Here is a 112,512-nt window from a genome sequence, read left to right as displayed (position 1 = left end):
TCCGCCATGGACGGCATCGTCGCACGAACGCCGCCGGCGGCTGCGAGGATCACGGCGTGCCCGACGACGCCACCATCCTGGAGCTCGACACCCCGCACGGCCTCGCCCGCGCGCACGTGCAGGCGCCACCGGGGCCGCCGGTCGCCGCGCTCGTCCTCGGCCACGGCGCCGGCGGATCGATCACGGCGCCGGACCTGCAGGCCGTCGCCGGGGCCGCCCGGGCCGCCGGCGTCACGACCGTCCTGGTCGAGCAGCCCTACCGCGTCACCGGCCGCCGCTCGGCCGCCCCCGCACGCCAGCTCGACGCGGCGTGGACGGCGGTGATCGCCCAGCTGCGCGACGGCCCGCTCGCCGGGCTCCCGCTGCTGGTCGGCGGCCGGTCCGCGGGCGCGCGCGTGGCGTGCCGCACCGCGGAGCAGGTCGGAGCGGCGGGCGTGCTGTGCCTCGCCTTCCCGCTGCACCCGCCGCGCCGCTCGCCCGAGGCCGAGCAGAAGACGCGGCTACCCGAGCTCGACGCCGTGCGCGTCCCAATACTCGTCGTCCAGGGCGTGACCGACCCGTTCGGCATGCCGCCCCACGGACCGCAGCGCACCGTCGTCGAGGTCGAGGGCAACCACAGCCTCAAGGCCGACGCCGGCGCGGTGGCGTCCGCGGCCGCCGCCTGGCTGGATACCGTCCTGCGATGACCCGACTCCTCGTGCTCGGCGGCACCTCGTTCGTCGGCCGTGCGCTCGTCGAGGACGGCGTGCGCCGCGGCTGGGACGTGACCACGTTCAACCGCGGCCGCCACGCGTGGGCGCATCCCTCGGCCGAGCACCTGCACGGCGACCGTCTCGAGGTCGCCGACCTCGCCCCGCTCGCCGCCCGCGAGTGGGACGTCGTGGCTGACACATGGGCGGGCGCGCCGCGCGCGGCCCGCGACAGCGCCAACGCCCTCGCCGACCGCGCCCAGCGCTACCTGTACGTCTCCAGCGGCTCGGTCTACGCCCCGCCGCCGCCGATCGACGGCGACGAGGACGCACCCACGGTCGACGCGTCGCCCGACGCCGAGTCCACCGACTACGCCGCCGACAAGCGCGGCGCCGAGCTCGCCGTCGAGCAGGCCTTCGGCGACCGGGCGCTGCTCGCCCGCGCCGGCCTCATCCTCGGCCCGCACGAGGACGTGGGACGCCTGCCCGCGTGGCTGCTGCGCCTGGACCGCGGCGGCGAGGTGCTGGCCCCCGGACCGCCCGACCGGCCGCTGCAGCTCATCGACGCGCGCGACCTCGCCGCGTGGATGCTCGACAGCGCCACCGCGGAGCGCTCCGGTCCGTTCAACGTCATCTCGCGCTCGGGCTTCGCGACCATGGGCAGCCTGTTGGAGACCTGTCGCGCCGTCACGCGCTCCAACGCCCAGATCACCTACGTCGACGCCGCGTTCGTCGCCGAGCAGGGCATCGAGCCGTGGAGCGAGCTGCCGATCTGGCTGCCGGCCGACCACGAGTTCGCCGGCATGCTGGCGACCGGCGTGCAGCGCGCCCACGCCGCCGGGCTCCGGAACCGGCCGCTGGCCGACACCGTCCAGGACACATGGGACTGGCTGCTGTCGGTCGACAAGGTCCCGACGCAGCGGCCCGACCTGCCGCCGCACGGGCTCCATCCCGACAAGGAGCGCGCCGCGCTGGCGTCCTGGCACGCGCGCGGCTGACCGGGCGCGGCCGCGCCGACGGCCGCTACCAGGCGGCCGGCTCGTAGTCCTTCAGGAAGCAGCCGTAGAGGTCCTCCCCCGCCTCGCCGCGCACGATCGGGTCGTAGACGCGGGCGGCGCCGTCGACCAGGTCGAGCGGCGCGTGGAAGCCCTCGCCGGCCAGCCGCATCTTCGTCGGGTGCGGGCGCTCGTCGGTGATCCACCCGGTGTCGACGCTCGTCATGAGGATCCCGTCGCCCAGCAGCTCCTGCGCGCTGGTGCGCGTCAGCATGTTCAGCGCCGCCTTGGCCATGTTGGTGTGCGGGTGGCCCGGCCCCTTGTAGCCGCGGGCGAACTGGCCCTCCATCGCCGACACGTTGACCACGTAGGTGCGGCGTGCGGCCGCCGCGGCCAGCGCCGGGCGCAGGCGGCTGACGAGGATGAACGGCGCGGTCGTGTTGCACAGCTGCACCTCGAGCAGCTCCATGGCGTCGACCTCGTCGACCCGCTGGATCCAGCTGTTGGAGTCGTGCAGGTCGGGCACCAGGCCGCCGGCGTCGATGGCGCTGTGCGCGTGGATGCGGTCAAGCGACGCCGACCCGGCGGTGAGCGCCAGCGCCGTGAGCGCCTCGGGCGTCGGGCTCCAGTGAGGCGACGGCGCGTCGGTCAGCGCGGAGCCCACGGGCCGGCCGGCCACCGCGCCGAACGTGAGGACCTCGGGCACCGAGCCGGGCGGCAGCGGCGCCGACTCGGCGGCGACCAGCTGCGCGTAGGCCTGCGCCGAGCGCCGCACGGTCTGCGCGGCGTTGTTGATGAGGATGTCGAGCGGACCCTGCTCGATCACGGAGTCGGCCAGCGCCTCGACCTGCGCGGGGTTGCGCAGGTCGATCCCGACGACGCGCAGGCGGTGCAGCCACTGCGCGCTGTCGGGCATCGCCGTGAAGCGCCGGACGGCGTCGCGCGGGAAGCGCGTGGTGATGGTCGCGTACGCGCCGTCGCGCAGCAGGCGCAAGGCGATGTACATGCCGATCTTGGCCCGGCCGCCGGTGAGCAGCGCGCGGCGGCCGGTCAGGTCGGTCCGCGCGTCGCGGCGGGCGTGGTGGCGCACCGCGCAATCGGGGCACAGCTGGTGGTAGAAGGCGTCGACGCGGTGGTAGCGCTGCTTGCAGACATAGCAGGCGCGCGCCTGGATGAGCGTGCCGGCGCTGGCGCCCGTGACCTGCGACACCAGCGGCAGGCCTTGCGTCTCGTCGTCGATGCGGCCGGGCGCGCCGGTCGCCGTGCGGGCCGTCACCGCCGCGTCGGCGGCCAGTGCGGCGGCGCGCCGCTCGGCCCGCCGGCGCTCCTTGACGGTCTTGAACAGCCCGCCGGTCGCCCGGCGCACGGCCACCGCGTCGGGATGGTCGACGGGCAGCCGCTCGACCTCGGCCAGCACGGCGAGGGCCGCCTCCAGCCGCCCCGGCTCGATGCCGTCCGTCGTCGCCGCGGGTTGTCCGTCGATCACCGTCATCGCGCGCCTCACTGTAGAGCGCCGGTTCGGCGCGGAGACCGTCCACGGACCGGCCACTAGATGGTTGATTCCGTATCGCGGTCAGTATCCGTAGGCGGCGAGGTGGCGTCCGGGCTGGCCGATCTGCTGGTTGTGCCACAGCGCGGCGGACAGGGCGAGCAGTCGCAGACCGACGCGGGCAGCGACGCCGGGCGTGGTTCGTCCGGCGTGGCGTTCGAGGGTCAGTTGGCCTTTGCAGGTCCAGAACACCGATTCGATCCATTGGCGGATCGCGCCCAGCGCGCCGTAGCGGACGGGTTCGTCCTTGCGGTCGGGTCGCACGAAGTTGGCGTTCAGGCTGGCCATGAACGCTTCGAAGTCCTCGCCGGCGAAGCCCTTGTCGGCCAGCACGGTGTAGCCCTGCAGGTCCAGGCCGTAGAGCATCTGTCGGGCGGCGTCGCGTTCGCCGAGGTTGGCCGCGAACAGCTCAAAGCGGATCGGCATGCCGTCCGGGGCGCACAGCAGGTAGAGCCGGTAGCCCCAGAAGTAGCGGCTGTGACTGGCGCAGTAGCCGTAGCCGGTGCTGCCGGCCAGCTCGCTGCGCTTGGCGGTCTCGCGCGATTGCCCGCACGGGACCGGGGTGCTGTCGAGCAGTCGCAGGTTGTCGCAAAACGATGGCGAGACCTGCGCGAGATGGGTGATCGCCGCGGCGATACTCGGCCCGAGTCGCCGCACGCGCTTGTTGTAGCCGGGCTGCTTGGGCAGGTAGGGAAACAGGTGTCCCAGCCGGTAGCCGGCGATCGCCAAAAACTGGCGGTCGTTGGGCAACCCCATCAGCATCTGGCAGACCGCCAGGCAGATCAGCTCGGCGTCGGTGATCTTCGGCGGATGCCCGGGCCCGCGGCGGCGGGGCAGGAAGTCGTCGATCTGCACGTAAAGTGCAGTCGTAAGGGCGTCGAGGGTGGCGTGCACACGGCCTCCAAGGTCGGCGTTGCGTTAGCAGCGCCACCCTTCGACGTCCTTGTTATGTCCCCTGGCCGACCCTTCCCGCCCCAGCCGAATACGGAATCAACCGTCTAGCGTGCGTGGCGTGACCGACCTGCGCTGGGGCATCCTCTCGACCGCCCGGATCAACGATGCCCTGCTCGGCGCCGACGCCGCCCGGTTCGTCGCCGTGGCGTCCCGCACCCAGGGGCGCGCCGACGCCTACGCGCGCGAGAAGGGGATCGCGCGCGCCCACGGCAGCTACGAGGCGCTGCTCGCCGATCCCGAGATCGACGCGGTGTACGTCTCCCTGCCCAACCACCTGCACATGCCGTGGACGGTCCGCGCGCTGCAGGCCGGCAAGCACGTGCTGTGCGAGAAGCCGCTGTCGCGGCGCGCCGCCGAGGTCGAGGAGGCCTTCGACCTCGCCGAGGCGTCGGGCCTGGTCCTCGCCGAGGCGTTCATGTGGCGCCACCACCCGCAGGTCGCCCAAGCGCAGGAGCTGCTGGCCAGCGGCGCGATCGGGCGCCTGGCGCTGATCCGCGCGCGGTTCTCGGGCCCGGTCGCGGAGCCCGGCGATCCGCGGCTCTCGCGCGCGATGGACGGCGGCGCGCTCATGGACGTCGGGTGCTACTGCGTCAGCGGCGCGCGCACGCTGGCCGGCGGCGAGCCCGAGCAGGTGGAGGCGATGCGCATCGCCGGCGGCGAGGACGTCGACGTCGTGCTCACCGGCCTGCTGCGCTTCGAAGGCGACGTGCTGGCCAGCATCGACTGCGGGTTCGCGCTGGCCGCCGAGGACGGCCTGGAGGCCGTGGGCGACGAGGGCGTGCTGCGCCTCACCGACCCCTGGCACGCGCGCGAGCCCGTGATCGAGCTCGAGCGCGCCGGAACGCCGACGCAGCGAATCGCGGTGCCGCACGCCAACCACTACGCCTTGCAGCTGCGCGACTTCGCCGCGGCCGTCGCCGGCGGCCGGGCGCCGCTGGTCGGCCGCGCCGACGCCGTCGGCCAGGCGCGCGCCATCGAGGCGCTGTACGCCGCGGCCGAGGGCGCCGAGACCAGGAGCGTAGATCCCTAACAGGCCGCGGGTTTCGCCCCCTGGGCGAACACCCGCAAGGGAACCTGGCCCCCTGGGCCAGCGTTCCCCTAGCTCGCCAGCGACGCGTCCAGCGTGACCTCCGGGACGCCGGCCAGCGCCCTGCTGACCGGGCAGCCGGCCTTGGCGGCCTCTGCGTGCTCGACGAACGCGGCCTCGTCGATGCCGGGCACCCGGCCGACGGTGGTCAGCGCGATCTTCGTGATCGTCGGCGCCCCGTCGACGATGCGCAACGTCACGATGGCCTCGGTGTCCACCGAGGCCGGCGCGTTGCCGGCCTCGGCGAGCATGTTCGACAGCGCCATCGAGAAGCACGCGGCGTGCGCGGCGCCGATCAGCTGCTCGGGGTTGGCGCCCTCGCCGTCCTCGAAGCGCGACTTGTAGGAATAGTTGCCGGTGATGTCGTCGCCGGCGCGGAACGTGCCGCTGCCGCCCTTGAGGTCGCCCTGCCACTGCGCCGTGCCCTTGGAAGGCATGGATGGATCCTCCTGCGGTCGGAATCGAGGTTCCTGACGCAGGTGCCCGGCGGGGCCGCGGGTCACACGCTCCGCGAGCGGTGGCGCGCCCTCACGCGCCACCGCCCGAAGGTCTAGGGGTGCCGTAGGCGGCCGAGGAGAACGGCTTGAGCACGACCTTGGTGCAGTCGTCGCGCTTGTGCTTGAACATGTCGTAGCCCCTGGGCGCGTCGTCCAGCGACATCCGGTGCGAGATCACGAAGCTCGGGTCGATCTCCCCCTTGCGGATGCGCTTGAGCAGCGGCTTGAGGTAGCGCTGCACGTGGCACTGCCCGGTGCGGATGGTCAGCGAGCGGTTCATCACCGACCCGATCGGGAACTTGTCCATGAGCCCGCCGTAGACGCCGATGATCGACACGGTGCCGCCGTTCTTGCAGGCGATCAGCGCCTCACGCAGGGCATGCGGGCGCTCGGTCTCCATCCGCGTGGCCTGCTTGGCGCGGTCGTAGGCGTGGATCGGCCCGACGTGGTGGTGGGCCTCCATCCCGACGGCGTCGATGCAGGCGTCGGGGCCGCGCCCACCGGTCATCTCGGCCAGCGCCTCCAGGACGTTGACCTTCTCGTAGTCGATCGTCTCGGCCCCGGCCTGCTCGCGGGCCTTCTTGAGGCGGTAGTCGAACCGGTCGATCGCGATGACGCGCTCGGCGCCCAGCATGTACGCGCTGGCGACGGCGAACAGGCCGACCGGTCCCGCCCCCCAGACGGCGATGACGTCGCCGGGCTTGATGTCGCACATCTCGGCGCCCATGTAGCCGGTCGGGAAGATGTCGGAGAGGAACAGCACCGACTCGTCGGGCAGGTCGTCCTCGATCTTGATCGGGCCGACGTCGGCGAACGGCACGCGGGCGTACTCGGCCTGGCCGCCGGCGTAGCCGCCGAGCATGTGCGAGTAGCCGAAGATCCCCGACGGCGAGTGGCCCCACAGCTTCTCGGCCATCGCCGCGTTGGGGTTGGAGTTCTCGCAGACCGAGAACAGCCCGTTCTCGCAGGCCGCGCACGCGCCGCAGGCGATCGGGAACGGGACGACCACGCGGTCGCCGACCGCGAGGTCGCCGACCTCCGGACCGGTCTCGACGACCTCGCCCATGAACTCGTGGCCGAGGATGTCGCCGCGCTTCATCGTCGGCACGTAGCCGTCGTAGAGGTGCAGGTCCGAGCCGCAGATGGCGCTGGAGGTGATTCGCACGATCGCGTCGCGGGCGTTGAGGATCTTCGGGTCCGGGACGTTCTGCACCTCGACCGTGTTGCGGCCGGTCCAGCAGTTGGCCTTCATGATGCGCTCCCGACGAGTGGCTGGGCTGGGCGTTGCCTGACGCGCCGGCGGGCCATCGGGCCGTCCGGGCTGCCCTCGGACCGCACGACCATCCCGGTCTCGAGGATCTGCTTGGCGCGGCGCAGGTCCTCGCGCACCTGCTGGCGTGGCTCCTCGCCTGCGAGTCCGGCGATCAGCACGCCGAGCGCCCCGCCGGGCAGGTCGTACTGCAGGTCGAGGTGGATCTCGGTCCCGCGGCCGCCGGGCGCCGTGACGAACCACACGCTGCCCGAGTTCTCGACGGACGAGCCCTCGCGCGAGCGCCACGACAGATGGTCGTAGGGATGCTCGTCGACGAGCTCGGCGTCCCACTCGACGGTGCGGCCACCGGGCGCCCGGGCGGCCCAGCGGGAGACGCCGCCGCCGCGGTCCTCGACGCTGTCGAGGTGCTCCATGAACGACGGCAGGTTCTCGAAGTCGCGCCAGAACCGGTAGACCTCCTCCTTGGGCCGGCGAACGGTGATCGCCGCGCGGGCGCGCAGCGGGCCGGGCTCGGCGTGCAGCTCGGGGTGGCTGCTCATGCGCATCGCCGCAGCGACGTCGGCGGCGGTGATCGCCAGCACCGCGCCCGTCGCGCCCAGCAGACGGTTGCGGTGCCGCGGCTTGGACCTCAGCGCGGCGAGCAGCAGCCCGAGGTCCATGGCGTCGCCGGCGACCCGTGCCCACAGCCAGCCGGTCGGCCGCGGTTGGCCGAGCTCGAGGATCCCGGCGGCCCCCATCAGCTCGCGCGCCCCGACCAGCAGCGTCCAGCCGCGGGCCTCGGGGTCGTCGCGCACGCCGATGGCCCGGGCGAACCCTCCGGGCGACGCGACCTGCGGGATGCCGAGCCCGAGGCTCGCCCAGCCCAGCGCCCGCGGCAGCGGATCGTTGGGTGGCGGTTGCGTCAGGTTCGGGACGTAGCGTCCGTTGGCGGTTGGCGCGGTCTGCGTGCTCATGCACTCGCGCTGCCCTGACCGCGCCCGCCCCGATGCGCGGGCTCGCCGCCCGCGACGGCGCGCGGACACGCCGCCGCACAGTGCTACTTCTTGGAGCCGAACCGCTCCCGGCGCACCGTCGTCTTCTTGCCCTTGATCGTGCTCGTGCGCAGGGTGGAGACGACGTGGTCGGCCGACCCCTCGGGCACCTCGACCAGCGAGAACCGGTCGGCGATCTCGATCGCCCCGATCTGCCGGCCCGACAGCCCCGACTCGTTGGCGATCGCGCCCACCAGGTCCTGCGGGCGGATGCCCGCGGTGCGCCCAGCGCCGACGAACAGGCGGGTCATGCCCTCGGTCGCCTCGCGAGGCCGGCCGGCGCCACCGCGCGGCGGGCGCTCGCCGCGCGGGCCGCCGGCGCCGCCGCGGGCGCCGGGGCGCTGGTCGTGCGCAGGCGGTGGCGCCACCTGCGGGATCTCGTCCTCGTCGGAGGAGCCGCCGCCCGCCTCGTGGGCGAGCTTGATCGCGGCCAGCGCGATCTCGACGATGTCGTGCTCGTCGCTCAGCGTCTCGACCACGACGCGGTACGGCTCGAGGTCGTCCTCGGTGAGGCTCTCCTGCAGCGCGGCGCGGGTGAGCTCCAGGCGTCGGGCGCGCAGGTCGGCGACCGTCGGGACCTTCTCGATGGCGATCTTCGTGCGCGTGACCCGCTCGATCGTCTTGAGCATGCGGTGCTCGCGCGGCTGGGCGAACGTGATCGCGACTCCCTCGCGCCCGGCGCGGCCGACGCGGCCGATGCGGTGGACGTAGGCCTCGGGCGCGGACGGCACGTCGTAGTTGACGACGTGGGTGAGCGAGTCGACGTCCAGGCCGCGCGCGGCGACGTCGGTCGCCACCAGGAGCTCGGTGGTGCCGGCCTTCAGGCGGGTCAGCACGCGGCTGCGCTGATCCTGGGTCATGCCGCCGTGCAGCGCCTCGGCGCGGTAGCCGCGGCCGTTAAGCGACTCGGTGAGGGAATCGACCTCGGCGCGGGTGCGGCAGAAGACGATCGCGGCGGTCGGCTGCTCGACGTCGAGGATGCGCCCCAGGGCGGCAGGCTTGTGGGCGCGCGGGACGATGTAGGCGCTCTGGCGCACGAGCGGCGCCTCGCCGGCCTCCTGCTGCTCGCGCCCGATCTGGATCTTGACGGGGTCGTTGAGGTGCCGGCCGACCATGCGGTTGATGCGCGGCGGCATCGTCGCGGAGAACAGGACGGTCTGGCGCTCGGGCGGCGTCTCGGCGAGGATCGCCTCGATGTCGTCGGCGAAGCCCATGTCGAGCATCTCGTCGGCCTCGTCGAGGATGACCGTCGTGAGGTGCTCGAGCTTGAGCGTCTTGCGGCCGATGTGGTCCAGCGCGCGGCCCGGCGTGGCGACGACGACATCGACGCCCCGCTCCAGGGCCTTGAGCTGCCGGACGATCGGCTGGCCGCCGTAGATCGGCAGGACGCGCACGCCGAGGTCGCGGCCGTACTTGTGCACCGCCTCGGAGACCTGAGTGGCGAGCTCGCGCGTCGGGACGAGCACGAGCGCGGTGGGGTGCCGGCCGCCGAGCGCGCCGGTGCGCTGCAGGCGCTCGAGCAGCGGCAGCGCGAACGCGGCGGTCTTGCCGGTGCCGGTGGCCGCCTGGCCCAGCAGGTCGCGGCCGTCCAGCAGCGGCGGGATCGCCTCGCGCTGGATCGGCGTGGGCTCCTCGTAGCCGAGGACGGAGAGGACGCCGACCAGCTCGGGCGCGAGCGCCAGGTCGGCGAAGGTGATCGCGTCGTCGGACGGATCGGAGGTCATGCGGTACTCCAATGTTCTGGGATGGATGCTGCGCCAGCCCAGTGCCACTGCGTCCGGACTCGACCCGAGAGGCTAGCGGCGCCTCGCCAAGCGCGGCGCGTGGGCCGCGTGTACGAGCAACATCGACGAGCCGCTGGCGCGGTGATCGCGGCCGCCGACCCGCTATCCAATAGAGCGTGCCCGAATCGCTCATCCGGGAGCCGCCCGCGGCGCCGGTCTCCGACCTGTGCCCCGAGGCGCCCGCCCCTCCGCCGCCCCGCCCGCGCCTCGGCCTGGTCGTCGCCGCGCTGGCGCTGGGCGGCTTTGCGATCGGCACGACCGAGTTCGTCGCGATGGGCCTGCTGCCGCAGATCGCCGGCGGCGTCGGCATCTCGATCCCGACCGCGGGCCACGTCGTCAGCGCCTACGCGATCGGCGTCGTCGTGGGCGCGCCGGTGCTGGCGGGCCTCGGCGCGAAGTTCCCGCGGCGCACGCTGCTCGTCGCGTTGATGGTGGCCTTCGCGGCGGGCAACCTGCTCAGCGCGCTCGCACCGTCCTACCCGCTGCTGGTCGGCGCGCGCTTCCTCGCGGGCCTGCCGCACGGCGCGTACTTCGGCGTCGCCGCGCTGGTCGCCGCCGACATGGCCGGGCCGGAGCGGCGGGCGCGCGCGATCTCGCGCGTGCTGCTGGGGCTGAGCGTCGCCAACGTGCTCGGGGTGCCGGTCGCGACCTGGCTCGGCCAGACGTTCGGGTGGCGCGTCGCGTTCGCCGCCGCGGCGGTGCTCGCCGCGCTGACGGCGATCAGCGTGCGGCGCGTCGTGCCGTGGGCGCCCGCGGACCGCGGCGCGACGCTGCGCCGCGAGCTCACGGCGCTGCGGCGCCCGCAGGTGCTGCTCGCGGTCGCGACCGGCGCCGTGGGCGGCGGCGGGATGTTCGCCGTGTACTCCTACATCAGCCCGATCCTCACGGACCGCTCGGGGCTGGCCCTGGGCGCGGTGCCGATCGCGCTGGCGGTCTGGGGCCTGGGCATGGTGGCCGGCAACCTCGCCGGCGGCCGGCTGATGGACTGGCGCCCGGTGCCCGTCATGTTCGCCGTCTTCCTGCTCATGGCGGCGATGTTCGCGGTGTTCACCGTCACCTCGGCGCACGCCGCGACGGCGCTCGTGACGGTGTTCGTCCTCGGGATGAGCCTGATCCTGCCGACCGGGCTGCAGATGCGGCTGATGAACGTGGCGGGCGAGGCGCAGACGCTCGGCGCCGCGCTGAACCACTCGGCGTTCAACATCGCCAACGCGCTCGGCGCGTGGCTCGGCGGCCTCACGCTCGCCGCCGGCTGGGGCCTGACCGCCCCGATGTGGGTGGCGGTCGGACTGACGCTCAGCGGCATGGCGATCTTCGGCGCGTCGCTGGCGCTCGAGCGCCGCACGGACGCCCGCGGCGCGGCCGCCGCCGCGCTCGCCTAAGTGCCCAGCCGCGCGGCGAGCACGCGCCACACCCGCGCGTCCAGGCCCATCCCGACGTGCGACGTGGGCACCGGGATCTGCTCGGCCGCGGGATCGAGGCACGCGTCGATGCGGACGACCTCGTCCAGCGGCGAGTACACCGCCACGTAGCCGACCGCCGCGGGGAACGGGCCCAGGACGTCCGCGCGCGCCTGCGCGCAGCACGGGCCGTTCGTGCAGCGGCGGCTGAAGAGCCCCGGCACGCCGGCCGTGCCCAGCAGGCCGACCGCCGTCACCGCGAGCCGCGTGCGGGGGTGGATGCCCAGCTGGTCGCGCACCGGCGAGCCGAGCGTCACGAGCATGTCCACCAGGTCGGGTCGCCGCACGGCGAGCGCGCGCCCGAGCGTCCCGCCGCGGCTCTGCCCAACGATCGTCACGGGGCGCCCGGCGCGCTCGGCGATCCCCTCGACCCGCGTCTCCAATCGCGCGACCAGCGGCTCCATGCAGTCGACGTTGGTCGCGATCCCGCTGCGGTAGGTCCGCCAGCCGCCACCGCGCAGCCAGGCGCCCAGCCGGCCCAGGCTCGCGTCGCCGGCCAGGAACCCCGGGACGAGCAGGACCGGGCGTCCGTGGCCCTGCGGCGGCGCCGGCCGCGAGCGCGCGTCGCGCGTCGAGGCCCATTCGCGCGCGACGCGCACCGGCAGCCCGGGCTGCGGGCGCACCAGCGCAGCTCCGAAGCGGACGGCGTCGGCGGGGGCCATGACCGGCAACGGTACCGGCGGTCGCGGTCGCCGGCGGGAGGTCCGGCGCGGGGGCCCGGGAACCGCGCGGCGTCGAGGGACGACTGAACCGCGCTATACGCGGTTGAGTCGTCCCTCGACGCCGCGGGCCGCACACGCTCTCGTTCGTCACTGCCCCCGGATGCGTTCGCCAACCTTCTGCGCCCGCGCGGCACGCCTCCGACGCCGGCTGCCACGCGCCGCCGCCCCCGCCGCCCCCGCCCCTCAGCGCATCGTGATCCGGCGGAACACGTCGCTGGCGACGTCCTGGAGCTCGGTGAGGTCGCGGCCTTCGTCGAGGGTCGTGATGACCAGGTCGCGGAAGCCGCCGGTGATGATCGTGGCGACCTCGAACGGCAGTGGGCGCAGGGCGTCGTCGTGCTCGCGGGCCTCCTCGACGAGCCGCATGGTCTGGCGCGCCCAGCGCTCGTTCATCGCCCGCACGCGGGCCGTACCGTCGGGGCCGACGGAGCCGGCCTCCTCGATGCAGGAGCGCGCGAGCACGGGCTCGGCCGCCAGCGCGCCGAGGTAGGCGGCCATCGCGCGGTCGACGCGGTCGCCGAACGGCCCCTCCCCCGTCGCCGCCTCCGCGATCGTGGTCAGCAGCCCCTCGCTGACGACGTCGAAGAGCGCCAGGAAGCACGCCTCGCGGTCGTCGAAGTGCTGGTAGAACGTCCGGCGCGAGGTCCGCGCGCGCCGCACGACCTCGGCGACCGTGACCGACCGGAAGTCACCGTGCTCGCGGATCGCGTCGGCCATGCCGAGCAGCAGGCGGTCGCGGAAGCCGCCGGGGGTCGCCGGCAGCAGTCCCGCGGCGGGCCCGGGTGTCGCCGCGGCGCTCACGCGGCGGCGGCCACCTCCGGCGCGCGCTCGCGCACGGCGCGACCGTGCACGGTGACGCGCCCGCCCGAGCCCGGGCTCCACGCCACGCCCTTGAACTTCCAGGCCTCGTCAGGCGCGGTCGTCGGCTCCAGCGCGACGCGCTCGAGCATCACCCGCAGCACGACGTCGAGCTCCATGTGCGCGAAGGTCGCGCCGATGCAGCGCCGGATGCCGCCGCCGAACGGTATCCACGAGTACGTCTCGGGCAGCTTCTCGTAGAAGCGGTCCGGGTCGAACCGCTCGGGCTGCTCGAAGAGCTCCGGGTCGTAGTGCGTCAGGCCGGCGCTGAGGCCGATCAGCACGCCCTTGGGCAGGCGGTAGCCACCGAGCTCGAACGGCTTCTGCGTGTGGCGCCCGGCGAACGAGACGACCGGGCGCATGCGCTGCACCTCGCGGATCGTCGCGTCGCGGTAGGCCTTGCGGCCCTCGTCGACCTCGGTCACCAGCCGCGCCAGGACGTCGGGGTTGCGCGTCAGGCGCTCGACCGCCCAGCCCAGCGTGTGCGCCGTGGTCTCGTGGCCGGCGGCGAGCATCGTGACGAGCTGGTCGCGGATCTCGGCGTTGGTCAGCGCGCTGCCGTCCTCGCGGCGCGCCTGGACCATGAGCGCCAGGACGTCGGTGCGCTCGGTCAGCGCGGGGTCGCGCCGGGCGTCTTCGATCAGCTGGTCGAGGATCGCGTCGACCTTGGCGCGCAGCCGCAGGAAGCGGCCCCACGGGCTCAGCGGCCCGAGGTCCTTGTGCAGCTGGGGGAAGCGCGAGAGGTGCTGGCCCTGGTCGGTCCATGGCGGCAGGAGCGCCTCGAGCTCGTGCAGCTGCCGGCCCGACGCGCCGAACACCGCCTGCAGGATCGCCCGCAGCGTGATGCGCTGGAACGTGCTGGTGGTCTCGAACCGGGTGCCGGTCGGCCAGCGCTCGATCTCGTCGACGGCGATCTGCTCGATCATCGACTCGTACACCTTCATCCGCTGGCCCTTGAACGGCGGCAGCAGCAGGCGGCGCTGCTCGAGGTGGTACTCCTCGTCGATCCCCAGCAGCGAGTGGTTGCCCAGCACCTTGCGCAGCGGGCTCTGCGAGCCGGCGTGCAGCGTCTTGGCGTCCGCGGTGAACGTGTGCTTGATCAGCGCCGGGTCGGCCAGGATCACCATCCGGCCCAACCCGAAGATGTTGACCGAGAACATGTTCCCGTAGCGCCGGCGGGCCCGTTCGAGGAACGGCCGCTGGCGGGTCATCATGGCGAGCGTCTGCAACGCCATGGGCATGGTGGGGCCGGGTGGGACCCCGTCGACGATCGTGCTCGTGCTCATGTGATGGTCCTTGTTCACGAGGCCCGACGCAGCAGCGTCTCGAGCCGTTCGATGACGTCGTAGTAGCGGTTGGGGGCGAAGCGCGCCAGGAGGTCGAACAGCACGGCGTCGGACCCGACGCGGATGCGCGGGCGCCGTGCCTCGATGCCCTTGTGGATGATCTTGGCGGCCTTCTCGGGCGTCGTCCGCGCGATGTCGGCGAACGCCGCGGCGGCCGACTCGACGTCGGCGTGCTCGCCGCGGTGGTCGGCGCGGTAGCGGGCGTTGGCCACGATGTTGGTCTTCACGCCGCCGGGATGGACGGTCGCGGCGCGCACGCCGGTGCCCCGCAGCTCCTGGCGCAGCGCCTCGGTGTAGCCGCGCACCGCGAACTTCGAGGCGCAGTACGCGCTCTGGTGCGGGAAGCCGACGAGGCCGAAGACGCTGGAGGTGTTGACGATCACGCCCGAGCGCTGACCCAGCAGCACGGGCAGGAACGCCTGCACGCCGTTGACCACGCCCTTGAAGTTCACGTCGTAGACCCACTCGTCGTCCTCGGGCGAGGCGTCGGCGACGCCCTGCAGGACCGTGACGCCGGCGTTGTTGAACACCAGCCCGATCGGCGCCGGCGCCCAGTCGGTGACCTCGGCGGCGAAGGCCATGAGGCCCTGGCGGTCGCGCACGTCGAGCCTGCGGCTGACGACCGGCCCGCCGATCGACGCGGCGGTCTCCTCCAGCCCGGCCTCGTTCCAGTCGGCCATCGCCACCGGGCAGCCATGGGCGGCCAGCCGGCGGGCGACGGCCTGGCCGATGCCCGACCCGGCGCCGGTGATGACCGCGGTGCGGCCGTTGATGCTGCCGTCGTGATGCTCGGGCGCCGCCTGATCCATCCGGTCCACTCCTGGTCCGACCGTGCTGGTACGCAGACGTACCAACCTGACATCGCGTCAGCATACCGGTCGGTATCTGGATGTCCAGTCGCTCAGGCGGCGCCTCCGCGCTCAGGCGGCCTGAGGGATCAAGCCGTTGGGGTTGAGCACGTACTTGCGCGCCGCCCCCTTGTCGAAGTCCTTGTAGCCCTGCGGCGCCTCGTCGAGCGTGATGACCGTCGCGTTGACGGCGTCGGCGATGTGCGCCTTGTCGTTGAGGATGGCCATCATCAACTCGCGGTGGTACTTCATCACCGGGCACTGGCCCGTCGTGAAGCTCACCGACTTCGCCCACCCCGTGCCGAGGCTCAGCGAGAGCGAGCCGTGCTTGGCCGCCTCGTCCTTGGCGCCCGGGTCCTCGGTCACGTACAGGCCGGGGATGCCGATCCTGCCGGCCGCGCGCACCAGCCTCATCAGCGAGTTGAGCACCGTCGCGGGGGCCTCCGCCGCGTTCTTGCCGTGGCCGCGGGCCTCGAAGCCCACGCAGTCCACCGCGCAGTCGACCTCCGGCCTGCCGAGGATCTGCTCCACCTGGTCCTCGGGCTCGCCCTGCGTGATGTCCACCGTCTCGCAGCCGAACGAGCGCGCCTGCTCCAGCCGGTCGGGGATGGCGTCGGCCACGATGACCACCGCCGCGCCGAGGAAGTGCGCGCTGTAGGCGGCGGCGAGGCCGACCGGCCCCGCACCCGCGACGTACACGGTCGAGCCGCTGCCCACGCCCGCCGTGACGCAGCCGTGGTAGCCGGTCGGGAAGATGTCTGACAGCATCGTCAGGTCGCGGATCTTCTCCATGGCCTGATCCTTGTCGGGGAACTTGAGCAGGTTCCAGTCCGCGTACGGCGTCATGACGTAGTTGGCCTGGCCGCCCGGCCACCCGCCCATGTCGACGTAGCCGTACGCCGCGCCCGGGCGCCCGGGGTTCGTCGTCTCGCACACCCCGGTGTTGCGCTCCTTGCAGTTGCGGCAGCGCCCGCACGCGATGTTGAACGGCACCGACACCAGGTCTCCGACCTTGAACAGCTCGACGTCGCGGCCGACCTCGGCGATCTCGCCGGTGATCTCATGGCCGAGGATGAGCCCCTTCCGCGCGGTGGTCCGGCCGCGCACCATGTGCTGGTCGGAGCCGCAGATGTTCGTCGACACGATCCGGACGACGGCACCGTGGTCGAGCTTGCGCCCCACGTTCTCGGGCGGGACGCCCGGCCCCTCCTTCAGCTCGAACTCGGGGTATGGGATGTCCTGGACCTCGACGGTCCCGGGGCCCAGGTAGACGACGCCGCGGTTCTTGTCGGCCATGGTGGGGCTCCTTGTGCTCGGCTCTCGACCGCGGCAGAGCCGGCTGACGCGGCCTCGTCCCCCATGTGTGCCCGCTGGGACCGGAGCGCGGCGCGCTCCGGTCCCGGTCGGTTCGGACGCTGACGGTCCGAGCCGTCGCCTCAGCCCTTGCCGGTGACCGTGAAGCTGTCGCTCAGCTCCGCGCTCGACGAGTCGCCGGCGAAGACGTCGATCTGCCCCGGCTCGACCGTGAAGCGACCGGAGTTGTCGTAGAACCCGACGTCGCCGGCGTCCAGCCGGAACGTCACGGTCTTCTTCTGGCCCGCGTCGAGCGTCACGCGCTGGAACCCGCGCAGGCGGCGCACCGGCTGCGACAGGCTGGCCACGGGGTCGTGGAGGTACAACTGCACCACCTCGTCACCCGCCCGCGAGCCGGTGTTCTGCACGTCGACCGACGCCATCACGCTGCCGCGCTGCGACATCGACTCGGTGCTCAACTGCAGGTTGTCGATCTTGAACGACGTGTAGGACAACCCGTAGCCGAACGGATACAGCGGCGCGCAGGTCTTCAGGTCCCGGTAGCGCGAGTTGTACTTGCTGGTCGCGTCGCACGGCCGACCCGTGGGGTCGTGGTTGTAGTAGATCGGCACCTGGCCGACGCTCTGCGGGAAGCTCACCGGGAGCTTGCCGCCGGGGTTGACCTTGCCGAACAGCACGTCGGCGACCGCGTTGCCGGCCTCGATGCCCGGGAACCAGGCCTCGAGGATGGCCGGCGAGGCGTCGGCGACCTTGCCGAGCGTCAGCGGGCGGCCGTTGAACAGCACGACCGTGAACGGCTTGCCCGTCGCCTTGATCGCGTCGATCAGGTCCTGCTGGCGGCCCGGCAGGTCGAGGACGCTCCGCGACTCGGCCTCACCGCTCTGGCCACGCGTCTCGCCGAGGGCGAGCACGACCTGGTCGGCGGCCTTCGCCGCGTCGACCGCCGCCGCGAAACCGGCGTCGGAGCCGCACTCGTTGGCCGGGTCGTAGAGATCGTTGTCGATCATCTTGCAGCCCTCGGTGAACGTCGTGTTGGGGTTCTGGGCCTTGATGCCCGTGAACACGCTGACGGCGTCCTCGTCCTTGCCCTGGCCCCACCACGGCCCGAGCATGTCGTGCTGGTCGTCGCCCAGCGGCCCGATGACCGCCACCGACTTGCCCGGATCCAGCGGCAGGGTGTTGTCATCGTTCTTGAGCAGGACCATCGAGCGGCCGGCGGCCTTGCGGGCGGCGGCGCGATCGTCGGGCTGCAGGGTCTTGCCGGCGATCGCGGCCTGGTCGACGTAGGGATGGTCGAACAGCCCGGCGCGGAACTTGACGCGCAGGATGCGGCGCACCGCGTCGTCGAGCCGCTTGCTCGTGATCTGCCCCGAGGACAGCAGCTGCTTGCCGTTGTCGCGGATGTTCTTGCTGACCATCTCGGAGTCGGTGCCCGCGTTCAGCGCCAGCGCGCCGGCCGACGGCCCGTCGGCCGCGACGCCGTGGCCGCACGATCCCTGGTCGGGGCTCTTCGGCGGGCAGGCCCGCAGCTCGTCGACGGCGGTGTAGTCGCTCTCGATGAACCCGTCGAAGCCCCACTCCTGCTTCAGGATGTCGGTCTCGAGATGCGAGTTGGCGCAGCCGGGCTCGCCGTTGATGGCGTTGAACGAGCACATGACCGTGTCGGCGCCCGCGTCGATCGCCGCCTTGAACGGCGGCAGGAACAGGTTGCGCAGCCGCTGCTCGGACACGTCGGTCGTGTTGTAGTCGCGGCCGCCCTCCGGGTTGCCGTACGCGGCCATGTGCTTCGGGCTCGTCACGACCTTGTCGGCCGCGCTGTAGTCGCTGCCCTGCGCGGCACGCACGCGCGCCGCCGCGAAGACCGAGCCGAGGTACGGGTCCTCGCCCGCGCCCTCGGAGATCCGGCCCCAGCGCGGCTCGTGCGAGACGTCGACCATCGGGGCGTAGATCTGCTTGATGCCCACCGCCGCGGTCTCGCGTGCCGAGATGGTGTTGTCGGCCGTCGGGACGTCCGGATCGAAGCTGCTGGCCTGCGCCAGCGGGATCGGGAACGTCGTGCGGTAGCCGTGGATCGTGTCGTAGGCGAACAGGATCGGGATGTGCAGCCGCGACTGCTCGACCGCGACGTGCTGCAGCGCGTCGATCTTGGCCGGGTCGACGAGGCTGAACACCCCGCCGACGCCCTTGCGCGCGTCGTCCTCGCTGACCTGGTTGTCGGCCAGCAGCTGGACCTGCTGCAGCTTCTCGTCGAGCGTCATGCGGCCGACGAGCTGGTCGACCTTGCGCTCGATGCCGCGATCCGCCGATCCTCGCGTGGGCTGGAGCGCCGTGTCGTCGTCCGCTCCGGTCCCCGCGATCACCACTCCGGCGGTCAGCGAGCTGCATCCGACGATCGCCGCGGCGATCGCGATCCTGCGTCCCCGATGTCCCACGATTCCTCCCAGCGTTGAGACCCGCCGTGGCCCACCCGGGCCACAGCCCGGCCAACGAGTCCCCAAGCCGGGCCCGGGTCAAACCTGTGTGGCGTCGGTTCGGGCCTCGCCCAGGGGGCTCGTTTCGCTGCGGGCCAGTGGGGACCCGGGCCTACGCGGCCGCCGGGAGGCCCGCGCCGGCCCACTCGTAGGGGTGCGTCGAGCGGTGCGCGTGGACGACCAGCCAGCCGCCCTCGACGTCGTCGCGCTGCAGGACCAGCGTCTCGCGCTGGCGGACCGGATCGGGCCGTCCGGCGAGATGCATGCTCACGACGTGCGTCGCCGTGGCGAGCGTGCCGGAGATCGCCCGGACGTCGAGCTCCCAGGCGTGGCAGGCCTCGAGGCGGTTGCCGTCGGCCGCCCAGCGCTCCCAGGCGTCGCGGAGCTGCTCGCGCGAGCGCAGGGGAGCGGCCTCGCGCGGGAGGATGAACGTGACGTCGGGGGCCAGACCGGCCAGGTATCGGTCCGCGTCGTCACCGTCGAGCGCGGCGACGAGTCCCTGGACGGCCGCGCGAACCTCGATGGACTGCGTCATGGGACCATTGAACCTCGGCGCGGCCGGGAGTTCCGGGCCTGGAGATGAGAGTTTCGTGTGAATCGGCCGACCGGCCGATGCTCCGGCGTGGATCCATGATTGGGGTGGGCCGCCGGGCGGGGCGCGGGTGCGGGCAGCCGCACCCGCGACGGTACGGAAGCGCACACCCCGGGGTCCCCGGGGGTGTCCCCGATGCGGTGGGGTCGCCCGATGGCGAGTCTGCCGCCATGCGCATCCCCCGCTCCCCTCGCAGCATCGTCCTGCCCGCCTGTGCCGCGGCCGCCCTGGCCGTCGCCCTGCCGGGCGCCGCCCACGCCGCGACCATCGCGGTCGACGGCGCTGGCACCTACACCTACACCGGCGCGCCCGGCGAGATCAACAACATCGACGTCCAGGGCTCGCCGGACGGCACCGTCACGTTCTACGGCCCCCAGAGCGTCCTCGTCAGCGCTGCTCCGGCGGGCTGCACGCCCAGTCCGCTGTACGGGATGTCGGTCGTCACCTGCCCCGCGCCCACGGCGGTCGTGGTGAACGGCGGCGACGGCGACGAGATCCTGAACGTGTCCTTCTCGGTGGTCGCGAGCCTGCCGGTCACCATCGACGGCGGCCCCGGCGCGGACCTGATCGCCGGCGACGCGGGCAACGACACCCTGATCGGCGGCCCGGGCAACGACAAGCTCGACGGCGGCAAGGGCAACGACATCCTCGACGGCGGCGACGGGGACGACACCCTCTTCGGCAAGGCCGGCGCCGACCGCCTCCTCGGCGGCGCGGGCGACGACGAGGTCGAGCCGGACTCCTCCGAGGAGCCCTCGGCCGACTACGTCGACGGCGGGCCGGGCACCGACCGGCTCGAATCCGACTACGGCTCCAAGTCCTACAACCCGCCGGCCACGACGCTGAGCATCACGCCGGACGCGGGCGCCGACGACGGCCGCCCGGGCGAGGGCGACGACCTGCGCAGCATCGAGCGCTTCACGCTGCACCACGGCACCCGCTTCGTCGGGACCGACGCCGGCGAGTACGTCAAGGAGCACCAGATCCTCGCGTCCGGCGACCTCGCCGGCAACGGCGGCAACGACGAGCTCATCGGCGCCGACGGCACCGACAAGATCGACGGCGGTGCGGGCGACGACCGCCTCGACGGCGGCTTCGGCGACGACACCATCGTCGGCGGCCCCGGCAAGGACATCATCTCGGGCGATCGCGCCGGCGGCGACTGTGGCCCGATCTGGTGCAAGTACCCCTACGGCAACGACACCATCGACGCCCGCGACGGCGAGATCGACTCCGTCACCTGCGGCGCCGGCGCCGACACCGTGCTCGCCGACGCCAGCGACGTCGTGGCGCCCGACTGCGAGGCCGTGACCCGCGGCGCCGCGGGCGCCGCGACCCCGGCGGTGGCCAAGCCGGGCGCGGGCAAGGGCGGGACCACGTCGTCCTCGGGCGCCCCGAAGCTGGCGCTCGTCAAGCGCGTGTCCCTGGCCGCGGCGCTGCGCAGCGGCGTCACGGTCAGGGTGACCGGCGCCAAGGCCGGCACGCTGAAGCTGACGGCGCGCCGCGGCACGACCGTCGTCGCGAGCGGCAGCGTCAAGGCCAAGGCCGGCAAGGCCGCCACCGTTCGCCTGCGCTTCACCGCTAAGGGCAAGCGCGCGCTGCGCCACGCCAAGTCCGCGACGCTGAAGATCAGCGGCGGCGGCGTGAAGGCCACGCTGGTGCTCAAGCGGGGCTAGGACCGGTCGCCGCGGGCGGCGCCATGGGCGTCGCCGGCGGCGGCGGCGCGGCGGGATCGGTCGCCTTCACAGCGGCGCCGACGTCGGCCAGCACGCCCTGCGCGCGCTGGTCGACGAGCCGCGTGAAGAGCTGCTGCGCCGAGCCGAAGACGATGGCGTACCCGAGGATCTGCGCCGACGAGTCCAGCGCGCTGAGCCCGGGCACGAACTGGGCGCGCATCAGCAGCAGGCCCAGCAGCGCGGTGATCGCCCCGGTCGGCAGCTTGAGGAACGCCAGCGCGATGGGCAGGCTGTAGGGCGTCGAGGTCCCCTGGATGCCGCGCAGCGCCACCGCGCCCGCGACGGCCCCGGCGATGAGGCCGATGATCTCCACGATGGCGATGTCGCCGCGCGAGGTGGTGTCGCGCACGGTCCGGTCGAGCGCGGTGGCCTGCTGCCCCTGGCTCACCGTCGACGGTCCGGTGCCGCTGGCGGCGGGCACCGCCCCGCCGTCCTGCGTGGCCACGACGCGGGGAACGGCGGTCTGCAGCGGGCACACGACCACGACCTCGCCCGGGGTGAAGCACAGCGGAACGGCGTCGTGCCACAGGAGCCCGATCACCGCCATCGTGGCGGCGCAGACCGTGAGCACGAGCGCGGCGAGGTACAGCACGTTGCGGAAGCTGCGCAGCCGCGTGACCTCCCGCCGGGCCTCCAGCGCGGAGCTGCGGAAGGCCGCCAGGACCGCCTCGCGGTCGCTGGCCGACAGCGTGTCGCGGTTCTCGACGGCGATGGCCTCCAGGCGCAGCAGCCGCGGATCGGTGGCCTGCAGGTGGCTCCTGACCTGCGCCAGCAGCGACGGCAGCTGCCCGCGGATGTAGCCGTCGGGCGCCATCCGGAGGATCGACGTCTCCGCGGCGTCGAGGTGGCCGATGGCGCGCTCGACCGACGCTCCACCGACCGCCGCCCGGCGCCGGCCCTTGCGGGCCTTCCCCTCGCCGGCCGCGGCATCGACGGCGGCGTCGAGGTGGTCGTCGATCGCCCGCGTCGCCTGGTGTCCGATCTGGTCGGGGTAGCGCTCGCGCAGCCAGGTGATGAGGAAGCGCAGCTCGGCGACGTGCACGAGCACCTGCTCGCGCCACGAGGCCGTGGTGGGTCCGCGGACGCCGAACGGCGGCGGACCGTCGCGCGGCGTCGGCGTGGGCGGAGATGCGGGGGACGGGTCGGCGGCCATGACGGCTCCCCCTGCATTGCAGAGTCTCGCTCAGCGTGCAGGCGCCGTGCGGAGCCGGTGGCCAAAGTGCACCGCTTTCGCCGCTCAAAGCGACGGACCCCGGGCGCTCGTGCCTAGACGAGCGGCCAGGTCGGCAGCCCGCGTCGTTCTCGGCCAGGCTCCGTGCCGCGGCTTCGGACGCCGGCGCTCAGGGCGCCGGCAGGCTGAACCAGAAGCGGCTGCCCTCGCCGGCGACGGAGTCGACGCCGATCGCGCCGCCGTTGCGCTCGACGACGCGCTGCGCGATGGCCAGGCCGAGGCCGGTGCCGGGGTAGTCGGCGGCGCTGTGCAGGCGCTGGAAGGGCCGGAAGAGGCGCGGGCGCTCGGCGGGGTCGACGCCGATGCCGTTGTCGATGACGTCGATCCGCACGCTGTCCTCCACGGCGGTGCTGCGCACGACCACGCGCGGCTGCTCGGGGTCGGCGAACTTCACGGCGTTGGACACCAGGTTGCGCAGGACCGACTCCACGTCGCGCGGATGGGCCCGCACCGCGGGGGCCGCAGCGTCGACCTCGACCGCGACGCTCGCACCGCGCGCCTCGATCGCGGCCTGCAGCTCGGCGACGACCACGGTGGTCGCGCCGGCGAGCTCGACGGTCGCGGCGGCGGGCGCCTCCTCGGCCGCCTTGGCGTAGCCGAGCAGGTCGTCGACGAGGCGCTGCATGCGCGCGACCGCCGCCGCGACGTACCCGAGGTAGGTCTGCCCGCTCTCGTCGAGCTGCTCGGCGTGGCGCTCTTCGAGGATCTGGGCGAAGCCGGCGACCGTGCGCAGCGGCTCCTGCAGGTCGTGCGCCGCGACGGCGGCGAAGCGGTCGAGCTCGCGATTGGTCTTGGCCAGGTGCGCGTTGGCCTCGCGCAGCGCCGCATCGGCGGCGCGCCGATCGCTCAGGTCGCGCGTGACCTTGGCGAAGCCGATCAGCGTGCCGGTCTCGTCGCGCACGGAGCTCAGCACCACGCTCGCCCAGAAGTGCGAGCCGTCCTTGCGGACGCGCCAGCCCTCCTCGTCGTAGCGGCCCGTGCGGCGGGCCACCTCCAGCTCGAACTCGGGATGGCCGGTCGAGCGATCCGCCTCGGTGTAGAACATCGAGAAGTGCCCGCCGATGGCCTCCGCGGCGGTGTAGCCCTTGAGGTTCTGGGCGCCCGCGTTCCACGTGGCGACGCAGCCGTCCGCGTCGATGAGGAAGATCGCGTAGTCGCGAACGCTCTCGACGAGGAGCGCGAGCTGACGGGCTTGGCTGTGCTCGGTCTGCGTGAACACGGCGTCGCCGTCTCCCATGGCTGGCACCGTGCGGCCCTCTCCCTCAGCGATCCCCGTTGCCGGCGGCACGCTCGGAGATGAAGCCGACGAGGTCGCCGAAGCGGTCCTTCAGGAAGTGACGCGTGGCGCCCGCCTGCTCGAACTGCCGCTCCGCACCCGGGACGGCGGTGAACGCCACGACCTCGAGGTCGGCCAGCAGCGCCTTGAGCTCGCGCGTGGTCGTGACGCCGTCCATGCCGGGCATGTTCTGGTCGACCACCGCGAGGTCCGGCGGGTCGGCCGCGGCGAGCGCCAGGGCCTCTTCGCCGCCGCTGGCCTCGAGGACCATCACGTTGCCGTTGTCGCTCAGCATCGCGCGCAACAGCGCGCGTATGTCCGGCGCGTCGTCGACGACGAGGACGCGCAACGGCTCGCGGTGGGGGGAGGGACGGTCCACAGATCTAGTAGTCGGCTCGTGACGACGAGAACTCCAGCCGGATGTGCCTCGTCGCAGGCTGTGCGGACCGTACCGATGGCGGCCCACTCCGCGCGTGCTCACGCAGACCGGCCGCCGGAGGCGAAATGTGCCTAGACGTTGGCGGCGCGGCGCGCCTTGAGGTCGATCGCGTCGAGGAGATCACCGAGCTGGGCCTGACGGCGAAGCAACGTGAGCCGCTTCTCCGTCGGGACGTTGCCGCCGTCGAGCTTCTCGGCGACGTTCGTCAGCTCCCTGACGACTTGTGTACGGTCGAGAATGCGGCGCATGTCACAAGGTTAGCGGGCCGGCCCAACGCCATCGCCCCGGCGGCGGCGATCGGCGAGTTCGCGCACGCGAACCTCTAAGATCCGGTGGGTGACGGGGGCCGCCGATGCCGCGGGCAAGGACCTGCTGCTCGAGCGCGGCACGGAGCTCGCGGCGCTCGAAACGCTGGTCGCCGCCGTCGCGGCCGGACGCGGTGGCGTGGCGCTCGTCGAAGGGCCCGCCGGCATCGGCTCCTCTGCCCTGCTGCGCGCGCTCCAGGACCGCGCGGGCGCGGCGGACCTCCCGATGCTGCGCGCGCGGGGCAGCGACCTCGGCCGCCACGTGCCGTTCGGCCTGATCCGCCGGTTGCTGGACCCCGCCGTCCGCGCACGTCCGGAGTTGCTCTCCCAAGGCCTGGCGGCCGTCGCGCGGCCCGTCTTCGACGGCACGCTCGGCGTCCTGCCCAGCGGGACCGCGCGGCCGCTGGTCGAGGGGCTCGTCGACCTGGTGGCCGGCGTCGCGCTCGCGGGCGCGGCCGGCCCGCTGATCGTCGTCGACGACGCCCATTGGGCCGACCGGGCCACGCTCCAGGTCCTGGCCGAGCTCGCGCTGCGAGTCGACGAGCTGCCGGTCGGCCTCGCGCTGGCCGTCCGCACCGGCGAGGACGCCACGGACCCCGCGCTGGTCGACCGCCTCCGTCTGGCCGCCGGTCCGGCCCTGCTGCGGCCCGCGCCGCTGACCGACGGCGCCGTCGCGCGTCTCGTGGAGCGCGACGTGCCGCACGCCCGGCCGAGCTTCGCCGCCGCCGTCGCCGCGGCCACGCGCGGCAACCCGATGCTCGTCGGCGAGGTGCTGGCCGAGGCGGCCGCGCGCGCCACCCGCGCCGACGGTCCAGCGCCTGCGGTCGCCGCGCTGGTGCCCGAGACCCTGGCGCGCTCGGTGCTCGTCGCGCTGGAGCGCATGGGCGAAGCGGCGCTGGCGCTCGCCGCCGCCGTGGCGGTCCTCGACGAGGGTCCGCTGCGCCGGGCGGCCGACCTCGCCGGGCTGGACGCCGCGACCGCCGAGGCCACGGCCGACGCGCTCGCCGCCCGCGACGTCCTCTCCCTCGGCGAGCCCGTGCGCTTCGAGCACCCCGTCGTCGCTGCGGCGGTGGTGCACGCGCTGACGCCGTTCGAGCGCGCACGCCTGCACCGCCGGGCCGCGGAGCGGCTCGCGGCCGACGACGTGGCCGACGAGGCGGTCGCGCCGTACCTGATGGCGGCGCGACCCGAGGGCGACCCGTGGACGGTCGGGGTGCTGCGGCGCGCCGCGGCCAGCGCGCTGGGCGGCGGCGAGCCCGCGACCGCCGCGCGGCTGCTGCACCGGGCGCTGGACGAGCCACCGCCCCCCGAGCACCGCGGCGAGGTGCTCGTCGAGGTGGCCCGCGCCGAGGCGGCCGCGGGCGACGGCGCCGCGATCGACCGCTTCGAGGCCGCGCTGCGGCGGGTCCGCGACCCACCCCACCGTGTCGCTGCGTGGCACGGCCTGTCGCGGTTGCTGCTGGCCCGCGCCGACGTTCCCGGTGCCGTGGCCGCCGCCGCCCGCGGGCACGCCGAGCTGGCCCCCGGCGATCCCGCGGCCGAGCTGCTGCTGGCCGACGAGCTGGCCGCGGCCGTGCTCGATCCCGCCCGGGCCGCCGACATGGCCGCGCAGCGCGCGCGGCTGGTCGAGGAGGTCCGAGCCGGCCGGCCACCGACCGAGCCGACGCTCCTGGCGCACCTGGTGATGCACCTCGGCTGGGGCGCCATCGACCTGCACCGCGTCCCGGAGCTGGCGCGCGCCGCCGTGGCCGAGGATCCGCTCGTCGACCCGCACGCGCGCGGGTTCGCCGCCGCGTTCGTGGCCGGCGCGCTGAACTGGGTCGACGACCTCGACGGTGCCGCCGCGATGCTCGACGCCGCGGTCCTGCGGGCGGCGCAGCTCGGCGATCCGGTCGCCGAGGCCAACGTCCGCTGCACCCGCGCGTGGACGTCGCTCTACCGCGGGCGCATCCCCGACGCGCGCCGCGACCTCGAGGCCGTCGCCGGGCTCGACCGCCTCGCGTGGCCGCTGCTCACCGGCCTGGCCGCGCAGCCGCTCACGCTCGTGCGCCTGGAGCTGGGCGACGTGGCCGGCGCCGCCGCCGCCCTCCAGCAGGCCGAGGCCGCGGGACCGCAGCCGGGCGACAACTGGCTGCGCGGGCACGTGCGGCTGGCCCAGCGCGACGCCCAGGGAGCGCTGGAGGCGTTCCTCGCCGAGGGGGCGCTGCTGGAGGACGTCCTCGGCCTCGCCAACCCCAACGTGCTGTCGTGGCGTACGGGGGCGGCGGTCGCGGCGCACCGCCTGGGCGACGGAGCGCGCGCCGGCGCGCTCGTGGCGCAGGAGCTGGATCGCACGCGGGAGCTCGGCCTGGCGCGGGCGCTCGGCGCCGCCCTGCGCGTCGCGGGGTTCGTCGCCGCCGACGCTGCGGCGGGCCTGGAGCTCTTGGAGGAGTCGGTCGCGGTCCTGGACGGCACCCCCGCGCGCCTCGAGCTGGCGCGCTCGCTCACCGAGCTCGGCGCCGCACGGCGGCGCGATCGCCGCCGGCTCGACGCGCGGCCGGTCCTGGAGCGCGCGCTCGAGGTCGCCGACGCCTGCGGCGCGACGGCGCTGGCCACGCGCGCGCTGGGTGAGCTGCAGGCCGCCGGGGCACGGCCGCGGCGGCGCACGGAGTCTGGGCCCAGCGCGCTGACCGCCAGCGAGCGGCGCGTCGCCCAGCTGGCGGCCGAGGGCGCGACGACGCGCGAGATCGCCACGCAGCTCAGCGTCTCGCCCAAGACGGTCGAGACGCATCTCACACGGACCTACCGCAAGCTCGGCGTGCGCTCGCGTCCCGAGCTGCCCGAAGCGCTGGCCGGGGGCGTGCCACCCCCCGTCTGAGCGGCGGGCGGCCGGTATCGTCCGGCGCTGTCTTCCAGCGAGGTGAGGAGCGTCCCGTGGCCGTTCGTGTAGGAGTGCAGGTCCAACCGCAGCATGCCGACTTCGACGGGATGCGCCGTGCGTGGCGCGAGGCCGAGGAGCTGGGCGTCGACACGATCTTCACCTGGGACCACTTCTACCCGCTCTACGGCGAGCCCGAGGGCAAGCACTTCGAGGCGCTGACGACGCTCGCGTCGATGGCCGAGGTCACCGAGCACGCGCAGATCGGCGCGCTGGTCATCTGCAACTCCTACCGCAACCCCGAGCTGCTGGCCGACGCGCACCGGACGATCGACCACATCTCCGGCGGTCGCGTCATCCTCGGCATCGGCGCCGGCTGGTTCGAGAAGGACTACGACGAGTACGGGTACGAGTTCGGCGACGCGCCGGCGCGCCTGCGGGCGCTCAAGCGCGACCTGCCGCGGATCCGCGAGCGGCTCGGCAAGCTCAACCCGCCGCCGGTCGGCGAGATGCCGATCCTCATCGGCGGCAGCGGCGAGAAGGTCACGCTGCGGCTCGTCGCCGAGCACGCGAACCTCTGGCACGGCTTCGGCGACGCTGCGACGTTCGCCAAGAAGAACGAGATCCTGCTCGGCCATTGCGACGCCGTGGGGCGCAACCCCGGCGAGATCGAGCGCACCTGGGGCATCCAGGCCGACGCGCTCGACAGCGCCGACGACCTGCTGGCCGCCGGCGTCGACCATCTCATCGTCGGGCTCGGCGGCGACGGCAAGGGCTACGACCTGGGTGCGGTGCGCGAGCTCGTGCAGTGGCGGGATGGGGCTAACGGGAGGGCGTCGAGCGCGGCGTAGGGTCGGGCGCCTGTGGGTCGTTCGGGCGGGGCTGGCGCTCCGTTCGAGGCGCTGCCGGTGGCGCGGGGCGGCGCGATCGTCGAGCGCTACGACGAGGGCCCGATCCGCGACGCGATCGCCGGGGCGCTCGAGCTGCGGCTGTCGGCGGTGCTGGGGTAGCGCCGACGTCGGCGGTCGGAGGCGACCGCTCATGGATTTGCGTGACGGCCGCCCGCGGGGCGGTCGTTTGCGTTGGGGGGTGGCGCCGTGGGGCGCTGGTCGCGGGGCGGGCGTTCCGGGGTCGGCGTGGTTGGCGGCGCCCGCTGGGGTCGGGGCGTGGGCGTCGCGGTTGCGCGGGATCGCTGACGAGCACGCGGCGGGGCCGGGGCGCGTGCGCCGCGGGCGTCCGCGGAGCCGTGGGGGCCGGGTGGGCCGGGTGGGGTGGGGCCGCGGCGTTCGGGCCCACCCCGGGGTGTGGAGTGCCGCGCGGTGGCGGTGGGCCTGTTGGGCGCGGTGGGGCCGCGGTGTACGGGCCCACCGCGGGGTGTGGAGGGCGGGGCGGTGGGGGTGGGCCTGTTTGGCGCGGTGGGGCCGCGGTGTTCGGGCCCACCCGCCCCGGGGCGCTGGCGGACGACCGGGCGCGCCGGAGCCCGCGACGCACGCTCGCTCTCGTCATCGCCGACGGTCCACGCCGCGTGGCGTCACCGGCCCGCGCTGGGCGCCGGCCGCCTCGGCGGTGCGTCGGTCGGCCCACGGCGCCCGCGGTAGGGCCCGGGCGCCGGCCGTGGGGTCAGTCCGCGACGGACGCCGGCAGCGACGCCAGCGCCTCGCGCAGCTCGTCGACGCCGACGTAGTCCAGGCCCACGGCGTGGATCTTGCACCAGGCGATGGTGCCGCTCTCGTCCACGATGAAGGTCGCGCGCTGCGTGCCGACCACGGGCGGGTCACGCCGTGGCGTTCGGGGGCGATGACGAGTGCGTGATCGGGGGCGCCGGCGCCGGGTGTCCTCCGCGGGCGCCGCGGGTGGGGTCGTTCGGGCGTGAACGGCGCCCGCCGGCGAAAGGCACCTGGACGTTGAGATACAACGGCCAGGTGCCGCTCGCGGGCCCGCCCGCCGACGGATGGCTTTTTTCCGTTGAGATACAGCGTCAACTCGCCATCCGTTCCGCGGACGCCCCGGGCTGGCGCGGCGCCCGCGGAGGACACGCCAGCGTCCGGGCCCGCTTGCGCACTCGTCAGTGATCCCGGACCACGCGCCGCCGCACGTCCAGCGCCCCGAACGGAGCGCCATCCACGCCCACACGCGCCCGCCCAGGCGCCGTTCAGGCCCTATTCAGGCGCCGTTCAGGCGCCGATGCCATCCTCGGACCCCTTGACGCACACGCTCGTCCTCGCCTCCATCACCGGCACGCTGACCGACTGGGTCGGGCAGCATGGCGCCTACGCGGTCTTCTTCATCATGATGATCGACGCGGTGCTGCCCGCCGGCGGCGAGATCACGATGCTGTTCGCGGGTGCGCTGGCGGCGGGTGCGATCGCCGACCACCACCCGGTGCTCCTGGGCCACACGCTTCAGACGGGCCTGGAGAGCTACCTCGTCCTCGCCGCGGCGGGCACCGTCGGGTACCTGGTGGGGTCGCTCATCGGCTGGGCCATCGGGCGCTACGGCGGGCGACCGCTGCTCGAGCGACACGGCCGCTGGCTGCACCTCGACGCCGAGAACCTCGATAGAGCCGAGCGCTGGTTCGACCGCCACGGCCGGTCTGCGGTCTTCCTCGGCCGGCTGACCCCGGTCGTGCGGTCCTTCATCTCGATCCCCGCCGGCGCGCTGGAGACCCCGCTCGTGCCCTACACGCTCCTCACCCTGCTCGGCTCGGCGATCTGGTGCTTCGCCTTCGCGGCCGTCGGGTGGGCGCTGGGCGACCGGTGGGATTCGGTGCACCGCGCCTTCACCGGCGTCGAGGTGCTCGTCGTGGTGGTTGCGCTCGCCGGCGGCGCGGTGCTCCTGCACCGCAGCCGGCGCGGGCGGGTCACCCGCGCGTGACCCGCCTTTAGGAGACCCACGCGCCTACCGCGGCAGCTCGACCACGAACGCGGCGCCCCCGCCGCCGGCGTCGGCGACCGCCACGACGTCGCCGTTGGCCGCCCGCGCCAGGCGCCGCGCCAGCGGCAGGCCGAGGCCCGAGCCGGCATGGCCGTCGCCCTCCTGCAGCCGGACGCCCGGCTCGAAGACCCGCTGGAGAGCGTCGGCCGGCACGCCCGGCCCGTCGTCGAGGACCGTCACGGTCACGCGGGCGCCGTGCACCCCCGTCGCGACCCGCACCGCCGTGCGCGCGTGGCGCGACGCGTTGTCGAGCACGGGCCCGAGGATCCGCTCGACCACCTCGGCGTCCACGCCCACCGCCACCGGCCCGGCCGGCAGCTCGACGTCCAGCGCGACGCCCTGCTCCGCGCACGCCTGCGCCCACCCCTCGCGCAGGCCGCCGAGGACCGCCCGCAGCTCGCTGCGCCCGCGGTCCAGCCCGGCGTCCGCGCGCGCCGCTGCCATGAGCGTCTCGAGGATCCCGCTCATCTGCCCGGCCGAGCGCACGATCGAGTCATAGGCCTCGAGTCGCTCGTCCAGCGGCCGGTCGCGGCGCTGCAGCAGCTCGGCCTCGGCGACGATCCGCGAGAGCGGCGTGCGGAGCTCGTGCGACAGCTCGGCCGACAGCCGCTGCTCGTGGCGCAGACTCGCCGCGACGCGATCCAGCAGCGCGTCGAAGGTGTGCGCCAGCTCGCCCAGCTCGTCGGGGCGCGCGGAGGCGCCGAAGCGCCGCTCGGGCGCGTGCTCGCTCCAGTCGGACGCGTCGCGCGTCATCACCCGGACAGGTCCGAGCGCCCGGCCGATCGTCTGGCGCGTGACCAGGAACATCGCCGCCAGGAGCACCAGCGCGAGCGCGACCGACCCGATCTCCGCCAGGTCGGTCGTGCGGTCGTAGGCGCTCAGCGACTGCGCCGCGACGATCGTGCCGACCTGCCGGCCGCCGTCGACGATCGGCGACGCGTACAGCCGCACCTCGCGGCCGCCGGGCAGGTCCTCGAAGACGCGTGACTCGCCGGCGAGCGCGTCGGCGGCGCGCTGGAGCCCGGGGTCGCCCGGCGGCCGCTCGATCGCCCGCGTGCCGTCGTAGATCCACACGCGCCGGTCGACGGCGCCGTCGTTGGGCGCCTCGGACGCCGTGATGCGCCCGTCGTTGACGCGCACCGTCGTCGCCGCGGCCGCGGCCTGCGCGCGCAACCGGTTGTCGGCGTCGCCGCTGAGGCTGCCGGCCAGCAGCAGGTTGAAGGCGATGGTCAGCGCACAGATGGCGACCGCGGCGACGAGCAGCGCGACGGCGGTCAGCCGCCCCCGCAGCGTGCGGAACCGCGGCCGCCTCATCCGAGGCGGTAGCCCACGCCGTGCGTGGTGCTGATCCCGAGCTCCAGCTCGAGCTCGCGCAGCTTGCGCCGCAGGCGCGCGACGTACTGGTCGAGCGTGTTGTCGTGGACGATCGCGCCCTCGGGCCAGGCCGCGCGCACGAGGTCGCGGCGGCGCAGCACCACGCCGGGGTTGGCCGCCAGCGCGGCGAGCACCCGGAACTCGGTCGGCGTCAGCGCAACCTCGCGCTCGCCGTTGGCCGCCGCGTGCGTCGTCGGGTCCAGGCGCAGCGCCCCGACCGTGGTGACAGGGTCGGCCCCGGCCCGGCGCAGCAGCGCCTTGAGCCGCGCGACGAGCTCGTCGAAGTGGAAGGGCTTGGTCAGGTAGTCGTCGCCGCCGGCGCTGAAGCCGGCGAGGCGATCGGTCACCGCGTCGCGCGCGGTGAGGAAGAGCACCGGCGCGCCGATGCCCTGCGCGCGCAGCGCCTGGCAGACGTCGCGCCCGTCGGCGTCGGGCAGCCCGACGTCGACCACGAGCGCGTCGACCGTCTCGCGCGCGGCCGCCAGCGCGGAGGCGCCGTCGCCGACGGCGGTCACGGCGAAGCCCTCCTCCTCGAGGCCGCGCGTGACGAGCGAGCGCAGCTCGGGATCGTCCTCGACGACGATGAGTCGGTGAGCTGACACCATCTCAGCGTAGACCCCCGGGCGCAAACCTGAACGTCAGCAGTCAGGCTTCGTTCAGGCCGCGGCCTGCAGCGCCGCGACGATCGCAGAACTATACAGCACCGCTGTAGACATTCCGATAGGATCCGCGCGATGACCGACGCCGCCCCCGACGTCGCCCGCACGGCCGCCGATCTGCGCCTCGCGCTCGGCCGGCTGGTCCGGCAGGTGCGCCGGGAGGCGTCGCTTCTCCCGATCGGGCAGGCCGCGGTCCTCGGCCACCTCGACCGCACGGGCCCGATGACCACGAGCGACCTCGCGGCCGCCGAGCGCGTGCGCCCGCAGTCGATGGCGCGCACCGTCGCCCTGCTCGTCGGGCTCGGCCTCGTCGAGCAGGCCCCCCACCCCACCGATGGCCGCAAGATCCTGGTCTCGGCCAGCGCCGCCGGCCGCGCGGCGCTCGAGGATCAGCGCGAGCGGCGCGCCGGCTGGCTCGCCGAGGCCATCGCCGAGAAGCTCACGCCCGCCGAGCAGAAGACGCTGGCCAGCAGCGTCGCGCTGCTCGGGCGACTGACCGAACGCTGATCGCCGCCGCAACTCTGACCGGGCTGCCGAGTCTCGACCCCCGATGCCGCGCACCCGGACCGCCGCCGCCCTCCTGCCCGCCGCGCTGATCGCCGCCGCGCTCGTGCCGGCCGCCGGCGCGTCGGCCGCCAAGCTCAACCCGCGCGCCCCGAAGCTCGCGGGCGTCCGCTGCGTCCCGGCGACGGCGTCGGCGTGCAAGTCCGGCGTCGCGGTCCGGATCGGCCGGCAGGTGCAGCTGCGCGGCACGCGCCTGAAGGCCGGCCAGCGCGTAGCGTTCCGCTGGTCGCGCGGCGCGCTCGCCACCAAGCTGAAGCGCGGCGGCGCGGGCTACGTCGCGCGCGTGCCGGCCGGCGTGCGGCCCGGCACCGTGTCGATCACGGTCCGCGACGGCGCCGGCCGGCGCTCGAACGCGAGGAACATCACGGTGCTCGCCGAGCCCAGGCCGATCAAGGCGCCGGCCCGGACCGGCGGCCCGCTGCCGGCCGTCTTCACCGGCAACGGCATGTGGATCTGGCAGCTGGAGAGGTCCGACGGCGGCGACGTGAACGCGATCGCCGCGCGCGCGGCCGCCGCCCAGGTCTCGACCGTCTTCGTCAAGGCCGCCGACGGGGCCAAGGCCTGGCCGCAGTTCTCCCCGCTGCTGGTCGGCGCGCTGCACCAGCACGGGCTGAAGGTGTGCGCCTGGCAGTTCGTCTACGGCGACGATCCCGCGGGCGAGGCCGCCGCCGCGGCGGCCGCGGTCGCCGCGGGCGCCGACTGCTTCGTCATCGACGCCGAGACCCACTACGAGGGCCGTTACGCGGCCGCCCAGAAGTACATCACCTCGCTGCGCGGTGCGGCCGGCGCCGACTACCCGATCGGCCTGACGTCCTTCCCCTACGTCGACTACCACCCCAACCTGCCCTTCTCGGTCTTCCTCGGCCCGGGCGGCGCGCAGGTCAACCTGCCGCAGGTCTACTGGAAGGACATCGGCGGGACGGTCGACGCCGTGAGCGCGCACACGCTCGCCCACAACCGCATCTACGGCGCGCCGATCGCGCCGCTGGGCCAGACCTACCAGACGCCGTCGGCGACCGACCTGCGCCGCTTCCGCCAGGTGTGGGGCGCGTACGGCTCGACCGGCCTGTCGTGGTGGAGCTGGCAGGCGAGCACGGACGCGACGTGGTCGGTGCTCGGCGAGCCCCTGCCGGTGGCCGACACGCTCCCGGACCCTGGCTGGCCGGCGCTCGGCAACGGCTCCAAGGGCGACGAGGTGCTCTGGCTCCAGCAGCACCTCACGACCACCTACCCGACCGTGACGCCGACGGCGAAGTTCGACGCGGCGACCATCGCGGCCGTCCAGGCGCTCCAGACGGCCGGCGGCCTCCCGGCGACCGGCACGACCGACACGGCCACGTGGGCCGCCGCGCTGGCGCTGCCGTTCCGGGCCGTCGACTGGACGGCGACGGCCGGCGGATGACCCGTCGCGTGCGCGGCGCGCCGCCGCTCGGCGCGCTGCGCGAAGATGCACGCCATGTCCGCCGTCTCGCCGACGTACCGCTTCGTCATGGCCGTCACCACCCCCGCCGTGAAGTGGTGGGGCCGCCTGGAGGTCTCCGGGCTGGAGCACCTGCCCACCGAGGGCCCGGTGCTGCTGGCCGGCAACCACGACAGTTACTGGGATCCGGTGGCGATCGGGATCGCCGGGCTGCCGCGACGCCAGATCCGCGCGCTGGCGAAGTCGTCGATGTGGAAGGTCCGCGGGCTGTCGAAGATCCTCGACGGCATGGGGCAGATCCCGATCGACCGCGGCTCGGGCGACACGCACGCGATGGACCGCGCGATCGACGAGCTGCGGGCCGGCGCGTGCATCGGCGTCTTCCCGGAGGGCACGCGCTCGCTGGGTCGCGTGCTGCGCGCCCGCAGCGGCTTCGGCCGCCTGGCCGACGCGGTGCCGGAGGCGACGCTCGTGTGCGCCGCCGTCCAGGGAACGGTCGACATCCCGCGCTTCCCCAAGCGCCCGCGCGTCCGCGTGCGCTTCTTCGCGCCCGAGGGCGGGCCGCGCCACGCGGGCGAGGCGCCGGGCGAGCTGTCGGTGCGCCTGCTGGACGAGATCCGGCGCCACGCGCCGATCGCCCACGCCGGGCGCAGGCCGCGGGCGGTCGCGCCGCCCGCCGAGGCCGGGCCGGCGGCGACGCCGGACGCCGAGGCGCCGGCGCCCGCGCCCGCGCCCGCCGAGACCCCGAGCTCTTAGCTCGGCGTCAGCACCTTCTCGCGCTCGCGGTCGGGCTGGATCGCCTTCTGCGCCTGGCGCTCGGGCGTGATGCGCACGACGTCGTGCGCCAGCCCGGCGCGCTCCAGGCCGCGGATGACCAGGGCCGACAGGTCGATCTCCCGGCGCTTGAGGCCGTGCTGCGCCGAGCGCGGGAAGGCATGGTGGTTGTGATGCCAGGACTCGCCGAGCGACGGAATGGCGAGCCAGGCCACGTTGGTGGACTTGTCCTCGATGTCGAACCGGCGCGAGCCGAAGTAGTGGCACACCGAGTTGACCGACCACGTCACGTGGTGGACGAGGAAGATCCGGACGAGGCCGCCCCAGATGTAGCCGCGCAGCGCGCCCTCCCACGTGAAGCCGTGCAGGACGTAGCCGAGGAGGGTCGGGATCAGCAGCGAGGCGACGACGAGCCACGGGAAGCGCTTTCCGATCTTGCGCATCGCCGGATCCTCGTAGAGGTCCTTGGCGTACTTCTTCCAGTCCGCCTGGCCCTGGGTCTCCAGCAGCCAGCCGGTGTGAGCGTGCCAGAGGCCGGGGAGGCCGCTGCCGTGGCCGACGTGCGGGCTGTGCGGATCGCCCTCGACGTCGGTGTGCGCGTGGTGCTTGCGGTGGTCGGCGACCCAGTCCATGACCGAGCCCTGGACCGACAGCGAGCCCATGACGGCGAAGCTCTGCTCGAGCCACGGCGCGGTGCGGAACGAGCGGTGCGTCAGCAGCCGGTGGAAGCCGACGGTCACCCCCAGCGCGGTGGTGAAGTACATGACGGCGAAGATGCCGAGATCGATCCAGTCGACCCACTGGTTCCACAGCAGGAGGATCGCGGCGAGGACGCCGACGAAGGGCACGACGACGCCGGCGAGGTTGGCGAGACGTTCTGGGCGGCTCATGTCTTTGCACTGTGGCGCCAACCGGCATGTCGTTCTTGTGCCCTGCGCCGGATGCGACACGGCCACGATTGTGCCCAAGCTACAAACATCCCCCAACGGGGCCAGGCCCCGTGACGACTTCGCCACTTCGTCACAGGGCCAGGCCCTGTGACGAAGGAGCCATTTCGCCGCACATCGGCCTGCAGCGCCGCATCCGGCGCGCCGGCACGGTAAACAGAGGGCGTGCCCCGCCGTCGACGCCGTCGCTCGATGTTCGCCTCGTCGCCGCCGCGGCGCAGCGCCGGCGTGCCCTGGCTGGAGCCCGGCCATCGCCAGCGCCACCGGCCCGGCGGTACCTACGCGCGCCGGCGCCGCAGCCCCGCCGCCTACCTCGTCCCGCTGCTGCTGCTCGTCGTGGTCGGTGGCGCCGTCGTCCTCGTGGTCCGCCACCAGCAGAAGGTCTCCCAGCAGCGCGCCGACGCCGCCCGCTTCGCCAAGGCATGGGCCGCGCGCGACGCCGGCGCGATGTACGACGCGCTGGACGCCAAGAGCCAGAAGGCCTATCCCCGCGCGCGCTTCATCGCGCTGGTGCAGCGCGCCGACACCGAGGCCACCGTCACGCGCAAGCGCCTCGGCAAGGCCGCCAATCCCAGCGGCGGCGCCGTCAGCGTGCCCGTCGCCGCCGACACGCGCCTGTTCGGCACGCTGCGCGGCACCGTCCGGCTGCCCGTCGCCGACGGCGGCGGCGTCACATGGACCCCTGCGCTGCGCCTGCCGGGCCTGCGCAAGGGCGAGGCGCCGCGCCGCAAGACGCTGCAGTCCGCGCGCCGCGCCACGGTCCTGACCGCCGACGGCCACGCGCTGATCGACGACCCGGTCCTCGCCAAGTTCGCCCCCGGCCTGAGCAAGCGCTACGCGACCCGGCTGGCCGGCCGTCCCGGCGCCGAGCTGCGCTTCGGCTCGCGCCTGATCGACAAGGTCGCGGCCCACGCGGGCAAGTCGGTGCACTCGACCATGCGCCCGGGGCTGACCCGCACCGCCGAGACCGCGCTGGGCAGCAGGCTCGGCGGCGTCGCCGTGATCCGCCCGCGCGACGGCTCGGTCCTCGCGCTGGCCGGCATCGCGGTCTCCGCGCCGCAGCCGCCCGGCTCCACCTTCAAGATCATCACCTTGTCGGCCGCGCTGGCCGCGGGGAAGGTGACGCCCTCGTCCTCCTATCCCGTGCGCACCTCCGCGACCCTGTCGGGCGTCAAGCTCTCCAACGCCAGCAACGAGTCCTGCGGCGGCAGCCTCGCGAAGTCCTTCGCCGACTCCTGCAACTCGGTCTTCGCCCCGCTCGGCGCCGCGGTCGGTGCGCAGCGCCTCGTCTCCCGCGCCGAGGCGTTCGGCTTCAACGAGACGCCGCGCGTGCCGGTCGCCAAGCCCAACACGATCCCGAAGGCCGCCCAGCTGCCCGACGCGATCGCCGTCGGCTCCGCGGCCATCGGCCAGAACAAGGACCTCGCCACGCCGCTGGGCATGGCGAGCGTCGCCGCGACGATCGGCGCCAAGGGCATGCGCGCCAAGCCGCGCGCGACCTCCGACGACCCGGTCATCCGCAAGCGCGCCGTCAGCGCCAAGGTCGCCGCGCAGGTGCGCGACATGATGCTCGGGGTCGTCAACGGCGGCACCGGCACGGCGGCGGCGATCCCCGGCGTCCAGGTCGCCGGCAAGACCGGCACCGCCGAGCTGCGCTTCACCGGCGGCGGCGCGTCGGACCCCAAGAACACCGACGCGTGGTTCGTGGCGTTCGCCCCGGCGAGCAACCCGAAGATCGCCGTCGGCGTGATGCTCGTGGGCGCCGGCGCGGGCGGGACCGCGGCGGCCCCCATCGCCCGCAAGGTCCTCGCCGCCGCGCTGTCATCCTGACCGGCTGACAAGATGTACGGCGCGGTACCGGATCGCCGGCGCCGCCGTTCAACGGAGGAGAGCAATGTCCCACGGTCCACGGCGCGCACCGCGCGCGCTGATGACGACGCTGGCCGCTGCGGCCTGCGCCGCCGCCGCCCTCGGCGCCGCCACCGCGAGCGCCTCGGCGAGCACCACCTGGCTGTGCAAGCCCGGCCTGAAGAGCAACCCGTGCGCCATGGGCCTCGGCACCACGGTCATCTCGCCGACGGGCGAGACGGAGGGCACCCTGACGCCCGCGCAGACCAAGAGCCCCAAGATCGACTGCTTCTACGTCTACCCCACCGTCAGCGACCAGAAGACGATGCAGGCCACCAGGCGCATCGATCCCGAGGAGCGCTCGATCGCGCTCTACCAGGCCGCGCGCTACTCCAGCGAGTGCCGGATCTACGCGCCGATGTACCGCCAGATCACGCTCGCGGGCCTGCTCAAGCCCGACGCCGTCACCGCGAAGATGCGCGCCTCCGCCTACGCCGACGTGCGCGACGCCTGGCGCGACTACCTCAAGCACGACAACAAGGGTCGCGGCGTCGTCTTCATCGGCCACTCGCAGGGCACGTTCGTCCTGCGCCAGCTGATCGCCCAGGAGGTCGACAAGCAGGCTGCCGTGCGCAAGCGCATGGTGTCGGCGCTGCTGCTCGGCGGCAACGTGCTGGTCAAGAAGGGCAAGAAGGACGGCGGCGACTTCCAGCACCTGAAGGCCTGCACGTCGGCCACGCAGCTGCGGTGCGTCGTCGCGTTCTCCACGTTCAACGCGGCACCGCCCGAGACCGCGGTGTTCGGGCGCGCGGGCGAGGGTCGCTCGGTCGTCGCCGGCCAGAGCACCGCGGGGACCGAGGTGCTGTGCACCAACCCGGCCGCGCTGGCCGGCGGCTCCGCGCCGCTCACGTCGCTCTACCCGAGCGCGCCGTTCGCGCCCGGCTCCACGATCGGCGCGCTGACGACGCAGGTCGGGCTGCCGACGCCGTCGATCTCCACGCCGTGGATCGAGGCCCAGGCGTTCAGCGGCCAGTGCACGTCGACCAACGGCATCAACGTGCTGACGATCACCGGCGTCACGGGCGCACCATCGCTCAAGACGCTGCCCGACGCCACCTGGGGCCTGCACCTGGTCGACGCGAACATCGCGCTCGGCAACCTCGTGACGCTGGTCCACGGCCAGGTCGCGCGGTACACGGCGCACTGAGAGCGAGCCGCCCGCGCCGACGACGTCGTCAGCGCGGGCGGCGCTCCGGCCCCAGCACGACCGGGTCGGCGAGCGTCGGGCGCAGCCGCAGGAAGGCGATCGTCCCCAGCAGGGTCGGGACCCACAGCACGATCGCGTGGTAGGCGAGCACCGCGGCGGCCGCCGACGCCGGATCGCTGCCGTAGAGCACGAGCGCGGCGGTCAGCCCGCCGTCAAGCGCGCCGATGCCGCCGGGCACCGGGATGACGTTGCCGAGGTAGCCGATGAGGAACGCGAGCGTGAGCGCGCCGACCGGCGGCGTCTCGCCGAAGGCCCGGAAGCACACCCACAGCATCGCGATGTCGCACCACAGGTAGGCGACGGCGCCGAGCAGCCGCCACGTCGGGTGCTTGACCTCCTCGCGCGCCTCGCGGACCACCGCGGCCGTCGCGTGCAGCCAGCGCACGGCCCGGCCCGAGCCGTCCCGAAGCGGGAAGTGGCGCTCCAGCCTCGGCACGTTCCAGAACAGCACCAGGCCGGCGGTGGCGACCAGCCCCGGGATCAGCCCCAGCGTGATGTGGTGCGGCGCGTGCAGCACGCCGGCGCCGACGAGCAGTCCGGCGAGGGCGAGCGTCGCGGCGTTGACGCCGCTGGTGATGAGGAACAGCACCGCGGAGCGCTCCATGAAGCGCCGCACCGACCCGCCCTTGGCCTTGGCCACCCACGCGCCGACCGCGATCCCGCCCGCTCCGCCGACGGGCAGCACCGCCCCGAAGGCCATCTCCGACAGCGCGATGCGGATCGCCAGGATCGCGGGCACGCGGTAGAAGATCTCGCGGAACGCGAGGACGTAGCCGGCGCACGAGAGGAGCTCGAGCACGATGGCCAGCCCGACCCACCCGGGATCGACGTCGCGCAGCCGCTCGGCGACGTCGCGCAGCCCCGGCACGGCGAGCACCAGCGCGCCGACCAGGATCACCAGGACCACGAGCGAGACGATGCCGTTGCGCAGGCGCCGGCCCTCGTCGACCTCGAGGTCGAGGAGGCGCCCCTCGAACGCCGGGTCGTGGTGCGGCTGCTCCGCCGAGGGCTGTGACGAGGTCACGCGCCTCGTCTCCCCCCTGCCGTCGCCGGCCGTCCGACGTCGCACCGGCAACCGGCGCATCGTCGTGGCGATCGTGGCAACGTGTGGTCCATGTGGTCGAGTCGGGGTCCTGTCCTGCTCATCTCGATCGCCGCGGTCCTGGCAGGGGTGCCGGCCGCTGCGGCCCAGGCGGAGGTGCCGTCGGTCAGCGTACGCACCCTGCACTTCGACACCGTGGTCGGTCCTGCGCACGACACGCATTGCGACGTGGTCGGCGATCTCTACACGCCGTCGTCGGCGAGCGCCGCCGCGCCCGCGCCCGCGGTCCTCACGACCAACGGCTTCGGCGGCTCCAAGGACGACCAGCGGGCGATGGCGACCGCGCTGGCGCAGCGCGGCTACGTCGTGCTGTCCTACTCGGGCCTGGGCTTCGGCGGGTCGGGCTGCAGGATCCAGCTCGACGATCCCGACTGGGACGGCCAGGCGGGATCGCAGCTCGTGTCGTTCCTCGGCGGGACCAAGGCGGCCAAGGACGGGACGGTGCTCGACGACGTGCGACTCGACGCGCCGGGCGACCCGCGCGTCGGCATGATCGGCGGGTCCTACGGCGGCCAGATCCAGTACGCGGTCGCCGGCCAGGACCCGCGCGTCGACACGATCGTCCCGATCATCACCTGGAACGACCTGGCCTACTCGCTGACGCCCAACAACACGGCGCTGACCGGCGGCGTGACGTCGTCGGTGCCGGGCGTCGGCAAGTACCAGTGGGCGTCCCTGTTCACCGCCGTCGGGATCACCGACGGCATCTCCAACATCCAGTCGGACCCCAGCCGCGACGTGACCACGTGCCCCAACTTCGACGCGCGGGTGTGCCCGGCCGTCGTGGAGGCCGGGATCACCGGCGCGCCGTCGCCGGCCACGCTGGAGCTGCTGCGCCACGCGTCGGTCAGCTCGTACGCCGAGCACATCAGGATCCCGACCCTGCTGCTCCAGGGCCAGGCCGACACGCTGTTCAACCTCAACGAGGCGATCGCGACCTACCAGACGCTGCGCGGGCAGGGAACGCCGGTCAAGATGGTGTGGCAGTCGTGGGGCCACTCGCACAGCGCACCCGCGCCGGGAGAGCTGGGAGACGGCGACGGCGGGTACTCGCCGGTGGACGCCGACGGCAACCTGACCGCTGAGGGTCGCGTCGTGGAGGAGTGGTTCGACCACTACCTCGGTGGCACCGGCCCGGCGCCGGCGATGGACTTCACCTACTTCCGCGACTGGGTGTCCTACTCGGGCGACGCGACGCCGGCCTTCGGGCGCGCCGACGCCTACCCGGCGGGCAAGGACCGGCGGATGCTGCTGTCGGGAGACGACGCGCTGGTGGACCGTCACGCGGCGGCCGCCTCGGGCAGCGCGCCCCTGGTCACCCCGCCGGCCGGCGCGCCGACGTCGGTCACCGAGATCAGCGCGCTGAGCCAGGACGTGCCGCTGTTCGACGCGCCCGGGACGTTCGCGCAGTACACGAGCGCGCCACTGCAACACGACGCCGACGTGGTCGGACCGCCCCGCGCGCGGCTGCGCATCAGCGTGCCGGCCGAGGTGCCGGGCCCCCTCGGCACCGCCCTGCCGGCCGCCCGGCCGACGCTCTTCCTCAAGGTCCAGGACGTCGCGCCCGACGGGTCGGTCACGCAGCCGGGCCGGCTCGTCGCCCCGATCCGGCCGGCGAGCTTCGCGGCGCCGATCGACGTCACGCTGCCCGCGATCGTGCATCGCTTCGCCGCCGGGCATCGCGTCCGGCTCGTCGTCGCGGGCAGCGACGCGGCCTACCGCGGCAGCCCCCTCCCGACCGCCGTCACGATCACTACGGGCCCCGAGGATCCGAGCGCGCTGACGCTGCCCGTCGTCGCCGGCGGGTGACGTTGCAGACCAACGACGCGGCGCGCGCGGCGGCGGCGCTCAGCCGCCCACCGCCGGCACGATCGGCGAGCAGATCGTGCTGCGCGCGGTCGCCGGGTCGAGCGCGTTGAGCATGGCGCGACCGACGATGTGATCGCTGGTCATCGACAGGTGCTCGCCGAGATCCAGGAAGCACTTGTCCTGGATCGTGATGTTGGTCACGTTGGAGCCCGAGAGGAACGCCGAGGTGTAGGGCGTGACGACCTCGTCGTACTTGGACTGGATCACCGTGTACCTGACGCCTGGCACCGTGTCGCCGCCCGTGTTGAGCGCGGTGATGAACGGCGACCCCTTGACCTGGTCGGTGCAGGCCGGGCACAGCGCGCCGACCAGCGGGAGCGCGCCGGGGAAGTAGCCGGCCAGCGTGGCCAGGCCGCTGAGCGTCGTCCCGTGGTTGGACGGCGCCAGGCCGACGAGGTGGTTGACCTTGCTCGCCCCGCCGAGGTTCTTGATGTAGTACCGCGGCATCATCCCGCCCTGCGACCAGCCGACGATGTCGACCTTGGCCGCCCCGGTGCTCGCCAGCACCTTCGTGACCTCGGTCTTCAGCTCGTCCGCGGACGCCGCGATCGAGCCGTAGGCGCCGATCTGACCGAGGAACATGCCGCCGTAGTTGAACGTGTAGACGCAGTAGCCGTCGTTCTTCAACAGCGGCGAGAACGCGTTCCAGCTCGTGATCTGGTTGGCGAACGTGCCGTTGACCAGGACGACCGGGCGCGGGTGCGCCGCCGAGGGCCGGCACGACCAGTCGTTGGCTCCCAGCGGCGACCCGCCGGGCTGCAACGCCGACGCCGCGATCGCTGTCGGGAAGTTGTAGACGACCGGAAGGGCCGCCCCCGCACTGGCCGCAGACCCGGCCAGGCACGACGATGCGACCGCGAGCGCGGCCGCCAGACGCTTGATGCGCATGCTCTCTCTCCTCCTGCTCCCCGCCCTTCGGGACTGAAGGGCGATGACTCCGTCGGTGAGACTGCCAGAGCGGTGCCACGGCGTGCAACCCCTACATGATCAACGCGTCACGACGACGCGTTCGTCAGGCGCGCTGTCGGACGGCGGGCTCACGGGCGATCGGCGACCGACCGGCGCGCGCGCGGTGCCATCCGAGGAACGCGAGCCCCGCCAGCAGCCCCCAGAACGGCGCGCTGATCCCGATGACCGTCACGCCCGAGGCGCTGACGACGAACGTGATCATCGCGGCCTCGCGCTGGTCGTCGTCCGCGGTCGCCGCACGCAGCGCCGCGCCGAGCGTGGCCAGCAGCGCCAGGCCCGCGACGGCCTCGATGAGCACCGGCGGCGACGCGGCCAGCAGCGCGGTGGCGAGCCCGGCGCCGAGGCCGAGCACGAGGCAGACGACGCCGGCGCTGACGGCCGCGATCCAGCGGCGCGACGGGTCGGGATCGGCGTCGGGCCCGGCGGTCAGCGCCGCGGTGATCGCCGCGAGGTTGATGCCGTGCGCGCCCATGGGCGCGCCGACGATCGACGCGGCGCCGGTGGCGGTCAGCACGGGCCGCAGCGGCGCCTCGTAGCCGTTGGCGCGCAGGACGCTGACGCCCGCGACGTTCTGCGACACCATCGTCACCACGAACAACGGCAGGCCCAGGCCGATCAGGGTGCCGGCGTTCAACGCCGGCGTGACCCAGGTCAGCTGCGGCAGCAGGTGCGCGGGTCCCGCGCCGGAGACCGGGTCCAGCGCGACGCCGATCGCCGCGGCCGCCAGCGCGCCGATGGCCGCCCACCGCCGGGCGACCCGCGTGAGGATCAGCCACACCACGACCACCGGGATGCCGAGGCGCGGCACCTCGACCACCGCATGCACCGGTGCGAGGCAGACCGACAGCAGGACGCCGGCCAGCAAGCCGTTGGCCAGCGGGCCGGGGATCGTGAGGATCGCCCGCGTCAGCGCGGGCCACAGACCCGAGAGGACGATCAGCAGGCCGGCGAGCATGAACGCCCCCAGCGCCGCCGGGTAGCCGCCCTGCACGTGCCCGGCGGCGATCAGCAGCGCAGCGCCCGGCGTCGACCACGCCATGGTCAGGGGGATGCGGTGGCGCAGCGACAGCACGACGCCGACGGCGCCCATCGAGACCGACAGCACCAACAACCCCGACGACGCCTGCGCGTCGCTTGCGCCGACGGCGTGCAGGCCGGCCAGGACGATCGCGAACGCCCCGGCGAACCCGACCAGCGCCGCCACGACCCCGGCGAGGACCGGGTGCAGGATGCCGGAGCGCGGGCTCACGCGCGGGCGCCCGGGCTGATCATCGAGCACGGCCGAGCGTCGCCTCGATGCCGCGGAGGTCGCCGTCCTCGTCGACGAGCACGGTCACGTCGACGTACCCGAGGCGCGCCAGGTCGTCGCGCAGCGCGTCGGCCTCCTCACCGCCCAGCTCGAGCAGGAGCGCACCGCCCGGCCGGAGGAAGCGCGGGCTGTCGGCCAGGACGCGCCGGAGGACGTCCGTGCCGTCGCGGCCGCCGTCGTAGGCCAGCGTCGACTCGAAGGTGAAGGTGTCGCGTTGCAGCAGCGGCAGCTCGGGCGTCGGCACGTACGGCACGACGCCGGCGACCACGTCCACGCGGCCTTCGAGCGTGCGCGGCAGCGGGGCGAGCAGGTCGCCGCGGTAGACCTCGACGCCGTTGGCCCTCGCGCACGCGACGGCACGCTCGTCGACGTCGGACGCGACGACGCGCGCGCCGGGGCGGTACGTGCTGAACGTCAGGGCCACGGCGCCCGCCCCGGTGCAGAGATCGATCGCCGTGCCGCCGGCCGGCAGGCGCTCGACGGCGCGGTGCGCGAGCAGCTCGCTCTGCCAGCGCGGGACGTAGACCCCGGGATCCACGCGGACCTCGAGCCCGCAGAACGAGACGCTCCCGGTGATCCAGGCCAGCGGCTCCCCGGTGAGGCGACGGCGCACGAGCCCGTCGAGCAGCTCGGCGTCGCCCGCGGCGCGGGCGAGGAGCTCCTCGGCCTCCTCGTCGGCCGCGACGAACCCGGCGCGCGCGAGCAGCGCGGTGAGGCCCTCGGAGTCGTTCGGCGCCGGCGTCATGGGCCAACGACCCTAGTACCCCGCCACGCGCTGCGGCCCATCTGGCAGGGTTGCACGGCGGCGAGCCCGAATCCCGGAGCCCGCCGGCACCCCGCCAAGAGGAGGACCTGACCCGTGACCACCGTGCGCGATGCGGCGTTCGAGCTGTTCCGCGAGCGCGGCATGACGACGATCTTCGGCAACCCCGGCTCCACCGAGCTGCCGATGCTCGCCGACTTCCCGTCCGACTTCCGCTACGTCCTGGGTCTCCAGGAGGCCGTGGTGATCGGCATGGCGGACGGCTACGCGCAGGCGTCCGGGCGGATCGCCCACGCCAACCTCCACACCGCGCCCGGACTCGGCAACGCGATGGGCGCGATCTTCAACGCCCAGGCCAACAAGGCGCCGCTGCTGGTCACCGCCGGCCAGCAGGTCCGGCCGCACATCACGATGCAGGCCAACCTCACCAACCACCGCGCCACCGAGGTCGCCCAGCCCTACGTCAAGTGGAGCTTCGAGCCGCCGCGCGCCGAGGACGTCCCGGCCGCGCTCGCGCGCGCCACGTACCTCGCGTCGCTGCCGCCGCAGGGCCCGGCGTTCGTGTCGCTGCCGATGGACGACTGGGGCGTCGAGGTCGACGAGGCCGCCGCGCGCCACGCGGTCACGCGGCAGGTCAGCGGTCGCGCCGGCGCCGACCCGGCCGCGGTGCGGGCGCTCGCGCAGCGGCTCCGCAGCGCCCGCGCGCCGGTCATGATCGCCGGACCGGGCATCGACGCCGCGGGCGCCTGGGACCAGGCCGTGGCGCTGGCCGAGCACCAGGCGCTGCCCGTGTGGGCGACGCCGGCGCCGGGCGGCGGGCGCCTCGGCTTCCCCGAGGGCCACCCCCACTTCCGCGGCAGCCTGCCGCCCGCCATCGGACCCGCCGGCCAGGCGCTGGAGGGCCACGACCTCGTGCTCGTCGTCGGCTCGTCGGTGTTCCCGTACTACCCCTACCTGCCCGGCCCGGCGCTGCCGGCGGGCACCGCGCTGATCGCCATCACCAACGACCCCGACGAGGCGGCGCGCGCGCCGATGGGCGACGCGCTCGTCGCCGACGTCGCGCTTACCCTCGACGCGCTGCTGGCCGAGCTGGCCGCCGGCGGAGCGTCGGACCGCACGCCGCCCGTGCCGCTCGACGCGCCCCCGGCGCTCGACGCGCCGGCCCGCGCGGAGTCCGAGCCCGGCGGCCCGATGTACGCCGGCGACGTCCACGGCGTCCTCGCGCAGCTGCTGCCCGAGGACGCGATCATCGTGCTCGAGTCGCCGTCGAGCACGCTGGCGCTGCGCAACCGGCTGCGGATCTCCCGGCCCGGCAGCTACTACTTCGGCTCGGCCGGCGGCCTGGGCTTCGGCCTCTCGGCCGCGCTCGGGGTGCAGCTGGCCCAGCCGTCGCGACCGGTCGTCTGCGTGCTGGGCGAGGGATCGGCGCAGTACGCGATCACCGGCTTCTGGACGGCCAAGGCCTACAACATTCCTGTCACGTTCCTCGTGCTGCGCAACAGCGAGTACTCGATCCTGAAGTGGTTCGCGACGCTGGAGCAGGTCGAGGGCGCCCCGGGCCTGGACCTCCCCGCGCTCGACGTCGCCGCCACGGCCGCCAGCTACGGCGTGCCGTCGCGGACGGTCACCGGCCGCGACGAGCTGCACGCCGCGCTCGGCGAGGCCCTCGCCGACCAGGACGGCCCGCGCCTGGTCGAGGTCGGCGTCCAGCCCGGAATGGCGTTGTTCTAGGCCATGTTTCACGACTCGAGGAGCTGACCCCGTGATCACCCCGTCCCTGTGGCTCGGCCGCGCGGAGGCCCGCGCCGGCGGATGGCTCTGCCGCATGGTCTTCTCGCTGCCGGCGCCGCTCGTGCGCCGGCTGGCCGGCGCGCCGCCGCCGCACGCCGGTGGCCTGCATCCCGAGGCGTGGCTGCTCGCGCGCCTGTCGGCGATCGCGCCCGACCGCCAGAACGACCGCGTGCCGGTCGCCGAGCAGCGCCGCCGCCTCGCGCTCTCGGCCGGCCCCCTGGCGGTGCGCCCGCGGCTGCCGCTGACCACCGTCGACCACGCGATCCCGGGGCCGGGCGGCGCACCCATCCCCGCCCGGCTGTACGTGCCGGAGGGCGCCCCGGCCCGCGGTCCCTTGTTGGTGTACTTCCACGGCGGCGGGTGGGTGCAGGGCTCGGTCGCCACGCACGATCCCGGCTGCCGGCTGCTCGCGCACCTCTCGGGTGTCCGCGTGCTGTCGGTCGACTACCGGTTGGCGCCCGAGCACCCCTACCCCGCGGCCGCGCAGGACGCGATCGCCGCCTACGCGTGGGCGGCCGCCTCCGCCGCGCGGCTCGGGATCGACCCGGAGCGCATCGCCGTGGGCGGCGACAGCGCCGGGGGCAACCTCGCCGCGGTGGTCGCGCTGGCGGCCCGCGACGACGACGACCTGCCCGACGCCGCGTTCCAGCTGCTGATCTACCCGGCCGTCGACCTCGCCGCCAAGGCGCCGTCGGTCACCACCTTCGCCGAGGGCTTCCTGCTCACCGAGCGCGGGATGGACTGGTACGTCGGCAAGTACGTGCCCGACGCGGCGCGGCGCTCCGAGCCGCAGGCCTCGCCGCTGCGCGCCGCCGACCTCGCGGGCCTGCCGCCCGCCTACGTGGGCACGTGCGTCCCGGACCCGCTGCGCGACGAGGGTGAGGCCTACGCGGAACGCCTGCGCGACGCCGGCGTCCCGGTGACGGTGCAGCGCCACGGCCAGGTGCACGGCTTCTTCAACATGAGCGCGATCCCGAGCGCCCGCCAGGCGCTGGCGGTGCTGGCCGGTGCGCTGGCCCAGGGCACCGTCCGCGCTCCCGCCGCGGCGCGGCTCCCGCCGGCGACGCCGCCCACGTCGGTAGCCTGAGAGGTACCCATGCCCGCACGCTCGACCCGACCCAGACCCGGATCCTCCGAGCCGGTGCCGTGCATGGAGATCACCGAGGGCGAGGCCCGCTACCTGCTCGCGCTGCGCGACCTCAACGTGGCCGGCAGCCCGCCGTCGCAGGCGGCCGTGGCGCGCAAGGTCGGCGTTTCGCACCCGACCGCGCTGGAGATGATCCGGCGCCTGCGCGCGCTGGACCTCGTCGCCGCCGAGGCCCTGACCCTGACGGCCAGCGGCACGAGCGCCGCGCTGGTCCTCACCTCCCGCCGGCACGCCGCCCGCGTGCTGGCCCACGAGGTCCTCGGCCTCGACGACGAGCAGTCGGCCGCCGAGGCCGACGCGCTGGCCACCAGCCTCTCGCCGGTCCTCGCCCGCCGCCTCGTCGCCTGGCGCACGCGCAACGCCGCGACCGCCGCCGAGCCGCACGACGCGTAGGGCCGCGCGCGCCGCGGCACCCCCCGACTCTCGCGGTTCGAGAATGAGAACCGTTCTTGTTACACTGCCGCCTTCGTGCCCGCCCCGTTCGACCTGCCCTTCGTCCAGCGTGCCGTGGTCGAGATCGCGCTGCTGGCGGTCGGCTCGGGGATCCTCGGCACCTGGATCGTGCTGCGCGGCCTCAGCTTCTACGCCCACGCCGTCGGCACCGCGGCCTTCCCCGGCCTCGTCCTCGCCGACGGGCTCGGGTTCTCGCCGCTGCTCGGCGCGCTGGCGACCGCGGGCCTCGTCGCGATCGGCGTGGCCGCGCTGGCCAACCGCGGCCGGGAGGAGTACGACAGCGCCACCGCGCTGGTCCTGGTCGGCGCGCTCGCCGCCGGCGTGATCCTCGCCAGCGACGTCTTTCACTCCCAGGGCAGCGTCGAGCGGCTGCTGTTCGGCAGCCTGCTGATCATCGACTCCACCGACCAGCTCGTCGCCGGCGCCGTCGGCGTCGCGGTGCTGCTGGCCGGCGCGCTGCTCGGCCGCCGCTGGCTCGCCTCGGGCTTCGACCGCGACGGCGCCCGCGCCCTCGGCGCGCGCTCGCCCCTGCCCGACCTGCTGCTGCTCGCGCTCGTCGCCGCCTCGGCCGTCGCGGCGCTCGACGCCATCGGCGCGCTGCTGTCCACCGCCCTGCTCGTCGTCCCGGCCGCGACGACGCGCCTGTTCGTCGACCGCCTGCGCCCTTGGCAGCTGGCGACCGTCGCGCTCGTGCTCGCCGAGGGCGTCACCGGGCTCTGGCTGTCGGTCGAGACCAACGCCCCGCCCGGCGCGACGATCGCGGTCGTCGGCGGCGTGGTCTTCGCCGTCGCCGCGCTCGCCCGCGCCGCGCGCACGCAGCGCCGCGGCCGCGCCGCCCTCGCGGTCTCGGCGGCCGCCGCGCTGGCGCTCCTCGCCGGTGGCTGTGCCGGCTCGGGCAGCAGCGCGGCCGACGGCCGCATCGCCGTCGTGGCGACCACCACCCAGCTCGGCGACCTCGTCCGCAACGTCGGCGGCCCGGCCGTGTCGGTCACCCAGATCCTGCAGCCCAACTCCGACCCGCACGACTACGAGCCGCGACCCAAGGACATCCAGAACACCGCGGGCGCGGCGCTCGTCGTCCGCAGCGGCGACCGCCTCGACGCGTGGATGGACGAGGTCGTCCGCGACGCCGGCGGCGACCCCACCGTGCTGGACGCCGGCGCCGGCCGTCCCGTCGCGCTGCCCGGCGAGTCCACCGGCCCCGAGGCGTCGCGCTTCGATCCGCACTGGTGGCACGACCCGCGCAACATGGTCTACGCCGCCGGCCGCGTCCACGACGCGCTCGTCAAGGCCGACCCGGAGCGGCGTGCGCAGATCGACCGCGCGACCGACACCTACATCAAGCGGCTGCGCGCGACCGATCGATCGATCGCCGTGTGCATGGACCGCGTCCCCACCGCGGAGCGCAAGCTCGTCACCGACCACGACGCGTTCGCCTACTTCGCCCACCGCTACGGGATCGCCGTCGTCGGCGCCGTCATCCCGTCGCAGACGACCCAGGCCCAGCCGTCGGCGGGCGACCTCGCCGACCTCAGCGCGGTCATCCGGCGCGAGCACGTCAGCGCCGTGTTCCCCGAGTCCTCGGCCAGCCCCAAGCTCGCCGAGGCGCTCGCGCGCCAGACCGGGGCGCGGATGGAGAGCGACCTCTACGGCGACACGCTCGGCGCGGCGGGCTCGGCCGGGGCGACCTACCTCGGCATGGAGCGCGCCAACGCGGCCACGATGGTGCGCGGCTTCACCGGCGGGCGGCAGCAGTGCCGGAGCGGCGCATGAGCGCCGTGCGCGCGATCGGCGCCCCGCTGATGGCGACCGAGGGCCTGGCGGCCGGCTACGGCGCCGGCCCGCCCGTGCTGCGCGACGTCACGTTCACCGCCCAGCCCGGGCAGCGCATCGCCGTCCTGGGGCCCAACGGCGGCGGCAAGACCACGCTCTTCCGCACGCTGCTCGGCGAGCTGCGCCCCGCCGCGGGAACGCTGCAGCGGCCCGCGCGCATCGGCGTCGTGCCGCAGACCGAGCGCTCGCGCCTGGACTTCCCGGTCAGCGCCCTCGACGTCGCGCTGATGGGCACGCTCTCGACGCTGCCGTGGTGGCGGCGCCCCGGCCGCGCCGACCGCGAGCGCGCCCGCACCGCGCTGGCCGACGTCGGCCTCGCCGATCGCGCCGACCGCACGTTCGGCGACCTGAGCGGCGGGCAGCGCCAGCGCGTGCTCGTCGCCCGCGCCCTCGTGCAGGACGCCCCGGTCCTGCTGCTGGACGAGCCCTACGTCGGCCTGGACGCGCCGAGCATCGACCTGCTCGACGGCCTGCTCGCCCGGCTGGCCGCCGACGGCCGCGCGCTCCTGATCGCCACGCACGACGTCGAGCAGGCCCGCGACTGGGAGCGCGTGCTCTGCCTCAACCGCCAGCAGGTCGCCTTCGGCCCGCCCGCCGAGGTCCTGACCCGCGAGACGCTCGAGCGCACCTACGGCGCCGAGCTCGTCGAGGTCGCCGACGAGCGCTGCGTGATGCCACCCCACCATCACGGCCACGACCACGCGTGATCGTCGCGACGCTCTGGCACACGCTGATCGCGCCGTGGGAGCAGTCCATCGACCGGCGCGCGCTGCTCGAGGTGCTGCTGCTCGGCATCACCGGCGGGACGCTCGGCTGCTGGATCATCTTCTACAACCTGAGCTACAGCACCGAGTCGCTGGCCCACGCGCTGCTGCCGGGCCTCGTGCTGGCCGCGCTGACCGGGATCCCGCTGATCCTCGGCGGCGCCGCGGGCCTCGCCGTGGCCGCGATGGCGATCGCCGCCGCAGCGCGCACGCCCGCGATCGGCCGCGACACGGCGGTGGCCGTCGTGGTGACGGCGCTGCTGGGCCTCGGCGCGCTGCTGGCGCTCTCGCCCGCCACGCCGGCGGGCCTCGGCGAGCTCCTGTTCGGCGACGTGCTGGGCGTCAGCGACCTCGACCTCGTGCTCGCCGCGCTGCTCGCGGTCGCGGTGGTGATCGCGCTGGCGCTGCTGCACGGCCGGCTGCTGCTCGTCGGCTTCGACCGGCTCAACGCCGCCGCGCTCGGCGTGCGCGCGGGCACCGTCGACGCGGCGCTGCTGCTGCTGGTCGCCGCCGCGCTGCTGGTCGCCGTGCAGGGCCTGGGCAACCTGCTGGTCGTCGCGGTGCTGGTGGGACCGGCCGCCATCGCCCGTGCGGTGACGCACCGCATGTCCACCATGATGGCCGTCGCCGCGGCCGTGGCGGTCCTCGCCGGCTGCGGCGGGCTCTACCTCAGCTACTACGCGCGCACCGCGGCCGGCGCGTCGATCGCCGCGGTGATCGTCGCGACCTATGCGGTCGCTCTGGCCGCCCAGGCCGCCCGCCGGGCCGTCGCGGGTCGCTCGCGCGCCGCGACGCCGGCCGCCGCGCGGGCATAGGGGGCGCGTGGGTCCTAACCAGCCGCGGGTTTCGCCCCTTGGGCGAAGACCCGCAAGGGAACCTGGCCCTCTGGGCCAGTGTTCCCCTAGTCCCGGCAGTCCGAGCAGGCGCCGTGGAGCACGACGTCGTGCTCGGCGACGGTGAACGTCACGCGCTTGGCCAGGCGCTGGATGCTGCGCTCGAGCTCGGGATCCTCGAACGGGATCACCTGGCCGCAGGCGTCGCAGACCATGTGATGGTGATGGCCTTCCTCGCGGGCGGCCTCGAAGCGGGCCAGCCCCTGGCCGACCTCGACGCGCGTGATCATCCGCAGCTCTTCGAGCTCCTCGAGGATGCGGTAGATGCTCGCACGGGCCACTGCGCGGCCGTCGCGGTCGCGCAGCGACTGCTCGATCTCGGAGGCCGAGAGCGCGCAGCGCTGCTCGTCGAGCAGCGCGATCAGCGCGGCGCGGGCCCCGCCGCGGCGGTAGCCGGCGCCCGCCAGGGCGTCGGTGGCGCGGTCGGCCCAGCCGTCGGCGGCGACATGATCGTGGCCGTGTGCCTGCTGCGCGGGACTCATTCCCACCTAGCGTATCGCCGGAGGCTCAGCCCGAGCCGGTGAGGCCCACGGTGGAGACCACCGTGGCGACCGCGAAGACCGCGACCGTGACGCGGCGCAGCCGCTCCGGCGTCAGGAACGACCAGCCACGGGACTGGAGCCACGCGCGGGCGCCGCTCGCGCCCGCCATCGCCGTCATCGCACATCCTGCGCACATAGACCCGATGCTAGCGCCAGGAAGCCGCGTTTACGCCTGCAGCTTGGCGGCCACCTGCGAGAGCGGCTCGGCGAGCGCGTCGACCAGCTGGCTGAGGCGGCGCCGCTCGGCCGGGCCGACCGTCTCGTAGCTCGGGAACTCGCCGTGCTCCTTCAGCGCGTCCAGGCGCGCGGTGACGGCGTCGAAGCGGCGCTCGATCGTCTTCGCCAGCTCGGGGTCGCTACGGCGCAGAGCGGGAGCCAGCAGTCCGAACGCGGTCTGCGAGCCGGCGACGTTGGCCTCGAAGTCGGTGAGGTCGGTGTGCGAGTAGCGGTCCTCCTCGCCGGTGATCTTCGACGCGGAGACCTCGTCGAGCAGGCCGTTGGCGCCGTTGGCCAGCTCCTCGGGCTCGTAGCTCAGGCCCTCGGTCTTGGCCTGCAGGAGCTTGGTGTCGGCCAGCAGCTTGTCGGCGATGCCCGACAGGCCCTTCGTGGTGCCCTTGGCCCACAGGCCCTGCTCGATCTTGTGGAAGCCCGTCCACTTCTGGCCCTGCTCGACGTCGTTGACGCGCGCGTCGATCTCGGGATCCAGGTTGCCGAAGCTCTCGGCGACCGGCTCGATCGTCTCGTACGGGACGCGCGTGGAGGCGAACAGCGACTTGGCCCTGGCCCTGTCGCCGGCCTTGACCGCGGCGGTGAACGCCGTGGTGCGCTTGACCAGCTCGGCGGCCTGCGTCTCGACGTAGCTGCGGTAGGACGCGGTCGCCGCCTTCAGCGCGGGGTCGTCGCCGGCCGCGCTGACCGTGCCCGCGCCGACCTCGAGCGTGCCCGTCGCGGCGGTCTTGCCGCCGGGGCACGCCACGGCGTAGGAGCCGGGCTTGAGGTTGAGCGTGAACTTGCCGGAGAGCCCCGCGACGATGTTCTCCTTCTCGCCGATGATCCGCGAGCCCGAGAGCACCTCGAACTCGCTCACGCGGCTCGTGCCGTCGTTGGAGACCTCGAAGGTGGTCGGTCCGGCGGCGAGCTTGAGCGCGGCGGGCTCGCAGCCCGCGTCGGTCAGCTTGATCGCGACGGACTTGGCGCCCTTGGCCCCCGCGCCGCCGTCGTCGCCGGAGCCGCAGGCCGACAGCAGCAGCGCCAGCGCGCCGAGCAGCAGCGCGGCGGCGGCGGCGCTGCGGACCTTGCCGCTCGCCGGGCCCTTGCGCTTGGGCAGCAGGACGAAGCCGACGACCGGGATCGCGAACGCCAGGTAGGCGATGAGCTCGACGTCGGTCGGGCGCGGCTGCAGGCCGAGCATGCCGGTCAGCAGCGCGGCGGTCCACGTGCCGGGCACCACGAGCCAGCTGAGGTCCAGCGCCTGGTCCTGGCCGAAGTTGACCCAGCCGGCCTCGTGGGCGGTGTGGAACGCGCTGGCCACCAGGCCGGCGGCGACGAGCGCCAGCACCACGCCGGTGAAGCGGAAGAAGCGCGCCATGTTCAGGCGGATGGCGCCGCGGTAGATCGCGAAGCCGACGACGACCGCCGCGACGACGCCGAGGATGGCGCCGAGCCCCGCGGTGGCCGGATCGCTGGAGCTCTGGAACGCGGCGACGAGGAAGACCGCGGTCTCCAGGCCCTCGCGGAAGACCGCGAAGAACGCCATGCCGATCAGCGCGCCGACCGAGCCGTGCTTGAGCGCGGTGCTCGTGCTCTCGCGCAGCTCGCCGGCCAGGGCGGCGCCGTGGCGGCGCATCCAGACGATCATGAACGTGACCATCACGACGGCGACGCCGCCGATGACCGTCTCGAGGCCCTCCTGCTGGCGCTGCGGCAGCTCCTCGTCGACGAGGTGCAGGGCGATGCCGACCGCCAGGCAGATGACCGTCGCGACCGCGACGCCCGCCCACACCCACCGCAGCGCGTCGGTGCGGCCCTCCTGCCGTAGGAAGGTCGCGATGATCGAGATGATGAGCGCGGCCTCCACGCCTTCGCGGAGGCCGATCACGAACGTCGGAAGCATGGGCGGGCATATTAGGGATACCTAAGCCACGACGTCGGGTGCCCTAACACCTCGGGGTCGCGGAGCCCCCAGAACGCGCTCGGCGAGGGCGCCGAACGCCAGTCCGGTGACGCTCCACAGGATCGTGTGGATGCCGAGCGTCGAGAGCCGGAACCGCCACAGCGCGCCGGCCGGGAAGTCCTTGGGCACCTCGTCGACCCCCGGCAGCACGAGCGCCGCCAGCGCGACGAGGCCGACGAACACCGCGCCGCCGGCGATCGCGCCCTCCCACGCGCCGAGGCGCGCGCGGGCGGCCCGGGCCACCCGCACCGCGGCGATCGCGCCGCAGATCGAGATCGCGATCATCACGAAGAACAGCAGCGTCCGGTGCCCGATGGTGTCGGGGTTGCCGACCGACGGTGGGCTGGCCGGGTACTTCAGGAACGGCACGAGCGTGACGGCGACGAAGCCCCCGCCGGCCAGCGCGAGCGCGACCGCGCGGGCGCCGGGTAGGCCGAGGCGGCCGTAGGCGTAGGCGAACGTCAGGGCGAAGATCCCGCCCAGCGCGACGCCATAGGCCACCACCGCGATCAGCAGGCCGGCGGTGGACTGCACGCCGCGGCTGACGAGCTCGGGCTCGGCGGGCCGGCCGGTCACGGCCGCGAGGTGCTCCTCGAAGCCGATGGCCCGGTCGACCTGCGGCTCGCCGAAGACCTTGGCGAACGCGAACGCGAGCAGGGCCGCGCCGGCGCCGGCCAGCATGCCGCGCAGCAGCAGGGAGCGCATCATGATGATGTCGGTCCGCCGACTAGTGGCAGGGGAAGCCGAGCAGGTGGCGGCCGTCGTGGACGAGCTCGTGGATGGTGGAGCCGCCGATCAGCGACGTCGCACCCTCCTCGGCGCCCACGAAGTAGAGCAGCAGCATCAGCAACAGCCCGGCGAAGGCCGCCCACGGGAGCAACTCGCGGGCGGAGACGATCGGGGCGGGCGTGCCGGCCGCTTCGGGCGGCAGGACGACGGCAGCGTCGTTCATGGCTGGTGGACCTCCTCGGGATTCAGCGTCCCGTTCATGGATCGAGAGGCGACGGAGGAGGGTCTGGCTTCCCGCGCGTGGCGGGTTACAGTGGCGCGACCGCACCGGACTCTCACCGGCTTCCTCGCACTCCGACGCTGGGCGGCACTCTACCGGGGCGGGCGGTCCGAGCGGATCGGGCTTGCCGTTTTCCAGCGGACGGGTAGCGTCGGCGGACATGACCCAGATCCACGAGCACGCCCTCGGCCTCACGTGGGTGATGGACGACGCGATGCAGCGCGCCGCGCACGCGCTGGTCGCCGACGACGGGCGGGTGTGGCTGGTCGACCCCGTCGACGACCCGGCTGCCATGGAGCGCGTCGCCGCGCTGGGCGAGCCGGCCGGGGTCCTGCAGCTCCTGGACCGCCACAACCGCGACTGCACGGCGCTCGCGCAGCGGCTCGGCGTTCCGCACTTCAGCGTGCCGGACGCGCTGCCGAATGGGCCCTTCACGCCCGAGCGCGTGGTGCGCAACCGCTTCTGGAACGAGGTCGCGCTCTGGTGGCCGCAGCGCCGCGCGCTGATCGTCGCCGAGGCGCTGGGGACCGCGCCGGCGTTCGCGGTGGGTGCCGGCCCGGTCGGGGTCCACCCCATGCTGCGGCTCCGCCCGCCGCACCAGCTCAAGGCCTTCGACGCCGAGCACCTCCTGGTCGGCCACGGCCCGCCGGTCCACGGGCCGCACACGGCGGAAGCGATCGCCGAGGCCATCGACCACGCCTGGCGCGACACGCCCCGGCTGCTGCTGAAGCTGCCGTCGCTGGTGCTGGCGGGGCGGTAACTGCATCCGCGCCGGCGGCCTTCGGGCGGGATCGTTCGGGTTCGAATCGGCAGTGTCGTGAGGTGCGGGTCGACGCACCGTTGCATCTCATTGGGTAAATCGACCCGGGCGGCGGCGTTCCGCGCGGGCGCGGTGGTGCCGCCGGGCGCCTTGCGGGGCAGTGACGACGGAGGTACGAGCGGGCGCGGGCCCGGTCGGTCTGCCGCCGGCCTCGGGGCGGCGATCGTTCGGGCGTGAATCGCGACTCCTCGAGGTCCGGGTCGCCTCGTGCGTACCTATTCATCACCAAGCGACCCGGACCCTCGGGGGAAGGTGATCCGTGTCGGTTTGAGCGTCGGATCGACGTCGAAACCGACGCGGACCTCCCGCGGCCCGGCACCGGCGGACGCCCGGTGGCGCAGGCACCGCCGCCAACTCTCGCTCTCCTCAGTGCCCCCGAATCACGCGTCGTCGCACGACCGACGCCCGAGCTGAGGGCCAACCGCCCCGGGCGCCCAACGCATCTCGTCTGACCGCGACGAGCCGAGACGAACTCGGACGCGCACCGCCAATTCGCGCGGTCCGGATCGACAGTCGACCCGGACCGTGCGCCCCGCGTAAGAGACAGTCGAGGCCGTGTGTCTCATAGGCGCGTATGCTGGACCGGTGGTCGAGCCGCCCTCCCCGTCCTGGTCGCGCTACGTCGCCCTCGGCGACAGCACCTCCGAGGGACTCGAGGATCCGCTCCCCGACGGGTCGGGCTACCGCGGCTGGACCGATCGCCTCGCCGAGCGCGTCGCCGCGATCAACCCGGAGCTGCGCTACGCCAACCTCGCGGTGCGGGGCAAGCTCGCGCGCCAGGTTCGCGAGGAGCAGCTGCAGCCGGCGCTCGCCCTGGCGCCCGATCTGGCCACCGTCGTCGCCGGTCTCAACGACGTGCTGCGCCGCCGCTGCGACGTCGCCACCGTCACGGGCCACCTCGAGGCCATGATCGGCGCGCTGCGCGCCGCGGGCGCCACCGTCGACACCTTCACCTATCCCGACCCGGTGCCGATCAACCCGATCGCCCGCCCGGCGCGGGAGCGCGTGGTCGCGTTCAACGCGACGCTGCGCGCCGTAGCCGAGCGCCACGGCGCGGTGCTGGTCGACCTCGAGCGCCATCCGGTCACCTCCGACCGGCGCCTCTGGCATCCCGACCGGCTGCACGCCAACAGCGAGGGGCACGCGCGCATCGCGGCGGCGATCGCCGACGGCCTCGGCCTGCCCGGCGCCGACGACGCCTGGGCACAGCCGCTGCCGCCCGCCGCGCGCGTCCCGCGCCACCGTGCGCTCGCCGGCGACGCCGAGTGGGCGGGCCGCCACCTCGCCCCGGGGTCGTGCGCCGGCTGCGCGGCCGCTCGTCCGGCGACGGCCGCACCGCCAAGCGCCCCGAGCTCACCCCGCTTCACCCGTCCCCAACCGATCAGGAGCGCTGACCACATGTCCGAGCCCACCCTGTCCCCCGTCCTGGACGCGTTCCGCCTCGACCGCAAGGTCGCCGTCGTCACGGGCGCCTCCTCGGGCCTCGGCGTCGCGTTCGCGCGGGCGCTGGCCGAGGCCGGCGCCGACGTCGCCCTCGGCGCGCGCCGCGTCGACCGCCTGCAGGACACCAAGAAGCTCGTGGAGGACACCGGCCGCCGCGCGATCGCCGTGGCCACCGACGTCGCCAAGCCCGAGGACGCCCGCGCGCTGGTCGAGGCGACCATGCGCGACCTCGGCCGCGTCGACATCCTGGTCAACAACGCCGGCGTCGGGACAGCGGTCCCCGCGTCGCGCGAGACGCCGGAGCAGTTCCGCCGCGTCATCGACATCAACCTCAACGGCGCCTACTGGATGGCACAGGCCGCCGGCGCGGTCATGGAGCCGGGCAGCAGCATCATCAACATCTCCAGCGTGCTGGGGATCACCACCGCCGGGCTGCCGCAGGCCGCCTACGCCGCGAGCAAGGCCGGGCTCAACGGCCTGACGCGCGACCTCGCCCAGCAGTGGACGGGCCGCAAGGGCATCCGCGTAAATGCGATCGCCCCCGGCTTCTTCGCCTCCGAGATGACCGACCAGTACCCGCCGGAGTACCTCGAGCTCCAGCGCGCGCGCATCCCCGCCGGCCGGACCGGCGACCCGCGCGAGCTGGCGGCGACCGTCGTCTTCCTCGCCGGACCCGGCGCCGGCTACATCACCGGGCAGACCCTGCCGGTCGACGGCGGCATGACCATCGCGTGAGCCGGACCGCCGCCGCCACGCGCGAGGACGTCGTCCGGGCCGCGGCGCGGCGGTTCGTGGCCGGCGAGCGGATCGACGTGCAGGCCGTCGTGGGCGACACCGGCGTCGCGCGCGCGACCGTGCACCGCTGGTTCGGCACGCGCGAGGGGCTGATCGGCGAGGCGATCGTCCATGCCTCGGAGCCGGTGCTCGACCGGGCCCGGCGCGTGGCCGAGGGCCGCGGCGCGGCCGGCCTCCTCGCCGCGTTCGACGGCATCGTGGCCACGATGGCCGCCGACGAGGGCCTGCGACGCTTCCTCGAGCACGAGCGCGAGGCGGCGCTGCGGATCCTCACGTCATCGGCCGGCGTCGTCCAGCCGGCGTGGGTGGCGCGCACCGAGGCGCTCATCGTCGCCGAGGCCGGCGCAGGGCGCTATAGCCCCGCGCTCGACCCCGCGACGCTTGCCTACGCGGTCGTCCGCCTCACCGAGGCGTTCCTGTACCACGACGCCGCCGCCGGCCTGCGCGGCGACACCGAGCGCCTGCACGCCGTCCTCGCGGCGGTGCTCGGCGTGGACCGGAGCTAGGACATGTCTCCTTGTTGAGGAACGAGTCGAAACGGATGAGAGAGCTCGTCTCAGCGCCTCACTGTGCCGCCTATGGACGTCATGGCTGCGATCGCCGACGGCTCAGCGGAGCTCGTTGATGCGCATCAGGTTGCCCGCGGATTGCGGAAGGCGCAGTCGCGAACCCCGTACGGCTGCTCGGTCGGCTCCTGGATGACTTCGGGGCCGCTGGCCTGCAGCCGGTGCGTTCAAAGCGCAGGTCCACGCGCCGCTGAGCTGGCCCACGGCTGCCCAAGGTGTTCTACGGCACCTGGCACGCCCACCCGCTCCACGGCAGTCCCAGAGCGATCCCCACGACATCGCTGCTGTCGTCCTCCCGCGGGCGATCAAGGGCATCACCCCCGGCCGCCTGCCCGCGGCGGGCAACCTGCCGGGCTCGCAGCAGTTCACGTCGGTCGGCTACGACGCCTACGAGGTCACCAACGGCCGCGGCGGCCACCATTACCGCCGTACGTGGCGCTGCCGTAGCGCTCGGGCATCGGTCATTCGCCGTTCATCTCCATGAACGGTGAATGACCACGCGGCCCATTGCTGCGGCGCCGCCCACTGGCCACGATCCTCGAACCGCGTCCCGGTCCGGAACGCACAAGCAAGCTCGCAGGGACGCCGAGCGATCAGGAGGAATCGTGTCGTCACGGAAGAAGATTGGCCGGCCGGGAACGCGGGGGCTGTTTGCGGCGCCGCTGATCGCCGGCGTAGTGCTGCTCGGCGTCGTGGGAACCGGAGCGTTGGGATCGTCCGGGGTGTCGGCGACGTTCAGCGGCTCGGGGATCGTTTCGGCCGGCGGCACGCTCTACGCCAAGCAGAACGGTGCGCTCACGCTCACGGTGAAGACGTCGAGCGACACCAAGTGCGTCGACATCGACGGCGCGCACACCGCGCATCAGACCTCCGGCACCGCCAAGGACACCTGGACCTTCTCCTTCACGGCGGGTGCCGGTGACGGCATCAAGTCGGTGACCGCATCCGCGTCGCCGAACTTCAACGCCAACGGGTGCACCGGCCAGTCCAAGGATCCGGTCACCACCTCCTACGTCCTCGACAACACCGGCCCGCAGGTCGCAGCGACGCTGACGCCTGCGCCCAACGCGGCCGGCTGGAACAACGCCGACGTCGGCATCGCCTGGTCGGCCACGGACGCCGGCTCGGGCATCGCCAGCGGCCCCACGCCGGCGGCCGATTCGGTGACGGTGAGCACGCCCGCCGCCGGCGTCACCAGAACGGCCACCGCCGCCGACCGACTCGGCAACTCCGGCACCGGGTCGATCACGGTCAAGCTCGACAAGGCCGCCCCGACCATCACCGCCACGCGCAGCCCGGCCCCCAACGCCAATGGCTGGAACGCCACCAACGTCACGGCGAGCCTGACCTGCGCCGATCCCCTGTCGGGCATCAAGAGCTGCACGGGCGGCGGCACCAAGATCTTCTCGGCCGAGGGCGCCAACCAGTCGATGTCGGCCACCGCCGTCGACAACGCCGACAACTCGGCCTCCAGCGCCGTCAACGACGTCAACATCGACAAGACGGCGCCCACGCTCAGCGGCGCGATCGCCGCCGGAACGCTGGGCGACAACGGCTGGTACCGCAGCAACGTCACGATCCACTGGTCGTGCTCCGACACGCTCTCGGGCATCGACGGCCCCTGCCCCGCCGACAGCACGATCGCCGGCGAGGGCCAGGACCTGGTGGCCGGCGGCTCCGTCGCCGACAAGGCGGGCAACGCCACCAACGCCCAGAGCCCGACGGTCAAGATCGACCGGACCGCGCCGAACACCGACGCATCGGCCGACGACGCCTGGAACAACGTCGACGTGGCGATCGACCTGACGCCCCACGACGCGCTGTCGGGCGTCGCCTCGACGCAGTACACCGTCGACGGCGGGATGACGCAGTCGGGCACGCACGTGTCGATCGGCAGCGAGGGCAAGCACACGCTCGAGTACTGGAGCGTTGACGGCGCCGGCAACGTGGAGGCCCACAAGACGGTCGCGGTGAACCTCGACAAGACCTCGCCGACGATCACCCACGCCTTCGACCCGCACGCGAACGCCAACGGCTGGCACCGCGGCGACGTGACGGTGACCTTCAGCTGCGACGACGCGCTGTCGGGCATCAAGAGCTGCGGCCCCGATCGGGTCATCTCGAACGAGGGCGCCGACCAGGACGCCGGCGGCACCGCGGTCGACAACGCCGGCAACACGGCGCACGATCCGGCCAAGGTCTCCCTCGACGCCACCGCGCCGACGATCACCGCCACCGCCGACCGGCCCGCGAACGCCAACGGCTGGTACGACGCCAACGTCACCGTGAGCTTCGACTGCCACGACGCGCTCTCGGGCGTCGACACGTGCCCGGCCGCCCAGGTGCTGGGCGAGGGCGCTGACCAGTCGGCCGATGCCACCGTCTCCGACGCCGCCGGCAACACGGCAAGCGACAAGGTCGCCGGCATCGACGTCGACAAGACGCCGCCGACGCTCACCGGCAAGGCGAGCATGGACCCGAACGGCGACGGCTGGTACCAGGACGACGTCGTCGTGGCGTGGACCTGCGAGGACACGCTGTCGGGGCTCGACGGCGCCTGCCCGGCCGACAGCACCGTCGGCGGCGAGGGTGGCAACCTGTCGGCCTCGCGGACGGTCAGCGACAAGGCGGGCAACGTGGCGGCCACGACGGTCGACGGCATCAAGATCGATCGCGCCGCTCCGACGACCTCCGCCTCGGTCCCCGAGCCGCTGGACAGCGGCTGGTACCCCGGCCCGGTGAAGGTCACGCTGCATGCGCTGGACGCGCTCTCCGACGTCGCCGCGACGTACTACCGCATCGACGATGGCGAAGCGCAGACGTACACCGATCCGTTCGACGTGACCGACAAGGGCATCCACACGATCCACTTCTGGAGCGTCGACCACGCCGGCAACGTCGAGGACCGCACCGCTCCCGGCCACGCACTCGCCCTGAAGATCGACGGCGTGCCGCCGGTCATCCACGGCATCCGCACGCCGCCCAACGGGTTCGGCTGGAACAACGGCGACGTGACGGTGAGCTTCGCGTGCACCGACGCCGAGTCGGGCATCGCGGGCTGCAGCGACCCGCTCACGCTCTCCAACGAGGGCGCCGGGCAGTCGGCCGAGGGCAACGCCCTCGACAACGCGGGGAACTCGAGCAGCACCAAGGTCGAGGACATCAACATCGACCGGATGGCGCCGACGCTCACCGGGCTTCCCACCACGGACGCCAACGCGGCCAACTGGTACCGGGACGACGTGACGGTCACCTGGACCGGTGCCGACGGCCTGTCCGGGATCGATCCGAGCACCCAGCCGGCCGACACGGTCGTCACGGGTGAGGGCGACGACCTCGTTGCCGGTCCGGCCAGCATCTCCGACAAGGCGGGCAACACCACGCAGGCGTCGGTCGGCCCGCTCAAGATCGACCACACGGCGCCGGCCGTCGCCGGCGCGCCGACGACGAGTCCGAACGCCGCCGGCTGGTACAGCGGCAACGTCGTGGTCGCCTTCTCCTGCACGGATGGCCTGTCCGGCGTGGCGAGCTGCCCGAGCGACAAGGTCCTCAGCGCCAACGGCGCCGACCAGAGCGTGACGAGCGCGCCGGCCACCGACGTCGCGGGCAACAGCTCGTTGGGCAAGACCGTCGGCGGCATCAACATCGACGGCCTGCCCCCGCAGACGACCGCCGACAACACCTGCGTGAAGGCCAACGGCTGGTGCACCGGCTCCACCGCGACGGTGGTGCTGACCGCGACCGACCAGACCGGCCTCTCGGGCGTCAAGGAGATCCACTACCGCATCAACTCGGACGCCGAGGAGGTCGCCGCGGGCGCGACCACGAGCATCGTCGTGCCGCTCGACGGCAGCGGCGAGGCCAGTGTGCGGTTCCAGGCGGTCGACAAGGCCGGCAACCTGGAGCGCGAGAACGGGATCTCGCTCAAGTACGACAACATCGCCCCGACGGTCACCCACACGCTCGCGCCCTCGCCGAACGCGGACCAGTGGAACTCGTCCGACGTGGCCGTCCACTTCATCGCGAAGGACAACGACGGCGGCTCCGGCGTCGACGCCGCGAGGACGACCTCGGACGTCGGCGTGAGCGTCGAGACGGCGGGCCGCGCCGTGGACGGCGAGGCGTTCGACGTCGCCGGCAACCAGGGCTCGGACTCGGTCACCGTCAAGCTCGACAAGACGGCTCCGTCGATCCACGGCACGGTCGTCAGCGGGCAGCTCGGTGACGGCGGCTGGTACGTCGGACCGGTCACGGTGCACTTCACGTGCTCCGACGGGCTCAGCGGCGTGGTCGTCTGCCCGGACGACGTCACGCTCACCGCCAACGGCGCGGACCAGTCGGTCAAGGGCAAGGCCGTCGACGTCGCCGGCAACGAGGCGAGCGCGACGGTGAGCGGGATCGACATCGACCGCGAGCGGCCGGCGATCACCCTGAAGGGCATCGCCGCCGGCGGCGTCTACACCCTGGGCTCCGTGCCCACCGCGTCGTGCTCAGCCCAGGACGACGTCTCGGGCGTGGTCTCGTGCGACGTGGCGGTCAGCGGCGGACGCCCGAACGGCGTCGGGACCCGCACCTACACGGCGACCGCGAAGGACCGCGCGGGGAACACGACCACGCAGACGGGCACATACAGGGTCATCTACCGCTACGACGGGTTCCTGCAGCCCATCAACGACACCGCCCACCAGGTCGACGCGTCCACGAGCATCTTCAAGGCCGGAAGCACCGTGCCCGCGAAGTTCCAGCTCAAGCGCGCCGACGGCACCGTGGTCGCGGCCAACGACCTGCCGGCCTGGGAGACGCCCGCCAAGGGCAGCCCCACGACGGCGGCCGTCGACGAGACGCTCTACGGCGCGGTGGCCGACAGCGCGAGCACCTACCGGTACGACGCCTCGGCTCGGCAGTACATCTACAACTGGAGCACGTCCGCGGCGACGAAGAGCTACTACTACCGCATCGGCGTAAGGCTCGATGACGGTCAGACGTACTTCGTCAACCTCGGGCTCCGGTAAGCCACACCGGGGGTGGGCAAGGGGGGCGCCTTCGGGCGCCCCCTTTTTCCTGGCAAAAGAAGCTTGACCCCGTGAGTGGCCTCACGCTCATGGGCTCCCGCCCCTATGACAGCAGCCTCGGGCGCGTCGTCACGCAGGATCTCCCATGGGCGACGCACCATTCGAGATCCGCGTCGCCGCCCTCACCGGCGAGGGAACGATCGCTGCCGAAACCATCGTCCGCGCTCGAGAGTGACCATGAGATCCTGGGCCGGCGACGACAGCCGGCCCAGGATCTCTCTTCCGACACGCATGACGCTTGAGCACGAAGCCAGGTCGCCATCGAGCCGCCCAGGCGGCGGCCGCGGGCCGATCCCCGCGCTCAGCGTTCTCCTCTGGCTGTTCGCGACGTCCCTTGTTGCTCTGGCGCCGCTCGTGTACTTCATCGCCGGCGTCAACGACACCGCCACCGAGGGCAGTCGCATGCTTCCCGCTTTGGCCGTGCTCCTGCTCGCCTGGCCACCGCTCACGCTGTCCATCGGCCTCGCGCATCGGCGGCAACGACACTCAGGGGGTCGGATCACCGCATCAGCGGCCGCCAGAGCAACGCTCCTCCTCCTTGTTGGCGCAACGATGCTCGGAATCGCCCATCAGCTGACGATCTCCGGCGACGTCGCGTGGACCGTGTATTGGACCGCAGCAGCGAGCGCATGGCTTGTACTAAGTCGGAGATGCGCCAGAGCCGAGCCGCGGTGAGAGCAGATCTCAGCGCTGCGGCAGCTCGACGGCGCGCGGGAAGCCGACGTGGATGTGGTCGGCGTGATCGGCCATGGCGAGCGTGTTGGTCGCCTGATCGAGCGTCATGAGGCTGATGATCTGGTTGGGCCGCATCCGGCCCTGCAGGTCCACCAGCCGGCGCAGCACGTCCTCGGTGATGGACCCTGGCCCCTGATGGCCGGCGATCGGCGTGCCGTCGACGGCGGCGATGTCGACCGCGGCGCCGTAGCTGTGCGCGCTGACGTTGCCCGACGCGGTCATCACGCCGTGGCCGCACTCGAGGCTGGAGACCTGGAGGCTGAAGCCGGACTCGGCGAGGAAGAACAGCGTCGCCAGGACCCGGGCGTCGACCCGGCCGGCCTCCACGTCCTCCCGGCCGCAGGCGTACAGGTCGATCCGCTCGTCCTGCAGGACGCGCCGGGTGAGCTGGGGCCCGGTCATGAGCAGCACCTGGCCGGGCGTCGGATCGACCACGCCCGGCCCGAAGAACGGGCTGCCGTCGACCTGGTAGAGCTCGCGGTGCTGCTCCAGCGCCTGCTCGGTGAGCGCCGTCACCTGATCGGGGTCGAGGCCGGCCAGCTCACGCGCCCGCGTGACCACCTGCGCGACGTAGGCGGTCGAGTGGTTGTAGGCGAAGATCGCGCCGCCCAGGTCCTGCGCCGCGCCGGCGGCGTGGAGGTAGCGCGCCGCCGAGAAGACGGCGTCGGCCGGGTCGTATGGGTCGCGACGCCGATCGCCGTCGGCGTCGCGTCCCCACCGCTCCCAGGTGGAGGGCAAGAACTGCATGAAGCCGACGGCGCCGGCCGTCGAGACGCCCACGTTCTGCCCGTAGCGGGTCTCGACCTCGTTGATCGCGGCCAGCACCTCCCACGGCAGGCCGTACTCGGCGGCCGCGGCTTGGTAGAGCGGCAGCAGGTGGGCCGGCACCGGGAAGTCGTCGGGCGAGAACTGCGGCAGGACGATCGGCTCGAGGCTCGCCCAGTCCGACGGGACGGCGAGCGATGAGACGTCCTGTCCGGCGGCTGGCGCATGCGCCCGGGCGTCGCGGTCCGTGGTGCGTCGGCGCGACCGGCGCTCGCCGCGGTCGGCGTCGCGGCGTCGCACGTTGCTGTCCGACGGCCGCGGCGACGCGGGTGCCGCTCCCTCCTGGGCGCCGCCGCCCGGAACGCGGGCGTGCGGCTCGGTGGCGGGCGTGGCGCCCCGGGCCGGGGGCGGCGGGTCGACCGGCGGGCGCGGCTGCGTCCCGTCGGCCGCAGCAGGCGGCTCGGCGGCCGCCGTCGGCTGCGCCACGGGCGCGGGATCGGCGGCTGCGGCAGGCTCGGCAGCCGACGGTGACGCCGGGCCGGAGGCCGGCGCCGGCGCGGAGGCGGTCGGTGCCGGGACCGCAGTCGACGCCGGGCTCGCCGTGGTCGTCGCCGGGCTCGTGGCGTCCGGCTGGTCGGACGGCAGATCGGCAGCGACGGCCGGATCGCACGCGACCGGCTGGCCGTCGGGGCCGGCGGTGACCCCCATGGGCACCGTCTCGCACGTGTCCGGCGGTGCGTTGCCGGCAACCGCGGGCGTGAGCGTCGCCGTGCCGGCGACACCGGCCACGGCGACGAGCACCGCGACGCGCCGGCCGCCTTCCAGCAGGCTCAGGCGTCGTCGTTGGGATCCCCGCGGTGCGATGGACATCCGTTTCCTCTCTCTCCCGTGCTCATCTGGCGCGGACCGTCGCCGCCGTGGGGACGTAGCCGCGCTTCTCCGCGCGGAGCGTCACCTTGCCCGCCCGCACGCCCCGGACGCGGAGCCTGACGGTCCCCTTGCTCGAGGTCCGCTTGGCCGTGCCCGAGCCGGCTCCGCCGATCCGCACCAGCGCCGCGCCGATCGGCCGGCGCTTGGCGTCGGTGACCGTGACGGTGACGGTGGTCGTACGCCCGACCGCGACCGCGCCGCGCGCCCGGACCCGCATCGCTGCGGCCTGGCGGAGGCGCGTGGAGGCCCAGGCCCCGACGTTGTAGCCCTCGTCCATGGCGGCAACCCTCCAGTACAGCGACTGGCCGGACGTCCAGACAGGACTGGTCATCCGGGGCGCATAGCTCGTGCCCTCCGTCAGCGTCTCCTCGACGAGCGTCGAGAACGAGTCGCTGGTGGAGATTTGCACGCGGTACTGGCGCGCCATCGTCAGGGGGTCCCACGACAATGCGACGGACGATCCGCTGTGCGTCGTGCGCAGGCCCGACACCGGGTTGATCCGCCGGGCGAACGGCGTCATCGCCGTGAAGCCGCCCGAGACCGGTCGGGTCGTGCCCTTGAAGTTGGCACGCACCTGCCACCGCCACACGCCGGTGCCGTAGAACGTCGTCGGCGTGAAGGCCGTCGATCGCATGGTGAAGTCGCGCTTGGTGCCGTCGGCCTGCTCGACGTGCATGTCATAGGACACGGCGCCCCCGACCGGCGACCACGCGAAGACCGGGATCCCCGGCCCATCGAGCGGGTTGTCGGGCAGCAGTGACGGAATCGGCAGCCGTCGCGTGAACGACCGCGGCGTCGACCAGCCCAGCCCGCTCTGCGCCGCGGTGAGGTTGTCGTCGGTCGCACGGACCCGCCAATACAGCTGGGCGTCGGCGGGGTAGGTGCTGGTGCTCGTGAACGCGGTCGAGTCGGTGATGACATCGTCGATCGGGCTGCCGAACTTCTCGTCGTCGTCGACCTGCAGGCGGTAGGACCGCACCTCCTCGGGCCGGCCTTCCTCGTCCCTCGGCATGGTCCAATGGAAGGTCGGCTGGGCCGTGACGAGGGCGCCGTCAGCGGGCCCCAGCGGCGTCGGCGCCAGCGACCGCTTGCGGAAGATCTGCGGCGCGTTGTCCTGCAGGGTCGACGTGACGCCGCGCCCATCGGCGAACTGGCTCGGCAGCACCGCCCAGTAGTAGGTGGTCGTCTCGTCGGGATAGTTCACCGAGACGAACGGGCCGCGAGGCGCGTAGGCCGGCCCGGGCGTCAACGCGACGTCCACGACGTCGGTGAAGTCCGGGTCCCGCGCCACGACGACCCAGTAGCCGCACGCAGCGGGAATCGGCCGCCAGGTGAACACCGGCATCCGCCGGTTGACCGTGCCGGTCACGGTACGCCCGGAGGGCAGCGTCTCGGTGAACGTCTGATCTGGATCTCGCTGATGGACGCGGCCGTCCTCGGCCGGCAGGTAGTCGCCATCGCTCATCCTGGCCGTCGGCGCCACCAGACAGCCGGTGCCCGAGCCGGCCTGGAACGCCTTGGCGCCGTTGCCGCCCAGCTGCGTCCAGTCGCCGCGCGCGTCCCCGATCGTGTTGTTGCGGTCGATGGGCCGCACCTCGACGCAGTAGCCCCAGCCCGCGTTGAGGGCCCGTCCGGCGTCGGTCGCCACGGGGCCGGTCCCGGTGGGGTTTCCGCCGATCCGCAGCGCAGAGAGCGCGGTCCACCCGGGCGTGGCCGTGACCACGTCCCATCCGAGAGTCGTCGGCGCCGACCACTCGCACGGGTTGCTTGCGGGGCGGCCGGTGCAGTTGCCGTAGGCGTCGTAGCTGCACGCCGTCGGCACGACCTTGACCTCGTAGCCCGACGCGCCCGCCACGGAGTCCCACTGCACCACGGGGGTTCTCATGACCGGAACGCCCGCGCTCGCGCCACCGCCGCCTGCCGCATCCTTCACCCGCAGGTTGGGCACCGACGGCGACGTCGCCGCGAAGTCCTTTCGGAAGCTGGGCTCCGTCGTCCCGCCCGGGCCGTAGTTCCACTGGCCCGCGTTGCCGTCGACGTCCAGCGCCCGCACCCGCCAGTAGTACGTGTTGTTCGGGAGCCCGCTGCGCGGCGAGATCGACGTGCCGAGGATCGTCTCGTCACAGCAGACCTTCGAGCCGGGCGCGAAGTCGCTCGAGGCGTTGATCTCGACCTGGTACTGCGCGGCGCCCGGGATGGCATCCCAGGAGAGCTGCGGGTCGTAGAACCGCGCGGCGCCGACCGGGTCGGGCAGGCGCCGGTCGTCGCGCAGGTCGCTGTTGCGGGTCGCCGTGCTCGTGGGCCAAGACCACGTGAAGGATCCGACGGCCGACGCGCGGCCCGGGTGCTTGCTCCCGTCCAGCGGCGTGACGCCCCAGTAGTACGAGCCCGGGGCCAGCGTCCCCGGCACCGCGAACGAGGTGCCCGAGGTCTCGACCGACTCCTGCTGGTTGCCCAGCGCCGAGTGGGCCAGCTGCGGGTCGGTCGCGATGCGTACCACGTACTTGTAGGCGTACTTGACCGTCGACCAGCGCAGCACCAGCGGCGTGCCCGGGTAGACGACCGTGGAGCCCTCGGCCGGCTCCAGCAGAGCGGCAGCCTGCGTCCAGATCTTGACCAGCGTGCGGGCCGTCGACCAGCGACTGACGTGGTCGTGGGCGTCGATGGCCCGGACGCGCCAGTGGTAGGTGCCGTCGGCTACCGTCTTCGTCACTGTCCCGAACGTGTTGGGCGTCTGGAACGCGCCCTGGCCCTGGCCGCCCACGATCGACGCGAAGCGGGCGTCGGCCGAGAGCTGGAACTCGTACCGCACCGCCCCGCGCACGGGGTTCCAGCGGAAGGACGGGAGCGCCTCGACCTTCGCGGCCCCGGCCGGCGAGACCAGGCGCGGCGCGCCTGGGGGCTTGGCCGCCGTCTTCGACGTCTTGTGCTTCTTCGTGGCCGCCGCCGCGTCGGCCGGCAGCGCCTGCAGCGCCACGGCAGCGGTGAGAGCCAGCATCCCGACGAGCAGCAGCAGCGCCGTCGCCGGCGCCGTCGCGCGCCGGCGCACCAGCCGGCCGACCGGCAGCAGCCGGGGCGTGCACGCCGCGTAGGCGACGTACTCGGAGAACTCGCGCGCCAGCGCCTGCTCCTCCAGGCGCATGCGGACGATCTGCGCGGCCAGCACCACCGCGGCGGCGATGACGTTGCGCTGGCTCGGCGCCCCCAGCACGAGGCCGCCGCACGCGCCGAGCTCGCCGAGGTAGACCGGGTGGCGGACGAGGCGGTAGGGACCATGGGTCACCAGGCCCCGTGCCTCGGGGAGGATCCCGAAGCAGCGTCCGAGGGCGAGCACCGACACCAGCAGCCACACGCAGCTGGCCAGGGCCAGCGCCACGCCGGCCACGAGCAACGGCGTCGAGCTTCCGCTCGCCGGGCCGCCGATCGCCACGGCGCCGACGATCGCCCCGGCGCAGGCGGCGAACGCGATCGGCCGCCGCGCGGGTCGCCGGGACGGCGGGCGGTTCATGAGGAAGTACCCGAACGCGCCCACGACGGCCACCTTGAGCAGCCAGAACCCGGTCACCAGCCACCGGTGCGCCGACGGGTCGCCGAACGCGTCCGCGGCGGCCTCGACCGCCGTGACGATGGTGGATACGGTCAGCAGCGCGAACACGGCGCCGATCAGGCGACGGCTCATGAGCCACCTCCGAAGGTCGAGGAGATCGAGATGACGCCGGGCGCCAGGATGACGACGAAGATCGCCGGGAAGATGAGGCCGACCAGCGGGAACAGGATCTTGACCGGCGCCTTCTGCGCCCGCTCCTCCGCCGCCGCGCGCCGGCGCTGGCGCATCTCGGTGGCGAGGTCGCGCAGGATCTGGCCGATCGACACGCCCAGCGACTCGCCCTGGCGGATCGACCGCACGAACGAGCGCATGCCGTCGGTGTTTGCCCGCGCGAGCATGTGCTCCAGCGACTGATCGACCGGCAGGCCCATCGCCTGCTCCTGCAGGGCAAGGCGCAGCTCGTCGCCCAGCGGCCCGGTGAACCGCTCGGCGGCCATCTGCATCGACCCGGCGAAGCCCATGCCGGACTCGACCGTGACCACGAGCAGGTCGACGAGCTCGGGGAGCCCGTGGTCGATCTGCTCCATGCGCTCCCGGGCGCGCCGCCGCACGATCGTCAGCGGCGCCAGCCAGCCGGTGGCGAGCAGCACGGGGAACCCAAGCACGACGAGCGCGCCGCCCATGCCGGTCGACGACGCGAACCACACCAGCAGCGCCGGCAGGGCGATGGCCGCCAGCACGCGATAGCCGATGAACGTGATCGGCGAAACCTGGTGCAGGCCGGCGCTCATGAGCTCCCGCTTGACCTCGGCCTCCGACAGGCCGCGCGCGCGTCCGGCGAACGCGGTCCCGAGCGTCCGGGCGATGCCGTCCACCGTGCTCATGACGCGCCGGGTGGGCTCCTCGGGCGCCGAGCGCGCCTCGAACCCGTAGTCGGCAAGGCTCTCCAGGCGCTTGGCCGCCCGCATCTGCGGAAGGGCGACCGCCCGGGCCACCAGCGCCGCGCAGGCGCCGACGAGGAGCAGGCCGAACAGGAGGAAGATCAGCATGTCGGGCCCCTACACCTTGATGTTGACGATGTTCTTGATGACCATGGATCCGGCGATGACCATCGCGGTCGCGACACCGAGCATGAGGTGGCCGAGCGACGTGTGGTAGAGCGGGCTGACGTAGGCCGGGTTGATCGCGGTGATCGCCGCGAGCAGCACGATCGGGATCGCGGTCAGCACCCACCGCGACATGCGTCCCTGAGCGGTGAGCGTCTGGATGTTCCGCCGCAGGGCCACCCGCTCGCGGACCGTCTCGATCACGCGCTCGAGGACCTCGGCGGTGTTGCCGCCGGTCTCGCGCTGCAGCGCGGCGACCAGCGCGACCTGCTCGAGGTCGCGGCTGCTCATGCGCGCCACGACGAGGCCGAGGGCCTCGTCCAGCGGCGTCCCGAGGCGCTCGTCCGCGACCACGCGCCGCAGCTCGTCGCGGCTGGGCTCCGGAGCGTCATCGACGACCGCCGCCAGCGCACCGGCGAAGGAGTGCCCCGCGCGCATGGCCGACGCGACCATCTGCAGGTTGTCGGGGAGCTGGGCGGTGAAGGCCTCGCGCCGCTTGCGCGCGCGGTACGCGACGAAGCGGTGGACGGCCACCGGGACCAGGAGCGCCGGCAGCGCCATCACCGGGCTGCCGCCGGCGGCGAGCAGGAGGCCGAACAGGACCACGGTGGCGATCCCGCCGTAGGCCACCAGCCGCTCCGGGGCGACCGTGAGGCCGCCGACGTCGACGTCCTCCTTGAAGCGCGTCCACCATTGGAGCTGCTCCAGCAGGCGTTCCGCACTGGTTCGCCGCCGCCGCGGGCCCGGCGCCGGAACGTCGGCCGTCCCCTCGGGCGCGGCCTCCTGCACGTAGGCCGACATGCGGTCGCGCAGCGGCCGGCCGGCCGGCCGCAGGAGCAGCCGCAGGGTCGCGACCGCCAGCAGCGCCAGCACCATGGCGACCACCAGCACGGTGGCAGGCGAGAGCCACAGCGCCTGTCCAGGAGAGTGGTGGAACGGCAACCCAGGGACGACGACGGTCGCCGGCGTCCGGTAGGCGGCGCGGCCCGCGCCGGGCAGGCCCCGCACGCGGACCTCGACCTGCACGCCCTCCCGGGGCCCGGCGGGCGACCGATACTGCACCAGGTACTGGTTGGCGAGCTGGGAGCCCAGGCGGCCGAAGACGCGCGCCAGATCATGCGGCGAGGCGGCCGACGAGAACTCCGCGCCGCTGCCCGCGGCGAGCAGGTTCAGCGCGCCGAAGTCGGGCTTGGCCCCGCGCAGGCCGATCGCGAAGATCCGTGCGTTGTCGGCCTTCGCGGCCGCGACGACGGCATCCATCGGGATGGTGCTGCCACGGTCGCCGCCGTCGGAGAGGAGCACGACCGACCCGGACGCGGCATGCGAGGCGCGAATCAGCGCGACCGAGCGCGCCGCCGCATCGAGGACCTTCGAGCCGCCGCCCGAGATGGCGATCGCCGACAGCGCACGATCGATCGCGACCGGGTCGGTGGTGAACGGCAGCGCGACCCGGATCGTGCCGGCGAAGGTGACGAGCGCGACGGGCTGCTGGGGCTGACGACGCGCGACGAAGCGGCGGGCCGCCTGCACCGCGCCGCGCAGCGGCCGCCCCCGCATGCTCGTGCTCGTGTCGATCGCCAGCACGACGCCGAAGCGGCGCGCCGCGCTGCCCTGCGCCGAGGCGACGGTCACCTCGGCGATGCGCCGGCCGTTCTCGCGCACCTCCACCTGGCCCGGGACGAGCACCTTGGGCGTGGGCAGCGTGAGCGCGAACGCCCGGTCGGGGAAACGGCTGCCGGCCGCCTGCGCCAGCCGCGGCGCCGGGCCGGCGGCGTGCACCGGCCCGGCGAGCCCCCCGCCCAGGACGGTCGCCGCCGCCGCGATCAGGCAGGCGCGCCTCATGCCTGGGCGCCTCGCAGGAAGTCCGGCCGCGCCACGAACAGCTGCATCGGCAGCGTGATGCCGTGGCGCTCGAACTTGTCGACGAACGTCGGGCGCAGGCCGGTGGCGTTCAGCGACCCGACGACCGTGCGATCGGCTTCGAAGTGATCGATGGTGAAGCGGAACAGCTCCGACAACGTGATGACGTCGGACTCCATCCGGCCGACCTCCGTGATCGCGGTGACGCGCCGCGAGCCGTCCTGCAACCGCTCGAGATGGATGATGAGGTCCAGCGCCGAGGCCACCTGCTGGCGGATCGCCTTGACCGGCAGGTCGTACCCGGCCATCAGGACCATCGTCTCGATGCGCGCGAGCGCGTCGCGCGGCGAGTTGGCGTGGATGGTGGACATCGAGCCGTCGTGGCCCGTGTTCATCGCCTGCAGCATGTCCAGCGTCTCGGCGCCGCGGACCTCCCCGACGATGATGCGGTCGGGGCGCATGCGCAGCGAGTTGCGCAGCAGCTCGCGGATCGAGATCTCCCCTTGGCCCTCGATGTTCTTGGGGCGCGCCTCGAGCCGCAGGACGTGGCGCTGGTTGAGGCGCAGCTCGGCGGCGTCCTCGATCGTGACGATCCGCTCGCTCTCCGGCACGGCGGTGGAGAGCGCGTTGAGCAACGTGGTCTTGCCCGAGCCGGTGCCGCCCGAGATCAGGATGTTGAGCTCGGCCTCCACGCAGCGCTCGATGAACTCGACGGTCTCGGCGCTGAGCGTTCCGATGCGGACGAGGTCGCCGGGGTCCAGCCGCTGCTTGGAGAACTTGCGGATGGTCACCAGCGGGCCGATCAGCGAGAGCGGCGGGATGATCGCGTTGACGCGGCTGCCGTCGGGCAACCGGGCGTCGACCATCGGCGACGACTCGTCGATGCGCCGGCCGACGACGGCCACCATCTTGTTGATGATGCGGCGCAGGTGCGACTCGTCGGAGAAGCGCGCGTCGGTCTCGTGCAGCCGGCCCTTGCGCTCCACCCAGATGTCATACGGGCCGTTGACCATGATCTCGGTCACGGAGTCGTCGGCCAGCAGGCGTTCGAGCGGGCCGTGGCCGAGGATGTCGTCGGCGATCTCGCCGGTCAGCCGCTCGCGGTCGGTGCGGGCCAGCCCGGACTCCTGCTCGAGGTGGCCGCGGATGTCGGCCAGCACCCGCTCACGCAGCGCCGCGGGCCGGGTGTCGGCGTTGAAGAGCTGCGGCCCCAGGTCGCCGACGACGGCGAGGTGGATGCGGTTCTTGACCTCGACGAACGGATCGGCGGCGGCGTCGTCGACGACGCCGCGTCCGGCGAGGCGCTCCTGGAGATCCATCAGCCATTCCTCCGTCGCAGGAGCCGCCGGCCGCGCGGCTCCGGTGCCGCACCGCCGGCGTAGCCGGCCGCGAGCGCCCTGTACGCGCGCGCGGTCTCCGAGCGCGGATGGGAGAGCACCATCGGTGTGCCGGCGTTGATCGAGCGCACCACGTCGCGGCTGCTGGGCACGAGCACGTCGGACGGGGCGCCGAGGATCGCCGTGACGTCGGCCTGGGTGACGCCGACGTTCGTGTCCGCGCGGTTGAGCACCGTGCAGATGCGGCTGCGCTCGTAGCCCATGAGGTCGAGGGTCTCGAGCCCCAGCTTGGTGTTCTTGAGCGACAGCGAGTCGAGCATCCCCACCAGGCATAGGTGGGATGAGCTGTCGATCGTCGCGATGACCTCCGGCGTGAAGCCCGGGGGCGTGTCGACCACGACGAAGTCGTTGCCGGCGCGGAGCAGCGGATAGAGCTCGCGCAGGAACTCGACGGTGACCGCGCCGGCCTGATCGGGGCGGGTCGGCGCCATCAGCACCCGGGCGCCGCTGGGGTGCGGGGTCAGGTAGGCGTCCACCTTCTCGGTGTCCAGCGATCCGCCGGAGCGGACCAGGTCGTAGATCGTCCGCTGGGGCGAGAGGCCGAGCGACAGGCCGACGTCGCCGAACTGCAGGTCCAGGTCGACGAGCGCGACCCGGTGCCCGTCGCCGGCGAGGGCGACCGCCAGGTTGGCGCTGGTCAGCGTCTTGCCGATGCCGCCCTTGGGCCCGAGCACGCAGATCAGCGCGCCCAGGACGGTGCCGGCGGCGGAGCCACGGCGGCGGGCCACGACCTTCTGCAGCGTGAACTGCAGCTGCTGCGCGGTCGACGCCGTGTCGACGCCGGGACCTGCGGAGAGCATCACGAGGTCGTCGGCGCCGGCGTCGAACGCGTGGCGGACGAACCCGTTGGCCGAGGCGCCGCACAGGACGACCGCGGGACGGTCGGGATAGCTGCGGGCTGTCTCGGCGAGGAACCGCAGGGCCAGCTCGGAGTCGGGCGTGCAGGCCAGCAGCACGACGTCGGTCGTGCGCCCGGCCATGGCGGTCCAGCTCTCCGGGAGCCCGCTGACGATGCCCGCCAGCTCGATGCCGGCCGTCTCGGCCAGCAGCTCGCGGACGTGCTGCTCGTCGACGCCGGCGTCGAGCGCGACGAGGACGGAGATGCTGTCGGTCGCCATCAGAGACCTCCCTGGTAGATCCGCTTGACCCCGGACTTGGTGGACCCCGTGCTGTCGAGCGGGATCGGCGGCTTGCCCGTCAGCAGCCGGTCGAGGACGACCAGCGACGGCCCGCTCGCCTCAGCCCCGGCCTGTGGCCGGAGGCTGACCCAGAGCTTCCCGTTGTCGGCGGTGAACGCGACCTGCGGCGCGTCCTGCTCCTTGACGCGCAACACGATGTTCTGGGTCTGGTTGGCGTTGCTGACGCCACCGGCGCGCGTCGTGCCCGGCTTGGGCGCGGAGAGCACCTCGACGTCCTGCAGCAGCACGCGCAGCACCGGACGGGGCCGGCCCAGGCCGTCGGCCTGGACGATGAAGCCGGCGAAGACGTCGACGTGGTCGCCGGACTGGATCTGGCCGATCATGCCGTGCGCGGCGTCCAGCGGGACGGTCAGCGCGCGCTCGTCGGGCCCGAGCCGGCTGAGCACCGAGTCGGTCGGCCGCGCGAAGTCGGCGGTCGTCAGCTGCTGCCCCGGGGCGATGTCGCGCACGGCGACCTGACCGCGCAGGCTGGCCGGATCGGTGATCGCACCCTCCTTGATGCGGTCGCGCTGGAACCCCGTCGCCTGAAACTGGCCCTTGCTGGCGATGCGGTCGCCGGAGCTGCCCTTGGGCAGCTCGCCGCGGGCCACGAGGACCGTGACCGGATCGGCGCGCTGGTCGAGGCTGTCCTTGTAGCGGTTGACGAACGTCAACAGCGCGATCACGGCCACGAGGCCGGCGCCGAGCGCCACGAGGACCGTGCCCTGGCGGCTTGACAGGAGTTTGCGGGTAAGTTGCACAGCGGTTCTCCTCAACGGGTGAGCACGGCGACGCACGCCCCGAAGGCGTTGACGTCGCAGGGTGTGGTTCCGCCGCCCGTGTTGAGCGTCTGGATGTACTTGATGAAGTGACCGACGATGTAGCCGGCGTCGCCGTTGGGGACGGGGTCGTCGCCCTGGCCTTCGCAGGGGTTGGCGAAGCCGTTGCCCGAGGCCGTCCAGCCGGTGACGTAGAAGGTCGCGAAATCGGTGACCGGAACGGTCGAGTTGCCGCTGCCGCTGAAGGAGCCGAACGGGGTGACGACCAGCTGCACGATCCGCGGGTCGTGCTGGTCGAGGTTCGGGAACTGGCTCCAGTGGTTGGGCGCCGTGCACGACGCCGGCTGCTCGGTGCCCAGGATCCGGTGGTTCATGCCGGCCGGCACCTGGTTGGTGGCGGCGCCCGTCTGGATGGCCACGCACTGCCAGGGCTGGGCGGTCCCCCACAGCGTCGACGGCGAGCCGGGGCAGGCGGTGGCGCCGGTGTTGCGCTGATACAGCGGGGCGCAGCCGCCGGCGAGCTCGTCCTTGAGCTTGCTGACGTTGGGATCGCAGTCCAGCGACTGGTTCTGGCTGCCGCCGACGACGCGCAGCGCGACGATGGGGTCGCCGACCTCCGAGGCGTTCTGCAGGCTGCCCTTGACGCCGATGCGCACGACCAGGTCGTGCGTGCAGCTGGTCTGCACCGAGCTGCAGCGCTCGAACGAGTTGGCCCACCCGACGCCGTTCTCGAGCACCTGCGCGGCCTGGATCGGCCCCGACCGGGGCTCCGTCGCGGCGAAGGCCCGCTGAACCGGGTTGGAGGACTCCAAGGCGCCCTTGCACTTGTTGCCGCCCGAGGTCGAGCACGTGTTGATGCCGACCGTCCCCTTGGTCTCCGTCCACGACATCGTGACGGGCAGCGGACCGGCGCCGGGCGCCACCGGGATCGTGGCCGCCGACGACCAGGTGTCGGCCGTCGCGTTGTAGGTCATGGCGTAGTCCTTGCCGCCGACCGTCGCCGTGAGCGTGGCGCCGACGGTGGTGACCGGGTTGCCGGTCCCGAAGTCGGCACGCGCCTGCACGGCGATCGTGCAGGACGTCGTCGAGACCGAGAAGTAGGGGTCGCCGCAGGTGCCGGGCACCAGCTGGACGTCGCGCAGCAGCGGCGCGCTGGGCTGCGCCCCGCTCGCGGCGGCCGACCAGCCGCGCAGGTAGAGGATGCCGGAGGTCGGCATGCCGCCGGCGGTGATCGACGCGGCCCCGTCGTAGCACTGGACCAGCGACTGCCCGCACGTCGTCGAGCTCACGCCCCCGAGCGCGATCACGACGCCGATGCGACCGGCGGTCGAGTCGACGGTGACCGGCAGCGGCGCGGACGCGTTGTCCCACACCGTCAGGCCGTTGCTGGTGCCGGCCTTGGTCAGCGCCACCGAGCCGAGGACGGCGTTGGTGGCCTCGTTGACGAACCATGCCCGCGCCGACTTGGGGTTGACGTCGGGCACGCCGACCGGCAGCGAGCCCTTGCTCTGGTCGATCTGCATGCTCGAGACGCGTGCGTGCGCGTTGACGAACCGGACCGCCGAGCTGGGGACCACGCCGGCCAGCGGCTTGAACAGCCACGGCAGGTCGGTCTCGGTCAGCTTGACGTCGATCATGCTGGCGCTGCACGGCGGGCTCTCGACGGTGTCGTCGGCCGGCGTCGGCTGGTTGTAGAAGGTCTTGCTGTTGATGAGCAGGTGGACCCGGCTGGCAGGCGTCCCGCCGATCTGCGCGTTGTAGACGTCGCCCGAGTAGTCGGCCGCCTTTTGCGTGATCGCGCCGTCGGCGCACGGGAACCTCAGCTCCTGCGCGGCGGCCAACGCGCCGGCGTCGGCCTGCGTCTGCAGATGGCGCTTGTGCACGAACCAGCTGCCCACGTCGACCACGAAGGTCAACGTCACGGCGAGCACGGGCAGCCAGAGCGCCACCATCACGACGACGGCACCGCCGTCCTCGGGGATCTGCAGGAGCAGGCGCCGCATCATGCGCAGCCCGCCGAGTAGGTCGTTGGGGGCGCCTCGAGACGCATCACGCTCGACGAGCTGATCGTCGTGCTCAGGCTGGAGAGCTGCGTGCCGATCAGCGGCACCCACGTGTAGGTGAACGTCATGCGCACCCGGACGGGGTCGCCCGGGTTCGAGGTGCCGTTGGGGAAGTCGATGCACACCGTTGCGGCGCTTGGCACCGAAGCGGTGGCGCCGTTGCGCAGCTCGCCCGTGTCGGCCTGGCCCTGGATCTGCGCCTGCAGCGACACGGCGCTGGCCGGGTTCGGCGCGCTGTTGACGGCCGCGTACCTGGCGGCCTCGGCCGAGAGGTGCGTGGCGTCGTTCCAGTAGTTGTATGCCTTGCCGAAGTCGAGCATGCCGAACAGGAAGATCGCCAGGAGCGGGAGCACCAGCGCGAACTCCACCAGTGCCTGTCCGTCCTGCTGATGAGCGAGTGAGCGCAGAGTGGACAAGAGAAGGTCACCTCGAGGAAGAAGAGGCGCACCGCCCCAGGGGTTGAGGTCCAACCCCCGGGGTGGCGCCTCCCGGACGCGGATCAGATCTGGCCCGCGACCGTGTTGAGCGTCGTCAGGACGTTGAGCCCGATCAACTGCAGGCCGGCGATGGCCCCCACGGACACCAGCGACAGGATCAGCGCGTACTCGACGAGGGCCTGGCCCTCCTCACGCTTGGCCGCGGCGCGGATGTAGCTCATGAGCATTTCGAACATGTGTTGTTTTCACCTCCCCCGCACGACTCGCAGTGACACGTCTTGGCGGCTCGTTGAAACCCTGCTCGATGTGAGGGGGGTTTCAGTGAGCTCGCCGCTGCATTGCACGGTGCAAAGCTAAGCCGCCCGACAGGCCTTCGAACACCGCTCTAGGTCGAGGTCGACCTAGACCTTCCGATCGACTGCGTCCAGACGTTCGGCCGTCGCCAGGCGCCGGCCCCGCGCCTACGGTGCGTGGTGAACTTGCGCGTCGGGTTTGCGCACGACCACAGGAGGAGAACCGCGGTGCGATCAGCGCTCACGACCATCACCGACGCGGAGGGACGCGTCATCTGCGAGCGGTGCCTCGTGGCCGACCGGCCGCACACGCGCCTGCGTGGGCTGCTCGGCCGCCGCGAGCTGGCCCGCGACGAGGGCCTTCTCCTCTGCCCGGCGCCGTCGATCCACACCTGGTTCATGCGCTTCCCGATCGACGCGGTGTTCCTCGATGGCCACCTGCGCGTCATCGGCGTCTCGCCCGACGTCGTGCCGTGGCGCGTGGCGGCACGCCACGGCGCACGCGCCGTGCTCGAGCTCGCCGCCGGCGAGGCCGGCCGGCGGCGCCTGGAGGCGGGCGCCTCGCTCATGCTGCTGGACAGCGACGGGGCTCCTCATGCCGCGTGAGCGCGACCGGATCTTCTGGAGCGACGGGGCCGGCGGCATCCACATGGTCGCCGCGACCCCGGCGGAGGCAGCTGGTCGGGCTCCCCGCGCTGCCGGCGACCGGGTATCGCGCACGAGCCTGGCGCTGGGCGCGGCGCTGGCGGCGCTCGCGCTGGCGCGCCACGGCCTGACGCGGGAGGGCGTGCTGGCGGCCGGTCTGCTGCCGGTGCTGGCCGTGCTGACAGGCATCGACCTGCGGTGCCGCCTGCTGCCCAACCGGATCGTGCTGCCGGCGCTGGTGGCGGTGCTGGCCTGGCAGATCGGGCTCGCGCCCCAGCGCACGGGCGAGTGGCTGGCCGCGGCCGTCGGCGCCGCCGTGTTTCTGCTGGCGCCCTCGCTGCTGCGACCCGGCGCGGTCGGCATCGGCGACGTCAAGCTCGCCGCGCTGCTGGGTGCCGCCCTGGGCGCCGAGGTCGCCGGGGCGCTGCTGATCGGCCTGGCGGTGATGGCCCCCGTAGCGCTGATCGTGCTCTGGCGGCGCGGCAGGGACGCGACGCTGCCCATGGGTCCGTGCCTGGCGTTCGGGGCTGCGCTGGTGCTGCTGGCCTAGATGGCTCAGGCCGCCTCGAAGACGCCGTCGCCGGCGATGCCCTGGTTGTGGGCGAAGCTGGCCGCGGCCAGCCGGTTGGGCACGCCGAGCTTGCGGTACAGGTTGCCGAGGTGGAACTTCACCGTCGGCTCGCTCACCCACAGGCGCTGGCTGATCGCGCGGTTGGACATGCCGCAGGCGAGAGCGCGGAGCATCGTCAGCTCTCGCTCGGTGAGGCCCGCTGCGCGGAGCTCGTCCTCCGGTCCCGGCGCGAAGCCGAACGCGTGGTAGACCGTCTCGTCGTAGGCCTGGCGCAGCGCCGACGGGATGTCCAGCGGGTTGATGCTCTTGACGATGTAGGCGCGGGCCCCATGGCCCAGCGCGGAGCGGATGTCGTTCTCCGCCGAGGAGGAGGAGAGGACGACGATCTTGACAGCGGGATGGGCCGAGTGGATGACCGCGAGGCAGCGCTGCCCGTCGCCGGCGCGCAGATCGAGGTCGATGACGACGACCTCGGGGCACCGCCGCTCGATCATCGACAGCAGCTGGTCGCCGCTGTGGGTGGCGCCCACGACCTCGATGTCCTCCACCCGCTCCAGCGCTCGGCGAAAGCCCTCGAGCATCAGCCGGTTGTCGTCCGCGATCAAGACGCGCAAAGCGGTACCTCCGTGTGTATCGAGCCGATATCCAACGGGCCTGGTCCTCCGTGCCAGGCTCACCGGCACGGTCGCCGACACGCACGGCGACCGCAATAGGCCGAAGGAATACACAACGTTCAGCCAGGTGAACGCTGGATGGCGCGGCCTGGTCAGGGTAGGGTCGCGTCGTGTCACCCCTCAGCGTCGCGCTGGTACTCATCGTCAGGGTCGCACGCCGCGGCGAGGTCCGGCCGCCGTGACCGATCCTGCGCGCGTGCTGATCGCCGATGGCGATGCATCGACCCGGACGGGCCTGCGCGTCACGCTGGCCGCGGCCGGGTTCTCGATCGCGGGTGAGAGCCGGGACGCCGAGAGCGCCGTCGTGGCCGCCCTGGCCGAGCGGCCGGAGCTGCTCGTGCTCGCCGCCGATCTGCCCGGCGGCGGTATGGAGGCGTCGCGCAAGGTCGCAGCTCTGCTGCCCGGCACACGCATCGTGATGCTCAGCCGCGACCCGAGCGGCGAGGAGCTGGTGGCCGCCGTCCAGGCCGGCGCGTCCGGCTATCTGGGCGAGGACGTCAGCCAGGCCCGCCTGCCGGCGGCGTTGCGGGGCATCCTGGCCGGGGAGGTCGCCCTGCCGCGGCGGCTCACCCAGCACCTGCTGGACGAGCTACGCGGTCGGAACGTCCGGCACGCCGTCGTCGACGCGCAGGCCAGCTCCGCGCTGACGACTCGTGAGTGGGAGGTCCTGGAGCTCCTCATGGAGCAGACGTCGACGGGTGACATGGCTCGGCGCCTGGGGATCTCGCAGGTCACGGTGCGCCGGCACGTCTCCTCGCTGCTCGGCAAGCTGGGGCTTTCGAGCCGGGCCGGCGTGGGAGACCTGGTGCGGCGCCGTTCATCGGAGTGAACGACAAAGGGTCGATCGAGCGATTGTCTCGGGGCCGCCGGGCGATCAACGTTCGCCGTGATGCAGCTCTTCGCCGACCTCGACCCGCGGATCTCGGTCCTCTGCGTCCGGGCGCGAGCGAGCGACCCGCAGAGCGACCGCACCCTCCTGACCGAGAATCGCGGAGGTCCTGCTCGAGGGGTACCTCCGAGCCCTGCGCGCGGAGTCGACCAGCCGGCTCGGCGGAGATGCCCGCGATCAGGCGGCCGGCGCGACGGCAACCGGCCCGCTCGGGGCATCCACGAGTCCGTGGCGGATCGCGTAGCCCGCGGCCTGCACGCGGTTGTCGACGCCGAGCTTCTCCAACAGCCGGGACACATGGTTCTTGACCGTGCTCGGGCTGATGTAGAGCTGCCGGGCGATGGCGAGGTTGTCGCATCCCGCGGCCAGCAGCGCGAGCACCTGCCGCTCGCGGCGGGAGAGCGCCAGCGCCCCAGGCTGCGACGCGCGCTGCGAGGCCACGAGGTTCTCTCGCACGTTGGCGAGCAGCGCACCGGCGACCTGGGGCGCGATCGCCGAATGTCCGGCCGCGGTGGCGCGGATGGCCTTGATGATGTCGGTGAGCTCCGCGTCCTTGAGCAGATAGCCCGAGGCGCCGGCTCGCACAGCCTCGAGCATCTCGGCGCAGTCGCTGGAGCCGGTGAACATCATCACGGCCGTCCCCGGGGCGGCCTCGAGCACGAGGCGCGTGGCCTCGATGCCCGACATCCCTGGCATGCGCACGTCCATGAGGACCACGTGCGGCAGGAAGCTCCGGGCCCGCCGGATGGCCGCCTCGCCGCTCGCCGAGTCGGCGAGGTCGAAGCCCTCGCTCGCCAGGAGGGTCCGCATCCCCGTCCGGAACAGCTCCGAGTCGTCCACGACCAGCACGCGAAGGCGTTGGCCGCGGGGCTGGTCGCTGTTGGTCGGGTCCACCATCCTCCCCAGGCTTATCGGTACGCCCCCGTCGTTTCTGAACACCCCGGCTCACGGTCGGACATCGGACTGGAAGATGGTCCGTGCGCCGCCATCGCCGTGCTGCGATCCATCTCACCGCGCCCGACACGGCGCTCGCGCACGAGCCACGCCTGGGCGAACGTCTCGGCGGTCAGGTCGTGCGCGGCGTCGGGATCGCGCGTCTGGCGCAGATGCTGGGCGTCGTGACGTCAGGCCGACGTCGCGATCCAGCCTGCGGGGAACGCTCCCGCGGGGACCAGGCCCGGGCGGTCGTCGAAGAACCGGCGGGCGACCTGCTCGGCGGGCCGGCCCTCGATCAGCGGCCGCAGGTCGCCGACCGTCAGCAGGACCGAGAGCGTCGCGCCGATCTGCAGGTCGGCCGCGTTGGGCTGCTCGCCCCCGAGGATCCCCTCGGCGACGAACGCGTCGATGCGGTCGAGCTTGGCGGGCAGGTCCGCGAGGTCGGCGGCCAGCCGCTGCGCGGTGATGCCGTGGTACTTCCACGTGCCGTGGATGAACTTCATGGCGAAGTCGGTGCCGGCCGGGTCGAGCGCGACCGCGCCGGGGCCGGCGAACGTGCCCATCGACTCGGGACGGAAGTGCAGCGCGCCCCACGGCAGGCGGCGTCCGAGATCCTGCAGCTCCTCGTCGCCCCAGCGCGCGGCGGCCGCCACCGCGGTGTCGAGGCCGCCGGGAAACAGCGGCGGCTCGGCGACGAGCTGCTCGAGGCGCTCGAGGATCGCGGTGGAGCCGTGGACCGGCTCACCGTCGACCAGCACACCGGGCACGGTGCGCTTGCCCTCGCCGTAGATCCGCTCCATCTCCTCAGATGAACGACCCAGCGGCAGCTCCACGCGCTCGTACTCCAACCCCTTCAACTTCAGCGCGGCCTCGACCGTCGCGCACGGGTGTGACGGCGGTAGGACGTGCACGACGATGCTGGGCTGCGCGGCCATGGCGCCCATCCTACGGCGCATTCCTGCGCGTCGCGCTCGATCAGGCGGCGGCCGCGAACGGCGGGTCCCCGAGCAGCTCGACGCCGTTGAGGAACGCGGTCTGCTGCATGGCGATGGCGGCGGCGGGGTGCGGCTCGGCGGTGGGCGGCGGCGGCAGCTCGCGGCCGGGCGCCGGCACGCTGAGGGCGCGGAAGTAGCGCTCCTGACCGGCCGGGAGGCCGAAGATGAGCATCCGCGTGGCCTCGGTGGCCAGCAGCGCGTGCGGCGTCTCGCGCGGGATGAACACCACCGCGCCCGCACCGGCGACGGTCTCCTCGCCGTCGAGGTGCACGGTGAGGCTGCCGTCCAGGACGTAGAGCGTCTCGTCGTCGAACTGCTGGCGGTGCAGGGGCGTCGAGGAGCCGGCGGGCATGACGACCTCGACGAGCGAGATGCGGTCACCGGTCTCGGCGCCGGTCAGCCGGAGGTCGACGAGGCGGTCGCGGTACCAGCGCGGCTCGCCCTCGCCGGCGGCGACGACGGTGGGCTGCGCTTCGCGGGGAGTCGGGGAGGTGGAGGGAGCGGCCATGGCGTGCACTGTGGCGACCGGCGCTTGCCGCCCGCTTGCCGCCGGCGTCGCCCACCTGGCGCGTGGCTTGCCACCGGCTTGCCGTCCGCCACGAAATCCCTGCTCAGCGTAAGGTTCCGCGGTTCCGCCGCTAGACCGCCATGCCCGCCAGCACGCGGCGCTGCAGGCCCGTCGTGTCGGCGTCGGGCTCCAGGCCCAGGCCCTCGACCAGCAGCCGCCGGCACTCGAGGTACTGCCGCAGGGCCAGCGAGCGCCGGCCCGAGCGCGCATGGGCGGTGATGAGCATGCGGTGCGCGCCCTCGTCGAGCGGATCGAGCGCGACCAGCCGGCGCCCGACGGCGGCGACCGCCAGCTCGTCGCCGGCCGCGCGATGCTCCTCGGCCAGGCCCATCAGCACGCGGTGCAGCAGCCCCTCGAGCTCCTCGCGCCAGACGACGGCCCAGTCGGCGTACTCCTCTTCCGGCAGCGGCGTGCCGGCCCACAGGCCGGCGGCGGCCTCCAGCGCCCCGCGGCGCGCCGAGCCCACGGTCGACAGCGCCTCGTGCGCCACGTCGGCGAAGCGCTCGCCGTCGACGCGGTCGCGCTCGTCGAGCTCCAGCAGGTAGGCGCGGTCGGCGTAGCGGATCGCGCTGGACTCCGCACCGGCCGGATCGAGCACCTGCCGTGCCCGCGAGACCGCGACCTGCAGCGCCGAGCGCGCCTTGTCGGCGGGCCGGTCGGGCCACAGCGACTCGAGGATCCGCTCCTCGGGCACGGGCGCGCCGCGATGGACGAGCAGGAACCGGACGAGCCGCGCGACGGTGGGCCGGCCCCACGTTCGCTCGTCGACCTCCCACGTGCCGCGGCGCAGCCGGAAGCCTCCGAGCACCGTGAACGACCGCGCCGGCGGCCGGCGCCGCACGCCGACGATCGCCTCCGACGCCGCGGCGGCGACGGCGGGATCGTCGTCGGTCGCCAGCGCCTTGATGGCCGCGGCCGCGTCGGGATGGCCCGAGGAGGCCACGGCGGGCGCCGCGGCGATCCGCACCGCCGCCGCCGGGTGGCCGGCCATCGCCAGCACGTCGGAGCTGTCGCCGAAGGCCGACCCGACGTAGCCGACGATCTCGGTCGCCGGCAGCGCGCCGGCGGCCAGCAGCTCCCAGAGCAGGCTGCGCAGCCGCGGCCACTCGGCCCGCACCAGGTGCGCGGCGGCGACCGCGTCGACCAGGCCGAAGGCGGTGATGACGTCCTCGTGGGCGCCCGCGACGTCGCCCGCCTGCTCGCGGATCCACGCGCGCTGGGACAGCAGCCGCGCGACGTGGTAGCAGGCCGCCTCGCGCCCGAGCGAGGCCTCGACCCGCGTCAGTGCCTCCTCCAGCACCGCGAGGGCGCGATCGCGATCGCCGATCTCGGCCAGCGCCGGGACCAGCGAGCAGACGAGGAAGTCGCCGAACATGATCGGCATGCGCGGCACGAGCGACAGCGCGAGCTCGGCGGCGCCGCGGGCCGTCTCGGCCTCCCCCCGCGCGGCGGCGGTCATCGCCACCGTCGCCGGGACCCACGCCATCGCCCACGTGTCGGGCGGCGTGCCGCCGGCCAGCGATGCGACCATGGCGTCGGCCTCGCGATGGCGGCCGACCTGCGCGAGCGTCCAGCCGCGCAGGACCGGGCCGAGCGTCCCGACGAACGGATGCGTGCCGCTGCGCTGCACCTCGGCGGTCAGGCGGTCGTTGAACTCCAGGGTCTCCTCCGCGCGGCCGACGTCGACGTGCGCGAACGCCGAGATCGCCAGGACGTAGAGCACCTGCTCGGGGCGGTCCATGACGTGCTGCACCGAGCGGAACTGCGAGAGCACCTCGTCGTGGCGGCCGCCGGCGAACAGCACGTAGGCGTCGCCGATCCGCGCGACCTGCGCGCCGGCGTCGCTCCCGGGCTGCGCGACGATGCCCTCGCGCAGGACGTACGCCGCGGCGGCCTCGCCCCGCGCCGCGTGCAGGATCGACGCCCACGCGGCGGCCAGCAGCGCGACCGGTCGTCCGGCGAGCCGCTCGGGCCGGGCGAACTGCGCGCCGACGCCGTCGACCTCGTCGAGGCGGCCGGACCAGTAGGCGGCCTCCAGCAGCGCGGCGCACGCCGCGTCGGCCGCGTCGCGCAGGCCGAGCTCCTCCAGGCCGGCGGCCGCGTCGCGCAGCACGTCGACCGCGTCTCCGAGCCGGCCCTCGGCCGCGAGCAGCAGCCCGTCGAGCATGCGCGCGCCGGGCGTGGAGCGCACGTCGGCGTCCAGGCGCGCCAGCCAGGCGCGGAGCAGGTCGCGCGAGGCGCGCACGAGCGTGGAGGCGTCGGCCAGCATCAGCCCCAGCGCGGGCTCGCCCTGCCCGGCCTCCAGCCACGCCTCGACGGCCTCGGCGCGCCGGCCCTCGGTGCTGAGCGCGGTCGCAGCGCGGCCGAGCAGCGCGGCGCGCTCGCCGTCAGGACGCTCGCGGCGCCAGCGGCTGCGCAGCGCCTCGCGGACGAGCGGGTGCCACGCGGTCGCGTCGGGGCGACCGGCGACCGGGCGCAGCGAGAGGCCGAGGCGGGTGGCGGCGTCGAGCGTCGCCGGCGTCAGCTCCAGCGCGGCGAGCACCGCGGGCGACAGCTCGTCGACCACGCTGGAGGCCAGCAGCGCCGCGCGCGCTTCGTCGTCGAGCTCGTCGAGCACCTCCTCGACGAGGAACTGCTCGATGGACTCGGCCGCCTCGGCGGCGTCACCCCGCTCGGCGCCGAGCGCCACGCCCAGCGGCCACCCCAGCGTGCGCGACATGGTGGCCTCGACCTCCGCGTCGGTCGGCTCGCGCCCCATCCGCGCGGTGAGCACCGCAGCGCATTCCTCACTGGTGAAGACGAGGTCGGCCTCCCCCAGCTCCACCACCAGCCCCGACGCGGTGAGCTTGGCCAGCTTGAGCGGCGGGCGGCGGCGCGACGCGACGACGAGGCGCAGCGGGCCGCCCGCGTCCGCCAGGAGCGCGCCGAGGACGGCGATCGCGCCGGGCGCGTCGCCCAGGCGCTCGACGTCGTCGAGGACGAGCACGAGCGGCTCGACCAGCAGGCGCTCCAGGTCGTCGACGAGGGCCTGCGCGGCGGCCGACGGATCCACGGCCTCGCCGCCGCCGCCGAGCTCGTCGAGCAGCACGTCGGCGGCGCCGGGAACGGTGCGGCGCACGGCCTCCAGCACGCTCACGACGAGCCGGCCGCCGTCGGCGTCGCGGTCGCGGCACGCATGCCACGCGGCCGTGCCGTCACGCTGCTCGACGGCCTGCTGGACCGCCAGCGTCTTGCCGTAGCCGGCAGGCGCGACGACGAGCAGGCAGCCGTCGTCCATCGCCCCCGACATCCGGGCCGCCACGTGAGGGCGCGGCAGCTGCGCCGCGCCGAGCCTGATCCCTGGTGCCACGACGCGCGCCAGCCTACCGTCAGGACCCAATTGCGCCAATGGCCTCCACGGCTAGTCCGTACTGCCGCGGCGTCAGGCGGATGTGCGACTGCTGGCTCATCGAACGCGGTCCGACGCCGATGGCCTCGACGGGCGGCGCGTTCTCCAGGTGCGGCACGACGACGACGGGCTCGATCGGCACCCACCGCGGCCAGCGCGCGGACCGCGTGGCGCCCGGTCCCGGCGGCACCGCGTCGCTGGACTCGCCCACCACCTCCACGACGCCGAAGACGCGCTTCCAGACCGGGGCGCCGCGGGTTCGGTCGTCGTGGGCGCTCTGCTCCGGCGTCGTCCGACCACTGGCGTCGATCGGCGGCACTGACGATCGCGGTCCGAGTGGCCCCGGAGCAAGGGGTCGTCCGCCGGCCTTCGGGCGGGGTGGGCCTGTCTGACGCGGTCCCACGGCGCTGAACAGGCCCACGCTCAAGCCGGCACCGTGATCGGCCCCGGCGCACCCCGGTTGAGTCCGGCGCGCTACGCGATGACCTGCAGGTGCTTCGGCAGGCCGGACAGGACCTCGGCGCCGTCCTCGGTGACGACCGCCAGGTCCTCGATCCGGACCCCGATCGCGCCCGGCACGTACACGCCCGGCTCGACCGTCACGACCTGCCCGACCGCGAGCGTCGCCTCGCTGCGCTGCGACAGGCGCGGGCCCTCGTGGACCTCGGCGCCGACGCCGTGGCCGAGGCCGTGGCCGAAGTGCTCGCCGTGGCCGGCGGCGGTGATGATGTCGCGCGCGACGGCGTCGACCTCGCGACCGCCGACGCCGGCCCGGACGGCGGCCAGCGACGTCTCCTGCGCTTCGAGCACGAGGTCGTAGATCTCGCGATCGCGCGGATCGAGCTCGCCGGTCGCGTAGGTGCGGGTGCAGTCGGACGCGTAGCCGTCCAGGCGGGCGCCCCAGTCGATCGTCACCAGCGTGCCGGCCGGGATCTCGACGTCGCGCGGCGCGGCGTGCGGCAGCGCGCTGTGCGTGCCCGAGGCGATGATCGAGGGAAACGACGGCGCCTCGGCGCCCGCGCGGCGCATGGTGAACTCGAGGTCGAGGGCGACCTCGCGCTCCGTGCGGCCCGCCAGGCCGCGGCCCAGCACCTCGGTGAGGGCCGCGTCGGCGAGCTGGGCCGCCGCGCGGATCGCGGCGAGCTCGCCGGGGTCCTTGACCATCCGCAGCTCTTCGACGAGGCCTCCGGCGGGCACGAGCTCCACGCCGTCGGCGACCTTCGACGCCAGCGTGCCGTGGTCCTTGACCGACACGTGCTCGTCGTCGAACCCGACCCGCAGCGGGCCGTCGGAACCCTCGGCCGGCGCGGCGACCGCGACGGCGCCGGCGATCAGGATCTCGGGCGCGACCGTGCGCTCCCAGGCGTCGTCGAGCTGCTCGGCGGACTGCGTCAAGTAGCGGAAGTCGGTGAGGAACAGGCGCTGGTCGCCGGGCCCGACGACCGCAAGGCCGTTGCTGCCGGAGAAGCCCGTCAGCCAGCGCACGTTGACGAGGTCGGTCACCAGCAGCGCGTCGAGCCCGCGCTCGGCGAGCTGCGCCGCGACGCGGTCGGGGCGGTCCATGCTCATTTCTGCGGTTCCTCCTGCAACGGCGACGACGTCGGCGCGCTCATGCTCGGGCTCAGCTCCTGCTTGATCCGGACGAGGGCGTCGCGGTACCCGTCGACGCCCTGGCCGCTGATCGTCGCGACGCACAGGTCGCGCACGACCGAGATGCGGCGCCACTCCTCGCGAGCCATGATGTCGGACAGGTGGACCTCGACGGACGGCAGCGCGGCGATCTCCAGCGCGTCGTGGATCGCCCACGCGTAGTGCGTCCACGCGCCCGGGTTGATCACGATGGCGTCGACCATGCCGTCGAGGCGGTGGAGATGGCCGACGAACTCGCCCTCGTCGTTGGTCTGGAAGAACCGCGGGTCGAGGTCGAGCGCGGTGGCGAACACGCCGATCTGCCGCTCGAGCTTGTCGAACGTCAGGTCGCCGTACACCGCCTTGGGCCGTCGCCCGAGCTGATCGAGGTTGACGCCGTGGAGCACGGCGACGCGTCGGCGCACTGGCGTCATGGGATCAACTCTCGCACGGCGAGCGCCAGATCGTCGTCGGGCACGTCCTGGCCGTGGACCACGTCGCCGGGAGCGCGGACCAGGACGAACGGCGTCCGCGCCTGGGACGTGCGCTTCTTGTCGAGGCGCGTGGTGGCGACGATCGCGTCCGGATCGACCGCCAGGCCTTCGAGCGTGGTGGGCAGCCCGTGCTCGGCCAGCAGGGCGGCGACCTGGCCACGCAGGTCCGGCAGGCCGCTGAGGCGCAGCGCGGCGAGCAGGCCCAGGCCGACGGCCTCGCCGTGGCGCAGCGTGCCGTAGCCGAGCTCGACCTCCAGCGCGTGGCCGACGGTGTGGCCGAGGTTGAGCACCTGGCGGCGGCCGCCGTCGCGCTCGTCGGCGGCGACGACGGCGAGCTTGGTGCGGGCGCAGGCCAGGATGACGTCGTCGTCGACCGGGCCGCCGGAGCCGATGCGGTCCCACAGCGGGCCGCCGGCGACGAGCGCGGTCTTGAGCACCTCGGCGTAGCCGGCGGCGTGCTCCTCGGGCGGGAGGGTCGCGAGCGTCTGGGTGTCGACCAGGACGGCGGACGGCTGGTGGTAGGCGCCCACGTAGTTCTTGGCCTCGGGCAGGTCGACGCCCGTCTTGCCCCCGTAGGCGGAGTCGACCTGGGACACCACGGTCGTCGGCGCCTGCACGATCCGCATGCCGCGCTGGTAGGCCGACGCGCAGAAGCCGGCGAGGTCGCCGACCACGCCGCCGCCGAGCGCGACCAGGTGGTCGGCCCGCGTGACGCCCTGGTCGACCATCGCGTGCCAGACGCGCTCCGCGGTCTGCAGCGTCTTGTGCTGCTCGCCCGGCGGGATCTCGATCACGCCGGCCAGGTCGCGCAGGCCGGCCAGGTGCAGGTCGCCGACCGCGCTGTCGGTCACCGCGAACGCGCGGCCCGCGAGGCCCGGCGCGTCCATGCCGAGCACGCCGCGGCCGACGAAGACGGGGTACTCGCCCGACGCGGCGTGCGCCCACGCCATGCGGGTGCCGGGCGGGGCGTCGGCCAGCGCGCGCAGCGCCGCGTCGGCGCGCACGACGACGCGAGCGTCGGCCTGGGGCAGGTGCGCCTGCGCGAGCGACTCGTACAGCGCGTGGCGCTCGGCGTGCAGCGCGGCGAACGCGGCGCGGTCGCGCGCCAGCGGGCGGTTGCGCCCGGCGGCGCGCTCCCAGGCCAGGTCGAGGGGCACGTCGACCAGCACGGTCGTGTGACCGGCCAGAGCCGCGCGCACGCGCTCCGACAGCACCGACCCGCCGCCCAGGGAGACGACGGCCTCTGCGTCGCCATCCAGCACGGACGCGACGAGCTCCTCCTCGGCGGCGCGGAACACCGCCTCGCCGTCGGTGTCGAAGACGTCCTCGATGGAGCGCCCGAAGCGCTGCACGAGCAACGCGTCGGTGTCGACGTGATCGACCCCGCGGGCCGCCGCGAGCTCGCGGGCCAGGGTCGTCTTGCCCGCGCCCATGAACCCGATGACGACGGTCAGCCGACCCACGCGATCCGCTCGCGGTAGCGCTGCACGGCCTCCTGCACGTCCTCGATGTGGTCGCCGCCGAACTTGCGCCGGTAGGCGTCGGCCATGACGTAGGCGAGCATCGCCTCGCCGACCACGCCGGCCGCCGGCACGACGCAGGAGTCCGTGCGCTCGCGCAGCGCCTGCGCGGGCTCGTGGCTCTCGATGTCGACCGAGCGCAGCGGCTTGGTCAGCGTGGGGATCGGCTTCATCGCGACGCGCGCCACCAGCGGTAGCCCGGTCGTCATGCCGCCCTCCAGGCCGCCCGCGTGGTTGGTCTCGCGGAAGTAGCCGCGCTCCTCGCTCCAGAAGATCTCGTCGTGCGACTGCGAGCCCGGCGCGCCCGGCAGGTCGAACCCGTCGCCGAACGCCACGCCCTTGGCGGCCTGGATCGAGCAGAGCGCGCCGCCGATGCGGCCGTCGAGGCGCTCCTCCCACGACACGTGCGAGCCGAGGCCGGGCACGAGCCCGAAGGCCACCACCTCGAACACGCCGCCGATCGACTCGTTGGCCTTGCGCTGCACGTTGATGTGGTCGACCATCGCGCGGCTGGCCTGGGGGTCCAGGCAGCGGACCTTGTCCTCGTCGACGCCCTCGAAGTCCGCGACGGTCACGAGCGTCGCGCGCGGCGCCACGTAGACGTCGCCGATCTGCACGACGTGGCTGCGGATCTCGACGCCGAGCGCCGCGAGGAAGGCCTTGCACAGCGCACCGCCGGCGACGCGGGCCGCCGTCTCGCGGGCGCTCGCGCGCTCGAGCACGTTGCGGACGTCGGTGAAGCGGTACTTCTGCACGCCGACGAGATCGGCGTGACCGGGGCGCGGCAGGTGCACCTCGGGGATCTCGGCCTCGACCGGCCACGGGTTCATCCGCTCTTCCCAGTTCGCGTAGTCGCGGTTGGGGACCTCGAGCGCGATCGGCCCGCCCAGCGTCCGGCCGTGGCGCACGCCCGCGGTGACGTTGGCGTGGTCCTTCTCGATCTTCATGCGCCCGCCACGGCCATGGCCCAGCTGTCGCCGGGCCATGTCGCGATCGAGCGACTCCTGGTCGAGCTCGAGCCCTGCGGGCAGGCCTTCGACGATGCACGTCAGGCCCGGTCCGTGGGACTCCCCTGCGGTGATGAGGTTCAGCGCCATGCGGCGCCGAAGTCTATGGAGCCGGGACCGTCAGGACCGTCGAGGTCTGGTCGATGCCCTGGCCGTCGGCCGTGTCCGCCACGCTCTGCGGGACGTTGGCGACGTCCGGCGTGCCCACCGGGTCCTTCTCGACGAGCAGCCCGAGCTTGGACGAGTAGTTCCAGGCGGCAAGCACCTCCGGGTCCTCGGCGACGACCTGGCGGATGTACTCGCGACCGGCCTTGGACTCGCGGGCGCGGGCCTGGGCCGCCTTGGCGGTCGTCGCGGCCTTGGCCTTCGAGACGCTGACCATGTCGAGCTGGTACTGGACCAGGCCGGCGGTGCCGCTCTGCAGGTCGAAGAACTCGGTGTCGCCGGCCACGAGCTCGATCTGCTCGCAGCTGTCCTCCGACGGCTGGCACGTGCCGTCGCCGGAGGGGACCGCGTCGGCGTCGACCAGGAAGATGGCGGTCTTGCCGTCGTCCTTGAGGCCGAGGTAGACGAAGAACGGGTTGTCGGAGGACGGCAGCGGCGTCAGGCGTGCGACGTTGTCGTAGGTCTTCTCCGCCCCCGACTCGCCGAAGCGCAGCTTCACCCGATAGGTGTCGACCGAGCTCGACTCCTGCTTCTTGGTGTCGGTCGTCGTGTCGGGCGGGGTGGTGGTCGGCGGCGCGGCCGGCGTGTCGCTCGACCCGCCGTTGGAGCCGCTCGAGGACGGGGAGCCGCTGAGGCCGTCGGCCAGGCTCTTGGTCGTATTGACCGCGTCGGTGACGGTCTGGTCGACCTTGGGCTGGTGGTGCTGGACGAACGGGTCGCGAACCTTGCCGGAGCGCTGGACCTTGCCGGCCGCCTGCGCCTCGAGGCCGACGACCTCGGCGCGAGCGACGTCGCGGTGGTTGGCCAGGCCGTTGGTGGTGGTCTGCGGGACGGACGCCACGTCGGTGCCGGCGTCGGAGCTGCTGCCGCCGAGCACGATCGGCACGGCGATCAGGGCGACCACGAGCGCGATGGCGACGGGCCATAGGCGCTTCTCGACGAGGTCGTGCAGGACGTTCTTGAGGAAGCTCATCGGTCACTCCCGATCAGGCTGGCGGTGGCGGTCGAGCCGGCCGGCGCGGCGCCGGTCGACGGGGCGGCACCGGCGGTCAGGCCCTCGTCGGCGGGCAGGAGATAGGCGGTGACGGCCACGGTGGCCGACACGTCGGGGAAGCCCTCGGGCCCGGCCTTCAGCGCCACGCCGTCGACCGTCAGCAGGCGTCCCTTGACGCTGATGCTCTTGCCCTTCACGGTCGTCAGCGAGTCGAGCGAGCGCAGGAAGCGCTGCATGTTGAAGAACTTGCCGTCGAACTCGAACGAGAACGGCATGGTCGGGAAGCCGGCGGTCCCGACGGCCGCACCGGGCGGCAGCGCCGTGGTGATCGTCGACGCGGGGGTCGAGGTCGTCGCGCCGGCCGCCGGGGCCACGGGCGCAGCGACGGGGGCCGCTCCGGTGTTGGCGCTCAGCTTGATGGACCGGAAGTCGATGCCGCTGTCGTGCGCCGTGTGCTCGAGCTGGTAGACGAGCGACGGCACGTCATCGTCGACGGGGACGGCCTTGCCGAGCCGGGCGACCGTCGCGTAGTCGGAGTTGTAGCGCCGGCGCGCGGCCTCGGCGCTGGCGGCGCCGGCCTGCGCCGTGGTCAGGCGCTGCTGGGCGGCGGTCACCTGCACGGAGACGTCGGACGCCTCCTTGCGCTTGGGGCTGAGCGCGAGGAACCAGAACGCGCCGAGCACGGCGACGAAGCCGAGGACGCTCAGGACGGTGCGATCACGTGCGGTCACGGGGTGACGCCTCCCGAGGCGGCCGGCGTGGTGGTGGACGGAGTGGTGGAGGCCGACGACGCCGCGGGCGTCGTCGACGAGGCGGTCCCGGTGGCGGCCGCCGTCTGCGTCGTGCCGCCGGTGACCGGGACCGGCGCGGCCGGCTGCTCGTAGAACACGACGATCTTGAAGAGCGGGAAGTGCGAGGAGCCGCCGCGGCAGTCCGCCGAGCCGCCCGAGGCGGCGCCGGCCCCGGCGGCGGCACCGGCGACCTTCGCCGCCTTGGTGGAGTCCTCGAGGCTGACGCGCTGGACGCCGTCGATCAGGCGCAGCCGGGCCATCATCTTGGCCACCGACGCCTGGCTGGTCGTGCAGCCCTCGATCTGGATGGCCGGCACGCTCAGCGCGCCGCGCAGGCTGCTACTGCCCCCGCCGACGCTGACCGTCGGCGACGTCGTGCCCGTCAGGGCGGTCAGCCACGCGTTGGTCGGCAGGACCCGAGCGACCTCTCGCAGGGAGTGCGCCCAGTCGAACCGCGATGCCGCCAGCTGGGAGACGGTGTCGACCCGCTTGGTGCGGACCGAGGAGAACTTGGTGTAGCTCTGCAGCGACTGGGCGTTGGCCTCGGCCTCGGTGGCCTGCTGGGTGACGCGGGCCAGCTCGGACTTCTTCTCGTCGACCGACTTGCCGGACTGGACCGCCGCGCCGGCCATCACGACGAGCAGCGCGAGGGCGCCGAGCAGCAGGTAGGCGCCACCGGCGGACCGGCCGGCGGCACCGCCGGCGCCGCGCTGCTGGTCGGCGGGGATGAGGTTGACGGCCCTCATGCGTGCGGAGCCTCCTCGACGGCCAGGCCGGCCGCGATCGTGAGCAGATGGGGATCCATGCCCTCCGGCGTGCCGTCCACCGTGCCGAGCTCCACGGCCAGGCCGAGCTCGGCGCCGAGGGCGTCGTCGAAGCCGGGCACGCTGGCGGCGGCGCCGGTCAGCACCGCGCGCTGGACGCGCAGGCTCATGCCCTCCTGGGCGTGGTGGAAGTCGAGCGAGTTGCGGACCTCGCCGCCGATCCGGCGCACGCCGTCCAGCAGGACGCTGCGCGCCTCTTCGGCGATCCCGTCCTGGTCATCGGACTGGACCTCGATGACCGGGGTGACCAGGCCGACGTGGCGCAGCCACCCGCGAGCGTGCTCGAGGGTGAGCGCCTTGCGCTCGGCCAGCTCGACGGCGATGGCCTCGAGGCCGCCGCCGACGACGCGGGTGAAGAGGCAGGTCGTGCCCTCGGCCACCGCGAGGTTCGTGAGGCCGCCGACCGACAGGTAGAGCACCGGCTCGGGCTCGTCGGTGTGCGACGGGCGGTGCAGCGCGCGGATCATGGCGAAGGCTGAGAGGTCGATGCCCTCGGGCTTGAGCCCCGCCGCCCGGCAGGCGGCCGTCACCCGGTCGACCATGTCGCGGCGGGCGGCCACGATCAGGACGCGCTGGCGGGGGCCGTCCTCGGTCTCGACGATATCGAGCGGCTGGTAGTCCAGGACCGCGCTGTCGAGTGGCATCGGGATCTGGTCCTGCGCCTGGAAGCGCACGGCCGCCTCGAGCTCCTTGGCGTCGGCGATCGGCGGCAGCTCGATGACGCGGACGACGATCTTCTGGTTCGCGATGCCGATGCGGACCTTCTTGTCGAGGCCCTTGTTGTCGCGGTAGAGCGATCGGAGGGCCTCGGCCAGCGCCGCCACGTCGTTCACCTCTCCGTCGCGGACGACGCCGGTCTCCAGCGGAGCGACCGCGGCGGTCTTCACCGACACGCGACCGTTGACGGTCACCGCGGCGACGTGGATGGCGGAGGGCTCGATCTCGAGTCCGACGATGGTGGATGCGCGTTTGGCCATGGGTTCAGGGCAGTGGGTCGACGGTGATCGGCGGCGCCTTGAGCACACGCCCCGACACCCTCGGTTGTTCGTCCAAGGGCGCCGGCGCTTGAGCGCTCGAGGTCATCGGCGGGTCGCTAGAACCGGTCCAGGTAGCTGCTGACCAGCGAGTCGCCGGCGAAGAAGGCGACGAGGGCCCCGGCGGCCATGAACGGCCCGAAGGGCACTTTGGCGCGCCGTCCCTCCGACACGCCCTTCATGGCGATGATGGCGGCGCCGACGACGACGCCGAGGATCAACGCGATGAAGAGCGCCGGCACGACGGCGCGGCCCAGGTAGAGGCCGAGGACGCCGGCGAGCTTGACGTCGCCCATGCCCATCCCCTTGTTGTGGATGAGCGCCGGCAGGTAGAAGAACAGCAGGGCACCGGCCCCGGCGGCGAGCTGCTCGGGCAGGTACGACGGCTCGAGCACCGCGCCCAGCGCCACGGCCAGCACCGCTGCGGGAGCGGTCAGCCGGTTGGGGATGATCTTGTGGTCGAGGTCGATGACCGCGATCGGCACGAGGAAGGTCACGAGCACCAGGCCGAGCACGACCTGGAGCACGTCGTCGCCCTTGAGCGCGACGACGAGCACGTAGAGCGTCGCGGTAAGCGCCTCGACGAGGGGATAGCGCACGGAGATGCGCTCGTGGCAGCCTCGGCAGCGGCCACGCAGCAGCAGCCAGGAGACCACCGGCACGTTGTCGTAGGGGCGGACCGGCGCGTCGCACCCCGGGCACTTCGAGCCGGGGCGCACGAGCGACTCCCGGCGCGGCAGGCGCCAGGAGACGACGTTGAGGAACGAGCCGATGATCAGGCCGAGCAGCGCGGCCGGGGCGAGGGCGGGGGCCATGTCCTGGTAGTCGGCAGCCTCGCCCGCCGCCTTGACGTGGACGTGTCCGATCCGGCCGGGCTAGGGGTGCCGTAGGCGGCCAGCGAGGCTGAGCCCCACGACGGCCAGCCGTCGCCGCCGGAGGTGGGTCCCCAGTCGCGACAGCGACACAGTCTCCTATGTGCCCGGCTGGATCTCGCGCCAGCTGTTCTGGATGATGCCCGCCGCCGCGAGGCTCCTGACCGCGTCGTAACCGTGGTCGTCGAAGCGGATGTTCAGGCCGCTCTCCCCTGCGTCCATCCGGCCTGGGCCGTCGATGATGACGCCGCCGTTGATGAGCGTGGTGCCGCTGGTGATGATCAGCGACGCCGAGGACTGCGTCGGCGAGCCGAGCGTCGGCGGCACGCCCATGTTGGCGTGGTAGATGACCCCGTTGAACTGCGTCGAGCCGCCGAGCGTCAGGCTCGAGTTGGCGTTGAGGAATATGAGGAAACCGGGGGCGGCGGTCGTGTTCCAGGCGTCGGACCCGCTGTAGGAGCAGTTGCCGGTTGTGTTGACGACCACCACCTTGCCCGCCAGCGAGCTCGGGCACCCTTCGAAGTACGTCGACTCCGCCCAGGCGGTGTTGACGAACCGGGTGATCTGGTCCTGGCTGAACACTGGCGCCGCGGAGTATTTGTCGACGTGCGACTGGAAGCCGCTGATCTGGTTGTTGAGCAGGTCGTTCCAATCCGCATCGGTCCTCGTCGGCGCCCGCCCCAGCGGCTGGCCCAGGCACGGTTCCGAGGCGGTCTCGGCCGGCGGCCCGCCCGGCTGCCCCGCGCCATCGGGAACGTCGCAGCGCACGGCGACGATGCCGCCGTTGGACTGGATGATCGGGCCATTGTGCAGGCCGTTGTTCCTGATCGTCAGCGTCCCGGTGATCAGCGCCGCGTGCGGCACGGACTCGGCCTGCGTCTGCTCCTGGACGAGCGACACGATGACGCGCGTACGGCCGCGCACCGTGGCCTGCGCGCGGACCCACACCTTGCCGTCGTTGTTGTAGTCGCAGCCGCACTGGTTGCCGACCCGCGAGTCGGCGAAGTAGTCGCCCAGAGTGCCGCTGTTGTCGTAGACGTTGGTCCTCCAGGTGATCGCGACGTTGCTGTCGGCGCCGGGGACCAGGGACGTCAGCTCGCCGCTGCTGGGGCAGAAGGCGCCGCCGGGGCAGGGCAGGAAGCCGATCGTCGGATGGGTGGTGGTGCCGCCGTCGTTGGCGCCGTTTTTCCCCGCCCAGTGATGGGAGATCTGGGTGATCTGCGCGTTGAGCGCCGCCTCGGCGACGTTGAAGGCGGTCTCGCGCTGGCGCTGGGCGCCCGTGAGCTTGGACTGCCCGTCGACGAACGTGACGGCCCCCAGACCCATGGCGAGCATGAGGGCCATCAGGACGACGGCGACGATGATGGCGACGCCGTCCTCGTCGTGCAGGAGGCGGATGCGGGTCTTGGTCATTGGACGTTGATGGGGGGTTCGGTGTGCGTGTTGGGCAGGCCGCTGGGGTCGGTGACGGTCAGCGTGATCGTGTGCCAGCCAGTCGTCGTCGTGTAGCGGAAGTACGCCGAGTCGCTGATGCTGTGGGGGCCGCAGGTGCCCACCGATCCGGTGGCCAGCGGGTCGTACCAGCAGTAGGTCAAGGGGTCGTTGTCGGGGTCCGTGGACGTGCTGCCATCGAGGACCAGGACGCCGCCGCCGGCCGCCATCTGGGCGAACGCTGCGATCGGCGCGCGGTCCTGGTTGCGCAGGTTGACCCCGGTGCTGACCTGCTGCTCCTTGGGCCCCGTGGCGGGGTCGATGTCGACGAACAGATCGACCCGCACACGGCGGATCTGGTCGTTGACGGCCGAGTCGAACGTGAACACTGGTCGGGTGGCGCCTTGGTAGGTGTTGACGATGTCCTGGGCAACGACCTTGGCGTTCGACCAGCCGGCGCCCGGGCAAGCGGACGTCGCGCTGGGCGCCACGGTGCTGGACGTGATCGTGCTCGGCGGCATCGCCATCGTCCAGAACCGGCGCGTCGCGGTGTCCAGGCAGTAGCGGACGAACTGGATGTTCTGCGCGTTGCCGGCCGGCGGCGTCCCTGACGACGCGACCGTCTCGAAGATCAGGTCGTAGGCGCTGGCCAGCGACACCGCGTTGGGCTGTAGGGCGGTCGGCGTCGCGAGGTTGCGCATCTGACGGGCCATCAGGTCGGTCGCCGTCCGTGCCCGGTCGGTCGACTCGGTGCGCACCTGGTTGTCGCGGATGTTGCGACCGAAGACGTCGAATGCCCCGTAGGTCGCCATGAGGACGAACGTCAGGATGGCCATGGCGGCCAGCAGGCCGACCAGCGTGAACTCGCCGCGCTCGGAGCGCATCACGACTGGACCCTCTGCGCCGCGGACTTGGCGCCTTCCAGACCCTGCGTGTCGATGGCGCTGACGCAGTAATCGAAGTCCTTGTTGTTGCCGATCGGGTCGGTGTACGTCGTCGCCGGCCCGTTGGAGTAGCTGATGGGGGTCGTCTGCGCCGAGCAGACGCTGGTCGTCATATGGGCCGAGCGGTAGATGGCGTACTTCTGGACCGAGGTCTGGGCATCAGTCGACGCCGTCCATGTCAGCGTCACGCTCTGGTTGCCGCCGTTGCCGGTCACCGGCCAGGTGACCAGCGTCGGCGTGGTCGGCGCCGTGTTGCTGGCGGACTGCGTCGACGTCTGCGGGGCCGACCGCTGCCCCTCGCGGACGGCACCGTCCAGGGTGTCCAGCGCCACCACCCAGTAGGTCGCGGTGACGCCCGTCGGCGGGTTCGTGTCCGTGCAGCTCAGCGCCGCGATCTGCTGGCAGATCTGCTGGGGGGTGCCCGACCCGTTCTGACGGTACATGGTGTACCCGACCAGGTCGCCATCCGGCGGCGCGTTCCACGAGCCGGTGACCGACCCGCTGCCGGCGCCGGTCAGCGAGAAGCCCGTCGGCGGGAACGGGATCCGGCGGTTCAGGACGATGCCGACGTCGAGCTCGTTGCCGTGGATGCCGCCGGCGTCCTGCACGCGGGCGCCGACCAGGTAGGTGCCGTCGAGCACCTCGCCGTTCGCGGGCGAGGTCTCGGCGGCGGGTGCGCTGTTGCCGAGGTTCCACGTGAACGTGCCGCTGGTCCCCGACCAGGTGGTGGGGCCCTGGTCCACGCCGCCCAGCAGCCAGTTCACCTGGTTGGCGGACTGGTCGCTCGTGGCCGTGAAGTGGATGGCGCTGACGTTGGCGCCCCCGCCGCCGGGCGTGATCGTGTAGCCGTTGGCGGTCGCGGTCCCGACGTCGGGCGTGATCGCCGTGATGGCGCCGTAGGCCGAGAGGCCGGGGAACGGCACGGTGGCCTGCTGGATCACGTAGCGCGATCCCGCGCCGCGGTCCCACGTCACGAGCGTGACGAGGCGCTTGAAGTCGTCGGGCTGGGCGTCGCAGGTGCCGGCCGGGATGCTCGTCCCGCTGGGGCAGCCGGTGGTGGTGGACTGCACCAGGCCGTCGACCTGACCGTCGAGGTTCGTGTCGAGGCCGCAGTCGCCGGCATCGGCGCCCGGGCTGCCGCCCGTGCCGTTGATGCGGGGCGGCGTCCCGATCAGCCCCGTGCACGTCGCCGCGGTGGCCGCCACCGCCGGGCGGGCGCAGAACGTGCCGGCGACGTGGGCGCCCGTGGCGTCGCCCGGGTCGTCGACCGAGCAGACGCCGAGCGACACCGTGTAGGTGATGCCGCGGCGCTTGATCGTCCAGCCCGACCCTCCGGCGGAGGCGAAGCCGGGCATCGCCTGCACCGACGCCACGACGGTCGAGGGACGCAACGTCTGGTACTTGACCGACCGCGCCGACTCGATGAGCTCGCGCCCGAGCGCCAGGCCCTGCTCACGCGCCTTGTTTGAGGTGGTGGTGCCGTTGGCGGTGTTGACGATCGTCGTGACGCCGAGGATCCCGACCAGCAGGATCAGCGCAGCCATCATCACCTCGATGATCGTGAAGCCATCCTGGTTGCGGGGCGTGTGCGGCCGAGCCATGGCCCCCGGGGGATCGGCAGCACCGGCCCCTGGGGACAGGCCCACTCGGCGGATGGACGAGTCCGGCTCGCGTGGGGTGACGGGCGTCACCACTGGTTGCCGTCGGCGTCGGCGGCCTTGCAGGACCCCACGCCGGCCGTCGTGCACGTCCGGGTGGTGATCGCGCTGGTCCGCGTGATCGTGAAGGTGTTGTCGGACTTCGACGTCTGGGCGACCGAGAAGCCGCCCTGCGCGCTGATGGCCGCGTAGGCAATGCCCGGGGCGACCGGCGTGTCGGCGCTGGGGCACTGGGTGTAGTCCTGGTTGCCGGCGAAGCACGCCTCGACCAGCGAGACGGCGTTGCGCACGTCGGACTTCGCTGCCGCATCCTGCCCGCGCTGACGGTAGGCAAGGAAGGTGGGCAGGGCGATCGCGGCGAGGATCCCGATGATCAGGATCACGACGAGCAGCTCGATGAGCGTGAAGCCGTCCTCGCCCGCGATGGAGTGTTTGATGCCAAGCTTGGGGGGCGCCATGACACCCGGGTGATCGGCAGGTCGGGTCGCGGCCGCTAGCACTGCGACGCCCGGCTCGGCGGATGGTTGAGCAGCGCTCCGCAACGCGCGACGGCCCGCAGCGCGGGCCGGAAACGACGCGAGGCGGGCCGAAGCCCGCCTCGCAAACGGCACTGCTGATGGGTCGGGTGCTACCAGGTACCACCGGTCGGGCAGCCGGCGACGGCCGGCTTGTCGCATGTGCGGGTGTAGACGCCGGTGGCGCTACGGGCGATCGTGAACGTCGTGCCGGACTTCGACAGCATCGCGACCGTGTAGCTCGTGTCGGCGGGCGTGGCCACCACGTTCTGAGCCAGGGGGCTGTCACCGTTCGGGCAGCCGGTGTAGGTCTGGTTGTCGGTGTAGCAGGACTCCATCTGGGAGACCGCGTTGCGGACATCCGACTTCGCCGAGGAGTCCTGGCCCTTCTTCTGCTGGCCGAGGAAGCTCGGCAGGGCGATCGCGGCGAGGATGCCGATGATCAGGATGACGACGAGGAGCTCGATGAGCGTAAAGCCCTCGTCCTCGTTCTTGAAGCGCTGAAGCAAGACGATCCCTCCTGTGAGATCTCGGTTGGTGGCCTTCGTGTGCGGAGGGCTGACGTCCCGTGGTTGACGTCCGGGGATCAAGGTCTTGGCAGCAAGTCCCATAGGTTCCCGGCGGTCGGTCACCGCACAGTCGTGGTGATCGGCGCGCCTGGTGCGGTCTTTCGCTCCGGTGCCTGTTTCTTGGACGGCTGTACTACGGTCGGGACCCCAGGGCCCGGCGTGACACCATGCACCCGTGCTCGTCCGCCGGATCGTCCTCGCCTTCTGCGCCCTGTTCCTCGTCGCGGTCGTCGCCGCCTCGGTGGCCAACCGCGAGGCGCAGAAGACCCGCGCGACGGCGCCGCCCACCACCGTCGCGTCAGGACCGCCGCCGCCGGTGGTCACGGGCAGCCTGCCGGGCGACGGCACCGTCCGAGCCCGCGTGGGCGACGCGGTGACGATCACCGTCCGCACCCCTCAGCCCGACGAGGCGTCGATCACCGAGTTGGGCGTCACGGCCCCGACGTCGTCGGACGTCCCGGGGATGCTCGAGTTCGTCGCCGAGGCGCCCGGGCGCTACGACGTCCACCTCGACGACTCAGGCGCGAAGGCCGGCACGATCGTGATCGTGCCCGCCGGCGGGTAGCCCGCTAGGGGTGCCGTCGGCGGCCAGCGAGCCCGAGGCCCACGACGGCCAGCCGTCGCCGCCGGAGGTGGGTCCCCAGTCGCGATAGCGACACGGTCTCCTAGTCCGTCTCGGCCTCGGGCGCGGTGGGCTGCCTGGGCGTCTCTCCGGCGGCCTCCGCGGCCGCGCGGCGCTCGGCCTGGGCGTCGTGGTCGGCCAGGAAGGTGCCCGTCCCCTCGCACCACGCGCACGGGACCTCGGAGGGCGAGCCGCCCAGGTTGGAGATCAGCGTCCCGGTGCCCCGGCACACGGTGCACGGGACGGGCTCGGCGGCTTCGGGTGTCTCTTCGTCGGCGCTCACGGCGCCGCGAGCGTAGCGGCTTGCCACCCGACACCGGGGTCCTCCCGTCGGCAGGCGACCCGAGGCGGTCCGGCCGGATCGCACCGAAGTGGTCCTGTGCGCCGGACCAGTGCGCCGGTAGCGTCGCGCGGATGCAGCATCTCGCCCCCTCCTCCCCCGCCGCCCGCGCGTCGGCGCTGCGCGCCGGCCTGGTCGCGCTGGCCACCGTGCAGCTCGTCCAGGGCCTGCTCCTGGCGCTGGCGCCAGGCGCGTTCTACGACGCCCTCGCCGACTTCGGGCCCCGCAACGACCACGACCTCCGCGACATGTCCGCGTTCTACCTGGCGTCGGCGGTCGTGCTCGCGCTCTCCGTCTCGCGCCCCTCGTGGCGGGCGCCGGCCCTCGCGCTCGTCAGCCTGCAGTTCGCGCTGCACACCGTCAACCACGTGATCGACGCCGGGGCGAGCGACCCGTCGTGGGTCGGGCCGCTGGACGTCGTCACGCTCGCGCTCGGGACGCTGCTGATCGGCTGGCTGTACCGGGCCGCCGCGGCCGCCGCCGAGCCGGAGGGCGGGCGATGAGGATCCTCGTGGCCGGCGCCACCGGCGCGATCGGCCGTCCGCTGGTCGACCGCCTGGTCGCCGACGGACACGCTGTCGTCGGCACCACCCGCCGCGAGGAGCGCGCGCGGACCCTGCGCGAGCGCGGTGCCGAGGCGGTCGTCCTCGACGCGTTCGACGCCGGCGCGCTGCGTGCGGCGGTCTGTGCCGCCGAGCCCGAGGTCGTGGTCCACCAGCTCACCGCGCTGCCCCAGGCGCCCGATCCCAAGAGCATGGCCGCGGCGGTCGCGCTGACCGGCCGGCTGCGACGCGAGACCGTGCCGGCGTTCCTGGCGGCCGCACGCGAGGCCGGCGCCCGCCGCGCGCTCGTACAGAGCATCTCGTTCGTCACGCGCCCCGACGGCCGGCCGGTGCACGACGAGGACGCCCCGCTCGACCTCGACCGCCCCGCCTTCCGCGACAGCGCCTCCACGGCCCGCGAGCTGGACGCCGCGACGCTCGGCGTCGAAGGATTGGAGGGCGTCGTGCTGCGCTACGGCTTCTACTACGGCCCGGGCACGTGGTACGACAAGGACGGAGCGATGGCCACCATGATCCGCAGGCGCGCCTACCCGATCATCGGCCGGGGCCGGGGCCGCATGTCCTTCGTGCACGTCGACGACGCGGTCGACGCGACCGTGCGCGCCCTCGAGCATGGCGCGCCCGGCGTCTACAACGTGACCGACGACGAGCCCGCCACCGCCAGGGAGTGGCTGCCCGAGGCGGCGCGGCTGCTCGGCGCCCGGCGCCCGCTCTGGGCGCCGCCGCTGGTCGCGCGCCGGCTGGCCGGCGACGCGGTCGTCCACTACGCCACGACGCTTCCGGGCAACGCCAACGCGCGCGCCCGGGCGGCCTTCGACTGGGCGCCGCGTCCGTGGCGCCAGGGCTTCGCGGAGGTCTTCGCCTGAGCGGCGAGCCCAACCGCACCGGCCGGTTCGCGCCGTCGCCGACCGGCACGCTGCACCTCGGCAACCTCCGCACGGCCCTGCTCGCATGGCTCTACGCGCGCGCGCAGGGTGCGCCGTTCCTGCTGCGCGTCGAGGACCTCGACGCCGGACGCGTGCGCCCGCACTTCGAGACCGAGCAGCTCGGCGACCTGCGCGCCATCGGCCTCGACTGGGACGGCGAGGTCGTCCGGCAGTCCGAGCGCCTCGACCGCTACGCCGCCGCGCTGGCGCAGCTGGACGCCGGCGGCGCCCTCTACCCGTGCTGGTGCACGCGCGCCGAGATCCGCGAGGCGTCGTCGGCGCCGCACGGGCCGCTGACCGAGGGCCACTACCCGGGCACGTGCCGGCGCCTGACCGCGGCGCAGCGCGCCGACCGCGAAGCCTCGGGCCGGCCGCCGGCGCTGCGCGTCGACGCCGGCGCCGCGCGCGTCGCGTTCGCCGACCGCCTCCACGGGCCGCAGGAGGGCGTGGTGGACGACTTCGTCGTGCGGCGCAACGACGGCGCGTTCGCCTACAACCTGGCCGTGGTCGTCGACGACGGCGCGCAGGCCGTCGGCGAGGTCGTCCGGGGCGACGACCTCCTGGACTCCACACCGCGCCAGCTCTGGCTCGCCCAGCGGCTCGGGCTCCCGGCGCCCTCGTTCGCGCACGTCCCGCTCGTGCTCGGCGGCGACGGGGCGCGGCTGGCCAAGCGCCACGGCGCGGTCACGCTGGGCGACCGGCTCGAGCTCGGCGAGACGGGCGACGCCGTCCGCGCGCGGCTCGCCGCCTCCGTGGGCCTCGCCGACCCCGCCGAGCGGCCGTCGGCCGCCGACCTGGTGGCCCGCTTCGACCCGGCGACGTTCGCGCCGCCGCCCTCCGGACCGCTGCCCGGCGAGTAGCTCCGTGAAGCGGCCGCACGGCATTGCGGATAGCGTGCGCGGCCATGCCGCGGTCGACCGCAGACATCGCGCAGCGCGCCCGGGAGACCGGGCGCCTGGGCATCGACACGGAGTTCATGGGCGAGGGCCGCTACCAGCCCCTGCTCTGCCTCGCCCAGATCGCGCTCGACGACGGCGAGGGCGGGACCGAGGTCATCGTCCTGGACCCGCTGACCGAGGAGTACGACCCGGCCCCGCTGGCCGAGCTGCTCGCCGACCCGGCGATCGAGATCGTTTTGCACGCCGCCCGCCAGGACGTGGCGCTGCTGCGCCGCGACTGGGGCGGGCCGATCACCAACGTCTTCGACACCCAGGTCGCCGCCGGCTTCGCCGGCATGCGCGCCCAGCTCGGCTACGAGCCGCTGCTGAAGGAGACGCTCGGCGTCCGGCTGCGCAAGTCCGCGTCGTTCACCCGCTGGGACGACCGGCCGCTGACCGAGGAGCAGCTCGGCTACGCCCGCGAGGACGTCCTGCACCTGCTCCAGGTCGCCACCGCCCTGCAGGACCGCCTGGTCGACCTCGGCCGCCTCGAGTGGGCGCGCGAGGAGTGCCGGGCCTTCGAGACGATCGACGACAAGCGCGACCTCGACGTCGTCTTCGGCAAGCTGCCGCGCGTCAACTCGCTGGAGCCGGCGCAGCGCGCGGTCGCCCGCGAGCTGGTGGAGTGGCGCGAGGAGGCGGCGCGCACGGGCGACCGGCCGGTCTCCAGCGTCCTGCACGACGCCGCGCTGATCGAGATCGCCAAGCGCCGGCCCGCGAGCGTCGACCGCCTGCGCCAGATCCGCGGGCTCAACGACGCGACGCTGCACCGCCGCGGCAAGCAGATCGTCGAGGCGGTCGCCCGCGGGCGCGAGCGCGAGGGCATCCCGGTCGAGGGCGTGCGCCCGTCGCAGCCCGACGCCGAGGACGCGCCGATCATCGCGCTCGGCGAGGCGCTCGTGCGCACGCGGGCGATGGAGGCCGGGCTGGCCTACGAGCTGATCGCCGCGCGCGCCGACCTGCAGCGCATCGTCACCGCGGTGCGCGAGGGCGAGCCCGAGCCCGAGGTCCGCACCCTGCAGGGCTGGCGGCGCGAGGTGGTCGGAGCCGAGCTCCTCGAACTGCTCGCCGGCAACCGCACGCTGCGCGTCGGCCCGGAGCACCGGGTCGAGATCACCGGCGCCGGGTAGGCCCGGCGTCGCCGCTCAGGCGGCGAGCGGGATCTCGGTGCTCGTGGCGCCGGAGGCGGGGGTCAGCTGGGGCGCGGCGCTGACACGCACCCGGTTGCGCCCGTCCTGCTTGGAGCGATACAGCGCGAGGTCGGCCCCGGAGAAGACGTCGTCGTACTGGAACTCGCCCGGCGCCGAGGCGCTGACGCCGAACGAGATCGTGACCAGCAGCCCGGCGATCGGCTCGTCGGAGATCGAGCGCCGCAGCGTCTCGGCGACCTCGGCCGCCTGCTCGGCGCCGGCGCCGGGAAGCACGACGAGGAACTCCTCGCCGCCGAGCCGGTAGGCGAGGTCGTAGGCCCGCAGCGACTTGCGCAGGCGGTAGGCCACGTCCTTGAGGACGGCGTCCCCGGCGGCATGGCCGTGGCCGTCGTTGATGGTCTTGAAGTTGTCGAGGTCGCCGACGATGAGCGCCACCGGCTCGCGCAGGATCGCGGCCTGCTGGGTCAGCTCGGCGACACGGGTGTGCAGCGCGTTGCGGTTCAGCATGCCCGTCAGCGGGTCGATCACCGACGAGCTGCCGGTGCTCGAGGTCGGACTTCATCAGCGCCGCGGAGAGCAGCGCCACGGCGACGAGCAGCGCGACGGGCATCACGATGGACTCGGGGTGCTCGGCGATGTAGGCGGCGTCGACGCCGAACGTGACGAGCAGCAGGAGGCCCGTCACCAGGGCGACGCCGACCGCGACCGCGCGGGTGTTGAAGCGCGCCGGGAGCGTGACGAGCGGGATGACCAGCCAGGCGACCGCGGGGCTGCGCGGGCCGCCGGTCAGCGCGATGCTGCACGCGATGACGAGCTCGGAGAGCAGCCACGCCGAGGCGATCGTGAGCTCGGGCTGTGGCGCGGTGGCGAGCTGCCGGTCGACGATCGCGAAGCCGACGATGGCGATCGCCAGCGGCACGAGCGTCCACCACCCGATCCACGGACCGCAGATGAGCAGCGCCAAGGCAAGGGCGACGAACGACAGCTTGCGAAACGGCCGCAGCCGCTCTTCCATGTCCACCGCGCGCACGCGATCGGCCGGCTCCGGGCAGAGCCAGGACCGGGGCGCCGCGCTGATGTCGCGATGCTGCTCCACACCCCCCGTGTTCGGACAGACGCTCGCCGAACCTGAGGTTGGCCGAACGTTCTTGCACAGGTTTCGGACCGCGAGCACTCCCAACCATGCAAGTTCGTGCCGATTGCCATCAGGTGCAGGCCGGCAGGCAGTCGGTCTGACGCCCCCCGTCCGACGTCACCGCCGCGGCTCGCCCCTGGTAGCGGAAGGCGTCGAACAGCCCGCCGAGATCCTGCGCGGCGAACGGCGCGCGGTCGACGAGGATCGTCACGCGGTCGCCGCGGATCCCGACCTTCCCGTCGAGCGTGCGGAACGCGTCGCCGGCGCGTGCCTGCAGAAGCGCCTGCGGGTTCTGCGCCGCGAGGACGGTCGCCTCCAGCTGGGCGACCGGCGTCTCGTTGTCGTGCGGGCGCATGACGAGCACGTAGGCGACCGGCGGCTTGACGTCGGACGCCGCGTGGAACTCGACGCACAGCTTCCCGCCGCGACGCGCGACGCGCAGCGCCACGAGGTCGCCCTGAGGCTGCTTCGGCTTGCCGGCCAGGCGCCCGCGCTGGTCGCCCGCGGGATCCTCGACGGTCGCGACGGGACCGATCGTGGAGCAGTCGGTGAACGTGCCGAAGCGGTTCCCGTCGTTCGATCCCCCGCACCCGGACAGCACGACGACGGCCGCCAGGGCCGCGGTCCCGCCAGCGAGGATGCCGGATGCCCTGGGCACGTCCCGGCAGTCTCCCAGCCGAACACGACTTACGGGTTCACGAGCCCGACGAGCGGGGCAGCACCGGGGCATGACCATTGGCACGTTGGCGATTCGCGGTGTGGCCGGTCCGCTGTTCGTGGGCCACGGAACCCAGAAGCTCTTCGGGTGGTTCGGCGGACACGGGCTCGAGGGCACAGGAGGCTTCTTCGAGGGCATCGGGCTGCGGCCCGGCAAGCGACATGCGGCCGCGGCGGGCATCGCCGAGGCGCTCGGCGGCGCGCTGCTGACCGTCGGGGCGCTGACGCCGATCGCCACGGCCATGATCTCCGGGTCGATGGTCACGGCCATCCGCAAGGTCCATGCGCCCAACGGGCCGTGGGTCACCGAGAACGGCTACGAGTACAACGCCGTGATCATCGCCGCGATGATGTCGGTGGCCGAGTCCGGACCCGGGCCGCTGTCGGTCGACCGGCGCCTGTTCCCGAGCTTGAAGGGCACGGGCTGGGCCCTGGCCAGCGTCGGCGCGGCGATCGCCGGGTCCTACATCAACGATGCGCTGTCGGAGCCCGCTCCCGACGCCCCGGAGTCCGGCGCGGCCGCCGGCGCGGTCTCGCCCAACGGCGAGACCCGCATCGTGCAGGACTCCGCCGCGACTCCGAGCGAGCAGCGCTGACCGGGTATCGCGTAGGCCACTAGGCTGAGTCGATGGCCGCCTGGGAGCCCCTGTGGATGTCGCCGGGGGCCTGGGAGGCCATCGGCGACCAGGTCATCGGCCCCGCCCAGGCGACCGACGCCGCCCAGCGCGCCTCGCTGGAGCTGCTGCGCGCGGCCTGGCAGGACGCACGCCGCGAGAACGACCGCGTGGCGGTGTTCATCACGCCCGAGCTGGCCGCCGTCCTGGCCGACCTCCTGGACCGCCAACCCGAGCTCGCGGCGCTGCTGGGGACCGGCTGAGGCGCCGGCTCAGGCGTCCGCATCGCGGACGCGACGGCGTGACGCGCGCGTCTGCGAGGCGATGATCGCCACCACGATCCCGAGCGTCACCCACAGCGAGTAGTGGCCGATCGCGTGCACGACATCCACGGCGGGCTGGCCGATCGCGTAGCCGAGCCCGACCAGCATCCCGACCCACAGCGCCGCGCCGATCGCGTCCAGCAGCATGAACACCCACAACCGCATCCCCGTCCAGCCGACCGCGGCGTCGATGATCGGGTTCGGCACCGGCAGCACGTAGCTCAAGACCACCGCGAACGGGCCGAGTCGTTCCAGCGTCCGCTCCAGGCGCCGGGTGCGCCGGTCGGCGCGGCTGCCGTGGCCCACCAGCATGCCCACCGCGCGCTGCCCCCACCTCCGCCCCGCCCACCAGTACAGCCAGTCGAACATGATGCAGCCCGGGATCCCGGCGACGACTCCGAGCAGGAGCGACGCATGCCCGGTGCGAGCCAGCGCGCCCATCGCCAGCATCGAGCTCATCGAACCGCGCAGCAACTCGAGCAGCGCCGGATGAGACCCGACCAGGGAGGGCACCAGCGGCAGCAGCAGCAACCCGTAGACCGCGCTGAACCCGATCCCGGCGATGACGATCCGGTCGGCGCGCTGAGCCCGGCCATCCCACGGCCGCCGGGGGCTGCGCCCGACTTCGGAGTCATCGATCACGAGTTCACGGTAGGGCCGGCGCAGCGGCGGATGCGACCTACCACGACGTGCCGGCGCGTCGCACCGGCGACCGGACGCGTGCCGCTAAGCGAAGAACGGGCGCACGCCGCGGACGGTGCTGACCTTCCGGGCAGTGCGACGGCGGGCGCCGGTGCGCACGTACTGGATGCTGGCCGGTGTCACGGAGACGTGGTGCTCGGCGATGTCGGACGGGTCGGAGGTGACGATCTGCTTGCGGGTCATTGGCGCCATCCATGGTCGCAGCGGCGCGGCGGGCCGTGGTTGGCACAAGCCACCGTCTGCGCACCTGCCATCCCGAGCTCAAAGTTCCGGCTAGCCGCAGTGCCCACCGTCACCGCGAACTGCGGTGACGCACCGACCCCGGCACAGATAAGCAGCAGTCCGAAGCTGGGCAGGCCCGGCGGCACAGTCCTGAACTCGTCCCGCGCGTTAGCCTTTCGCAGCCATGGAGGCGGTCGCCCGCGCCTGGTGGGACACCCGGGGAAGGTTCGGTGATGGCCGCGCGCGCATCCCTCTCGCGCGGGCACGGTCCTCCGCGAGGTTGGCGTATCGCTTCGGCGGCCCAATGCTGATTGTCGCCAGCAGCGCGTCGCTTCAGACCTCGGCTGCGCTCGCCACGTCGATATTCGCGGTCTACGGGCCGGCGGGCACCGGAGCGCTGCGGTTTGCCTTTGCGGCACCCTTTCTGCTTCTTCTCGCGCGTCCCGCGTTCCGGGGCCGCTCGCCGCGGTTCTGGGCAAGCGCGGTCACCTTCGGCGCCACGCTCGCCGCGATGAACTTCGTGCTCTACGAGGCCATCGCCCGCATCTCGCTGGGCACCGTGGTCACCTTGCAGTTTCTCGGACCGCTCACGCTCGGACTGCTGGGTGTCCGCCGACGACTGGATGCGCTCTGGGTCGCCGCTGCCGCGGGCGGGGTCCTATTGCTGACCGGAGGTCCCAGCGGCGGCGCGACCACCGGCGTCGCCCTGGCCCTCGTTGCCGCTGCACTCACCGCGCTGTCCGTGCTCATGGCGTATCGCTTGACGACCGAAAGCTCCGGGCTCGATGGACTGGCCCTTGCCGTCGGCTTTGCCGCGTGCATCACGCTCCCCCTCGCCATTCCGGCCGCCCTGGCAACCCGCGGCCCGCGCGATCTCGCGCTGGTCGCCGCCATTGCAGCCCTCGGGATCGCGATTCCCTACACCTTGGAGTACGTCGCGATCAGGGCCGTCTCGGCCAAGGCGTTCAGCGTTCTGCTCAGCCTCGATCCCGCCATCGCGGTTCTGGCCGGCGCACTCTGGCTCGGCCAGGCACTGGCTGCCTCTGAGATGCTCGGAGTCGGCCTGGTCGTCGTCGCGAGCGCCGGCGTCATGGCAACCCAACGAGCGACGTGACGCTCCAGGACGCCGGCTTGATGTCGTCCGAGGCGGCGACGAGATCACCGGAGCGGACTACGCGGACACTGGCGCAGGTCGCGGCTCGTCGGGGGCCGCCGGCTCGTCGGGGGCAGGGGGCTCGTCGGGCCCGCCGGGCGCACCGGCGTCGCGCTCCGCACCCACGCGCGGGAGCCACTCGAGCCAGCTCGGCAGGTACCAGTTCCAGTCGCCGAGCAGCTTCATCGAAGCGGGCAGCATCACGCCGCGGATGATCGTCGCGTCGATCAGGACGGCCGCGGCCAACCCGAGCCCGAGCTCTTTGAAGTCGAGGAAGCTCAGCGTGATGAAGACCGCGAACACGCCGACCATGACCAGCGCGGCGCTGGTCACGGTGCCCGCGGTGGACGAGATGCCCTGCTTGACGGCCTCGTCGGTCGGCATGCCGCGGTCGTGCAGCTCCCGGACGCGGGAGAGGATGAACACGTGGTAGTCCATCGACAACCCGAACAGGACGACGAAGAGGAACAGCGGCAGCCAGTTCGTCAC

Annotated in this window: 105 protein-coding genes and 2 pseudogenes (1 of these 107 only partly in view); 39 read left to right on the top strand and 68 right to left on the bottom strand. The window is 73.5% G+C overall.

Translation table 11 applies throughout. The annotated features are described in order from the left end of the window. Positions 1-8, bottom strand: the start of a protein-coding gene (locus VK501_RS02720; RefSeq protein ID WP_324334390.1) for an RNA-binding S4 domain-containing protein. Its footprint begins 397 nt before the window's first position; the window shows 8 of its 405 coding nt (coding positions 1-8); its start codon is at positions 6-8; its stop codon lies off the left edge, out of view. Between the two features lie 48 nt (positions 9-56). On the opposite strand from VK501_RS02720, the gene VK501_RS02715 reads away from it, so the two are divergent. Then, positions 57-686: an alpha/beta family hydrolase gene (locus VK501_RS02715; protein WP_324334388.1), complete on the top strand. Its 630-nt coding sequence runs from the start codon at positions 57-59 to the stop codon at positions 684-686. Next, on the top strand, positions 683-1,687 hold the full coding sequence (locus VK501_RS02710; RefSeq protein ID WP_324334386.1) for an NAD-dependent epimerase/dehydratase family protein: 1,005 nt from the start codon (positions 683-685) through the stop codon (positions 1,685-1,687). Before VK501_RS02715 ends, VK501_RS02710 begins: the two co-directional genes overlap by 4 nt. Before the next feature lie 25 nt (positions 1,688-1,712). Here VK501_RS02710 and VK501_RS02705 read toward each other — a convergent pair whose 3' ends face one another. Both VK501_RS02705 and VK501_RS02700 read right to left on the bottom strand, forming a co-directional pair. Continuing rightward, a complete protein-coding gene (locus VK501_RS02705; RefSeq protein WP_324334384.1) occupies positions 1,713-3,176 on the bottom strand; it encodes an SDR family NAD(P)-dependent oxidoreductase in 1,464 nt (487 codons plus the stop codon). Positions 3,177-3,257: 81 nt separating this feature from the next. After that, entirely contained in the window at positions 3,258-4,127 is an 870-nt protein-coding gene (locus tag VK501_RS02700; protein WP_324334382.1) for an IS982 family transposase, read from the bottom strand. A 118-nt stretch (positions 4,128-4,245) separates the two neighbouring features. On the opposite strand from VK501_RS02700, the gene VK501_RS02695 reads away from it, so the two are divergent. Beyond that, positions 4,246-5,217: a Gfo/Idh/MocA family oxidoreductase gene (locus VK501_RS02695; protein ID WP_324334380.1), complete on the top strand. Its 972-nt coding sequence runs from the start codon at positions 4,246-4,248 to the stop codon at positions 5,215-5,217. 68 nt (positions 5,218-5,285) lie between these two features. Here VK501_RS02695 and VK501_RS02690 read toward each other — a convergent pair whose 3' ends face one another. From VK501_RS02690 to VK501_RS02675, 4 genes are all read right to left on the bottom strand, one after another. After that, entirely contained in the window at positions 5,286-5,711 is a 426-nt protein-coding gene (locus tag VK501_RS02690; protein ID WP_324334378.1) for an OsmC family protein, read from the bottom strand. 91 nt (positions 5,712-5,802) lie between these two features. Continuing rightward, a complete protein-coding gene (locus tag VK501_RS02685) occupies positions 5,803-7,023 on the bottom strand; it encodes a zinc-dependent alcohol dehydrogenase (protein WP_324334376.1) in 1,221 nt (406 codons plus the stop codon). Beyond that, a complete protein-coding gene (locus VK501_RS02680) occupies positions 7,020-7,997 on the bottom strand; it encodes an SRPBCC family protein (protein WP_324334374.1) in 978 nt (325 codons plus the stop codon). Before VK501_RS02680 ends, VK501_RS02685 begins: the two co-directional genes overlap by 4 nt. A gap of 83 nt (positions 7,998-8,080) precedes the next feature. Then, on the bottom strand, positions 8,081-9,799 hold the full coding sequence (locus VK501_RS02675) for a DEAD/DEAH box helicase (RefSeq protein WP_324334372.1): 1,719 nt from the start codon (positions 9,797-9,799) through the stop codon (positions 8,081-8,083). A 176-nt stretch (positions 9,800-9,975) separates the two neighbouring features. Here VK501_RS02675 and VK501_RS02670 point away from each other — a divergent pair, with 176 nt between their 5' ends. Next, on the top strand, positions 9,976-11,241 hold the full coding sequence (locus tag VK501_RS02670; RefSeq protein ID WP_324334370.1) for an MFS transporter: 1,266 nt from the start codon (positions 9,976-9,978) through the stop codon (positions 11,239-11,241). On the opposite strand, the gene VK501_RS02665 is transcribed toward VK501_RS02670, so the two are convergent. From VK501_RS02665 to VK501_RS02635, 7 genes are all read right to left on the bottom strand, one after another. Further along, positions 11,238-11,981 carry a hypothetical protein gene (locus VK501_RS02665; RefSeq protein WP_324334368.1) on the bottom strand — a complete coding sequence of 248 codons (744 nt, stop codon included), beginning with the start codon at positions 11,979-11,981 and terminating at the stop codon, positions 11,238-11,240. The two genes, VK501_RS02670 and VK501_RS02665, sit on opposite strands and share 4 nt — an antisense overlap. Positions 11,982-12,224: 243 nt before the next feature. Further along, positions 12,225-12,842 (bottom strand): TetR/AcrR family transcriptional regulator, encoded by a 618-nt coding sequence (locus VK501_RS02660; RefSeq protein WP_324334367.1) that lies wholly within the window; start codon positions 12,840-12,842, stop codon positions 12,225-12,227. Then, positions 12,839-14,185: a cytochrome P450 gene (locus VK501_RS02655; RefSeq protein ID WP_324334365.1), complete on the bottom strand. Its 1,347-nt coding sequence runs from the start codon at positions 14,183-14,185 to the stop codon at positions 12,839-12,841. Before VK501_RS02655 ends, VK501_RS02660 begins: the two co-directional genes overlap by 4 nt. Positions 14,186-14,199: 14 nt before the next feature. Beyond that, positions 14,200-15,054 (bottom strand): SDR family oxidoreductase, encoded by an 855-nt coding sequence (locus tag VK501_RS02650; RefSeq protein ID WP_324334363.1) that lies wholly within the window; start codon positions 15,052-15,054, stop codon positions 14,200-14,202. Between the two features lie 111 nt (positions 15,055-15,165). After that, on the bottom strand, positions 15,166-16,389 hold the full coding sequence (gene fdhA / locus VK501_RS02645) for a formaldehyde dehydrogenase, glutathione-independent (RefSeq protein ID WP_324334362.1): 1,224 nt from the start codon (positions 16,387-16,389) through the stop codon (positions 15,166-15,168). A 140-nt stretch (positions 16,390-16,529) separates the two neighbouring features. After that, entirely contained in the window at positions 16,530-18,839 is a 2,310-nt protein-coding gene (gene bglX / locus VK501_RS02640) for a beta-glucosidase BglX (RefSeq protein WP_324334360.1), read from the bottom strand. Positions 18,840-18,990: 151 nt separating this feature from the next. Further along, positions 18,991-19,413 (bottom strand): YybH family protein, encoded by a 423-nt coding sequence (locus VK501_RS02635; protein ID WP_324334358.1) that lies wholly within the window; start codon positions 19,411-19,413, stop codon positions 18,991-18,993. Positions 19,414-19,640: 227 nt separating this feature from the next. Here VK501_RS02635 and VK501_RS02630 point away from each other — a divergent pair, with 227 nt between their 5' ends. Then, entirely contained in the window at positions 19,641-21,146 is a 1,506-nt protein-coding gene (locus tag VK501_RS02630; protein WP_324334355.1) for a calcium-binding protein, read from the top strand. Here the strand turns inward: VK501_RS02630 and VK501_RS02625 are convergent. The 4 genes from VK501_RS02625 to VK501_RS02610 form a co-directional block, all read right to left on the bottom strand. Further along, on the bottom strand, positions 21,133-22,359 hold the full coding sequence (locus VK501_RS02625; RefSeq protein ID WP_324334353.1) for a hypothetical protein: 1,227 nt from the start codon (positions 22,357-22,359) through the stop codon (positions 21,133-21,135). The two genes, VK501_RS02630 and VK501_RS02625, sit on opposite strands and share 14 nt — an antisense overlap. Before the next feature lie 187 nt (positions 22,360-22,546). Then, the gene (locus tag VK501_RS02620) at positions 22,547-23,674 is read right to left on the bottom strand and encodes a sensor histidine kinase (protein WP_324334351.1); all 1,128 of its coding nucleotides are present in this window, start codon (positions 23,672-23,674) and stop codon (positions 22,547-22,549) included. A gap of 25 nt (positions 23,675-23,699) precedes the next feature. After that, entirely contained in the window at positions 23,700-24,092 is a 393-nt protein-coding gene (locus VK501_RS02615; RefSeq protein WP_324334349.1) for a response regulator, read from the bottom strand. Positions 24,093-24,223: 131 nt separating this feature from the next. Next, a complete protein-coding gene (locus VK501_RS02610) occupies positions 24,224-24,400 on the bottom strand; it encodes a hypothetical protein (protein WP_324334347.1) in 177 nt (58 codons plus the stop codon). 88 nt (positions 24,401-24,488) lie between these two features. Here VK501_RS02610 and VK501_RS02605 point away from each other — a divergent pair, with 88 nt between their 5' ends. The 3 genes from VK501_RS02605 (at position 24,489) to VK501_RS02595 (ending at position 28,324) form a co-directional block, all read left to right on the top strand. Further along, the gene (locus tag VK501_RS02605; protein ID WP_324334345.1) at positions 24,489-27,314 is read left to right on the top strand and encodes a LuxR family transcriptional regulator; all 2,826 of its coding nucleotides are present in this window, start codon (positions 24,489-24,491) and stop codon (positions 27,312-27,314) included. Between the two features lie 110 nt (positions 27,315-27,424). After that, positions 27,425-28,165 carry an LLM class F420-dependent oxidoreductase gene (locus VK501_RS02600; protein WP_414641036.1) on the top strand — a complete coding sequence of 247 codons (741 nt, stop codon included), beginning with the start codon at positions 27,425-27,427 and terminating at the stop codon, positions 28,163-28,165. A gap of 12 nt (positions 28,166-28,177) precedes the next feature. Beyond that, on the top strand, positions 28,178-28,324 hold the full coding sequence (locus VK501_RS02595; protein WP_324334341.1) for a hypothetical protein: 147 nt from the start codon (positions 28,178-28,180) through the stop codon (positions 28,322-28,324). A gap of 610 nt (positions 28,325-28,934) precedes the next feature. On the opposite strand, the gene VK501_RS02590 is transcribed toward VK501_RS02595, so the two are convergent. Further along, positions 28,935-29,081, bottom strand: a complete 147-nt coding sequence (locus VK501_RS02590) for a hypothetical protein (protein WP_324334339.1) — start codon at positions 29,079-29,081, stop codon at positions 28,935-28,937. 435 nt (positions 29,082-29,516) lie between these two features. Here VK501_RS02590 and VK501_RS02585 point away from each other — a divergent pair, with 435 nt between their 5' ends. Continuing rightward, positions 29,517-30,188, top strand: a complete 672-nt coding sequence (locus VK501_RS02585) for a DedA family protein (RefSeq protein ID WP_324334337.1) — start codon at positions 29,517-29,519, stop codon at positions 30,186-30,188. A gap of 24 nt (positions 30,189-30,212) precedes the next feature. Here the strand turns inward: VK501_RS02585 and VK501_RS02580 are convergent, their stop codons facing one another. Together VK501_RS02580 and VK501_RS02575 are read right to left on the bottom strand one after the other, a co-directional pair. After that, positions 30,213-31,562, bottom strand: coding sequence for a HAMP domain-containing sensor histidine kinase (locus VK501_RS02580; protein WP_324334335.1), 1,350 nt, complete (start codon positions 31,560-31,562; stop codon positions 30,213-30,215). After that, positions 31,559-32,227 carry a response regulator transcription factor gene (locus tag VK501_RS02575; protein ID WP_349260961.1) on the bottom strand — a complete coding sequence of 223 codons (669 nt, stop codon included), beginning with the start codon at positions 32,225-32,227 and terminating at the stop codon, positions 31,559-31,561. Before VK501_RS02575 ends, VK501_RS02580 begins: the two co-directional genes overlap by 4 nt. 129 nt (positions 32,228-32,356) lie before the next feature. Between VK501_RS02575 and VK501_RS02570 the strand changes: the two genes are divergently transcribed. The 3 genes from VK501_RS02570 to VK501_RS02560 are packed head-to-tail and all read left to right on the top strand — an operon-like array spanning position 32,357 to position 35,021. Beyond that, positions 32,357-32,788: a MarR family winged helix-turn-helix transcriptional regulator gene (locus VK501_RS02570; RefSeq protein WP_324334331.1), complete on the top strand. Its 432-nt coding sequence runs from the start codon at positions 32,357-32,359 to the stop codon at positions 32,786-32,788. Between the two features lie 43 nt (positions 32,789-32,831). Further along, positions 32,832-34,247, top strand: a complete 1,416-nt coding sequence (locus VK501_RS02565; protein ID WP_324334330.1) for a peptidoglycan-binding protein — start codon at positions 32,832-32,834, stop codon at positions 34,245-34,247. A 54-nt stretch (positions 34,248-34,301) separates the two neighbouring features. Next, positions 34,302-35,021 carry a lysophospholipid acyltransferase family protein gene (locus tag VK501_RS02560; protein WP_324334328.1) on the top strand — a complete coding sequence of 240 codons (720 nt, stop codon included), beginning with the start codon at positions 34,302-34,304 and terminating at the stop codon, positions 35,019-35,021. On the opposite strand, the gene VK501_RS02555 is transcribed toward VK501_RS02560, so the two are convergent. Further along, positions 35,018-35,929 (bottom strand): acyl-CoA desaturase, encoded by a 912-nt coding sequence (locus VK501_RS02555; RefSeq protein WP_324334326.1) that lies wholly within the window; start codon positions 35,927-35,929, stop codon positions 35,018-35,020. The two genes, VK501_RS02560 and VK501_RS02555, sit on opposite strands and share 4 nt — an antisense overlap. A 222-nt stretch (positions 35,930-36,151) precedes the next feature. Between VK501_RS02555 and VK501_RS02550 the strand changes: the two genes are divergently transcribed. Both VK501_RS02550 and VK501_RS02545 read left to right on the top strand, forming a co-directional pair. After that, entirely contained in the window at positions 36,152-37,816 is a 1,665-nt protein-coding gene (locus VK501_RS02550; RefSeq protein ID WP_324334324.1) for a penicillin-binding transpeptidase domain-containing protein, read from the top strand. Between the two features lie 64 nt (positions 37,817-37,880). Continuing rightward, complete coding sequence (locus VK501_RS02545) at positions 37,881-39,041, top strand: DUF3089 domain-containing protein (RefSeq protein WP_324334322.1); 1,161 nt, start codon at positions 37,881-37,883, stop codon at positions 39,039-39,041. Positions 39,042-39,069: 28 nt separating this feature from the next. Here VK501_RS02545 and VK501_RS02540 read toward each other — a convergent pair whose 3' ends face one another. Next, complete coding sequence (locus VK501_RS02540) at positions 39,070-40,125, bottom strand: lysylphosphatidylglycerol synthase transmembrane domain-containing protein (RefSeq protein ID WP_324334320.1); 1,056 nt, start codon at positions 40,123-40,125, stop codon at positions 39,070-39,072. 90 nt (positions 40,126-40,215) lie between these two features. Between VK501_RS02540 and VK501_RS02535 the strand changes: the two genes are divergently transcribed. Next, positions 40,216-42,012 (top strand): CocE/NonD family hydrolase, encoded by a 1,797-nt coding sequence (locus VK501_RS02535; protein ID WP_324334318.1) that lies wholly within the window; start codon positions 40,216-40,218, stop codon positions 42,010-42,012. Positions 42,013-42,051: 39 nt separating this feature from the next. Here VK501_RS02535 and VK501_RS02530 read toward each other — a convergent pair whose 3' ends face one another. The 3 genes from VK501_RS02530 to VK501_RS02520 all read right to left on the bottom strand — a co-directional run bounded on the left by VK501_RS02530 (position 42,052) and on the right by VK501_RS02520 (position 45,095). After that, positions 42,052-42,960, bottom strand: a complete 909-nt coding sequence (locus VK501_RS02530) for an esterase/lipase family protein (protein WP_324334316.1) — start codon at positions 42,958-42,960, stop codon at positions 42,052-42,054. Positions 42,961-43,084: 124 nt separating this feature from the next. Continuing rightward, positions 43,085-44,320: a benzoate/H(+) symporter BenE family transporter gene (locus VK501_RS02525; RefSeq protein WP_324334314.1), complete on the bottom strand. Its 1,236-nt coding sequence runs from the start codon at positions 44,318-44,320 to the stop codon at positions 43,085-43,087. After that, a complete protein-coding gene (locus VK501_RS02520; RefSeq protein WP_324334312.1) occupies positions 44,310-45,095 on the bottom strand; it encodes a HemK/PrmC family methyltransferase in 786 nt (261 codons plus the stop codon). The genes VK501_RS02525 and VK501_RS02520 overlap by 11 nt, the downstream gene beginning before the upstream one ends. Before the next feature lie 114 nt (positions 45,096-45,209). Here VK501_RS02520 and mdlC point away from each other — a divergent pair, with 114 nt between their 5' ends. From mdlC to VK501_RS02490, 6 genes are all read left to right on the top strand, one after another. Then, positions 45,210-46,844 (top strand): benzoylformate decarboxylase, encoded by a 1,635-nt coding sequence (mdlC, locus tag VK501_RS02515; RefSeq protein ID WP_324334310.1) that lies wholly within the window; start codon positions 45,210-45,212, stop codon positions 46,842-46,844. Positions 46,845-46,875: 31 nt separating this feature from the next. Continuing rightward, positions 46,876-47,991, top strand: a complete 1,116-nt coding sequence (locus tag VK501_RS02510; protein ID WP_324334308.1) for an alpha/beta hydrolase — start codon at positions 46,876-46,878, stop codon at positions 47,989-47,991. Between the two features lie 63 nt (positions 47,992-48,054). Next, positions 48,055-48,444 carry a hypothetical protein gene (locus VK501_RS02505; RefSeq protein WP_324334306.1) on the top strand — a complete coding sequence of 130 codons (390 nt, stop codon included), beginning with the start codon at positions 48,055-48,057 and terminating at the stop codon, positions 48,442-48,444. A gap of 75 nt (positions 48,445-48,519) precedes the next feature. After that, positions 48,520-50,277 (top strand): metal ABC transporter solute-binding protein, Zn/Mn family, encoded by a 1,758-nt coding sequence (locus VK501_RS02500; RefSeq protein WP_324334304.1) that lies wholly within the window; start codon positions 48,520-48,522, stop codon positions 50,275-50,277. Further along, positions 50,274-51,044 (top strand): metal ABC transporter ATP-binding protein, encoded by a 771-nt coding sequence (locus VK501_RS02495; protein ID WP_324334302.1) that lies wholly within the window; start codon positions 50,274-50,276, stop codon positions 51,042-51,044. The genes VK501_RS02500 and VK501_RS02495 overlap by 4 nt, the downstream gene beginning before the upstream one ends. Continuing rightward, a complete protein-coding gene (locus VK501_RS02490) occupies positions 51,041-51,916 on the top strand; it encodes a metal ABC transporter permease (protein ID WP_324334300.1) in 876 nt (291 codons plus the stop codon). The genes VK501_RS02495 and VK501_RS02490 overlap by 4 nt, the downstream gene beginning before the upstream one ends. A gap of 86 nt (positions 51,917-52,002) precedes the next feature. Here the strand turns inward: VK501_RS02490 and VK501_RS02485 are convergent, their stop codons facing one another. The 5 genes from VK501_RS02485 to VK501_RS02465 are packed head-to-tail and all read right to left on the bottom strand — an operon-like array spanning position 52,003 to position 55,661. After that, positions 52,003-52,476: a Fur family transcriptional regulator gene (locus VK501_RS02485; protein WP_324334297.1), complete on the bottom strand. Its 474-nt coding sequence runs from the start codon at positions 52,474-52,476 to the stop codon at positions 52,003-52,005. A gap of 25 nt (positions 52,477-52,501) precedes the next feature. Beyond that, on the bottom strand, positions 52,502-52,654 hold the full coding sequence (locus VK501_RS02480) for a hypothetical protein (RefSeq protein ID WP_324334295.1): 153 nt from the start codon (positions 52,652-52,654) through the stop codon (positions 52,502-52,504). Positions 52,655-52,702: 48 nt separating this feature from the next. Then, complete coding sequence (gene efeO / locus VK501_RS02475; protein ID WP_324334294.1) at positions 52,703-54,649, bottom strand: iron uptake system protein EfeO; 1,947 nt, start codon at positions 54,647-54,649, stop codon at positions 52,703-52,705. Positions 54,650-54,670: 21 nt separating this feature from the next. After that, entirely contained in the window at positions 54,671-55,417 is a 747-nt protein-coding gene (locus VK501_RS02470; RefSeq protein ID WP_349260960.1) for a CbtA family protein, read from the bottom strand. Between the two features lie 19 nt (positions 55,418-55,436). Continuing rightward, positions 55,437-55,661 carry a CbtB domain-containing protein gene (locus VK501_RS02465; RefSeq protein ID WP_324334289.1) on the bottom strand — a complete coding sequence of 75 codons (225 nt, stop codon included), beginning with the start codon at positions 55,659-55,661 and terminating at the stop codon, positions 55,437-55,439. Between the two features lie 217 nt (positions 55,662-55,878). On the opposite strand from VK501_RS02465, the gene VK501_RS02460 reads away from it, so the two are divergent. The 4 genes and pseudogenes from VK501_RS02460 (at position 55,879) to VK501_RS02450 (ending at position 59,282) form a co-directional block, all read left to right on the top strand. Then, on the top strand, positions 55,879-56,478 hold the full coding sequence (locus tag VK501_RS02460) for a hypothetical protein (RefSeq protein ID WP_324334288.1): 600 nt from the start codon (positions 55,879-55,881) through the stop codon (positions 56,476-56,478). Positions 56,479-57,093: 615 nt separating this feature from the next. Beyond that, positions 57,094-57,690, top strand: a pseudogene (locus tag VK501_RS28690) (SGNH/GDSL hydrolase family protein); the annotation flags it as partial. Between the two features lie 246 nt (positions 57,691-57,936). Further along, positions 57,937-58,716, top strand: a complete 780-nt coding sequence (locus VK501_RS28685; protein WP_349260962.1) for a 3-oxoacyl-ACP reductase family protein — start codon at positions 57,937-57,939, stop codon at positions 58,714-58,716. Further along, complete coding sequence (locus tag VK501_RS02450) at positions 58,713-59,282, top strand: QsdR family transcriptional regulator (RefSeq protein WP_324334285.1); 570 nt, start codon at positions 58,713-58,715, stop codon at positions 59,280-59,282. The genes VK501_RS28685 and VK501_RS02450 overlap by 4 nt, the downstream gene beginning before the upstream one ends. Before the next feature lie 102 nt (positions 59,283-59,384). Here VK501_RS02450 and VK501_RS28680 read toward each other — a convergent pair. Beyond that, positions 59,385-59,503, bottom strand: a pseudogene (locus tag VK501_RS28680) (VOC family protein); the annotation flags it as partial. Between the two features lie 444 nt (positions 59,504-59,947). Here VK501_RS28680 and VK501_RS02445 point away from each other — a divergent pair. Then, positions 59,948-64,354 carry an OmpL47-type beta-barrel domain-containing protein gene (locus VK501_RS02445; protein WP_324334284.1) on the top strand — a complete coding sequence of 1,469 codons (4,407 nt, stop codon included), beginning with the start codon at positions 59,948-59,950 and terminating at the stop codon, positions 64,352-64,354. A gap of 291 nt (positions 64,355-64,645) precedes the next feature. After that, complete coding sequence (locus VK501_RS02440; RefSeq protein WP_324334283.1) at positions 64,646-65,089, top strand: hypothetical protein; 444 nt, start codon at positions 64,646-64,648, stop codon at positions 65,087-65,089. Positions 65,090-65,098: 9 nt separating this feature from the next. Here VK501_RS02440 and VK501_RS02435 read toward each other — a convergent pair whose 3' ends face one another. The 10 genes from VK501_RS02435 to VK501_RS02390 form a co-directional block, all read right to left on the bottom strand. Further along, positions 65,099-66,784, bottom strand: coding sequence for a lytic transglycosylase domain-containing protein (locus VK501_RS02435; protein WP_324334282.1), 1,686 nt, complete (start codon positions 66,782-66,784; stop codon positions 65,099-65,101). A 22-nt stretch (positions 66,785-66,806) separates the two neighbouring features. Beyond that, complete coding sequence (locus VK501_RS02430) at positions 66,807-70,523, bottom strand: isoprenylcysteine carboxylmethyltransferase family protein (protein ID WP_324334280.1); 3,717 nt, start codon at positions 70,521-70,523, stop codon at positions 66,807-66,809. After that, complete coding sequence (locus tag VK501_RS02425) at positions 70,520-71,440, bottom strand: type II secretion system F family protein (protein WP_324334278.1); 921 nt, start codon at positions 71,438-71,440, stop codon at positions 70,520-70,522. The genes VK501_RS02430 and VK501_RS02425 overlap by 4 nt, the downstream gene beginning before the upstream one ends. A gap of 9 nt (positions 71,441-71,449) precedes the next feature. After that, entirely contained in the window at positions 71,450-73,339 is a 1,890-nt protein-coding gene (locus VK501_RS02420) for a type II secretion system F family protein (protein ID WP_324334276.1), read from the bottom strand. Continuing rightward, a complete protein-coding gene (locus VK501_RS02415) occupies positions 73,336-74,676 on the bottom strand; it encodes a CpaF family protein (protein WP_324334274.1) in 1,341 nt (446 codons plus the stop codon). Before VK501_RS02415 ends, VK501_RS02420 begins: the two co-directional genes overlap by 4 nt. Continuing rightward, complete coding sequence (locus VK501_RS02410) at positions 74,676-75,872, bottom strand: AAA family ATPase (RefSeq protein WP_324334272.1); 1,197 nt, start codon at positions 75,870-75,872, stop codon at positions 74,676-74,678. Before VK501_RS02410 ends, VK501_RS02415 begins: the two co-directional genes overlap by 1 nt. Next, positions 75,872-76,693 carry a Flp pilus assembly protein CpaB gene (gene cpaB, locus VK501_RS02405; protein WP_324334270.1) on the bottom strand — a complete coding sequence of 274 codons (822 nt, stop codon included), beginning with the start codon at positions 76,691-76,693 and terminating at the stop codon, positions 75,872-75,874. Before cpaB ends, VK501_RS02410 begins: the two co-directional genes overlap by 1 nt. Positions 76,694-76,704: 11 nt before the next feature. Beyond that, positions 76,705-78,714, bottom strand: a complete 2,010-nt coding sequence (locus VK501_RS02400) for a pilus assembly protein TadG-related protein (RefSeq protein WP_324334268.1) — start codon at positions 78,712-78,714, stop codon at positions 76,705-76,707. Further along, a complete protein-coding gene (locus tag VK501_RS02395) occupies positions 78,714-79,190 on the bottom strand; it encodes a TadE family protein (protein ID WP_324334266.1) in 477 nt (158 codons plus the stop codon). The genes VK501_RS02400 and VK501_RS02395 overlap by 1 nt, the downstream gene beginning before the upstream one ends. An 83-nt stretch (positions 79,191-79,273) precedes the next feature. After that, a complete protein-coding gene (locus tag VK501_RS02390) occupies positions 79,274-79,447 on the bottom strand; it encodes a hypothetical protein (protein WP_324334265.1) in 174 nt (57 codons plus the stop codon). A gap of 285 nt (positions 79,448-79,732) precedes the next feature. Here VK501_RS02390 and VK501_RS02385 point away from each other — a divergent pair, with 285 nt between their 5' ends. Next, positions 79,733-80,110 carry a DUF192 domain-containing protein gene (locus tag VK501_RS02385; RefSeq protein WP_324334263.1) on the top strand — a complete coding sequence of 126 codons (378 nt, stop codon included), beginning with the start codon at positions 79,733-79,735 and terminating at the stop codon, positions 80,108-80,110. Continuing rightward, the gene (locus tag VK501_RS02380) at positions 80,100-80,699 is read left to right on the top strand and encodes an A24 family peptidase (protein WP_324334261.1); all 600 of its coding nucleotides are present in this window, start codon (positions 80,100-80,102) and stop codon (positions 80,697-80,699) included. The genes VK501_RS02385 and VK501_RS02380 overlap by 11 nt, the downstream gene beginning before the upstream one ends. Positions 80,700-80,704: 5 nt before the next feature. Here VK501_RS02380 and VK501_RS02375 read toward each other — a convergent pair whose 3' ends face one another. Then, positions 80,705-81,334, bottom strand: coding sequence for a response regulator transcription factor (locus VK501_RS02375; protein ID WP_324334259.1), 630 nt, complete (start codon positions 81,332-81,334; stop codon positions 80,705-80,707). Positions 81,335-81,572: 238 nt separating this feature from the next. Between VK501_RS02375 and VK501_RS02370 the strand changes: the two genes are divergently transcribed. Beyond that, a complete protein-coding gene (locus tag VK501_RS02370; protein ID WP_324334257.1) occupies positions 81,573-82,223 on the top strand; it encodes a response regulator transcription factor in 651 nt (216 codons plus the stop codon). Between the two features lie 237 nt (positions 82,224-82,460). Here the strand turns inward: VK501_RS02370 and VK501_RS02365 are convergent, their stop codons facing one another. The 19 genes from VK501_RS02365 to VK501_RS02275 all read right to left on the bottom strand — a co-directional run bounded on the left by VK501_RS02365 (position 82,461) and on the right by VK501_RS02275 (position 102,557). Continuing rightward, positions 82,461-83,180, bottom strand: a complete 720-nt coding sequence (locus VK501_RS02365; RefSeq protein WP_324334255.1) for a response regulator transcription factor — start codon at positions 83,178-83,180, stop codon at positions 82,461-82,463. A gap of 227 nt (positions 83,181-83,407) precedes the next feature. Further along, positions 83,408-84,154 (bottom strand): glutathione S-transferase family protein, encoded by a 747-nt coding sequence (locus tag VK501_RS02360; RefSeq protein WP_324334253.1) that lies wholly within the window; start codon positions 84,152-84,154, stop codon positions 83,408-83,410. A 40-nt stretch (positions 84,155-84,194) separates the two neighbouring features. Beyond that, complete coding sequence (locus VK501_RS02355; protein WP_324334251.1) at positions 84,195-84,722, bottom strand: cupin domain-containing protein; 528 nt, start codon at positions 84,720-84,722, stop codon at positions 84,195-84,197. 130 nt (positions 84,723-84,852) lie between these two features. Continuing rightward, positions 84,853-88,131, bottom strand: a complete 3,279-nt coding sequence (locus tag VK501_RS02350) for a BTAD domain-containing putative transcriptional regulator (RefSeq protein ID WP_324334249.1) — start codon at positions 88,129-88,131, stop codon at positions 84,853-84,855. 19 nt (positions 88,132-88,150) lie between these two features. Next, a complete protein-coding gene (locus tag VK501_RS02345) occupies positions 88,151-88,489 on the bottom strand; it encodes a hypothetical protein (RefSeq protein WP_324334247.1) in 339 nt (112 codons plus the stop codon). 155 nt (positions 88,490-88,644) lie between these two features. Further along, on the bottom strand, positions 88,645-89,739 hold the full coding sequence (locus VK501_RS02340) for a Xaa-Pro peptidase family protein (RefSeq protein ID WP_324334246.1): 1,095 nt from the start codon (positions 89,737-89,739) through the stop codon (positions 88,645-88,647). Continuing rightward, positions 89,736-90,233: a type II 3-dehydroquinate dehydratase gene (locus tag VK501_RS02335; RefSeq protein ID WP_324334244.1), complete on the bottom strand. Its 498-nt coding sequence runs from the start codon at positions 90,231-90,233 to the stop codon at positions 89,736-89,738. The genes VK501_RS02340 and VK501_RS02335 overlap by 4 nt, the downstream gene beginning before the upstream one ends. Beyond that, positions 90,230-91,756, bottom strand: coding sequence for a bifunctional shikimate kinase/3-dehydroquinate synthase (locus VK501_RS02330; protein WP_324334242.1), 1,527 nt, complete (start codon positions 91,754-91,756; stop codon positions 90,230-90,232). The genes VK501_RS02335 and VK501_RS02330 overlap by 4 nt, the downstream gene beginning before the upstream one ends. Beyond that, entirely contained in the window at positions 91,744-92,910 is a 1,167-nt protein-coding gene (gene aroC, locus VK501_RS02325) for a chorismate synthase (protein WP_324334240.1), read from the bottom strand. Before aroC ends, VK501_RS02330 begins: the two co-directional genes overlap by 13 nt. Positions 92,911-92,923: 13 nt before the next feature. Continuing rightward, entirely contained in the window at positions 92,924-93,958 is a 1,035-nt protein-coding gene (locus tag VK501_RS02320) for a hypothetical protein (RefSeq protein ID WP_324334238.1), read from the bottom strand. After that, complete coding sequence (gene pilO, locus VK501_RS02315) at positions 93,955-94,710, bottom strand: type 4a pilus biogenesis protein PilO (RefSeq protein ID WP_324334236.1); 756 nt, start codon at positions 94,708-94,710, stop codon at positions 93,955-93,957. The genes VK501_RS02320 and pilO overlap by 4 nt, the downstream gene beginning before the upstream one ends. Continuing rightward, positions 94,707-95,516, bottom strand: a complete 810-nt coding sequence (locus VK501_RS02310) for a PilN domain-containing protein (RefSeq protein ID WP_324334234.1) — start codon at positions 95,514-95,516, stop codon at positions 94,707-94,709. The genes pilO and VK501_RS02310 overlap by 4 nt, the downstream gene beginning before the upstream one ends. Next, positions 95,513-96,571 carry a type IV pilus assembly protein PilM gene (gene pilM / locus VK501_RS02305; RefSeq protein ID WP_324334232.1) on the bottom strand — a complete coding sequence of 353 codons (1,059 nt, stop codon included), beginning with the start codon at positions 96,569-96,571 and terminating at the stop codon, positions 95,513-95,515. The genes VK501_RS02310 and pilM overlap by 4 nt, the downstream gene beginning before the upstream one ends. Before the next feature lie 116 nt (positions 96,572-96,687). Then, the gene (locus tag VK501_RS02300) at positions 96,688-97,443 is read right to left on the bottom strand and encodes a prepilin peptidase (RefSeq protein WP_324334230.1); all 756 of its coding nucleotides are present in this window, start codon (positions 97,441-97,443) and stop codon (positions 96,688-96,690) included. A 156-nt stretch (positions 97,444-97,599) separates the two neighbouring features. Next, positions 97,600-98,913: a pilus assembly PilX N-terminal domain-containing protein gene (locus tag VK501_RS02295; protein WP_324334228.1), complete on the bottom strand. Its 1,314-nt coding sequence runs from the start codon at positions 98,911-98,913 to the stop codon at positions 97,600-97,602. Beyond that, a complete protein-coding gene (locus VK501_RS02290; protein WP_324334226.1) occupies positions 98,910-99,815 on the bottom strand; it encodes a hypothetical protein in 906 nt (301 codons plus the stop codon). The genes VK501_RS02295 and VK501_RS02290 overlap by 4 nt, the downstream gene beginning before the upstream one ends. Continuing rightward, positions 99,815-101,476 carry a prepilin-type N-terminal cleavage/methylation domain-containing protein gene (locus VK501_RS02285; RefSeq protein ID WP_324334224.1) on the bottom strand — a complete coding sequence of 554 codons (1,662 nt, stop codon included), beginning with the start codon at positions 101,474-101,476 and terminating at the stop codon, positions 99,815-99,817. Before VK501_RS02285 ends, VK501_RS02290 begins: the two co-directional genes overlap by 1 nt. An 86-nt stretch (positions 101,477-101,562) precedes the next feature. After that, positions 101,563-101,991 (bottom strand): prepilin-type N-terminal cleavage/methylation domain-containing protein, encoded by a 429-nt coding sequence (locus tag VK501_RS02280; protein ID WP_324334222.1) that lies wholly within the window; start codon positions 101,989-101,991, stop codon positions 101,563-101,565. Between the two features lie 170 nt (positions 101,992-102,161). Continuing rightward, positions 102,162-102,557: a type IV pilin protein gene (locus VK501_RS02275; protein ID WP_324334220.1), complete on the bottom strand. Its 396-nt coding sequence runs from the start codon at positions 102,555-102,557 to the stop codon at positions 102,162-102,164. 235 nt (positions 102,558-102,792) lie between these two features. On the opposite strand from VK501_RS02275, the gene VK501_RS02270 reads away from it, so the two are divergent. Further along, the gene (locus tag VK501_RS02270; RefSeq protein WP_324334218.1) at positions 102,793-103,182 is read left to right on the top strand and encodes a hypothetical protein; all 390 of its coding nucleotides are present in this window, start codon (positions 102,793-102,795) and stop codon (positions 103,180-103,182) included. Positions 103,183-103,282: 100 nt separating this feature from the next. Here VK501_RS02270 and VK501_RS02265 read toward each other — a convergent pair whose 3' ends face one another. Beyond that, positions 103,283-103,522 carry a hypothetical protein gene (locus VK501_RS02265; protein WP_324334216.1) on the bottom strand — a complete coding sequence of 80 codons (240 nt, stop codon included), beginning with the start codon at positions 103,520-103,522 and terminating at the stop codon, positions 103,283-103,285. Positions 103,523-103,653: 131 nt separating this feature from the next. Here VK501_RS02265 and VK501_RS02260 point away from each other — a divergent pair, with 131 nt between their 5' ends. The 4 genes from VK501_RS02260 to VK501_RS02245 are packed head-to-tail and all read left to right on the top strand — an operon-like array spanning position 103,654 to position 107,136. Beyond that, complete coding sequence (locus tag VK501_RS02260) at positions 103,654-104,082, top strand: DUF4345 family protein (RefSeq protein ID WP_324334214.1); 429 nt, start codon at positions 103,654-103,656, stop codon at positions 104,080-104,082. Next, complete coding sequence (locus VK501_RS02255; RefSeq protein WP_324334212.1) at positions 104,079-105,008, top strand: NAD(P)-dependent oxidoreductase; 930 nt, start codon at positions 104,079-104,081, stop codon at positions 105,006-105,008. The genes VK501_RS02260 and VK501_RS02255 overlap by 4 nt, the downstream gene beginning before the upstream one ends. Beyond that, positions 104,975-105,928 carry a tRNA glutamyl-Q(34) synthetase GluQRS gene (gene gluQRS / locus VK501_RS02250; RefSeq protein WP_324334210.1) on the top strand — a complete coding sequence of 318 codons (954 nt, stop codon included), beginning with the start codon at positions 104,975-104,977 and terminating at the stop codon, positions 105,926-105,928. The genes VK501_RS02255 and gluQRS overlap by 34 nt, the downstream gene beginning before the upstream one ends. 44 nt (positions 105,929-105,972) lie before the next feature. Then, positions 105,973-107,136, top strand: a complete 1,164-nt coding sequence (locus VK501_RS02245) for a ribonuclease D (protein WP_324334208.1) — start codon at positions 105,973-105,975, stop codon at positions 107,134-107,136. Between the two features lie 15 nt (positions 107,137-107,151). Here the strand turns inward: VK501_RS02245 and VK501_RS02240 are convergent, their stop codons facing one another. Then, positions 107,152-107,664, bottom strand: a complete 513-nt coding sequence (locus tag VK501_RS02240) for a GGDEF domain-containing protein (protein ID WP_324334207.1) — start codon at positions 107,662-107,664, stop codon at positions 107,152-107,154. Between VK501_RS02240 and VK501_RS02235 the strand changes: the two genes are divergently transcribed. Continuing rightward, positions 107,663-108,289: a hypothetical protein gene (locus tag VK501_RS02235; RefSeq protein WP_324334205.1), complete on the top strand. Its 627-nt coding sequence runs from the start codon at positions 107,663-107,665 to the stop codon at positions 108,287-108,289. The genes VK501_RS02240 and VK501_RS02235 overlap by 2 nt on opposite strands. A gap of 73 nt (positions 108,290-108,362) precedes the next feature. Here VK501_RS02235 and VK501_RS02230 read toward each other — a convergent pair whose 3' ends face one another. Further along, positions 108,363-108,950 carry a hypothetical protein gene (locus VK501_RS02230; protein WP_324334203.1) on the bottom strand — a complete coding sequence of 196 codons (588 nt, stop codon included), beginning with the start codon at positions 108,948-108,950 and terminating at the stop codon, positions 108,363-108,365. A 70-nt stretch (positions 108,951-109,020) separates the two neighbouring features. On the opposite strand from VK501_RS02230, the gene VK501_RS02225 reads away from it, so the two are divergent. Beyond that, positions 109,021-109,605 carry a DoxX family protein gene (locus VK501_RS02225; protein WP_324334201.1) on the top strand — a complete coding sequence of 195 codons (585 nt, stop codon included), beginning with the start codon at positions 109,021-109,023 and terminating at the stop codon, positions 109,603-109,605. 32 nt (positions 109,606-109,637) lie between these two features. Continuing rightward, on the top strand, positions 109,638-109,886 hold the full coding sequence (locus tag VK501_RS02220) for a hypothetical protein (RefSeq protein ID WP_324334199.1): 249 nt from the start codon (positions 109,638-109,640) through the stop codon (positions 109,884-109,886). A 9-nt stretch (positions 109,887-109,895) separates the two neighbouring features. Here VK501_RS02220 and VK501_RS02215 read toward each other — a convergent pair whose 3' ends face one another. Together VK501_RS02215 and VK501_RS02210 are read right to left on the bottom strand one after the other, a co-directional pair. Beyond that, positions 109,896-110,588, bottom strand: a complete 693-nt coding sequence (locus tag VK501_RS02215) for a DedA family protein (protein WP_324334197.1) — start codon at positions 110,586-110,588, stop codon at positions 109,896-109,898. An 84-nt stretch (positions 110,589-110,672) separates the two neighbouring features. Continuing rightward, positions 110,673-110,831: a hypothetical protein gene (locus tag VK501_RS02210; RefSeq protein ID WP_324334195.1), complete on the bottom strand. Its 159-nt coding sequence runs from the start codon at positions 110,829-110,831 to the stop codon at positions 110,673-110,675. Between the two features lie 223 nt (positions 110,832-111,054). Between VK501_RS02210 and VK501_RS02205 the strand changes: the two genes are divergently transcribed. Beyond that, positions 111,055-111,984 carry an EamA family transporter gene (locus tag VK501_RS02205; RefSeq protein ID WP_324334193.1) on the top strand — a complete coding sequence of 310 codons (930 nt, stop codon included), beginning with the start codon at positions 111,055-111,057 and terminating at the stop codon, positions 111,982-111,984. Between the two features lie 57 nt (positions 111,985-112,041). Here the strand turns inward: VK501_RS02205 and VK501_RS02200 are convergent. Continuing rightward, on the bottom strand, positions 112,042-112,512 hold a 471-nt coding region (locus tag VK501_RS02200), incomplete at its 5' end, for an MMPL family transporter (protein ID WP_324334191.1).

The organism is Baekduia sp. (assembly GCF_035318805.1).
In the GTDB taxonomy this organism is placed as follows: domain Bacteria; phylum Actinomycetota; class Thermoleophilia; order Solirubrobacterales; family Solirubrobacteraceae; genus Baekduia.
This window is presented reverse-complemented; position numbering and strand designations above follow the sequence as displayed.

Bases quoted from the DNA above. Each gene is read 5' to 3' on its own strand.
- VK501_RS02710 (WP_324334386.1), top strand. From the start codon at position 683: ATGACCCGACTCCTCGTGCTCGGCGGCACCTCGTTCGTCGGCCGTGCG.
- VK501_RS02705 (WP_324334384.1), bottom strand. From the start codon at position 3,176: ATGACGGTGATCGACGGACAACCCGCGGCGACGACGGACGGCATCGAG.
- VK501_RS02690 (WP_324334378.1), bottom strand. From the start codon at position 5,711: ATGCCTTCCAAGGGCACGGCGCAGTGGCAGGGCGACCTCAAGGGCGGC.
- VK501_RS02685 (WP_324334376.1), bottom strand. From the start codon at position 7,023: ATGAAGGCCAACTGCTGGACCGGCCGCAACACGGTCGAGGTGCAGAAC.
- VK501_RS02680 (WP_324334374.1), bottom strand. From the start codon at position 7,997: ATGAGCACGCAGACCGCGCCAACCGCCAACGGACGCTACGTCCCGAAC.
- VK501_RS02675 (WP_324334372.1), bottom strand. From the start codon at position 9,799: ATGACCTCCGATCCGTCCGACGACGCGATCACCTTCGCCGACCTGGCG.
- VK501_RS02665 (WP_324334368.1), bottom strand. From the start codon at position 11,981: ATGGCCCCCGCCGACGCCGTCCGCTTCGGAGCTGCGCTGGTGCGCCCG.
- VK501_RS02655 (WP_324334365.1), bottom strand. From the start codon at position 14,185: ATGAGCACGAGCACGATCGTCGACGGGGTCCCACCCGGCCCCACCATG.
- VK501_RS02650 (WP_324334363.1), bottom strand. From the start codon at position 15,054: ATGGATCAGGCGGCGCCCGAGCATCACGACGGCAGCATCAACGGCCGC.
- fdhA (WP_324334362.1), bottom strand. From the start codon at position 16,389: ATGGCCGACAAGAACCGCGGCGTCGTCTACCTGGGCCCCGGGACCGTC.
- VK501_RS02635 (WP_324334358.1), bottom strand. From the start codon at position 19,413: ATGACGCAGTCCATCGAGGTTCGCGCGGCCGTCCAGGGACTCGTCGCC.
- VK501_RS02630 (WP_324334355.1), top strand. From the start codon at position 19,641: ATGCGCATCCCCCGCTCCCCTCGCAGCATCGTCCTGCCCGCCTGTGCC.
- VK501_RS02625 (WP_324334353.1), bottom strand. From the start codon at position 22,359: ATGGCCGCCGACCCGTCCCCCGCATCTCCGCCCACGCCGACGCCGCGC.
- VK501_RS02620 (WP_324334351.1), bottom strand. From the start codon at position 23,674: ATGGGAGACGGCGACGCCGTGTTCACGCAGACCGAGCACAGCCAAGCC.
- VK501_RS02610 (WP_324334347.1), bottom strand. From the start codon at position 24,400: ATGCGCCGCATTCTCGACCGTACACAAGTCGTCAGGGAGCTGACGAAC.
- VK501_RS02600 (WP_414641036.1), top strand. From the start codon at position 27,425: ATGCGCCGTGCGTGGCGCGAGGCCGAGGAGCTGGGCGTCGACACGATC.
- VK501_RS02580 (WP_324334335.1), bottom strand. From the start codon at position 31,562: ATGAGGCGGCCGCGGTTCCGCACGCTGCGGGGGCGGCTGACCGCCGTC.
- VK501_RS02575 (WP_349260961.1), bottom strand. From the start codon at position 32,227: ATGGTGTCAGCTCACCGACTCATCGTCGTCGAGGACGATCCCGAGCTG.
- VK501_RS02570 (WP_324334331.1), top strand. From the start codon at position 32,357: ATGACCGACGCCGCCCCCGACGTCGCCCGCACGGCCGCCGATCTGCGC.
- VK501_RS02565 (WP_324334330.1), top strand. From the start codon at position 32,832: ATGCCGCGCACCCGGACCGCCGCCGCCCTCCTGCCCGCCGCGCTGATC.
- VK501_RS02560 (WP_324334328.1), top strand. From the start codon at position 34,302: ATGTCCGCCGTCTCGCCGACGTACCGCTTCGTCATGGCCGTCACCACC.
- VK501_RS02555 (WP_324334326.1), bottom strand. From the start codon at position 35,929: ATGAGCCGCCCAGAACGTCTCGCCAACCTCGCCGGCGTCGTCGTGCCC.
- VK501_RS02545 (WP_324334322.1), top strand. From the start codon at position 37,881: ATGTCCCACGGTCCACGGCGCGCACCGCGCGCGCTGATGACGACGCTG.
- VK501_RS02535 (WP_324334318.1), top strand. From the start codon at position 40,216: ATGTGGTCGAGTCGGGGTCCTGTCCTGCTCATCTCGATCGCCGCGGTC.
- VK501_RS02530 (WP_324334316.1), bottom strand. From the start codon at position 42,960: ATGCGCATCAAGCGTCTGGCGGCCGCGCTCGCGGTCGCATCGTCGTGC.
- VK501_RS02520 (WP_324334312.1), bottom strand. From the start codon at position 45,095: ATGACGCCGGCGCCGAACGACTCCGAGGGCCTCACCGCGCTGCTCGCG.
- VK501_RS02505 (WP_324334306.1), top strand. From the start codon at position 48,055: ATGGAGATCACCGAGGGCGAGGCCCGCTACCTGCTCGCGCTGCGCGAC.
- VK501_RS02495 (WP_324334302.1), top strand. From the start codon at position 50,274: ATGAGCGCCGTGCGCGCGATCGGCGCCCCGCTGATGGCGACCGAGGGC.
- VK501_RS02485 (WP_324334297.1), bottom strand. From the start codon at position 52,476: ATGAGTCCCGCGCAGCAGGCACACGGCCACGATCATGTCGCCGCCGAC.
- VK501_RS02480 (WP_324334295.1), bottom strand. From the start codon at position 52,654: ATGACGGCGATGGCGGGCGCGAGCGGCGCCCGCGCGTGGCTCCAGTCC.
- efeO (WP_324334294.1), bottom strand. From the start codon at position 54,649: ATGCTTCCGACGTTCGTGATCGGCCTCCGCGAAGGCGTGGAGGCCGCG.
- VK501_RS02470 (WP_349260960.1), bottom strand. From the start codon at position 55,417: ATGATGCGCTCCCTGCTGCTGCGCGGCATGCTGGCCGGCGCCGGCGCG.
- VK501_RS02465 (WP_324334289.1), bottom strand. From the start codon at position 55,661: ATGAACGACGCTGCCGTCGTCCTGCCGCCCGAAGCGGCCGGCACGCCC.
- VK501_RS02460 (WP_324334288.1), top strand. From the start codon at position 55,879: ATGACCCAGATCCACGAGCACGCCCTCGGCCTCACGTGGGTGATGGAC.
- VK501_RS28685 (WP_349260962.1), top strand. From the start codon at position 57,937: ATGTCCGAGCCCACCCTGTCCCCCGTCCTGGACGCGTTCCGCCTCGAC.
- VK501_RS02440 (WP_324334283.1), top strand. From the start codon at position 64,646: ATGACGCTTGAGCACGAAGCCAGGTCGCCATCGAGCCGCCCAGGCGGC.
- VK501_RS02435 (WP_324334282.1), bottom strand. From the start codon at position 66,784: ATGTCCATCGCACCGCGGGGATCCCAACGACGACGCCTGAGCCTGCTG.
- VK501_RS02430 (WP_324334280.1), bottom strand. From the start codon at position 70,523: ATGAGCCGTCGCCTGATCGGCGCCGTGTTCGCGCTGCTGACCGTATCC.
- VK501_RS02425 (WP_324334278.1), bottom strand. From the start codon at position 71,440: ATGCTGATCTTCCTCCTGTTCGGCCTGCTCCTCGTCGGCGCCTGCGCG.
- VK501_RS02420 (WP_324334276.1), bottom strand. From the start codon at position 73,339: ATGAGGCGCGCCTGCCTGATCGCGGCGGCGGCGACCGTCCTGGGCGGG.
- VK501_RS02415 (WP_324334274.1), bottom strand. From the start codon at position 74,676: ATGGATCTCCAGGAGCGCCTCGCCGGACGCGGCGTCGTCGACGACGCC.
- VK501_RS02410 (WP_324334272.1), bottom strand. From the start codon at position 75,872: ATGGCGACCGACAGCATCTCCGTCCTCGTCGCGCTCGACGCCGGCGTC.
- VK501_RS02400 (WP_324334268.1), bottom strand. From the start codon at position 78,714: ATGCGGCGCCTGCTCCTGCAGATCCCCGAGGACGGCGGTGCCGTCGTC.
- VK501_RS02390 (WP_324334265.1), bottom strand. From the start codon at position 79,447: ATGTTCGAAATGCTCATGAGCTACATCCGCGCCGCGGCCAAGCGTGAG.
- VK501_RS02380 (WP_324334261.1), top strand. From the start codon at position 80,100: ATGCCGCGTGAGCGCGACCGGATCTTCTGGAGCGACGGGGCCGGCGGC.
- VK501_RS02365 (WP_324334255.1), bottom strand. From the start codon at position 83,180: ATGGTGGACCCGACCAACAGCGACCAGCCCCGCGGCCAACGCCTTCGC.
- VK501_RS02360 (WP_324334253.1), bottom strand. From the start codon at position 84,154: ATGGCCGCGCAGCCCAGCATCGTCGTGCACGTCCTACCGCCGTCACAC.
- VK501_RS02355 (WP_324334251.1), bottom strand. From the start codon at position 84,722: ATGGCCGCTCCCTCCACCTCCCCGACTCCCCGCGAAGCGCAGCCCACC.
- VK501_RS02340 (WP_324334246.1), bottom strand. From the start codon at position 89,739: ATGAGCATGGACCGCCCCGACCGCGTCGCGGCGCAGCTCGCCGAGCGC.
- VK501_RS02335 (WP_324334244.1), bottom strand. From the start codon at position 90,233: ATGACGCCAGTGCGCCGACGCGTCGCCGTGCTCCACGGCGTCAACCTC.
- aroC (WP_324334240.1), bottom strand. From the start codon at position 92,910: ATGGCGCTGAACCTCATCACCGCAGGGGAGTCCCACGGACCGGGCCTG.
- VK501_RS02320 (WP_324334238.1), bottom strand. From the start codon at position 93,958: ATGAGCTTCCTCAAGAACGTCCTGCACGACCTCGTCGAGAAGCGCCTA.
- VK501_RS02310 (WP_324334234.1), bottom strand. From the start codon at position 95,516: ATGAGGGCCGTCAACCTCATCCCCGCCGACCAGCAGCGCGGCGCCGGC.
- pilM (WP_324334232.1), bottom strand. From the start codon at position 96,571: ATGGCCAAACGCGCATCCACCATCGTCGGACTCGAGATCGAGCCCTCC.
- VK501_RS02300 (WP_324334230.1), bottom strand. From the start codon at position 97,443: ATGGCCCCCGCCCTCGCCCCGGCCGCGCTGCTCGGCCTGATCATCGGC.
- VK501_RS02295 (WP_324334228.1), bottom strand. From the start codon at position 98,913: ATGACCAAGACCCGCATCCGCCTCCTGCACGACGAGGACGGCGTCGCC.
- VK501_RS02290 (WP_324334226.1), bottom strand. From the start codon at position 99,815: ATGCGCTCCGAGCGCGGCGAGTTCACGCTGGTCGGCCTGCTGGCCGCC.
- VK501_RS02285 (WP_324334224.1), bottom strand. From the start codon at position 101,476: ATGGCTCGGCCGCACACGCCCCGCAACCAGGATGGCTTCACGATCATC.
- VK501_RS02280 (WP_324334222.1), bottom strand. From the start codon at position 101,991: ATGGCGCCCCCCAAGCTTGGCATCAAACACTCCATCGCGGGCGAGGAC.
- VK501_RS02260 (WP_324334214.1), top strand. From the start codon at position 103,654: ATGCAGCATCTCGCCCCCTCCTCCCCCGCCGCCCGCGCGTCGGCGCTG.
- VK501_RS02255 (WP_324334212.1), top strand. From the start codon at position 104,079: ATGAGGATCCTCGTGGCCGGCGCCACCGGCGCGATCGGCCGTCCGCTG.
- VK501_RS02245 (WP_324334208.1), top strand. From the start codon at position 105,973: ATGCCGCGGTCGACCGCAGACATCGCGCAGCGCGCCCGGGAGACCGGG.
- VK501_RS02235 (WP_324334205.1), top strand. From the start codon at position 107,663: ATGCCCGTCAGCGGGTCGATCACCGACGAGCTGCCGGTGCTCGAGGTC.
- VK501_RS02240 (WP_324334207.1), bottom strand. From the start codon at position 107,664: ATGCTGAACCGCAACGCGCTGCACACCCGTGTCGCCGAGCTGACCCAG.
- VK501_RS02225 (WP_324334201.1), top strand. From the start codon at position 109,021: ATGACCATTGGCACGTTGGCGATTCGCGGTGTGGCCGGTCCGCTGTTC.
- VK501_RS02220 (WP_324334199.1), top strand. From the start codon at position 109,638: ATGGCCGCCTGGGAGCCCCTGTGGATGTCGCCGGGGGCCTGGGAGGCC.
- VK501_RS02210 (WP_324334195.1), bottom strand. From the start codon at position 110,831: ATGACCCGCAAGCAGATCGTCACCTCCGACCCGTCCGACATCGCCGAG.
- VK501_RS02205 (WP_324334193.1), top strand. From the start codon at position 111,055: ATGGAGGCGGTCGCCCGCGCCTGGTGGGACACCCGGGGAAGGTTCGGT.